At 67.1% G+C, this 115,343-nt stretch carries 100 protein-coding genes, 1 tRNA gene and 1 riboswitch (1 of these 102 running past the window's edge); of the genes, 50 read left to right on the plus strand and 51 right to left on the minus strand.

Features of this window, described 5'->3' with window-relative positions; translation table 11 throughout:
- Window positions 1–29: 29 nt before the first annotated feature.
- Window positions 30–740 carry a hypothetical protein gene (locus tag U0R18_RS19675; protein WP_526371585.1) on the plus strand — a complete coding sequence of 237 codons (711 nt, stop codon included), beginning with the start codon at window positions 30–32 and terminating at the stop codon, window positions 738–740.
- 1 nt (window position 741) lies between these two features.
- Here U0R18_RS19675 and U0R18_RS19680 read toward each other — a convergent pair whose 3' ends face one another.
- The 4 genes from U0R18_RS19680 to U0R18_RS19695 all read right to left on the minus strand — a co-directional run bounded on the left by U0R18_RS19680 (window position 742) and on the right by U0R18_RS19695 (window position 3,585).
- A complete protein-coding gene (locus U0R18_RS19680; RefSeq protein WP_526371587.1) occupies window positions 742–1,764 on the minus strand; it encodes a TIGR03617 family F420-dependent LLM class oxidoreductase in 1,023 nt (340 codons plus the stop codon).
- 23 nt (window positions 1,765–1,787) lie between these two features.
- A complete protein-coding gene (locus U0R18_RS19685) occupies window positions 1,788–2,465 on the minus strand; it encodes a helix-turn-helix domain-containing protein (RefSeq protein ID WP_526371589.1) in 678 nt (225 codons plus the stop codon).
- A 203-nt stretch (window positions 2,466–2,668) separates the two neighbouring features.
- On the minus strand, window positions 2,669–3,154 hold the full coding sequence (locus U0R18_RS19690; protein ID WP_526371591.1) for a hypothetical protein: 486 nt from the start codon (window positions 3,152–3,154) through the stop codon (window positions 2,669–2,671).
- Window positions 3,155–3,195: 41 nt separating this feature from the next.
- Complete coding sequence (locus U0R18_RS19695) at window positions 3,196–3,585, minus strand: DoxX-related protein (RefSeq protein ID WP_526371593.1); 390 nt, start codon at window positions 3,583–3,585, stop codon at window positions 3,196–3,198.
- Window positions 3,586–4,005: 420 nt separating this feature from the next.
- Here U0R18_RS19695 and U0R18_RS19700 point away from each other — a divergent pair, with 420 nt between their 5' ends.
- Window positions 4,006–4,398: a hypothetical protein gene (locus tag U0R18_RS19700; protein ID WP_526371595.1), complete on the plus strand. Its 393-nt coding sequence runs from the start codon at window positions 4,006–4,008 to the stop codon at window positions 4,396–4,398.
- Here the strand turns inward: U0R18_RS19700 and U0R18_RS19705 are convergent.
- Window positions 4,382–5,575 carry a hypothetical protein gene (locus U0R18_RS19705; protein ID WP_526371597.1) on the minus strand — a complete coding sequence of 398 codons (1,194 nt, stop codon included), beginning with the start codon at window positions 5,573–5,575 and terminating at the stop codon, window positions 4,382–4,384. The genes U0R18_RS19700 and U0R18_RS19705 overlap by 17 nt on opposite strands.
- A gap of 156 nt (window positions 5,576–5,731) precedes the next feature.
- Complete coding sequence (locus tag U0R18_RS19710) at window positions 5,732–7,738, minus strand: MFS transporter (protein ID WP_526371599.1); 2,007 nt, start codon at window positions 7,736–7,738, stop codon at window positions 5,732–5,734.
- Window positions 7,739–7,986: 248 nt separating this feature from the next.
- On the opposite strand from U0R18_RS19710, the gene U0R18_RS19715 reads away from it, so the two are divergent.
- The 8 genes from U0R18_RS19715 (at window position 7,987) to U0R18_RS19750 (ending at window position 17,784) form a co-directional block, all read left to right on the plus strand.
- On the plus strand, window positions 7,987–8,235 hold the full coding sequence (locus tag U0R18_RS19715) for a hypothetical protein (RefSeq protein ID WP_526371601.1): 249 nt from the start codon (window positions 7,987–7,989) through the stop codon (window positions 8,233–8,235).
- Window positions 8,235–10,910 (plus strand): Z1 domain-containing protein, encoded by a 2,676-nt coding sequence (locus U0R18_RS19720; RefSeq protein ID WP_526371603.1) that lies wholly within the window; start codon window positions 8,235–8,237, stop codon window positions 10,908–10,910. Before U0R18_RS19715 ends, U0R18_RS19720 begins: the two co-directional genes overlap by 1 nt.
- Window positions 10,907–11,902: a PD-(D/E)XK motif protein gene (locus U0R18_RS19725; RefSeq protein ID WP_526371605.1), complete on the plus strand. Its 996-nt coding sequence runs from the start codon at window positions 10,907–10,909 to the stop codon at window positions 11,900–11,902. The genes U0R18_RS19720 and U0R18_RS19725 overlap by 4 nt, the downstream gene beginning before the upstream one ends.
- Window positions 11,899–13,917, plus strand: a complete 2,019-nt coding sequence (locus U0R18_RS19730) for a hypothetical protein (RefSeq protein WP_526371607.1) — start codon at window positions 11,899–11,901, stop codon at window positions 13,915–13,917. Before U0R18_RS19725 ends, U0R18_RS19730 begins: the two co-directional genes overlap by 4 nt.
- Window positions 13,914–14,807 carry a hypothetical protein gene (locus tag U0R18_RS19735; RefSeq protein ID WP_526371609.1) on the plus strand — a complete coding sequence of 298 codons (894 nt, stop codon included), beginning with the start codon at window positions 13,914–13,916 and terminating at the stop codon, window positions 14,805–14,807. Before U0R18_RS19730 ends, U0R18_RS19735 begins: the two co-directional genes overlap by 4 nt.
- Complete coding sequence (locus tag U0R18_RS19740) at window positions 14,804–15,970, plus strand: DUF6339 family protein (RefSeq protein WP_526371611.1); 1,167 nt, start codon at window positions 14,804–14,806, stop codon at window positions 15,968–15,970. The genes U0R18_RS19735 and U0R18_RS19740 overlap by 4 nt, the downstream gene beginning before the upstream one ends.
- Window positions 15,971–16,074: 104 nt before the next feature.
- Window positions 16,075–16,473 carry a very short patch repair endonuclease gene (locus U0R18_RS19745; protein ID WP_526371613.1) on the plus strand — a complete coding sequence of 133 codons (399 nt, stop codon included), beginning with the start codon at window positions 16,075–16,077 and terminating at the stop codon, window positions 16,471–16,473.
- 42 nt (window positions 16,474–16,515) lie between these two features.
- Complete coding sequence (locus U0R18_RS19750) at window positions 16,516–17,784, plus strand: ATP-binding protein (RefSeq protein WP_526371828.1); 1,269 nt, start codon at window positions 16,516–16,518, stop codon at window positions 17,782–17,784.
- Window positions 17,785–17,805: 21 nt separating this feature from the next.
- Here U0R18_RS19750 and dcm read toward each other — a convergent pair whose 3' ends face one another.
- From dcm to U0R18_RS19765, 3 genes are all read right to left on the minus strand, one after another.
- Entirely contained in the window at window positions 17,806–19,764 is a 1,959-nt protein-coding gene (dcm, locus tag U0R18_RS19755) for a DNA (cytosine-5-)-methyltransferase (protein WP_526371615.1), read from the minus strand.
- Between the two features lie 214 nt (window positions 19,765–19,978).
- On the minus strand, window positions 19,979–21,343 hold the full coding sequence (locus U0R18_RS19760; protein WP_526371617.1) for a DNA-processing protein DprA: 1,365 nt from the start codon (window positions 21,341–21,343) through the stop codon (window positions 19,979–19,981).
- A complete protein-coding gene (locus U0R18_RS19765; RefSeq protein WP_526371619.1) occupies window positions 21,340–23,616 on the minus strand; it encodes a RecQ family ATP-dependent DNA helicase in 2,277 nt (758 codons plus the stop codon). The genes U0R18_RS19760 and U0R18_RS19765 overlap by 4 nt, the downstream gene beginning before the upstream one ends.
- 107 nt (window positions 23,617–23,723) lie before the next feature.
- Between U0R18_RS19765 and U0R18_RS19770 the strand changes: the two genes are divergently transcribed.
- On the plus strand, window positions 23,724–25,151 hold the full coding sequence (locus U0R18_RS19770; RefSeq protein ID WP_526371621.1) for an SDR family NAD(P)-dependent oxidoreductase: 1,428 nt from the start codon (window positions 23,724–23,726) through the stop codon (window positions 25,149–25,151).
- On the opposite strand, the gene U0R18_RS19775 is transcribed toward U0R18_RS19770, so the two are convergent.
- Together U0R18_RS19775 and U0R18_RS19780 are read right to left on the minus strand one after the other, a co-directional pair.
- The gene (locus U0R18_RS19775; protein WP_526371623.1) at window positions 25,130–26,143 is read right to left on the minus strand and encodes a metallophosphoesterase; all 1,014 of its coding nucleotides are present in this window, start codon (window positions 26,141–26,143) and stop codon (window positions 25,130–25,132) included. The genes U0R18_RS19770 and U0R18_RS19775 overlap by 22 nt on opposite strands.
- Window positions 26,144–26,229: 86 nt before the next feature.
- Window positions 26,230–26,341, minus strand: a riboswitch (SAM riboswitch).
- Between the two features lie 37 nt (window positions 26,342–26,378).
- Window positions 26,379–26,885, minus strand: coding sequence for a peptidoglycan recognition protein family protein (locus U0R18_RS19780; RefSeq protein WP_526371625.1), 507 nt, complete (start codon window positions 26,883–26,885; stop codon window positions 26,379–26,381).
- 397 nt (window positions 26,886–27,282) lie between these two features.
- On the opposite strand from U0R18_RS19780, the gene U0R18_RS19785 reads away from it, so the two are divergent.
- The 3 genes from U0R18_RS19785 (at window position 27,283) to U0R18_RS19795 (ending at window position 29,649) form a co-directional block, all read left to right on the plus strand.
- Complete coding sequence (locus U0R18_RS19785) at window positions 27,283–28,938, plus strand: ribonuclease H-like domain-containing protein (protein ID WP_526371627.1); 1,656 nt, start codon at window positions 27,283–27,285, stop codon at window positions 28,936–28,938.
- Window positions 28,939–29,053: 115 nt separating this feature from the next.
- Window positions 29,054–29,269: an antitoxin gene (locus tag U0R18_RS19790; protein ID WP_526371629.1), complete on the plus strand. Its 216-nt coding sequence runs from the start codon at window positions 29,054–29,056 to the stop codon at window positions 29,267–29,269.
- A complete protein-coding gene (locus tag U0R18_RS19795; protein WP_526371631.1) occupies window positions 29,266–29,649 on the plus strand; it encodes a type II toxin-antitoxin system VapC family toxin in 384 nt (127 codons plus the stop codon). Before U0R18_RS19790 ends, U0R18_RS19795 begins: the two co-directional genes overlap by 4 nt.
- Window positions 29,650–29,652: 3 nt before the next feature.
- On the opposite strand, the gene U0R18_RS19800 is transcribed toward U0R18_RS19795, so the two are convergent.
- The 3 genes from U0R18_RS19800 to U0R18_RS19810 are packed head-to-tail and all read right to left on the minus strand — an operon-like array spanning window position 29,653 to window position 31,260.
- On the minus strand, window positions 29,653–30,621 hold the full coding sequence (locus tag U0R18_RS19800; protein ID WP_526371633.1) for an aldo/keto reductase: 969 nt from the start codon (window positions 30,619–30,621) through the stop codon (window positions 29,653–29,655).
- Between the two features lie 52 nt (window positions 30,622–30,673).
- Entirely contained in the window at window positions 30,674–31,057 is a 384-nt protein-coding gene (locus U0R18_RS19805; RefSeq protein WP_526371635.1) for a type II toxin-antitoxin system death-on-curing family toxin, read from the minus strand.
- On the minus strand, window positions 31,054–31,260 hold the full coding sequence (locus U0R18_RS19810) for a CopG family transcriptional regulator (protein ID WP_526371637.1): 207 nt from the start codon (window positions 31,258–31,260) through the stop codon (window positions 31,054–31,056). Before U0R18_RS19810 ends, U0R18_RS19805 begins: the two co-directional genes overlap by 4 nt.
- Window positions 31,261–31,397: 137 nt before the next feature.
- On the opposite strand from U0R18_RS19810, the gene U0R18_RS19815 reads away from it, so the two are divergent.
- Complete coding sequence (locus U0R18_RS19815; RefSeq protein ID WP_526371639.1) at window positions 31,398–33,047, plus strand: class I adenylate-forming enzyme family protein; 1,650 nt, start codon at window positions 31,398–31,400, stop codon at window positions 33,045–33,047.
- Here the strand turns inward: U0R18_RS19815 and U0R18_RS19820 are convergent, their stop codons facing one another.
- Window positions 33,048–34,631, minus strand: a complete 1,584-nt coding sequence (locus U0R18_RS19820) for a peptide chain release factor 3 (RefSeq protein ID WP_526371641.1) — start codon at window positions 34,629–34,631, stop codon at window positions 33,048–33,050.
- A 456-nt stretch (window positions 34,632–35,087) separates the two neighbouring features.
- Between U0R18_RS19820 and U0R18_RS19825 the strand changes: the two genes are divergently transcribed.
- A complete protein-coding gene (locus U0R18_RS19825; protein WP_526371830.1) occupies window positions 35,088–36,290 on the plus strand; it encodes a S1C family serine protease in 1,203 nt (400 codons plus the stop codon).
- Between the two features lie 162 nt (window positions 36,291–36,452).
- On the opposite strand, the gene U0R18_RS19830 is transcribed toward U0R18_RS19825, so the two are convergent.
- Window positions 36,453–36,896, minus strand: a complete 444-nt coding sequence (locus U0R18_RS19830; protein WP_526371643.1) for a hypothetical protein — start codon at window positions 36,894–36,896, stop codon at window positions 36,453–36,455.
- Between the two features lie 164 nt (window positions 36,897–37,060).
- On the opposite strand from U0R18_RS19830, the gene U0R18_RS19835 reads away from it, so the two are divergent.
- Window positions 37,061–38,569, plus strand: coding sequence for a hypothetical protein (locus tag U0R18_RS19835; protein ID WP_526371645.1), 1,509 nt, complete (start codon window positions 37,061–37,063; stop codon window positions 38,567–38,569).
- An 88-nt stretch (window positions 38,570–38,657) separates the two neighbouring features.
- Here U0R18_RS19835 and U0R18_RS19840 read toward each other — a convergent pair whose 3' ends face one another.
- Window positions 38,658–40,244, minus strand: a complete 1,587-nt coding sequence (locus tag U0R18_RS19840; protein ID WP_526371647.1) for an MFS transporter — start codon at window positions 40,242–40,244, stop codon at window positions 38,658–38,660.
- A gap of 48 nt (window positions 40,245–40,292) precedes the next feature.
- Between U0R18_RS19840 and U0R18_RS19845 the strand changes: the two genes are divergently transcribed.
- Both U0R18_RS19845 and U0R18_RS19850 read left to right on the plus strand, forming a co-directional pair.
- Window positions 40,293–41,573 carry an acyl-CoA dehydrogenase family protein gene (locus U0R18_RS19845; RefSeq protein WP_526371649.1) on the plus strand — a complete coding sequence of 427 codons (1,281 nt, stop codon included), beginning with the start codon at window positions 40,293–40,295 and terminating at the stop codon, window positions 41,571–41,573.
- Between the two features lie 31 nt (window positions 41,574–41,604).
- Window positions 41,605–42,195: a hypothetical protein gene (locus tag U0R18_RS19850; RefSeq protein ID WP_526371651.1), complete on the plus strand. Its 591-nt coding sequence runs from the start codon at window positions 41,605–41,607 to the stop codon at window positions 42,193–42,195.
- 148 nt (window positions 42,196–42,343) lie between these two features.
- Here U0R18_RS19850 and ponA2 read toward each other — a convergent pair whose 3' ends face one another.
- Window positions 42,344–44,929 (minus strand): transglycosylase/D,D-transpeptidase PonA2, encoded by a 2,586-nt coding sequence (ponA2, locus tag U0R18_RS19855; RefSeq protein WP_526371653.1) that lies wholly within the window; start codon window positions 44,927–44,929, stop codon window positions 42,344–42,346.
- Between the two features lie 106 nt (window positions 44,930–45,035).
- Here ponA2 and U0R18_RS19860 point away from each other — a divergent pair, with 106 nt between their 5' ends.
- Window positions 45,036–45,254 (plus strand): hypothetical protein, encoded by a 219-nt coding sequence (locus tag U0R18_RS19860; RefSeq protein ID WP_526371655.1) that lies wholly within the window; start codon window positions 45,036–45,038, stop codon window positions 45,252–45,254.
- Between the two features lie 6 nt (window positions 45,255–45,260).
- Here the strand turns inward: U0R18_RS19860 and U0R18_RS19865 are convergent, their stop codons facing one another.
- Entirely contained in the window at window positions 45,261–45,821 is a 561-nt protein-coding gene (locus U0R18_RS19865) for a muconolactone Delta-isomerase family protein (RefSeq protein ID WP_526371657.1), read from the minus strand.
- Window positions 45,822–45,900: 79 nt separating this feature from the next.
- On the opposite strand from U0R18_RS19865, the gene U0R18_RS19870 reads away from it, so the two are divergent.
- The 5 genes from U0R18_RS19870 (at window position 45,901) to U0R18_RS19890 (ending at window position 49,873) form a co-directional block, all read left to right on the plus strand.
- Window positions 45,901–46,551 carry a DUF1345 domain-containing protein gene (locus tag U0R18_RS19870; RefSeq protein ID WP_526371659.1) on the plus strand — a complete coding sequence of 217 codons (651 nt, stop codon included), beginning with the start codon at window positions 45,901–45,903 and terminating at the stop codon, window positions 46,549–46,551.
- Window positions 46,551–47,291 (plus strand): glutamine amidotransferase, encoded by a 741-nt coding sequence (locus U0R18_RS19875; RefSeq protein WP_526371661.1) that lies wholly within the window; start codon window positions 46,551–46,553, stop codon window positions 47,289–47,291. Before U0R18_RS19870 ends, U0R18_RS19875 begins: the two co-directional genes overlap by 1 nt.
- Before the next feature lie 145 nt (window positions 47,292–47,436).
- Window positions 47,437–47,961 carry an SAM-dependent methyltransferase gene (locus U0R18_RS19880; RefSeq protein ID WP_526371663.1) on the plus strand — a complete coding sequence of 175 codons (525 nt, stop codon included), beginning with the start codon at window positions 47,437–47,439 and terminating at the stop codon, window positions 47,959–47,961.
- Window positions 47,962–47,965: 4 nt separating this feature from the next.
- The gene (locus tag U0R18_RS19885; RefSeq protein ID WP_526371665.1) at window positions 47,966–49,333 is read left to right on the plus strand and encodes an MFS transporter; all 1,368 of its coding nucleotides are present in this window, start codon (window positions 47,966–47,968) and stop codon (window positions 49,331–49,333) included.
- Between the two features lie 240 nt (window positions 49,334–49,573).
- Window positions 49,574–49,873, plus strand: coding sequence for a DUF3303 family protein (locus U0R18_RS19890; protein WP_526371667.1), 300 nt, complete (start codon window positions 49,574–49,576; stop codon window positions 49,871–49,873).
- On the opposite strand, the gene U0R18_RS19895 is transcribed toward U0R18_RS19890, so the two are convergent.
- Window positions 49,874–51,811 (minus strand): ABC transporter ATP-binding protein/permease, encoded by a 1,938-nt coding sequence (locus U0R18_RS19895; RefSeq protein ID WP_526371669.1) that lies wholly within the window; start codon window positions 51,809–51,811, stop codon window positions 49,874–49,876.
- Window positions 51,812–51,917: 106 nt separating this feature from the next.
- Here U0R18_RS19895 and U0R18_RS19900 point away from each other — a divergent pair, with 106 nt between their 5' ends.
- A complete protein-coding gene (locus tag U0R18_RS19900; RefSeq protein ID WP_526371672.1) occupies window positions 51,918–52,436 on the plus strand; it encodes a hypothetical protein in 519 nt (172 codons plus the stop codon).
- Between the two features lie 16 nt (window positions 52,437–52,452).
- Here U0R18_RS19900 and U0R18_RS19905 read toward each other — a convergent pair whose 3' ends face one another.
- A complete protein-coding gene (locus U0R18_RS19905) occupies window positions 52,453–53,070 on the minus strand; it encodes a TVP38/TMEM64 family protein (protein ID WP_526371833.1) in 618 nt (205 codons plus the stop codon).
- Between the two features lie 228 nt (window positions 53,071–53,298).
- Here U0R18_RS19905 and U0R18_RS19910 point away from each other — a divergent pair, with 228 nt between their 5' ends.
- The 3 genes from U0R18_RS19910 to U0R18_RS19920 are packed head-to-tail and all read left to right on the plus strand — an operon-like array spanning window position 53,299 to window position 56,653.
- Entirely contained in the window at window positions 53,299–55,014 is a 1,716-nt protein-coding gene (locus U0R18_RS19910) for a GMC oxidoreductase (RefSeq protein WP_526371674.1), read from the plus strand.
- The gene (locus tag U0R18_RS19915; RefSeq protein WP_526371676.1) at window positions 55,011–55,613 is read left to right on the plus strand and encodes a hypothetical protein; all 603 of its coding nucleotides are present in this window, start codon (window positions 55,011–55,013) and stop codon (window positions 55,611–55,613) included. Before U0R18_RS19910 ends, U0R18_RS19915 begins: the two co-directional genes overlap by 4 nt.
- Window positions 55,610–56,653 (plus strand): hypothetical protein, encoded by a 1,044-nt coding sequence (locus U0R18_RS19920; protein ID WP_526371679.1) that lies wholly within the window; start codon window positions 55,610–55,612, stop codon window positions 56,651–56,653. The genes U0R18_RS19915 and U0R18_RS19920 overlap by 4 nt, the downstream gene beginning before the upstream one ends.
- A 90-nt stretch (window positions 56,654–56,743) precedes the next feature.
- On the opposite strand, the gene U0R18_RS19925 is transcribed toward U0R18_RS19920, so the two are convergent.
- From U0R18_RS19925 to U0R18_RS19940, 4 genes are read right to left on the minus strand one after another with little or no spacing between them, the layout of a single operon-like run.
- Complete coding sequence (locus U0R18_RS19925) at window positions 56,744–59,359, minus strand: helix-turn-helix transcriptional regulator (RefSeq protein ID WP_526371681.1); 2,616 nt, start codon at window positions 59,357–59,359, stop codon at window positions 56,744–56,746.
- 24 nt (window positions 59,360–59,383) lie between these two features.
- Window positions 59,384–60,964, minus strand: a complete 1,581-nt coding sequence (locus U0R18_RS19930) for an aspartate:alanine exchanger family transporter (protein WP_526371683.1) — start codon at window positions 60,962–60,964, stop codon at window positions 59,384–59,386.
- A gap of 2 nt (window positions 60,965–60,966) precedes the next feature.
- Entirely contained in the window at window positions 60,967–62,394 is a 1,428-nt protein-coding gene (locus U0R18_RS19935; RefSeq protein ID WP_526371685.1) for an NCS2 family permease, read from the minus strand.
- A 4-nt stretch (window positions 62,395–62,398) separates the two neighbouring features.
- A complete protein-coding gene (locus tag U0R18_RS19940) occupies window positions 62,399–63,040 on the minus strand; it encodes a cutinase family protein (RefSeq protein ID WP_526371687.1) in 642 nt (213 codons plus the stop codon).
- A gap of 59 nt (window positions 63,041–63,099) precedes the next feature.
- On the opposite strand from U0R18_RS19940, the gene U0R18_RS19945 reads away from it, so the two are divergent.
- Window positions 63,100–63,522, plus strand: a complete 423-nt coding sequence (locus tag U0R18_RS19945; RefSeq protein WP_526371689.1) for a nitroreductase family deazaflavin-dependent oxidoreductase — start codon at window positions 63,100–63,102, stop codon at window positions 63,520–63,522.
- On the opposite strand, the gene U0R18_RS19950 is transcribed toward U0R18_RS19945, so the two are convergent.
- The gene (locus U0R18_RS19950) at window positions 63,491–64,378 is read right to left on the minus strand and encodes a type IV toxin-antitoxin system AbiEi family antitoxin (protein WP_526371691.1); all 888 of its coding nucleotides are present in this window, start codon (window positions 64,376–64,378) and stop codon (window positions 63,491–63,493) included. The two genes, U0R18_RS19945 and U0R18_RS19950, sit on opposite strands and share 32 nt — an antisense overlap.
- 71 nt (window positions 64,379–64,449) lie before the next feature.
- On the opposite strand from U0R18_RS19950, the gene U0R18_RS19955 reads away from it, so the two are divergent.
- Together U0R18_RS19955 and U0R18_RS19960 are read left to right on the plus strand one after the other, a co-directional pair.
- Window positions 64,450–64,620: a hypothetical protein gene (locus tag U0R18_RS19955; protein ID WP_526371693.1), complete on the plus strand. Its 171-nt coding sequence runs from the start codon at window positions 64,450–64,452 to the stop codon at window positions 64,618–64,620.
- Between the two features lie 133 nt (window positions 64,621–64,753).
- Window positions 64,754–66,169 (plus strand): DUF2252 domain-containing protein, encoded by a 1,416-nt coding sequence (locus U0R18_RS19960; RefSeq protein WP_526371695.1) that lies wholly within the window; start codon window positions 64,754–64,756, stop codon window positions 66,167–66,169.
- Between the two features lie 3 nt (window positions 66,170–66,172).
- Here U0R18_RS19960 and U0R18_RS19965 read toward each other — a convergent pair whose 3' ends face one another.
- Complete coding sequence (locus U0R18_RS19965) at window positions 66,173–68,608, minus strand: glycogen/starch/alpha-glucan phosphorylase (RefSeq protein WP_526371835.1); 2,436 nt, start codon at window positions 68,606–68,608, stop codon at window positions 66,173–66,175.
- A 234-nt stretch (window positions 68,609–68,842) separates the two neighbouring features.
- On the opposite strand from U0R18_RS19965, the gene U0R18_RS19970 reads away from it, so the two are divergent.
- Complete coding sequence (locus tag U0R18_RS19970; RefSeq protein ID WP_526371697.1) at window positions 68,843–69,706, plus strand: DUF5995 family protein; 864 nt, start codon at window positions 68,843–68,845, stop codon at window positions 69,704–69,706.
- Here U0R18_RS19970 and U0R18_RS19975 read toward each other — a convergent pair.
- From U0R18_RS19975 to U0R18_RS20010, 8 genes are all read right to left on the minus strand, one after another.
- Window positions 69,681–71,384, minus strand: coding sequence for a hydroxysqualene dehydroxylase (locus U0R18_RS19975; protein ID WP_526371699.1), 1,704 nt, complete (start codon window positions 71,382–71,384; stop codon window positions 69,681–69,683). The two genes, U0R18_RS19970 and U0R18_RS19975, sit on opposite strands and share 26 nt — an antisense overlap.
- On the minus strand, window positions 71,381–74,590 hold the full coding sequence (locus U0R18_RS19980; protein WP_526371701.1) for an adenylate/guanylate cyclase domain-containing protein: 3,210 nt from the start codon (window positions 74,588–74,590) through the stop codon (window positions 71,381–71,383). The genes U0R18_RS19975 and U0R18_RS19980 overlap by 4 nt, the downstream gene beginning before the upstream one ends.
- A gap of 123 nt (window positions 74,591–74,713) precedes the next feature.
- Window positions 74,714–76,240 carry an adenylate/guanylate cyclase domain-containing protein gene (locus tag U0R18_RS19985; protein ID WP_526371703.1) on the minus strand — a complete coding sequence of 509 codons (1,527 nt, stop codon included), beginning with the start codon at window positions 76,238–76,240 and terminating at the stop codon, window positions 74,714–74,716.
- 46 nt (window positions 76,241–76,286) lie between these two features.
- Entirely contained in the window at window positions 76,287–76,802 is a 516-nt protein-coding gene (locus tag U0R18_RS19990; RefSeq protein WP_526371837.1) for a hypothetical protein, read from the minus strand.
- A gap of 39 nt (window positions 76,803–76,841) precedes the next feature.
- Window positions 76,842–77,873 carry an alpha/beta hydrolase gene (locus U0R18_RS19995; RefSeq protein WP_526371705.1) on the minus strand — a complete coding sequence of 344 codons (1,032 nt, stop codon included), beginning with the start codon at window positions 77,871–77,873 and terminating at the stop codon, window positions 76,842–76,844.
- Window positions 77,874–77,965: 92 nt separating this feature from the next.
- Window positions 77,966–78,427: a hypothetical protein gene (locus U0R18_RS20000; RefSeq protein ID WP_526371707.1), complete on the minus strand. Its 462-nt coding sequence runs from the start codon at window positions 78,425–78,427 to the stop codon at window positions 77,966–77,968.
- A gap of 126 nt (window positions 78,428–78,553) precedes the next feature.
- On the minus strand, window positions 78,554–79,297 hold the full coding sequence (locus U0R18_RS20005) for an SDR family NAD(P)-dependent oxidoreductase (RefSeq protein ID WP_526371709.1): 744 nt from the start codon (window positions 79,295–79,297) through the stop codon (window positions 78,554–78,556).
- Between the two features lie 29 nt (window positions 79,298–79,326).
- A complete protein-coding gene (locus tag U0R18_RS20010; RefSeq protein ID WP_526371712.1) occupies window positions 79,327–80,751 on the minus strand; it encodes a PE-PPE domain-containing protein in 1,425 nt (474 codons plus the stop codon).
- Between the two features lie 237 nt (window positions 80,752–80,988).
- On the opposite strand from U0R18_RS20010, the gene U0R18_RS20015 reads away from it, so the two are divergent.
- Window positions 80,989–82,074 carry an NAD(P)H-dependent amine dehydrogenase family protein gene (locus U0R18_RS20015; protein WP_526371714.1) on the plus strand — a complete coding sequence of 362 codons (1,086 nt, stop codon included), beginning with the start codon at window positions 80,989–80,991 and terminating at the stop codon, window positions 82,072–82,074.
- A gap of 4 nt (window positions 82,075–82,078) precedes the next feature.
- On the opposite strand, the gene U0R18_RS20020 is transcribed toward U0R18_RS20015, so the two are convergent.
- Window positions 82,079–83,164, minus strand: coding sequence for a class I SAM-dependent methyltransferase (locus U0R18_RS20020; protein WP_526371716.1), 1,086 nt, complete (start codon window positions 83,162–83,164; stop codon window positions 82,079–82,081).
- 95 nt (window positions 83,165–83,259) lie between these two features.
- On the opposite strand from U0R18_RS20020, the gene U0R18_RS20025 reads away from it, so the two are divergent.
- Complete coding sequence (locus tag U0R18_RS20025) at window positions 83,260–84,036, plus strand: SHOCT domain-containing protein (RefSeq protein WP_526371718.1); 777 nt, start codon at window positions 83,260–83,262, stop codon at window positions 84,034–84,036.
- Between the two features lie 54 nt (window positions 84,037–84,090).
- Here the strand turns inward: U0R18_RS20025 and U0R18_RS20030 are convergent, their stop codons facing one another.
- The 3 genes from U0R18_RS20030 to U0R18_RS20040 form a co-directional block, all read right to left on the minus strand.
- The gene (locus U0R18_RS20030; protein WP_526371720.1) at window positions 84,091–85,161 is read right to left on the minus strand and encodes a beta-mannosidase; all 1,071 of its coding nucleotides are present in this window, start codon (window positions 85,159–85,161) and stop codon (window positions 84,091–84,093) included.
- Between the two features lie 154 nt (window positions 85,162–85,315).
- Window positions 85,316–85,942: an MBL fold metallo-hydrolase gene (locus U0R18_RS20035; protein WP_526371722.1), complete on the minus strand. Its 627-nt coding sequence runs from the start codon at window positions 85,940–85,942 to the stop codon at window positions 85,316–85,318.
- Window positions 85,939–87,027: an S-(hydroxymethyl)mycothiol dehydrogenase gene (locus U0R18_RS20040; protein WP_526371724.1), complete on the minus strand. Its 1,089-nt coding sequence runs from the start codon at window positions 87,025–87,027 to the stop codon at window positions 85,939–85,941. Before U0R18_RS20040 ends, U0R18_RS20035 begins: the two co-directional genes overlap by 4 nt.
- 128 nt (window positions 87,028–87,155) lie before the next feature.
- On the opposite strand from U0R18_RS20040, the gene U0R18_RS20045 reads away from it, so the two are divergent.
- The 3 genes from U0R18_RS20045 (at window position 87,156) to U0R18_RS20055 (ending at window position 90,082) form a co-directional block, all read left to right on the plus strand.
- A complete protein-coding gene (locus tag U0R18_RS20045) occupies window positions 87,156–88,616 on the plus strand; it encodes an FAD-dependent oxidoreductase (RefSeq protein WP_526371726.1) in 1,461 nt (486 codons plus the stop codon).
- 13 nt (window positions 88,617–88,629) lie between these two features.
- Window positions 88,630–89,454, plus strand: coding sequence for a serine hydrolase domain-containing protein (locus U0R18_RS20050; RefSeq protein WP_526371728.1), 825 nt, complete (start codon window positions 88,630–88,632; stop codon window positions 89,452–89,454).
- A 115-nt stretch (window positions 89,455–89,569) separates the two neighbouring features.
- A complete protein-coding gene (locus tag U0R18_RS20055) occupies window positions 89,570–90,082 on the plus strand; it encodes a DUF3145 family protein (protein ID WP_526371730.1) in 513 nt (170 codons plus the stop codon).
- Between the two features lie 9 nt (window positions 90,083–90,091).
- Here the strand turns inward: U0R18_RS20055 and U0R18_RS20060 are convergent, their stop codons facing one another.
- Window positions 90,092–90,988, minus strand: a complete 897-nt coding sequence (locus tag U0R18_RS20060; RefSeq protein ID WP_526371732.1) for a diacylglycerol kinase — start codon at window positions 90,986–90,988, stop codon at window positions 90,092–90,094.
- A complete protein-coding gene (locus U0R18_RS20065) occupies window positions 90,985–92,565 on the minus strand; it encodes an FAD-binding oxidoreductase (RefSeq protein WP_526371839.1) in 1,581 nt (526 codons plus the stop codon). The genes U0R18_RS20060 and U0R18_RS20065 overlap by 4 nt, the downstream gene beginning before the upstream one ends.
- A 32-nt stretch (window positions 92,566–92,597) precedes the next feature.
- Between U0R18_RS20065 and U0R18_RS20070 the strand changes: the two genes are divergently transcribed.
- Together U0R18_RS20070 and U0R18_RS20075 are read left to right on the plus strand one after the other, a co-directional pair.
- The gene (locus U0R18_RS20070) at window positions 92,598–93,179 is read left to right on the plus strand and encodes a TetR/AcrR family transcriptional regulator (RefSeq protein ID WP_526371734.1); all 582 of its coding nucleotides are present in this window, start codon (window positions 92,598–92,600) and stop codon (window positions 93,177–93,179) included.
- Entirely contained in the window at window positions 93,179–94,705 is a 1,527-nt protein-coding gene (locus tag U0R18_RS20075; RefSeq protein ID WP_526371736.1) for a glycerol-3-phosphate dehydrogenase/oxidase, read from the plus strand. The genes U0R18_RS20070 and U0R18_RS20075 overlap by 1 nt, the downstream gene beginning before the upstream one ends.
- A gap of 12 nt (window positions 94,706–94,717) precedes the next feature.
- On the opposite strand, the gene U0R18_RS20080 is transcribed toward U0R18_RS20075, so the two are convergent.
- The 7 genes from U0R18_RS20080 to aceE form a co-directional block, all read right to left on the minus strand.
- The gene (locus tag U0R18_RS20080) at window positions 94,718–96,139 is read right to left on the minus strand and encodes an acyl-CoA carboxylase subunit beta (RefSeq protein WP_526371738.1); all 1,422 of its coding nucleotides are present in this window, start codon (window positions 96,137–96,139) and stop codon (window positions 94,718–94,720) included.
- A 28-nt stretch (window positions 96,140–96,167) separates the two neighbouring features.
- Window positions 96,168–97,421, minus strand: coding sequence for a 3-oxoacyl-ACP synthase KasB (gene kasB, locus U0R18_RS20085; RefSeq protein ID WP_526371740.1), 1,254 nt, complete (start codon window positions 97,419–97,421; stop codon window positions 96,168–96,170).
- Between the two features lie 28 nt (window positions 97,422–97,449).
- Window positions 97,450–98,700, minus strand: a complete 1,251-nt coding sequence (gene kasA / locus U0R18_RS20090) for a 3-oxoacyl-ACP synthase KasA (protein WP_526371742.1) — start codon at window positions 98,698–98,700, stop codon at window positions 97,450–97,452.
- A complete protein-coding gene (gene acpM, locus U0R18_RS20095) occupies window positions 98,697–98,996 on the minus strand; it encodes a meromycolate extension acyl carrier protein AcpM (protein ID WP_526371744.1) in 300 nt (99 codons plus the stop codon). The genes kasA and acpM overlap by 4 nt, the downstream gene beginning before the upstream one ends.
- 71 nt (window positions 98,997–99,067) lie before the next feature.
- Window positions 99,068–99,979, minus strand: a complete 912-nt coding sequence (locus U0R18_RS20100) for an ACP S-malonyltransferase (protein ID WP_526371841.1) — start codon at window positions 99,977–99,979, stop codon at window positions 99,068–99,070.
- Window positions 99,980–100,156: 177 nt separating this feature from the next.
- A complete protein-coding gene (locus U0R18_RS20105) occupies window positions 100,157–101,353 on the minus strand; it encodes a PucR family transcriptional regulator (protein ID WP_526371746.1) in 1,197 nt (398 codons plus the stop codon).
- Between the two features lie 118 nt (window positions 101,354–101,471).
- Entirely contained in the window at window positions 101,472–104,270 is a 2,799-nt protein-coding gene (gene aceE, locus U0R18_RS20110; RefSeq protein ID WP_526371748.1) for a pyruvate dehydrogenase (acetyl-transferring), homodimeric type, read from the minus strand.
- 235 nt (window positions 104,271–104,505) lie between these two features.
- On the opposite strand from aceE, the gene U0R18_RS20115 reads away from it, so the two are divergent.
- From U0R18_RS20115 to U0R18_RS20130, 4 genes are all read left to right on the plus strand, one after another.
- A complete protein-coding gene (locus U0R18_RS20115) occupies window positions 104,506–105,069 on the plus strand; it encodes an Rv2240c family protein (RefSeq protein ID WP_526371750.1) in 564 nt (187 codons plus the stop codon).
- Window positions 105,070–105,125: 56 nt separating this feature from the next.
- Entirely contained in the window at window positions 105,126–105,551 is a 426-nt protein-coding gene (locus U0R18_RS20120; protein WP_526371752.1) for a DUF3052 family protein, read from the plus strand.
- Window positions 105,552–105,553: 2 nt separating this feature from the next.
- On the plus strand, window positions 105,554–106,006 hold the full coding sequence (locus tag U0R18_RS20125) for a peroxiredoxin (protein WP_526371843.1): 453 nt from the start codon (window positions 105,554–105,556) through the stop codon (window positions 106,004–106,006).
- Window positions 106,007–106,135: 129 nt separating this feature from the next.
- Window positions 106,136–106,207: transfer RNA gene (locus U0R18_RS20130), tRNA-Val, on the plus strand.
- Window positions 106,208–106,788: 581 nt separating this feature from the next.
- On the opposite strand, the gene U0R18_RS20135 is transcribed toward U0R18_RS20130, so the two are convergent.
- A protein-coding gene (locus tag U0R18_RS20135) for an IS3 family transposase (RefSeq protein ID WP_526371754.1) occupies window positions 106,789–107,954 on the minus strand; the annotation gives its coding sequence in 2 pieces (ribosomal slippage) (window positions 106,789–107,667 and window positions 107,670–107,954; 1,164 coding nt in all).
- A gap of 44 nt (window positions 107,955–107,998) precedes the next feature.
- On the opposite strand from U0R18_RS20135, the gene U0R18_RS20140 reads away from it, so the two are divergent.
- Window positions 107,999–108,313, plus strand: a complete 315-nt coding sequence (locus U0R18_RS20140; RefSeq protein ID WP_526371757.1) for a thiamine pyrophosphate-dependent enzyme — start codon at window positions 107,999–108,001, stop codon at window positions 108,311–108,313.
- Between the two features lie 158 nt (window positions 108,314–108,471).
- On the opposite strand, the gene U0R18_RS20145 is transcribed toward U0R18_RS20140, so the two are convergent.
- Window positions 108,472–109,707 (minus strand): IS256 family transposase, encoded by a 1,236-nt coding sequence (locus U0R18_RS20145; RefSeq protein ID WP_526371759.1) that lies wholly within the window; start codon window positions 109,705–109,707, stop codon window positions 108,472–108,474.
- 251 nt (window positions 109,708–109,958) lie between these two features.
- The gene (locus U0R18_RS20150) at window positions 109,959–110,534 is read right to left on the minus strand and encodes a TetR/AcrR family transcriptional regulator (RefSeq protein ID WP_526371761.1); all 576 of its coding nucleotides are present in this window, start codon (window positions 110,532–110,534) and stop codon (window positions 109,959–109,961) included.
- Window positions 110,535–110,610: 76 nt separating this feature from the next.
- Between U0R18_RS20150 and U0R18_RS20155 the strand changes: the two genes are divergently transcribed.
- The 5 genes in view from U0R18_RS20155 to U0R18_RS20175 are tightly spaced (at most 12 nt apart) and all read left to right on the plus strand, a layout consistent with a single transcriptional unit that may run on beyond the window.
- On the plus strand, window positions 110,611–111,441 hold the full coding sequence (locus U0R18_RS20155; RefSeq protein ID WP_526371763.1) for a mycofactocin-coupled SDR family oxidoreductase: 831 nt from the start codon (window positions 110,611–110,613) through the stop codon (window positions 111,439–111,441).
- The gene (locus U0R18_RS20160) at window positions 111,438–112,241 is read left to right on the plus strand and encodes a mycofactocin-coupled SDR family oxidoreductase (protein ID WP_526371765.1); all 804 of its coding nucleotides are present in this window, start codon (window positions 111,438–111,440) and stop codon (window positions 112,239–112,241) included. The genes U0R18_RS20155 and U0R18_RS20160 overlap by 4 nt, the downstream gene beginning before the upstream one ends.
- Before the next feature lie 12 nt (window positions 112,242–112,253).
- Window positions 112,254–113,060 carry a carboxymuconolactone decarboxylase family protein gene (locus U0R18_RS20165; protein ID WP_526371767.1) on the plus strand — a complete coding sequence of 269 codons (807 nt, stop codon included), beginning with the start codon at window positions 112,254–112,256 and terminating at the stop codon, window positions 113,058–113,060.
- Complete coding sequence (locus U0R18_RS20170) at window positions 113,036–114,496, plus strand: aldehyde dehydrogenase family protein (RefSeq protein WP_526371769.1); 1,461 nt, start codon at window positions 113,036–113,038, stop codon at window positions 114,494–114,496. The genes U0R18_RS20165 and U0R18_RS20170 overlap by 25 nt, the downstream gene beginning before the upstream one ends.
- Before the next feature lie 8 nt (window positions 114,497–114,504).
- Window positions 114,505–115,343, plus strand: the 5' portion of a protein-coding gene (locus tag U0R18_RS20175) for an alpha/beta hydrolase (protein WP_526371771.1). 91 nt of this gene lie beyond the right edge of the window; 839 of the gene's 930 nt are visible here — the first part of the coding sequence; the start codon lies at window positions 114,505–114,507; the stop codon falls past the right edge of the window.

The following is a 115,343-nucleotide window of genomic DNA, read 5'->3' on the forward strand; positions in this document are numbered from 1 at the left end:
GCAGCGGAGGCGCGGCCTAACATCGAGCGATGATCGTGCGGCGCGGGTTGATGGTGTTGATGCTGGCCGGGGTGACGGCGTGCGCGCCCCAGGGCGGGTCGACCACCACGGAGACGGTCACGACGCCGACCAGTCCGGGGACCAGTTCGGCGGCCGCATACACGGCGACGACGGTGGCGGTCAACGAAACCCGCGGCACCAACACCGTCGACGTGACCCTGCCCCAGCTGGCCGGCGGCGCGCCGGCGGTCCGGGACCGCTTCAACAGCGGTATGCGCGCGGCCCTCGAGGATCTGCTCGGGCCGGCCGTCGACACCACGATCAACGACGGCGAGCTGCTGGACGGCGGCGGCAGCCGGGTCACCGCGCTGGGCCCGAACGTGGTGGGCGGGGTGGCGATCTTCAATTGGTACGCCAAGGGCGCGGCGCACCCGAACAACAGTGTGGCGACCATCGTGATCGATGCCCGGACCGCGAAACCTGTTCTGCTGACGGATATCTGGACCGACCCGCAAGCCGCCGCGGACAAGTTGGCGACGCTGGTGACCCGGATCGACAACCGCACCGAGCCGGTGGAGCCAGCCCTGGACACCTTCCTGGACTGGGTGCCGACGCCGGAAGGGTTCCACGTCTACGTTCCCGTCGCGCACGTGTTGGGGGACTACCTGCCGGTGACGGTGCCGTGGAACGACATCGCCGATCTGATGACGCCGCAGATGCGGACCGCTCTGATCGGATAGCTCAGGAGCCCAGCTGGATGAGAGATTTCGCGACGGAACCGTAACGCTCCATACGTTCGCGATCGCCCAGGGCGTTGTACATCGCGATACGCGTTGCTATTCCGCCGTATTTCGCGGCCAGCGCGTCGGCCAGGCCGTCCCAGGTCGATTCGGTGGCAAAGGTGGCGATGTGCTCGTCGGTGATCTGGGCAGCCATGCCCGCGAAATCGCCGGTCTTCTGCTTCTCCCGGATCCTCGCCGTGGTGCCCTCGAATCCCGCCTGATCCCAGATGAACGCGTAATTGGGCGTGCTGCCATAGAAACTCATGCTGGCACGCACCAGTTCGCGCTCGCGATGTCGCTCCTCATCGCTGTCACCGACGATCGTCATGACCGGCACGATCAGCGCGATGTCCGATGGTGAGCGTCCCGACTTCGCTGCTCCCTCAGCCACATTCGGGATGACGTGGCGGGCGATGTAGCCGGGTTCGCCCAGCGGGTGGACGTGCACGCCGTCGGCAACCTCACCGGCCATCCGGAGCATCCACGGATTGACCGCGGCGACATCGACTTTCGGGTCGGGTGCGTCGATCGGTCCGGCGCTCCACTGCGGCGTGATGAAGTCGAGGTCGTAGAAATCGCCATGGTGATCCAGTTTTCCGGACCGGAACGCCGCGAAGCAGGCCTTGACCGCTCGGACGTAGTCACGCAGGCGCGGGCCGGGCGATTCGAAAGTGGCGCCATATCGGCGGACGACGTGGGTGCGCACCTGTGTGCCGACCCCGAGCCGGAACCGACCGCCGGTGCCCTCCTGCAGTTCCCACGCGCAGGCCGCGGTGACGAACGGACTGCGCGGAAAGGCGACCGCGACACCGGTCGACAGATCCAGGCCGGGTGCGGCCTGGGAAGCCACGGCGGCGTTGAGGTAGGCGGTGCGGCCGGTTTCGGTGAACAGCAGGCCGGAGAACCCAGCCGTCTGGACCTGTCGCGCGAGGTCGCCGATCTTGGTCAGTGGTTGCGGGACGGTCATCACGTCGACGTGCACGGGTGGAAGGTTACGCCGGGCGATCATTCGCGGGTGAACCCGGCGAGCAGCGCACCGCTCAGATAAGCGTGCCGCCAGATCTGGACTTCGACATTGACTTCATGGCGCCCGTCCCGGACCACCCATATCCGCGGGGCGGGGTCATGCGGAATCGTCTGGGCTTGCCACAGTTCGCGGAACGCGTCGTTGGTGAGGTTCTTCGCCAATGAGTCCGCGAGGGCTGCGTTGTCGGGTTCTGAGGCGCACCGCAACCGCCCGGTGGCAACCCACCAGTCCGCGATCTCGGACCAGTTGACGATGACGACCTTTGCCATCGGGTGCTCGAAATGCCAGTGCACCATGTCCCGCATACCCTCACAGCCGGGGAAGAGGCGGCGGAACTCCGAGTTGAAGTAGTTGCCGCTCGCCGAGATCCACGCGCGTGGTTCTGGTACGCGTTCCAAGTATTCGGCGATGTCGGGTTCGCCCGGCTGCCAGGTGGACGGCCTTCCCGCCAAGAGATACAGGTATCGCCTTTCCCACGCCGTGAGCCCGCAGGCGACAGTTATTGCCTCGAGGTCCGACAGATCGGGCTGGCAACGGCCACCCGTCTCGAGGCGGTAGATCCATTTTTGGCCGCGGTTGATTCTCAGGCCGAACTGCTCGACGCTGAGTCCGCTTCGCCGCCGCGCGGCCCGGACGAAATCACCCAGCTCGCTCACGAAATTCCCCCACCGTCAAAACTGGACCAAATTGGTCCACTCGATGCGTCCGCGCATCACCATGTCGTGCGACACGATGCTGAGCAACGCACCTGATCATAAGGCCGCAAAAACGTTTCTCGAGGTGGTCGAGGGGTCCATCTCGGGCTGGTTCGTTGACGCGGTCCCTGGGCGAACCATGCCCGGCAACTGCCTAGGCTGACCTAGGTCGAACTCGTGAACCGGATGGCTGCGAAGTGATCCCGCGCGGCGGCCTCGGCGAACTCCTGCAGGCTGGGAATCCGCTTGTCGCGGAACTTCACTCCCAACATGGACTGCGCGCGTTTGACGCCGTAGGACTGTGAGGCCCGGTGCGACAGGTCGGCGACGACGTTGGGGTCGGTGATGAGTTCACCGTGCATCGTCGTGGTTGTGCCGTCGGACAGCACCTGGGCGGTGGCACCATCGCGGAAGTTGTACTTCCAGGGCGCGGTGGTGATCGCATACAGCGCACCGTCGATGAAGTGCGCGCTCAGCGGGATGGTGTACGTGCGTCCGGTCTTGCGGCCGGCGACCGTGACGACCATTAGGTCATCGCGCATCGGGAACGGCAGCCGGGTGCGCAGCAGGGCCGCCAGCAGTGGATTGGCGATGCGCAACAGTGCGGCGGGCGGATGCGACAGGTAAACCGCGGGGGTCTGATCGGTCATTTCTCGACGGTATGGCGTGGATCCTGCTGTGTCGAGAGCGGTTACCGGTCGCGCTGTGGGCCGCCGGCGTAGAGCGCCGCGGCGACCAGGACCGGCTGGAAGAACAGCCGGATCAGTCGGGCCTGATCGCTGTTGAGGCCGAACGCGTCGGTGTGCTCCATGTACTGCGCGATGTTGCCGGGGAAGATCACCACGTAGAACGCGGCGAGCAGCCGGCTGATCAGCTTGCGGTGGTTGGGTAGCGCGAGAAATGAAGCGCCGAGGGCGATTTCGGCGGCCCCGGAGGCCAGCACGGTGACGTCGGTGTCGATGGGGAACCAGTCGGGCACCTGGGCGGTGAACTCCTGGCGGGCGAAGGTCAGATGCGAGACGCCGGCGAAGGTCATGATCGCGCCGAGGGCGATCCGGGTCAGGGTGCGCAACGGTGTCATGGGCTGAGCGTAGACGCTGCGGGTTCGGCTGGGCGGGTAACACCCGTCACTTCTGCACCGCCGCGGAGCGGGGGAAGTCTTTCTGCCCACCTCGGAGCGACATGGTGGGCACGCGTCGGGACAGTGCTAACTCGCGCTGGCCGAAGCAGCAGCCTGGTGTTGCGGCGCTCAGCAGGCCGCTCCGCGAGCGGAGTCCTTGAATAGTGTTGTACTGCAACATGTTCTCCCACGTCGGGCCCGATTGCTTGGTAGGTTGGCGGCATGGGGGCGGTACGTTGGCAATTCACAATCGATGACCTGCGCCAAATGCGCCATCTGGGCTGGTACAACTCTGGTTCCGAGCGCCGGGTGCCGGCGTGGTTCGTCGATGGACGCTTGGATCCTGTGCGGCTCAGTGAGTCGATACTGTTTCGTTCCGGGGTGATCGAACTGATAGTGATGTCCCGCGGTGAGTCGACATCCGGCGTCTCGATCACCGGACGGGGCGCCAACAACGAATCGTTCCTGATGACGTCGGCGGGACTGACGGTCGAGTTCGAGAGCTTCCCACGGTACGACAAGGACGACGGGCGGTGGGACCCATCCCCGCGCTGGGCCGGATTCCTCCTGGCCTGCGGAGCTCCGCTCGAGGTCTACGTCGGCGCCGACTCCAATGACGCAATTGCGGCGTTGCGATACGTCGAAGCGAACATGAGCTGGATGGCTGCGGACGCCGAAGCCCAGCGGGGCGCACTTCACCATCGGAACACAATGGAGAAACAGCACGACCTGAACGAGATCGCCCAGCAGTGGAAAATCAAGCCGCAGGAGTGATTTCCAAGATTCCTGCGAAAACATGTGGCCGCCAACGGATATCGGAGCTGAGGTGGTCGGCGCTGACCAGAAAGATCCAGCCGAGGAGAACGGCGATGCCAATCGGCAATGCCGGAACTCCGACGACCGTGATGGTACCCAGCGGCGGGAGGATGAACGGCGCAGCGCCCTTTACCCAGCCGACCATGCGACGGTTGTAGGTATCGAGCTTGCCGATGGCGGCAAGACTGTCGGCACTGGAGAGGTCCCGATTGCTCAGCGCGTCGCGGACGGCATCCACCTCGAGCCAATTGTCGAGTATGGGAACCAGGTGCTTCGCGGCCCGCTCTTCGATCTCGAGGATGTCAAACAAACCACCGATACCCTCGACGCCTTTGAACAAGATCTTCAGATGTTGCGTCCACTCACCGGCAAACAACGGCTGGATGAAATCAAGGGCGCGTTGGAGAAGACCGTGGACGACGTCGCCGAGTTGATGCATCGCCTGGGCGATCACGGGATGGTCGGCAGCAAGGAGCTCGACGACGTCAGGCACGCCCGTGAGCCCGACCTTCATGACTTTCACACCCGATCCGGCGGCGCGTTCCACCATGGTCGAGACAAGGTCGAGGGCTTCCGGGGGCTGCTTCTTGGTCCCTTTCAACCGATTCCACAGCCGCCGCCACCAGCGCGGACGCCGAGGCGGCGGGTGGGCCTGCACGGTGCCGGGCGGTAACGGGTGAGGTGCTCCCGCCCACCCCGAAGCGAATTCAGCAGTCATCGGCGGACCGTCGGCGTCGGTCGCAGGAGTGGATAGGTGCGTCAACGCCTCCGCTCGGTCCGGAAACGTCGCCGGTTGCGGAGTCCCGGCAAGGGGAAGCTGGATAGCAACTTCGACGGCCGACGTGTCGCGGTCCGCGTCGTCGAACGGCAGGAAGTGTGCGAGATCTGCCGCCGCACCGACCAGGAAGACCGCAACGGTGGCCTGGTCGATCGGGTTCGACGCGTATTCACGGAAGCTGTCCGCCGTTTCGCTGAACGTGCTGCCGGCCGCGGTAAGGTCGTCGCTGACTTGTCCACACGTCAGTGAGCCGTCCCGGACCTCAGTGTGAACGCGGTCGATCGATTTGCGCAGATTGCTCACGGCTTCGGCGACACGTTCGCGCGGATCGGGCCGCTCGGGGCCGGTATCGGTCATGGCCGCCCGCAGACAGTGCAGGGCGTGGAGTCTCGATCCGGTGCCTTCAGTGCACCGCGCGTGTTCGCCATAACAGCCCCCGGTTGACGGAGCCACTATCCCACATCCGGGGGTGAGTCGGAAGGGATCGGATATGGGCTTGCCCGTCCGCGGCTGCTATCGCGCTGCGGAGATCGAGAGTTCTCGTTGATCGTCGGCGCGAAAGCCGTTGGTGCCGTTGTTGGTTGGCTCGGGGACTGCCAGCACGGGGACATCGGTGTGCGCCAGCACTGCCTCGACGACGCTGCCCTGCAGCTGGCCCAGCAACTTGGAACGGCGATGCGGGCCGAGCACGACCACGCTGGCTCCGTAGCTCTCGGCTGTCTCGACGATGCCCTGCCAGGTGGGTGCCGCCTCGACCGCGAGGCTGCAGGAGGTGAATCCGGCTTGTTCGGCGATTGTCGCGCCGTGTTCTGCGGTCCGCTCCGCGGCACGGCGGACCTCACCGGCTTTGTCGGCGTCGAAATGCGTTGTGCCGATGGGCGTGAAGCCGACGTCGACGGGTCGCCACACGCAGAGCACGACGGCGTCGCGGCCGCCGGCCAATTGTGTTGCGGCGTGGGTGATCGCGCGGGCGGCGCGGTCGGTGCCGTCGTAGGCGAACAAGATCGGGCCCTTGGACGTTACCGGTGCCGTGGTGCGCTTTGCGGGCGCGGTCGCCGGTCGTGGCGGGAGGTTCCGCCGCAGCCGGGCCAGCAGCGGCGGGGAGTACCAGGCGGGGGAGTCGCCGTCGAGAATCTCGCCGAGATCCGGTGTCTGCGGGCGGGCGCCGCTGAGCATGTAGACGGTGATGCCGAAGATTGCGCCGGCGATCGCCAGGCCGAATCCGATCAGCAGCGCGGTGTCGGTGCCTTTGGTCAGGTCGTTCGATGCGGACAGTGCGACGTGGGCCAGGACGGGAGCCACCATGAACGCCGCGACGGCGCGGAGCAGCTCGATGATCGCGAAAACCCTTTGCAGGCTTGCCGATTGCAGCGAGAAGCCGGCGACGAACAATGCCGGGGCGACGGCTGCGCCGAGGGCCAGGCCCGTCAGCAGCGAGCCGAGCAGGATCAGCGGCACGTTGGTCGGCAGTGCGGCGCGGAACACCAGGATGCCCGCGGCCAGCAGCATCATGCCGACCAGCGGCAGGTAGTGCATGGCGCGGCGGGTGATGACGGCCCCGAAGACGACGGCCATCACGATGGCGCCGCCGAGCTCGGGCAGGTACAGCAGGCCGACCTGGACGGGGCTGAAGTGCTGCATGAAGACGTTGGCGGTCAGGACCGTTGCGGCCACCGAGGCGCCCGCGGCGAACAGCGCGACGCCGACGCCGGCGACCGGGATGGAACTGGTGAGCATGGTCCGCACGGTCAGCAGCGGCCGGGCCGCGCAGAACTGATAGACGATCAGGACGATGATCAGGGCCAGGCCGGCGAGCATCGGCGCTATTGCGGCGGGGTCGCCGAAGCTGTGGGTGGTCAGTTGGGCCGCGCCGATGAACGCGGCCGCACAGCCGACGGTGGCCAGGGCGATGGCGGTCAGGTCGGTCGGCGCGCTGGGGTCGGCCGGCGGGGCGTCCTCGAATGTCAGGACGGCCATGAGGAGCGCCAGCAGCGCGATACCGGCGACGATCCAGAACAGCGGCCGCCAGTTGTGGGCCTCGGCCTGCACGCCGCCCAGGAACGGGCCGAGTGCGACCGCGCCGAACACGCACATGTTCATGATGACGGCGGTGTTGCGCAGCTTGTCGCGCGGGAAGCCGATGGTCAGCGGGGGTGCCGCCGCGATCAGCAGCATGCTGGTGGCCAGGCCCTGGGCGATATGGCCGGTGACGAACATGGCTTGGTTCTGGGCTGCGGCAGCGAGTATTGATCCGGCGGCCAGCGTTATCGCGTAAATGACCAGCATGCGGCGTTGCGGCAGGTGCTGGGCGAACTGAACTGCCAAGACAGTCCCGACGGCATACGCGGCATTGCCCAGCCCGGAGCTCAGGCTCATCGCCTGGGCGCTCATGTGCAGCTGCTCGGAGATGATCGGCACCAACGGGTCGATCGCGGCCGATAGTGCCAGGTAGGGGATGAGCGCCAGAGTCACCATGGCGGCCACGGCCGGGTAGCGGCCGGCGAGGGGTCCTTGGCGCATCAGGGGAGCCTGGAGTTCGGCTTGCGAGGGGTCCGGTGGGCTGGGGCCATGTGTGGGGGCAACCTCCGGATGGGCAGGGTTGTTCCCTACTTGAGTCAACATCCAGCGTGAGAAGGCGTTTCATGCCGCGGCCTGCGAAAGTCGATCGTCATAACCGCAACCGTGTCGTTGCTCCGCGGTATCTTGCTCGGTGGATTGAAACTGACACTCGTGTAAGTGCGGCGCGAAGGCGCCAAGGGGGCATTGGAATGGCGTTGATCACCGGCTTCACGTACCGGAGCGACAGGACGGTCAGCTACCGAACGCGTGTTGATTGCGGGTGGGCCTTCGATCCTGGCGAGGGGCTACTGCAACTTGAGACCTACGCGTCTGACGGCACAACGAGCCAAATGCTCCAGATCGATCAGCAGCGCGCGGCCGACCTAATCCGCATCATGCGGAAAGCCTTTCCAGATTTGGGTCTATCGCTCTCGGGCGCAGCGAAAGAGGAGGGCTGATGTTGGACTCCGTGAACGGATTGCCAAATCTGGACTCGTTGTCCGCCGAGGATCCATACGTGAAGTTGTTAGCGCGGACGATTCGGGACAGCCCGTCGCTCACACTCGACGAAGCGGTCGCAGACTTGTGGGAAACGGTAAAGGATACGGGCAAGCTTGAAGCCGCGGCGTTGCAGATTAGGGAACTGAACGAGCTGATCAAGAATGCTCAGACGCCCACGTCAGTGGTGGCTGGAAACATCGAATCGTGGTATCCGGGCCCACGCGATTCAGACCGGAACTGGTCTGCTTTGGTAGGGATCCTCCGCGATGAGGGTTGGGATGCCGGGATGATCTCGGATCTCGATCAGTCTTCGACCAAGGTCATTGCGAATCTGCCGAACCCGGCGGGTGGCGGCGAATACCATTGTCGGGGTTTGGTCCTTGGCTATGTCCAGAGTGGCAAGACAACCAACTTCACTGCAGTAATCGCGAAGGCCGCGGACGCGGGCTATCGGTTGTTCGTCGTGCTTTCCGGCATTCATGACGCGCTACGCCAGCAGACTCAGGATCGTCTGAACGAACAACTCTGGGAGCAGAACAGCAACATCTGGCACCGACTCACCGATGAGGAAGATTTCCGTCCGACCGCGAATGTCGATGCCCTGCTTTCCACGCAACGGCAGTGCGTCCTAGCCGTTGTAAAGAAGAACGGTCCGCGACTCCGTGCACTGAAGAAATGGCTATTCTCTGCCCGTCCGGAGGTTCTCGCTGCCTGTCCGGTGCTGATCATTGACGACGAAGCGGACCAAGCGACCGTTAACACGTCGAAACCGGATCGGCAGCCGTCGAGTATCAACGGACTTATTCGCGACATTGTCAATAAGGTGCCGAAGTCCGCTTACGTCGGATATACGGCCACGCCCTTTGCGAATGTACTGATCGATCCGACTGAATATAACGATCTCTACCCACGCGACTTCATCGTTGACCTGCCGCGACCACTGCCGTACATCGGCCCAGAAGCGATCTTCGGCCGAGAACCGCTCGATTTCGATGCGGTCGATATCGAGGACGATGGCCACGATTTTGTCAGGTCGGTTCCGACGGAAGAGTTGGATGACCTCAAACCCAAGGGCGCGGCCAAACGAGCGGAGTTCGAACCGCGGATCACCGACAGCCTTGACGCGGCGCTGCGGTACTTCCTGCTAAGCACATCGGCAAGACGGGTCCGCGGCAAAGGAAATCGCCATGCGACCGCATTGGTTCATACGTCTCAGCACATCGATGTGCATGAACGCACCGCTCAGGCAATCAATGATCATCTGAAGCTACTGAATGCGAGAATCCAACGGGGAGATGCCGTCCTGCTCGATTCACTGGAACGTCAGTGGCTGGACGAATGTGAAAGGGTACCAGCGGCAGACTTTGAACTGACGACGATGGAATGGGAGACCCTCGCTGAGGTTCTGCCAGCCGTAGCTGAGGCTGCCGAGGTAATTGTCGACAACTCGCGAAGCACCGAACGGCTGTCGTTCGATGACGCGAACCCTCGCGTAATCGTTGCAGTCGGTGGCAATACCCTCTCCCGGGGATTGACGCTGGAAGGACTCGCGGTTTCGTTCTTTGTGAGAACAGCTTCCGCATACGACACCCTTCTGCAGATGGGTCGCTGGTTCGGCTACCGGATTGGCTACGCCGATCTCACCCGGATCTGGATGACTGACGAGATGCGCGGATGGTTCCACCATTTGGCGTCGGTCGAACAAGAGATCCGCTACGACGTCGAGCGACTTGAGGTCGAGCATCTGACTCCAGAGCAATTTGGCCCGAGAATCCGTACCCACCCGTCGTTGGCCATCACTTCTGCCGCCAAGATGCAGCATGCGCGAACCGCTGAAGCCTCTTACGCCGGCAGGAGGCTGCAGACAATCTTGTTCAATCACCGCAACCGCGAGTGGTTGGTGGACAACATCCAAGCCGGCCGGAACCTCCTAGCGGCCGCGCAACCGAGCCACGTCTGGAAACTGAGAGACGGCATCACGATCCTTGAGGGTGTCGACTCGCAGGATGTAGTGAGTTTCCTTTCCGCCTACCAGTTTCACGAGAACAGTCGCGATCTTGATAGTCCGCTGATCAGTCGGTACATCCTGGACAGACGTGAGGAGGGCGAACTTCTCCGATTCAATATCGCGATAATGGGTCGCGCTACGGATTCCGATTATCTGGGATCCATGGATGTTGGCCTTGACGACGAGGTCGGCTGTATCAACCGGGCGAGGCTGCTGCAGATCGGTGACACGACATACGCAGACATAAAGGCGCTCATGAGTCGCAATGACCGAGTGATCGACCTGCGCCTCCCTGTCGGGACCTTGACAGGCGACACCAAACCGGCCGACCTGGCTCGATTCCGGAGTGCCCCCGAGCGTGGTGGGTACGGAGACGGCTCAGGACTGCTGCTGCTGTATCCGGTTTCCAAAGACAGCCGTCCCGTCCGTGGGACAGCGAAGACCCGCGAGGCCTTGGCGGCGGAAGAGCATGTCCTCGGCGTCGGCCTGGTGTTCCCCGAAAGCCGTTCCACGAGAGCGAATGTCGAGTACGTGACCGCAGATGTCGCGTCGATGCCGGCGGTCGAGGTAGAAGTGCCCGACGATTCCGATGAACCCACAGAGCTGGAAGTGGAGATCACGTGATCGACGAGATCCGACTTGCCTACGCTGCGCTGGCAACCCACGGCGCGGTGGGACAGAACGGCTTGATAACCCTTCCTCTGCCATCCGCAAACGGTGCGTATGTAGGTCTGGACGAGCAGTCACACCAGCACCTGCTACTTGAGACTGACGTAGAGACTGAGGTGAATCCAGAGGTCACGACTCTCACCGTTACAAACCGTCACCTCAACATAGAGGGTCGCGAACACCTATTCTTAGATGTCGCTTGCCTTTTCGGTGCGCTCTCCGAGGTTTTCGATCATTTCTCAGCGGCCGTACTCCAGCGCATGCTGACTACAAGCGATAGTCCCGCCACGGCTGTCGCTGGCGTTTTGTCCGGATGGCGGAGCTTCCTGACACCACCGTCTGGGCCTCCAAGTCTTGACAAGGTTAGTTCGGTGCTGGGAGAGCTCCTGGTGGTCCGCGACGCGGTACAGCAGTCAGGCGTCGTCGATATCTCGTTCTGGACGGGACCATTTGGTCATCGACATGACATGCGCAGTAAAACAACAGCTCTCGAGGTGAAGACGACGCGCTCGCACACTGGATACCGCGTGACGATTCACGGCGAGGATCAGTTGCTGCCTCCGGAGGGGGTGCACCTCTACCTGCATCTGGTTCGTCTGGAATCGGTTCACCAGGGTGCAGTCCGCTTGCCGGCGCTTGTGGACGAACTGCTAGAGGTTGGAGTCATGGCGGAGCGGCTGTTCCAAGCGCTGGCCGCGAGTGGAATCGGGGCAGCAGATCTGCCAGCGACCGACAGCACAGCCTTCGAGGTGCGCGAACGCGTCACCGTTGCGGTGACGGATCAGACTCCTCGTATCGTTCCAGGCTCCTTCGTGGATGGCCAAAGACCAAGCGGAGTCGTCGATATCGCGTATGTGATTGATCTCGAGGGAATTCTCGATTCCGCAGTTGGCGATGCGCAATATCGCGAGTTGACCAGATCGTTGGCGACGGGTGTTGCATCGTGACTGTACTGCAGCGCTACTCCGAACCATACAGCGCAACAGGTGGATTGGCCGCCATCGGAGTTCTCAACCAGCTGGGGCGCCCAGACACCGAGCCGTTGGAGGTGTTGGTCCGAGAAGCTGTTCAGAACTGTTGGGATGCGAAGCGGCCGGACTCTCCTGGGATCCAGGTCGCCATCGGGCGTTCTGAACTCAGCCGAGAAGCTGTTGCCCTCCTGATGGGGCAAGTGCTTGTCGACCCACCGCCTGGACTCGGGCTCGGTGAGCAGCTTGTTGAGGGAATGCGGACGCTCTTTTTTGCGGATTTCGGCACCCATGGTCTTGCCGGGCCAACCAGAGCGGACCGGCCCGGAGAGCCAAGGGATTTCGTCGACTTCGTACGGAACATCGGTCAACCACCGGATAAAGATTTCGGGGGTGGGTCGTTCGGGTACGGCAAGGCCGCTTTCTACATTGCAAGCGCGGCTCGGACGGTCATCATTGATACGCTGTGTGAGCCGGAGCCCGGCCGCTTTGAGCGGAGATTGCTCGGCTGTGCGCTCGGGGAAACCTTCGATGATGGCGGCGTTCCGTTTACTGGTCGTCACTGGTGGGGCCAGGTTGAGGACGGAGTTCCAGAGCCAATATCTGGCAGCGCCGCGACGGAACTCGCAGAAGCTCTCGGTTTGCCTGCCCGGATCGGAACGGATGGGCTGGGAACGACCGTGCTGATCATTGCGCCGTCGGTGGCGATCGAAGACGACGACGGATCTGACTCCACAATGGATTTCATTGCCGACTGCCTGGTGTGGAACTTCTGGCCGAAGATGATCGATACACGCGGTGGCGTGAAGCACACGATGAAGTTCTCGTTGAGCGATAACGGAAAAGCGGTCCGAATTCCTGATGCGCGAAGCCACCCGCGGCTCCGCGGATTCGTCGAGGCGATGGACCGCCTGCGTGAAGAGCCCTCAGAAGAGGCGTTGGACGAATTCACGATCGACACGGAGATCAGTAGCCTGCGGCCCGCTCGCAAGCTGGGGCGGCTGGTGATAAAGAAGGGCCCCGTAGCTCCAGCAGATCTGCCTGACCGACCAGTACCGCGCGGCGCTCGCGCCACTGCGGCAGCAGTCCACCATGTTGCATTGATGCGGACACCTGAACTTGTCGTCACGTACCTGTCAGGGGCTGTTCCGCCAGCCGGTCGAATGGGGTACGCCGGCGTCTTCAAGTGCGCACTGGACGTCGATGATGCGTTCAAAGCGTCGGAGCCACCTACTCACGACGACTGGGTCGCACGTGCGGTGGTAGACAAACAGGCACGATCGCTAGTCAATATTGCACTGGACCGCATACTGGGGAAATGCAGAGTTGCAGCGGGCTATAACGCAGCCGTCGTAGATCTCAACAACGCTGACGCGATTCCTCTCGGCGAGTTCGCCGACGCATTGGCGACTTTGATGCCGGGTTTTGACGGGCCCGGAGCCAGGCGACCTGCAGCACAACAACGAGTTTCAACGAAGAAGAAGGGCCGCCGCGCACCGGGTCGGAGGGAAGTCGACGCCGCCACCGAGGACGTCTGGGTAGATGCGCCGTCCGCGGATGGTAATTCCCCTTCCGGAGGTGATGCCGGGCACCTGGAAAACTCCTCTAATGGCTCGCCCGGCTCAGGTGACGGGGCTACGTCGCCTCGGCCTCTACCGCCGCCTCAGACGCGGACAGCGGGGGAACCGATGCCTCACATCTCGGACGATGACACTGCCGTCATCGCCTACCCGTTTGAGCTGCGGACGAGGGGAAACCGCGTTCGCCTTTCGGCATTGGTCGAGATCATGACGAACGACGGCGGACTCGTGGAGGCTGAGCCGCCCGTCGGTTACGTCCCGCCGAGCGTGCACGGTTGGCTCAGCCCCAGCGGGATGCGATACGTCGGACCAGACGTCATTGTCGGGCCGGATGACGCAGACGGCAGATGGACTGTCGAGATTGCGCTCCGCGACGAAATGATGCGGGTCGATCTTACGGTGGACCGAGTATGAAGACTCCAAAAGCTGTCCCCTATCTTCTCCCCCCGGAATCCGTTGTATCCCCGAGCAATTGGTGCACCGCAGACGGATCGGAAGTCGGAGATAGCGTCGATCACTGGGATCCCTTCCTCGACCTGGATCTGGTCCGTATCGTCGAGGTCGATATCGACACTGTCAGAGAATCGTGCAGGTTGGCCGCTGATTCCGCGTTCGCGCTGACAGCGAATTGGTACTCAAACAGAACCAGAATCAGCGGTGAGGGAACCATCATCGAATTGGGTTGCTTGAGCGGCCTGATACGGACAGCCCTCGCCTTGACAGTCCCAGGCGCTGAAGCCGGTGGACGACTTACGTTGAAAACACAACTGATACTGCGCCACCCTGGCGCCGATCCTTCCCGCATCTCTCCGCGGCGGAGAGGAGCGATCCTCTGGAACGAGGAAATCAACGTTGCGCTCGAAGGTGGCGCAGCGCGATTCCCCATAACTGCAGTCGATTTCACCTCGATTGCTTACTGCCCAGACGACGCCGCATGGCTTCTCGAATGGAACCCCGACGACTTGGAGGCTCCGGTACTCGGGGGGCTGCGATTATTGGTCAACTCCGGCCATGAATCGATAACCGCGATGTTGCGGTCGGGGAGTGCAGATGCCCGTGCTGGGATGCTGAGATCCTTCGTCACCTTCGATGTGGCGAGGTCGCTCATCCAAGGCGCCCTCCGAAGTGAGCGGTTTGTCGACAGACCGGACGGCTTTGAGGACGGAACCATCGGCCGGATGATCGCGGACCTGATCACCTCATGTTGGCCGGGAGTTACCGTGCCGGCGCTGCGAACTCGAATCGAGGAAGATGCGGCACGCGTAAGCGCCGAACTCCAAGCGCGATATGGAGCAATAGCATGATTGTTCTCCCGCGCCTTGATCGCTATGCGGCCACCGAGTTGATTGCGGAGCACCGGTGTCGGGCTTTGGCAGAGATCAGCGGTGCGATGCCGGACCTATCGCGAGTGGTGACGTACAGCCCCGTGGGCGGTCGTCGTATCGACCAAAGTGACCTCGCCGAGCTGCGTGGAGCAGTCGTTGAGATCGCGACCGACTACGGAATGCCGGGTCGAATCAGCGATATCTCGGGATTCGAAGGACGTACCGCCCGCATCCTCCATGAGATGTTGCCGATGTCCGCCAACGAATCCTCGTACGAAGAGGTGTGGAGCTACCTAACCTGCTGCTGGTTGATGGACGTTGCGGTATGGCGTTTCGGGGAGGGTGCCGACGACCGGCGGTTCATAGGGAATATCAATCGCAACACATTCCGGCGACTGTGGTGGCGGGCCGAGATGCTTGGCACCGACATTGACCTCACCCAATTGGGTGAGGACGAGTTGGTGAACATCATGGAAAGGCCGAGCATCGCGCGCGACCGCCGGCTAGCTCGGACCGTGGCCATTGAATTCCTGGCCCGCGTCCATGACGGAGCGGCAGATTCCCGGATGCAATTGATGCGTGACGCGATGAAGCGGCTCCTCCGACTGACTCCAGTGGTCGCATTTCCGGGTCTATCAGATGAGGATCTACGGACGATTGTCGAGCAATGCTTTACCGCGGCCGCCGAAGGGGTCTCGGGCGGGGAACCCGAGCGTGCAGGACGCCACCGACTTCCGGCGCAGATCGAGACTGGAGAAGATCGTTGGGACATTCCTCATGTGAGTCCTGGGGTCACTGCCATCGACCGAATCACCATCCCTGAGACCGCCGGCTCAGTCGGTTCGGCACCAGCCGCGAGTCCCGAATTTGACAGCGTTGCCAAGACTGCTTTAGCGATCGCCCGGAACGCGGGGCGAGTGACCAACACGAGTCTGCGGGAGCTTGTCCCGATAACCGCAGGAGAAGCACGCGAAGTGTTGAAGGCACTTGTTCAGGACGGCCTACTCGCCAGCCGTGGAGTGCGGCGTGGCACCTACTACGTCCTGAGCGACTCATCCGCATACGTCGACAAGGCTTGGCCACCCAAGGCTGACTTCTCGACGGGCGTGACGGCCGCTGACCACCACACGGCGGTTCGATGATGAGATCGATGAGCGATGGGTGAGCCGGCATGGTGAGAGAGAGGCAGCTTCGCCGCGAAGGCCCGCAGCCCCTGAGCGAGGTCGTCAGCCGTCAGATGAGTGTCATGCCCACCAAGGACACGGGAACCGAGAAAGCGTTGCGCCATGAGCTCCACAAACTTGGCATGAGGTACCGGACGCACCTGCGTACCCTGCCGGGCAAACCCGATGTGGCCTTCACCCGGGCACGGATCGCGGTATTCGTGGACGGCTGCTTCTGGCATCGATGCCCAGATCACGGCACGTCTCCGAAGAATAATGCCAAATGGTGGGCTGAGAAACTTGAGGCGAATGTTGAACGGGACTACCGAAAGGACGCGGCCCTTCGGGAACTCGGCTGGCTGCCTTTCCATGTTTGGGAGCACGACGACCCCGCAGCTGCAGCGGCCACCCTTCACGCTCTTTGGCGACGACGTGTGGGCGAAACGACCGACGCCCTCACCGCAGACCCGCAGTATCCATGAGATCCTGGACTCAGAAGTAGAAAGGGGACGACCGTGGCCCGCATGACCGCAGTGGCACCGTCCGCAGCTCGTCTGACCGATTCACTCCGTGACATCGGTTACGACTTCAGCTCTGCTGTCGCCGATCTCGTGGACAACAGCATCACCGCTGGTGCGACTGAGGTGAACGTATTCATCGAGTTTGACGGTGATCAGTCCAGGGTCCTTGTTGCAGACAATGGGCAGGGGATGACTGTGAACGGTCTGACCGAAGCGATGCGCTTTGGTAGCCGGCGAGCCTACGGGCGTGGGGATCTCGGGCGGTACGGCCTCGGCTTGAAGACCGCATCGTTGTCCCAGGGACGTTCTTTGACTGTGGTGACACGTAAGGAAGGTGTCCGCAGACCGACCCTCACGCGTCAATTGGATCTTGATCTCGTGATTGAGTTTGACGATTGGCTGATCATCGATCCGGAGCGGACCGAAGTAATCGACCGTGCCCGGAACTTACTCGAAGACGGTTCAGGCACGGTGGTGATCTGGGAGAAGCTTGATCGTGTAGTTCCTTCTCGCAATGCAACAGGAGGGTGGGCCCGTCGGCGGTTCGAGACGATTGCCGACAAGGCGTCAGAGCATCTGTCGATGGTCTTTCACCGTTTTCTGGCGGGTGAGGCAAAAGCTGGTTCTGTGGTAATCACAGTCAACGGGAAGAAGCTGCATGCCTGGGATCCTTTCGCTCGCTCGGAGCGACGCACCAAAGAACTCGCCGAAGAAGTGTTCGAGATTCAACATGGAGAATCAACCGGCACGGTGACACTACGTCGATATGTTCTGCCGGGTCGGGACCAGTTCAGCAATCACACAGAGTTCGAAAGGCTCTCGGGCCCCCTCAAGTGGAACCGTCAGCAGGGGCTGTACACCTACCGCGCTGATCGCTTGGTGCAATGGGGCGGATGGTTCGGGATCCGTGGTATCGACGAACACACCAAACTCGCTAGGGCGAGTGTGGATTTCGACACTGATTTGGACGCAGCATTCAATATCAATGTTGCGAAGATGCGTGTGTCCATTCCTGCCCAACTGCGCCAGATGGTCGAGCGCCCCATCAACGAGATGTGCTCGATTGCTGATGAGGTGTATCGGAGGTCGTCCGGCTCCAAACCGGAGGGTGAGAAGCCAAAGCCGAGCAGCGATCAGATTGCTCAGGCCTCCGAAATAGGTTTGGCACTGCAAGCCGCAGCGCTGGAGGCAGGGGAGTACAAGGCCTTCAAGAAGATTGCCGGAGTCCTCCGCCAGTCGGATCCCGATATCGCTAGTGCCCTCGGTTTGTAGGCCGGCTTCAGCATTACACGGTCAGGAAACTCCGTCCTTTGCACAGTGTTTGGCGAGGGGGCACTCGTTGCAGGCCGGACTTTCCGGGCGGCATAAACTGTTTGCGAGTTCGATCAGGCCCAGATGTGCGCGACGCGCGTCGGGGCCGAACCCAATCATCCGGGCGACGGCCATACGTCCATCTGTCATCTTGTTTTTCCGGTCGACGGCATTGGCCTGAAATCGTCGGGCGACCCTCAGCACGCCCTTGGTAACCAAGACGGGTTCGTCGACCCCCTCGTCCTCGCACCCGATTGAGTTGCCTGGAACAACTAGGACCGCTAGATTGACGATGGAATCCGTAAGCCCTGTAACGCTTTTGATCGCGTCGGCTTGGCCATCGAGAAGGTCTTGCGACTGGGTCAACTCATCGGCGAGGGAGAGGACCGACGTGGCGCGACTGGCCCGCCCGACAACTTGGGCCATGTCGAGCAGACCTTCTCTGAGATCAGATTTCGAAGCCCGGTTTGTGCTCGTGGCGTGAAATTTTCGGAGTATGGGCCAAATCCTCCGGATCGAACTGCTAGATGCGCGATCGAGGAGAGTCTCGCCGGCGATGACCTCCCACCGAGAACCTGCCTCGATCCAGGGCACTGCAAGAGATCCCTTCCTGCTATCGAACCAGGACGCCAAGAGTTCCGCTATTTCCCGTGTCCGGGGGCCGGCATCGCCGGCTTTGTCGAGTGAAGCCAGAATCGCTTGCCCCATCACGTAACCCAGCTGGGGTGGGACCGCGTTGCCGATCTGGCGGAAAGCCGCGGAAGGCGGCCCATCGAACCGGAACGTGTCTGGGAAGGTTTGAAGCCGGGCTGCTTCGCGAACAGTCAGCGTTCGGCTCTGCCGGGGATGGATATACCAGTAACCGTCTTTGGCGATGTGAGCAGTGATCGTCCGGGAGAGGTCGTTTTCATTGAGGCGGTTGTACTTGTCATCGAAAATGTCACCGCGGTACCGCTGGTGCTCGGCGTTCAGATCGGTGTATTTAGTGTCGTGTGTCATCATCTCGAACGCTTGGCGGTCATCCTCGCGCACGGGTCGTGTGATGTGATCGAATACTTTCGCACTGTCAGACGCGGGCACGTCGGCGCGCATGTCGAGCTGAAACTGTGTTGAGGGGCCCGCGTATTTCGCCCAGCCGTCGGCACCGCCCTCGGGGCGCCAACCGCCTTCAACCTCCGGAAGGTCGCCGATTGCGTTCCAAACGGTGACCTTCCGCTTGGATTCGGCCGGCCAATCAAATTTGATGTTGCCCTTTAGCGCCACAAGAAGAAGCCGCTGCCGGAACTGCGGTACGCCATACCGCCAGGCATCAACAACCCGCTCCTCGACGCTGTAGCCAAACTGCTCAAGTGATTCGACGATGCTTCTCAGGATGAACATGTCGCGGTCGAGTGCCATGTCCGGCACGTTCTCCATTAAGACCGCACGTGGTTTAGCCACACGGACGATCTCAAGAAATGAAAGCCAGAGGTCACGGCGCCGGTCGTGCGGGTCACGAAGTCCCGATTCCACCTGGTGTCTGATCATCGACCGGCCAGCCTTCGAAAAAGGTTGGCAAGGTGGCCCGCCGGCGATGAGGTCGACACGGGCGGCCCGGCAGATCTCTGCTACCTCATGGACCTTTGTTGGATCGGACAGATCCCAGTCGACGGACATTCCCCCGAAGTGGTGCGCGTGAGTTCGGTTCGCGAACGGCTCATGGTCGGCTCCGAATACAACCTTGTAACCCGCCTTCTCCAGTCCGAGGCTGAGACCGCCGGCGCCGCTGAAAAAGTCGGCGGCGAGTAGCTCCCCCTGCCGTCGGAGCCGTTGCGCATATCGCAGGAACTTACGGACGTCGTCTGTGTGGTCTGTGTGGGGCTCGAGCTTGACGAAGGGACCGCGGACAAGGCGAACACCATAGGTGCTGCTCTTACGATGCTGTTCGGTCTTGCTCGGCACGATATAACAGTATCGGGCGGAACCGACACTCCGGGGTCTCGGCGTTCGGTGTTCCGTCCGGATTCAGTCGGCGGCCATCAGCTTGCGCGCAATCTGCTCCGGACAGTACCGTCTCCTCGTCGCAATGACCTTGTCGAGCCTTCCTGCCCACAACGTGGGCAGGAAGACTCTCATAAGCCATGGATCAACCGATCGGGTCATGCCACAAAGAGCGCTAACCTGCGGGGACTCTTGGCGCTCTGGTAATAAAGCTGTCCTTCTCCAGGCCCTTTTCGAGGACTCCCTCCTCCAACAGTCTCCCAACCCACAGCTCCGCTTGCCTGGTTGTAACGGCCAACGCTGTCGAGATGTCATCGATTCGGGCGGTATCGCCCGCGAGAATCCGGATGAGGTCACGGACTGTTTCAAATAGCTTGTCCTCCAGCCTATTTACTGGCTCACCAAGCGGTTCCTCAGCCGTGGATGCTGTGCTGTTCGATGAACTCCGGGCGCGCGACCCGCTGACTGCATCGGTTGGTGCCGCCGCCGCAGCTACGGCCGAAGGTGGAGGTGATGCGTCGTCGTACACACCGCTGTTGTCGACGCTTGCATCGGCCTCGGGAAACGGCAAATTAGGTTGCGCCTCCTCGGCGGCCCCGTCGGCTGCGTTAAGCAGGGATCGAAAGTCCTCGGCACTGGTGGGGTTCGGCCATCGGTGCGCACCTTTGCGCGTGAGGCCTTCGAGTCCGTCCGACTCAGGACCGGTCGACCTTACATACACGGGCACGAGGTTCAGCTTGGTGAGCTGCTCAGCTGCGCCAGCCCAAGTCCCACCCTTCTCCAAGTCAGAACTCACGACAAGAGAAACGTTCGACAAGGCATAGATGAACTTGTTGCGGCGCATGGCATTTCCGACGTTGAATCCCGCTGCCGGATCGTACGGAGATAGCAACGTCAGCTGCTTCGAGAGAAGCATGTCGCGGTTGTAGCGTGCTACCACGGCCTTCTCCAGGCCGTCCGCCAGTACGCCGACGGCTCGCCCGCCGGCATCCAGCGCTCCGTGCATGGCGGCCTGGTCGATACCTTTGGCCCCGCCGGAAACAATGGCACTTCCAGATCGAGCCGCGAATGCGCCAACTGCCTGTGTGTACCGCACAAGCTCGTCGTTGACATGACGGGAACCGACGACCGCCAAGCCTCCCGAGTTCAACTCCGACACTTCACCGCACCCGTAAAGCAACGCAGGTGCGTCGTTCTTCAATCGCGACTTCAGGATTCGCGGGTACTCGGGATCTGACCTACTGATGACCCAGATTGCGCGCGAGTGCCAGCGTTCGAGTGCCTGGGCCAAGAGGAATCCGCGGCTCAACAGACGTTCAAGACGGTCCGTTTCGATCACCTGTCCGCAAGTGCGGACCGCCTTGGTGCCATCTGGGGAGACTAAGTCGGCCGGGGTGAGGTGGTTGTTCTGCAGATGGCGCACGAGCCGGGTGTATTGACCCGGTGTGAGTAGATCAGGTGAGGACTTGCTCTTACCGGCTATGAGAGGTGCGGTCAGCAGGAGGATGGCTTCGGTATTGGGGCTCAGTGGTCGAGTCATTCATCACCACCAGCCCACGCGAGCGCCAGGGGGTAGACCGGCCCACTCCCTGCGCTTTGTAACAACCATGCCGCGATCGTCATCGTCCATTGTGAATCGACCATATCGTCGACGAGCAGAACCGGCCCGGACAGAAGTGCTGTCTCACTGACCGCGAGAGACCCGTCGACATTGCGAGCCTGTTGCGCGCTGTTGTTCATCGTCTTCTGAGCGGGCCTAGCGGCGACCTTCGTCAGGACGGGACGAAACGGCAGGTCCAGAACGTTAGCAAGGCGCTTCGCGAAGTCGGGAACGAGTTCAGGGTGACCAAGGGACGGCATGGCCGTCACCCACATCGGTGTCGGATCAGGTGACCATTCCTCAAACATCATCGCGCACGCCTCAACAAGTTCGTCGCCGAAACGGTCGTCTCGGTACTTGTTGCTCTTCACGATCGATCCCCAGCCCGCGTCGCCCCAAATGCACAGAGCCCTACCCGTCTGCGCCCGCCGTTCCGCTGGAATTTTGGTATTGCTTCTGACGCCGTACAAAGGTAGCCCGCCCTCCGGCCACTTCTTTCGAGGTTCGATCGCGACGTGGGTCCGTCGTAGAAATTCTGTGGCTTCGAGGAGGAGGCCAGCGTCGACCTCCGCCGGCAAGGGAGGCAGCGCAGGTGGTAACACAGCGCCCGCGTCACCGTCGAGCGCATCGATCAGGAACGTCATGTGTTCCCCGAAGGACAGCGCCACATATTCCTGCATCTGATCTCGCTCGTTGCGTCTCTGCTCGGTTAGTCGATCAGCGCGGCTCCAGAATTCATCGCTCAGCGTCGTCGCTGTGAGCTGCCACTTGCTGCCAACCTTCGTGATCGGGGCTGGTGATTCCAGCATCAGGAGTTCGATCACCTTGTCGATCCTGCTCTGGCGCACGTTGACGCGCGTCGTCAAGCCTTGTGTTGAAAGGCCGTCCGGATGTGCCTCAAGTTGTCCGAGGACGGCCGCGACCTCATCACGAGTAGGAAACGCGCTCTTGATGAACCATCCCGTGATATCCGCGTCCTCTGACCCGCTGAGCAGCACTCCGTACGCGGAGTCGATCGCGCGCCCGGCGCGCCCGACTTGCTGGTAGTAGGCGACCACCGATCCCGGGGTCTGGAAGTGGATGACGAACGCGAGGTCCGGCTTATCGAAACCCATGCCGAGCGCCGTGGTCGCCACAAGGACCTTCACCTCGTTGTTCAGAAGTTCCCGCTCCAGAGCTTCGCGCGCATCACCTGACTTGCTGGTGTAGGCCCTTGCCGTTATATCGCGGCTTTCCAACCAGTCGGCCACCAGGTGGGCGTCTCGAACTGTCAGGGTGTAGACGATGCCGCTTCCCTCGATCGTCTCGAGGTGCTCGGCGAGCCACGCCAGACGAGCCGCCTGGCTCGGCAGGGCGATCGACTGGAGAGAGAGGGAGGCGCGGCTCAACTCGCCGCGTATCACGTGAAGGTTGGGACCCAGAACGTCTTCCAAATCGCGCATGACGCGATCGTTCGCCGTTGCGGTTGTCGCCAGTACTCGCAGGTTCCTGGGGAGCGTCGTAATGATCCGCCCGAGCAGGCGGTACTGCGGGCGGAAATCGTGTCCCCAATCGGAAATGCAGTGGGCTTCGTCGACGACCAGTAGCGCGATGGTTCCCGCCACTGGAGCGAGTACGTCTGATCTGAACTGGTCATTCGCGAAGCGCTCCGGGGTGACAAGGAGAATGTCGACCTTGTTGGCGATGAAATCGGCTTCGATCTGCCGTTGGGTGGCCTCTGGTATCTCGCTGTGCAGGGCCTCAGCTGAGAGTCCCATTCTTCGGGCAGCTTCGATCTGGTTCCGCATCAGGGCCAGCAGCGGCGACACGAGCAGTACTGGTCCGAGCCCCGCCTCCCGTAGCAACTTCGTCGCGATGAAGTAGACGAAGCTCTTGCCCCACCCAGTCCTCTGAACGACCAGGAGCCGACCACGGCCTTCGACGACGTGCGTGATCGCGTCAATCTGGTCGTCGCGAAACTCGGCGTCAGGGATACCGGAGCCCGCACGCAATAGCTGCAGAGCTCTTGCCTTCTGGAACCTCACCACTACGACGCCCTTTCCCTCGTAGCGATAGTAGGAGCGCGATCCGACATGGAAGTCGGATCCGCTTGTCGATACCACTCCCGTCGGCGTAGCACCGGCAAGGCCATCAGATTGATCCGCTCCGGCGTGTCGGGAGCCTCCGGGATTTTCAGGCGATTTATCCGGATATTCCTCGACGCGGAAGCGCACATGTGACCGCTCAACCTCAGTAGCGAGAAGGCTTCCGTGGCCTGAACCGGTGCGTTCTCGCCACCAGCACCGCGGGGGCCTCCCCGAGCAGCCCGTACCGTTGCACCGTGAATTCGATCGATCCGGACAAGCTCGCAACCTGCCTGGAGGTGCTGGCCGACGTTCGGTCACTGCCGCCGGAGCACCCGGACGTCGTGGCGGTGCGCCGCGCCACCGCCGGTGTCTTCAAGGCGGTGAAGCTGGCCCGCCGGCACGCCAAGCGCGATGCGGTGGCCGCCGCTGACCGGGCCGTCATCGCCGCCACCGCCACTGGGGCGCCCGGCCGGATCGACGATGAGACCCAGGGTCTGCCCTTGGTGTCGACCGCGGCCGGTGCGTCGGCGGGCACGCTCCTGCGCTCGCGGGCCTGCTACATCTGCAAGAACCATTACGTCGTGGTCGACGCGTTCTACCACCAACTCTGTCCGGACTGCGCCGCGCTGAACCGGGCCAAACGCAATGCCCGTACCGACCTCACCGGCCGCACCGCCCTGCTCACCGGCGGGCGCGCGAAGATCGGCATGTATATCGCGCTACGACTGCTGCGCGACGGCGCGCACACCACCATCACCACCCGATTCCCCAACGACGCCGTGCGCCGTTTCGCGGCGATGGACGACAGCGCCGACTGGCTCCACCGGCTGCGGGTGGTCGGCATCGATCTACGCGACCCGGCACAGGTGGTGGCGCTGGCCGACGAGGTCGCCGCCCAGGGACCGCTGGACATCCTGATCAACAACGCTGCCCAGACGGTGCGGCGACCGCCCGGTTCCTACGCGGCGCTGGTCGAAGCCGAGCGCACCCCGCCCCGGGAACTGGTAGACCGGGTCGACGTCGTCACCTTCGATCACGTCAGCGACGCGCATCCGCACGCGTTGGCCGGAAGCCTCGCTGAGCACCAAACACCGCATGCGGTAACGGAATTGGCCCTGCAGGCCCGCAGCGCATCACCGGAGCGAATCGCCGCAGGCACCGCGATCGACGCCGGTGGCCTGCTCCCGGACCCCAGTGCGATCAACAGTTGGACCCAGCGCGTACACGAGGTCGATGCGATGGAACTGCTGGAGGTCCAGCTGTGCAACCAGACGGCGCCGTTCATCCTGGTGAGTCGGCTGCGCCCGGCGATGGCCTCATCGCCAGCTCGTCGCAAGTATGTGGTGAATGTGTCAGCGATGGAGGGCCAGTTCAGTCGTCAGTACAAGGGTCCGGGCCATCCGCACACCAATATGGCCAAGGCCGCGCTGAACATGCTGACCCGGACCAGCGCCGGCGAGATGCTCGACCAGGACGGCATCCTGATGACCGCCGTGGATACTGGGTGGATCACCGATGAGCGGCCCCACCCGACAAAGCTGCGACTGGCCGACGAAGGGTTCCACGCGCCGCTGGATCTGGTCGACGGCGCGGCCCGGGTGTACGACCCGATCGTGCGGGGCGAGGCCGGCGAGGATCTGTATGGCTGCTTCCTGAAGGACTATTCGCCGAGCAACTGGTAGGTGCCTGTCGCCGCGATCGAGACGTAGTGCGCGGGATCGATCTTGCGCTCACCGGACCATCGGTACGCCGTCAGCGCTCCGTCCTTGACGGCGCTGAAGTCAACGCAGGCGGTGTAGTCCGTCCAGTCGTGCAGGTACTTGGGCAAGCCCTGCCGCCAGTAGTGCCCGTAGAACACGGGAACCTCGTTGCGGTAGACGAAATCCGTCTCGCTGCGAGCTACTTCTAGCTCGGGCAGCGCGGGGTATGGCTCGCCGGATCCGGTCGTGAAATTGCCACCCATTTCGGCGAGTTCACGCAAGGTCCGGGCGTCACTGTTCCACCACTGCAGTCGGGCACTGTCACGGGGATGGCCGTCCTTATCGTGGTACGGCGGATGGTCGTGGTCGACCAGGCTGATTTCGGGCCCCTTCAGCAGCGTCTCGGTCGCGCGGTAGAGCTCGGTGCTCCTGTCGGTCGCTTCGACCAGATTGCGTACCTTTGTGAACGGTGTCGAACCGTAGTGCTGTTCGACGAACGCAACCGAGTCGGCATGCCAGCAGGCGTGGACCACCCGTACCCCGCCGAGATCCAGCCACATCGGAATCGTGGTGAACCACTGCAGGTATCGCTCTCGATCCGTACCTGTCACCTGGTCGAGGAACGCTCTGTGCTGATGCGCGTTCTTTTCGGAGTATTCGTTGTCCGGATCGTCGTGCGGACGCAGGAACTTGCCGCTTCCGGTGGGCGATTCGGTGGCGTAGGCGAGTGCGTTGAACTCGTGGTTGCCCATGACAATCAACGTACTGTCGGCATCGACCATCGCTTTGACGATCTCCAATACGCGTAGTTGTTCGTCGCCTCGGTCGATGAGGTCGCCAACGAAGATGGCCCGGCGGCTGGGGTGGCGGTATTCGCCTGTCGCGCCGTTGATCTGGTAGCCGAGAGCGGTCAGCAGTTCCTCGAGCTGGCCGGCGCAACCGTGGACGTCGCCGATGATGTCGTAACCCGTCATCCTGTTCCTCCTCCTGCGGTGGCAGTGCTGCATGTGAAAGGTCGCGCCGAACCAGCACAATGGCCGCGCCGTCCAAGCCTCGGGTCGAGGCGCTCTTGCCAACACCGGTCGGTGCGGGCCGCTTCGTCATCCGAGCCACCCACGAGCGTGGGGTTGGCGCACCATCAAGTCGGAGCTTGGCGACGGTGTCTCGTGAAGCAATTCCTATGTTAGAGCAGGGCACCGACAAGTTGGCTCACGTGCTCGCCTCGATCGCGGCGACACGCTGATCGGCTGCCGGACCGCAGATCGGTTGCAGCTCGAAGCCCTGCGCGATGACGCCGACGATTCGGTTCGCAAGATCGCCGGAATCAACATGAGCCTGCAGATTCTGCCCGGGGCAGTCCGTGCCGGCAGCCACTTCCCGGTGGGTCGCGAGCGTGTCGACGGTGATCCTGAACTGTGATGTGGCCCAGGCGAATACCAGCGCTACTCCGTTGAGCTGGGCTTCGCTCACGGCCTCCTGGTCGAAGTTGCCCTCGGCCAGCACCAGGAAGTGGCCCGTCGTGTCGTAGGTGGTCGCCGTATCGCCGGCGATGGCGGTATCACGAAGCTGGAAGATGTTGCCGTTGCGATCAACGGCAGCGTGATAGGCGATGTCGACCCAGCCCTTGGTGTCTTGATGGAATCGCTGGTGCTGCTGGAGTCGAGCGACGATCCCGCGATTGTCGGGCAGCGCGACGGCCGAGTGGTGCAGGGTCATTCGGCTGATCGTGTGCGGTCGGCCTCCGGGACGGGCCGGACGAGCACCCCAGGCCTGCCGGCACAGCATCACCCCGGACACCGCGGGAGTTGGCGGTGAGGGAGCGACGGGGATCGAGGTACTGGCCAGCTTTGTCGCACTCTGTTGGGTAGCGAGGGGCGGCGTCGGCTGCGCCGAACACGCGGCGACAAATGATGCCAGCCCCGCACTTCCCGCAACGGCCATCAATTGACGCCGATTCAGTTCGGTGCCCAGCGGGTTATCCATAGTCCCCCCGTGCTTTCACGCGCTCGGCGTGGTCACCGATGCTAATTCGCGAGCGAGGGAGTTGCCGGCGATTTGGCGGAGCTGTCGGTACCCCGGCGTAACGTGCCCTGCCAGGGAAGGGGTGAGCGTGATGACGGGGATTCTGCTGGGTGGATATCCGGCCAAGCAGTGCGCCCGCATCACCCACAACAAGTACTCGCCGACGGCGCCACCGCCCGCGCCGGTATCCCCGGAGCTGCAAGCCCTATTCGACGAGGGCCGGGTATTCGAGACCGCCGTGGTCGACGAGTTCGTCGCCCGCTACGCCGAATCCGCCGACCTCCTCGTCCTCGGGGAAGACAGCGACTGGGACACCACGAAGCGCCTCACCCTCGAGGCGCTGACTGCCGGCGTGCCGATCGTCGTCGGCGGCCGTCTGCCCGACGTCAACGGCCGGGTCGGCGCGCCCGACGCCCTCATCCGGCACGGGGACGGTTACCTGCCCGTCGACATCAAGAACCACCGGACTCTCAGTCCGTCGGCCAACCCGGACAGCCCGCTTGCGCGCTCCCAGGTCGACGTCTCGTCGCTGAACACTCCCGACGACCGGCACACCTACCGCGGCTACAGCAACGCCGCTGGCCATTGGCGCGACGACGCCATGCAACTCGCGCACTACACCCGGATGCTGCAGGAACTCGGCCTGCACCACTCGCCTTTGATCGGTGGCATCATCGGCATTTCGGATCTGAGCCCGCTGCTCGGCGACGAACTCGGCATCGTCTGGTACGACCTGGCTGCCATCAAGGAGGAGACCTACTCGGCCACCGAACCCGGGCATCGTAAACGCCGTTCCCCGCTGGAGCGCTACGACCACGAGTTCGCCTTCCGCATCACCGTCGCCGAAACCGCCCGCGCCGGAGGCGAACTCGTCAGGCCGTTCCGCACCAACGACTGCGACGGCTGCGAATGGTACGACTACTGCGCCGACGTTGTCGGTCCCGACGACGCGTCATTCGCGCTGGCGGCCGGCCAGCTCAACGTCCGGGAGTGGCTGTACCTCTACAGCGACGGCCGGCTCACGGTCGAGGACCTCGCTCATACCGATGCCGATTCCGTCATCGCCGGCTTCCGCGAGAACTCCGTCGGCACCACCCGGCCGGACAAGCGGCTCGAGGATGCGATCCGTCGCGCGCAAATGACATTGGCGGGTATCGACTTTCAGCCGAAGTCAGAATGGCCGGAGGTGCCCAGCGCCGATATCGAGGTTGACTTCGACATCGAGTGGGACACCGACGGCCGGATCTACCAGTGGGGGCTGCGCATCCGCGAGGGCCAGGACGACAGCACCGCCCGCTACGAGCCCATCGTGTCCTTCGACGCGATCGACGAACGGGCCGAGGAGGCGCTGGCCGACGCGTTCGCCGTCCGGCTGAACGCGCTCAAAGATGCGGCGCGACAGGAGAACAAGAGTCTGCTGGTGTTCCACTGGCACCACGTCGAGGTCAGCAAAACCCGCAAGTTCGAGGCGGTTGCAGCCGTCCTCGACGGGATCACCTATGACCTGTACACGTGGTTCGACACCAATTTCTTTGCACGGCAATCCCCGTCGATCAAGAACGTCGCCCCGCTGTTCGGTTTCCGATGGGCCGTCGACGACGCCGGCGGCCGTCTCTCCCAGCTGAAGATCGATCAGGCACGCGGCAATGGGCCCGAAGCAGAAGATGCCCGTGACTGGTGCCTGCGCTACAACGAATCCGACGTCGCCGCCCAGGCCGCCATCCGCGACGGGTTGCGGCCCACGTAACTCACTATCTACCGCAGAGAGGTACTCAGGGAGATGGAGCGGAACCTCGATGAAGCCGGCTAGTAGTGCAAGCAATCTGCTAGCAATCCGCAAGCTATCAGAATACGCTGCGCGTATGCGAACTCTGCACCTACGCAATGTCCCCGACGATGTGATGGAGCGCCTCGAGCGGATGGCGCGCGCCGCCAGCACGTCGGTAACCGCCGTCGCCATCCGCGAACTCGACGCCGCGACGCGTCGGGTCGACAACGCCGCGTTGCTCGCCACGCTGCCTGATCTCGACATCCCGGCCACGGCCGTCATCGAGCAGTTGGATTCCGACCGACGATGATCGTCATCGACGCGTCGGCGGCCGTCTCGGCACTCCTGAACGACGGCCAAGCGCGCCACATCCTCGCGGTCGAATCGATCCATGCACCGCACCTCGTCGACGCGGAGGTGGTCAGTGTGCTCCGCCGACACGTCGCCGGCGGCGCTCTGACAGCAGCGAAGGCGCACAGGGCGTTGGACGTCTGGCGGCGCCTCGGGCTCATCCGCTATGCAGCTACGCCGCTGCTGGAACGGGTCTGGGAACTTCGGGCCGCCGTGACGGCGTACGACGCGATGTACGTCGCCCTTGCCGAGAACCTGGACTGCGCGCTGGTGACCGCGGATGCGCGGTTGTCCGGCGCCAACGGACCTCGATGTGCCATCACCGTCGTACCGCGATGAACCTCATCGTCCGAGGCGCTCCCTGGCCATGTCCACCAGACTGCGCCCCACCGACACCGGACGGAACGCCCGAGCGGCAGCCGTCAGCGCATCACGATTCTCGGTGCCCAATTCGAGATCGGCTGCGGCGACGTTGAATTCGAGCTGCTCGACACTCGAGGCGCCGGGGATGGCGACCACGCCGGGCAGGCTGATCAGCCAGGCCAGGGCGACCTGTGCCGGTTTGACGCCCATGGTGGCGGCGATGTCGCGCAGGGTGTCCAGCAGCGGTTCGATGCGCCGGAGGTTCTCGGTGCTGAACAGCCGGTTGGTCGCGCGCACCCCGCCGGGCCGGTTGTCCACCCCGTACTTGCCGCCCAGCAGTCCCTGGGCCAGCGGGCTGTAGGCCATCACCATCCGGTTGTTCGCCTCGGCGAACGGCACGATGTCCTCGAGTGGCGCGCAGTGCGCCAGCGAGAAGTGGACCTGATTGCTGATCACTGGCCGACCCAGCGCCGCGTCGGCCTTGCGCCAACGGTCCAGCGAGTAGTTCGACACCCCGGCCGCGCCGATGCGACCCTTGTCGAGCAGGTCGCGCATCCCGGGCATGATCACCGAATCGGGCACCACCGGGTTGGGCTGGTGGATCTGATAGAGCGGGATGCGGTCCAGGCCGAGCCGCCGCGCGCTGGCGGCCTCGCGTTGCTTGATCACCGCCGGGAACGGCGCCACCGGGAAGATCTTGCTGGCCACCACGACGTCGGCGCGAGCGTCGCCGAGCGCCTCGCCGAGGATGCGCTCACTCTTCCCGAATCCGTAGACCTCGGCCGTATCGAACAGCGTGACACCCAGTGCACGGGCCCGGGCGACAATGTCGCGAGCCGGTCCGGCGGCATAGCCGTCCCCGTACCCCCACTCGGGCGAACCGAACTGCCAGGTGCCCAGACCGATCCGGCTGACCTGCCCGAGTCCGTCAACGTCCAGGAATTTCATGAGTTCCACCGTACTGATCGCGGCCGCTCTCACCATCTGGCTGAGCGGTGGATCAATCGTGGCCGTGACTCCAGGCCCGTAATTGCGCGGCGATCCCCTCGACTTCAGCCTCGGCGCCTCTGGCGACGCGGATGACGAAGTCGAAGCGCTCGTCCGCCGAGGCGTTGATCCACTCGGCATTGATGGCCAGGAACGTTCTGCACGCTGTCCACCCGAGTCTCTTGTTGCCATCTACCAAAGCGTGATTGCGCGTCAGTGAGTGCAACAGTGCGGCAGCTTTGAGATGGACATCCGAGTACGCATCTTCACCGAAAACAGACGCACGCGGTCGGGCGAGGGCTGATTCGAGCAGTCCGTAGTCCCGCACCACAACGTCGTCGCCGACGGCGCGCCGAGCGATCTCGAGCAGATCATCCAGTTCGAGATACTCGGTCATGCGTCCTTGAGGCGTTCGAGTACCTCGGCCTCCTCGGACAGCACGCGTGTGAGCGCCGCATCGACCCTCGACGTGTGCGCCCGCCGGGCGATGTACTCGTCAATGGCCGACAGCGCCACCGCCTGCATGGAGCGGCCTTCCGCCGCAGCTTGCTGGCGTAACGCCTCGGTCTGCGTATCGCTCGTGCGCAAGGTCATCCCCATACCGCTGAATGATACCGGAGTGATACCACGAGAGTCGATGGGTGCGCGTCCAGCGTGGCGGCTGATTGTTCTAATGTTCCGCGGGGCGGGCCGCGAAATGTGCAGACTGCTGGGAGATCGAGCGAGGGGACAGGATCATGAGCGTCATCGGCGGAATTCGCCAGAAACTGACCCAGGTCGTCGAGAACGGTCATGCCGTCACGCGCCTGGTTGCCCGGGGGTTCATCGAACCGCTGGATCTCGGCGCCACCGTCCAGACCGCCAAGCTGGCCGCCACCTACGGCCCGCAGGCCACCATGGCCATCCAGGGCGGCAAGCGGTTCCCCGACCTGCCGGCCGTCGTCGACGAGCGCGGCACGCTGACCTACAAGCAGGTCGACGACATGTCCTGGGCGCTAGCCCACGCCCTGCAGAAGTTGGACGTCACCGAAGGCTCCGTCGTCGGACTGCTGTGCCGCGACCACCGCGGGCTGATCATCGCCATGGCCGGCTGCGGCAAGCTGGGCGCCCGGCTGGTGCTGATGAATACCGGCTTCGCCAAGCCGCAGTTCGCCGAGGTCTGCAAGCGCGAGGGCGTCAAGGTCGTGATGCACGACAGCGAGTTCCTCGGCCTGCTCGATGCCCTGCCCCCCGAACTGCCCCGCATCATCACCTGGGTCGACGAGGGCGCCGAACTGCCCGAGGGCGCGCAGACCCTCGACGAGATGGTCGCTGCCAACTCGACCGAGCCGGTCCCGCCGCCGAGCAAGCCCGGCGGATCGGTCATCCTCACCAGCGGCACCACCGGCCTGCCCAAGGGCGCCCCGCGCGACACCGTGTCGCCGTTCGCCTCGGCGCAGCTGGCCGACCGGGTTCCGTTCCCGCGCAAGGGAACAATGGTCATCGTCTCGCCGATCTTCCACAGCACCGGCTGGGCCACCTATCTGGCCGGCGCCGCCCTGGGCAACAAGGTGGTCACCGGCCGGCGGTTCAACGCCGAGAACACGCTGAAGATGATCGCCGACCACAAGGCCGACATGCTGGTCGCCGTCCCAACGATGTTGCACCGCATGGTCGAACTGGGTCCCGAGATCCACGGCAAGTACGACACATCCTCGCTGAAGGTCATCCTGATCGCCGGATCCGCGTTGAGCCCCGAGCTGTCCAACAAGGCGCAGGACGCCTTCGGCGACGTGCTCTACAACATGTACGGCTCCACGGAATGCGCCATCGCCACCATCGCCACCCCGGCCGAACTGCGCAAGGCGCCGGGCACCGCCGGCCGCGCACCGGTCACCTGCGAGGTGGTCCTCTACGACGACAACGACCAGCGCGTCAAGGGCCGCAACAAGCGCGGCCGGATCTTCGTGCGCAACGGCGCACCGTTTGCCGGTTACACCGACGGCCGCACCAAGCAGATCATCGACGGCTACATGTCCAGCGGCGACATGGGCCACTTCGACTCCGACGGTCTGCTTTTCGTCGACGGCCGCGACGACGACATGATCGTCTCTGGCGGGGAGAACGTCTTCCCGCAGGAGGTCGAGAACCTGCTCGAGGAACGCGACGACATCGCCGAGGTGGCCGTCGTCGGCGTCGACGATGTCGAGTGGGGAAAACGCTTGCGCGCCTTCGTCGTTGCCGAGGCGGGCGCCAGCCCCGACGGCGACGAGATCAAGCTCTACGTCAAGGAGAACCTGGCCCGGCACAAGGTGCCGCGCGACGTGGTGTTCATCGACGAACTGCCGCGCAACGCCACCGGCAAGCTCCTGCGCCGGGTACTGGTCGAAATGGACGTCGACAAGTAACTACCCCTCGGCGGCGACCAGGCTCCGCAAGGTGATCGACGGGTTGTCGCGCTGGAAGCCCTCGAGCCGCCACGGCGTGGAGAACAGCACCAGCATCACCCCGTCCGTGCGGGTCAGCACTTCCGCCGACACCTGCCGGTTGACGAAGTCGGCGTCCTCGGGGTCGACGATCCGCGCCACCTGATAGGGCAGTGACTCCAACGAAATAGCCGCGCCGATCTCGGCCGCCATCCGGTGGGTGGCCACCTCGAACTGCATGGGTCCGACGGCCGCCAGTACCGGGGCCTGCTCACCGCGCTTGTCCGAGCGCAGCACCTGCACGACACCCTCCTGATCCAGCTGTTCGATGCCCTTGCGGAACTGCTTGTGCTTGCTGGGATCAACGTTGCGGGCGATCGCGAAGTGCTCGGGGGAGAAGCTGGGGATCGGCGGAAACGCCACGGGCACATCGCGATACAGCGTGTCGCCGGGTCGCAGGGCGGCCGCGTTGGCCAGACCGATCACGTCACCGGGCCAGGCGTCGTCCAGCGTGGAGCGCTGCTGGCCGAACACCGACTGCGCGTACTTGGTGACGAACGGCTTGCCGGTGGCGGCGTGGGTCAGCACATCGCCACGCTCGAAAGTGCCGGAAACGACACGCGCATAGGCGATCCGGTCCCGGTGCGACGAGTCCATCCCGGCCTGGACCTTGAAAACGAAAGCGCTGAATGGGGATTCGACGGGGCGCCGAGAGCCGTCGACGTCCACCGCGCCACCGGGCGGCGGTGCCAGCGACACCAGCACGTCGAGCAGCTGGTTCACCCCGAAATTCAGTGCGGCCGAGGTGAACAGCACCGGGGAACTCTTGCCGGACAGGAACGAGTCGCGGTCGTAGTCGGAGCCGTCGGCGGACAGCAGTTCGGATTCCTCGACCGCGGTCTCCCAGTCGACCCCGGCCGCTGCCACCGCGTCGGCCGCCGCGATGTGCTCCTCGGGAGCGGCCGTCGCCCCGCCCGCGGTCCGGGTGAACCGGATGAACTCCCCGGAGCGGCGGTCGAGCACGCCCTGGAAATCGCCGGCGTTTCCGACCGGCCAGGTCAGGGGAGTGGTGCGCAGACCGATCCGCTCGTGGATCTCGTCCATCAGCTCGAGCGCGTGCCGGCCCGGGCGGTCCCACTTGTTGATCACCGTGATGATCGGGATCCCGCGGTGCTTGCACACCTGGAACAGCTTCAGCGTCTGCGGCTCGAGACCCTTGGCCGCGTCGATCAGCATGACCGCGCAATCCACGGCCGTGAGCACCCGGTAGGTGTCCTCGGAGAAGTCGGCGTGGCCGGGGGTGTCGAGCAGGTTGATCACACAGTCGCGATACGGGAACTGCAGCGCGGTCGAGGTGATCGAGATGCCGCGGGCCTTCTCCATCTCCATCCAGTCCGACACGGTGGAGCGCCGGCCGGCCTTGCCGTGGATCGCGCCCGCCTCGGTGATCGCGCGGGCGTGCAGCGCCAACGCCTCGGTCAGCGTCGACTTACCGGCGTCGGGGTGGCTGATGACGGCGAACGTGCGGCGGCGCTGGGCCTCGGCGGCCAGTTGGGTGTCAGACATGTCGCAGGAGATCGTATTGGCGCGGGCGGGCAAACCGATAATCGGCGACCAAACACCGATCTGTTCAGCAGCCTGTGCGATGTCTACTCGCACTTTGTCGCAGCCACTGCTGAACAGATGGAGATGTGAGTGTGACGTAGCCCGCAAACGAATTCGAATCGTCATCAAAGTCTTGGCCTGCGCAAGTGAACTTCTCAGCAACCGCTCAGCCGTGCCCGGCATCCTTCAGAGGACAACGCTAACGCCTAAAGGGGAGCAACGCAGATCATGACGGATCGATTCGGACATCCGCCGCAGCAATCGACCCAGTACGACGACCAGTGGTCGGCCCGCAATTATCAATCAGGACAACAGTATCCGCAGTACTGGTATCCCCAGCAGTCCTATCAGCAGACTGTTCGGATGCCCGTCGTGGAGCCAAATCAGCCGCAGCGCAAGCGTTCTCGCACCGCGCCGCTGATCGCCGGGGTCGCGGCCGTCGCCACCACCGCCGGTGTCGTCGGCACCCTGGTGCTGACCCAGCACTCGGCGCCGACGCCCACGCCCACCTCGGCCAGTGCACCGGTGGCGGTTCCGCACCAGGCGCAGGCCCAGATCCCGCAGGCCGCGCCGGCTGCCCCCAAGGCCGCCGCGCCCGCCGGCAGCGTCGCGCAGGTGTCGGCCAAGGTGCTGCCCAGCGTCGTGAAGATCCAGATCAAGCAGGGTCAGCAGGGCGAAGAGGGCTCGGGCATCGTGCTCAGCGCCGACGGCCTGATCCTGACCAACAACCACGTCGTCGCGGCCGCCAACGCAACCGCCGCCGATCAGGGCTCCGAGGACCAGAGCGGTCCCTTCGGCGGGCTGATGCCCGGTGGTCGGGCGCCCAGCGGATTCGGCCAGACCGGCGCCGCCCCAACGGCCACCGTGACATTCTCCGACGGCAGGACCGTGCCGTTCGAGGTCGTCGGCGCCGACCCGGCCGATGACATCGCCGTCATTCGCGCACAAGGGGTTTCGGGCCTGACGCCCATCGAGATCGGATCGTCCAAGGACCTGCAGGTCGGTGAGAACGTCGTCGCCATCGGATCGCCCCTGGGCCTGCAGGGCACCGTCACCACGGGCATCATCAGCTCGCTGAACCGACCGGTGACCACCGGCGACGAGTCCACCGGACAGCACTCGGTGATGAACGCGATCCAGACCGACGCCGCCATCAACCCGGGTAACTCCGGCGGCGCGCTGGTCGACATGGACGGCAAGCTCATCGGCGTGAACTCGGCCATCGCCTCCCTCGGCGGCGGCGACGGTTCCGGCGGCGGCCAGGCCGGCTCGATCGGCCTGGGCTTCGCGATTCCGGTCGATCAGGCCAAGAAGATCGCCGACCAGTTGGTGTCCACCGGCACGGTGCAGCACGCCTCGCTGGGCGTGAAGCTGAGCAACGACCAGAGCGGCACCGGCGCCACCATCGCCGGGGTAGCCGACGGTGGCCCCGCCGCGGCGGCCGGTCTGCCCAGCGGTGCCACCATCACCAAGATCGACGATCTGGTGATCGACGGCCCGGAGGCCTTGGTGGCCGCCGTGCGGTCCAAATCGCCGGGGGACAACGTCGCGGTGACCTACCAGGACGCCTCGGGCAACTCGCAGACCGTCCAGGTCACGCTGGGCCAGATGCAGTCCTGACGCTCGAACCAGATCGACCTCAGGGTCGTGGATTCACTCCGGGTTCCGGAGATCCACGACCCTGAGGTCATTTTCGGCGAGGCCACTCCTGGATCTGTTCTGCGCTGGCTGCGACGAAGTGCGAGTGACCGTCGCACAGAGCGCTGAACAGATCTCGAAGCGTTACTTCCGGCGGCGCGTCACCAGCAGCCGCATGCCGCGCGCGGCGTAGATCCCGGTGACCACCGCGGCGACGATCAGGATCACGAACGTCGGCAACCATGACGAGCGGGCGTGGTCGACGTCCCACCACACGATGCTGAACAGCACGACGCACACGAACAGCACGATGTCGCGCCAGTTGCCCTGATAGCTGACCGCCGCCGCGCGCAGGTTGCGGCGCTTCTCGTCGGCAACCAGGAGTTCGTCGACGCGGTCGACGATGCTGGCGCGCAATGCCTCCCGCTGGGTGACCTGGTCCTCCGGTAGCAGCGCGAGCAACTCCAGATCGTCCTTGATGCCACCGCGGAAATTCGTGCCGCCCATGAGTTGGCCCCCGGCCATCGCCAGCAGCACACCACCGAGGATGGGCGCGGCGCCCGTTGCCAATGCGCCAATGCCGACCACGCTGTACCCCTTCACTCGACGGTGCTCACGCTACCGGCAAATATTCGCGATCCGGCCGTCGTGGCAGGTATCGCACCGAATTTCCCCCGGTGTGGGGGATGGCTCGGCAAACTGGACTTCCCTAGGGTTCGAAGGACCGCCGTCGTCGACGAACAGGGGAACACGTGGCCGCGTCGATCCGCCCCGCACTGACCGCTGGCGTTGCCGCCCTGTGTGCAGGCGCGCTCACCTTCACCGCCACCGCCGCACCACAGGCCGCCAGTGTGCTGACGCACCCCGAGCGGATCGTCTCCACCCAGGTGGACCTGCGGGCCGGCACCGAACTGGTGATGCCGCCCAAGCTCGTCGCCGCCGTCTCCGCGCTGACCGAGGAGCAGGTGCTCACGGTTGCCAACGCGCTGAACCCCACACCGAACACCCCGGTGGACGGAGTGGCCGATGCAATCGACAACCTCTACAACACCGTCGAACCGTGGGTGCGCTACGGATTCGAGGTCGCCGCCGCGGTGGTGGCTTGGATCCCGTGGGTCGGGATCTTCTCCAACCAGATCATGGTGGTCTACAACTTCGTCGAATCGCTGATCAACAGTGGCGTGTTCAACACCACCGACTGGATGCGCGGTGACGGCAGTGCCCTGAAGAACGTCGCCGACTGGGTCGTCGACGCCGGTTTGGCCCTGGTGTGGCTCGGCATCGACGAGGTCGGCGCCTGGGTGCCGCTGCCGCCCGTGCCGATCCCCATCCCGCGTCCACCGTGGGCCGATCTGCCCGAGGGTGGGCTCGGCAACATCGTGGCCGGGGCATCGCAACTGCTGGCCGACGTATCGAACGGGATCTGGAACATCTGGGAACCGATCAAGGGCGGCATCGGCACCGGCGTCGACGCCGTGGGCAACGCGCTGAATGCGATCTCGTTCATCCCGTTCGTGCCGGTGATCAACTTCCAGATCCAGGAGGGCTGGAAGCTCATCGCCGGCGAGGGCGACGCGCTGACCGGGTTCGCCCACGACATGATCAACGCCGGCAATCAGTGGGTGTTCGACACCGTCAACGTCGGCATCCTCAACGCGACCGTCAACGCCGCCGTCACCACCTGGAACTCGATCGGCGGGCGGATCGGTCAGGCCGTGCAGGCGCTGCTGGACTGGGGTGCCGCCCAGCTCGAGAACCTCTTCGGAATCGGCTACACCAAGCCGAACATGCTGACCGCCGATGCGGCTGTCGAGAAGAAATCGGTTGTCGCGTCGGCGCTTTCGGTGGATACGCCCGCGGCCGAGCCGGAGGTCACCGGCGACGCGACGGAGAAGAAGCCGACGGCCTCGAGCGACAAGACCGAAACGCCCGAGCCGACTGCCGAGCCGACGAAGACCCCGGTCGAGCAGACGTCGGAACCAACGACGGAACCGTCCAGCACACCGGTCGCCGCCGAACCCGAGAGCACGCCCGACGAGACCGACTCGAGGACAGCCACGGCGGACGAGGACAAGACCGATGCGGGGGACAGCGACGCCCCGTCGGCCGACGAGCCGACAGAAAAGCCCGACACCGAGAAATCGGACACCGAGAAGTCGGATCCCGAACCAGACGCGAAGCCGGACCCCAAGCCCGACACCCAAGCCCCGGCGGCGTCGCACACCGACACCGGCGACAGTGCTGGCTCAGCAGCCGCATGATCCCGAGGACCAATCTCCTGATCTGTTCCGCGCTGGCTGCGACGAAGTGCGAGTAACCGCCGCACAGGGCGCAGAATAGATCGGGAAATCAGTCCTCGGGGTTCACGGCGATCAGGTGCTGGGACGTCGGCGGCCCGTCGGTGAAGCGCTCCACCGCCTGCTCGATGATCAGGTCCTGCCCGGTCAAGCGGGTGTGATGCTGGTGCAGATGCTCGCCCCAGGACCGCACGATGAACGCCTCGACGAACGTGTAGTCCTTCTCGATGTTGCGGAACACCCGCCACTGCGACGCGCCCGAGCGCTGCCGGGACCGGCCCAGCCGCGCCATCGCCGCGAAGAACTCCTCCTCGTTGTGCGGCTCCACCCGGTAGCGGGTCAGCACCAGCACCGGGCCGTCTGGCGGCTCGGGCTCGAACACCAGGGCCGGCTCGGGCCAGTGCGCCGACGGCGTCAGATCCAGATCGGCGGTCCGTGCGTGCAACGGCCACCACCACGCCGACAGCGCGCAGAACACCAGCAGTCCCGCGCTGACCAGTAGTGCGGTGACGCTGCTGGTCGCGCCGGCCAGCAGCCCCCACAGCAGCGAGCCGATGGCCTGCCCGCCCATGAACACCAATTGGTAGACCGACAGGCCGCGGGCCCGTACCCACGCGGGCAGGCTCAGCTGCATCGAGGCGTTCATCGTCGCCAGCGTCGCCAACCACGCCATGCCGCCGACCACCAGCGCCACGAGCACCACGCCCACCTGGTGGACCAGTGCCAATACCGTTGTCGCCGCGGCGAACCCGAGCGCCGCCACGATCAACAACCCATTCTGGCCGAACACCCGGCGCAGCGGGTCGAGCACCACCGCGCCCAGGACCGCCCCGGCGCCGAGCGCCCCCAGCATCAGGCCGTAGCCGGACGACGATTGTCCCAGTTGGTCTTTCGCGATCACGGCGAGCAGACCCCATAGTGCGCTGCCCGGCGCGATGAACAGCACCGCGCGCAACAGGATCCGGCGGATGACCGGCGCACTGCGGATGAACCGCCCGCCGGCGCTCAGTGCGGCCAGCGGCCGCTCGGCGGGCAACTGCCGCTCGACGGCGGGACGTCGCCACATGATCAGCACCACGACGATACCGACGAACGACACGGCGTTCAGCGCGAACACCAGCGTCGGCCCCGACAGCGACACCAGCGCCCCGGCGATCGCGGGACCGATCGCCCGTGCGCCGTTCATGCTGATGCTCCCGAGCGCCGCGGCGGCCGGAATCTGTTCGCGGGGAACGAGTTCCGGCTGGATCGCCTGCCATGCCGGGCCGGTGAGTGCCTGCCCGCAGCCGATCAGGAACAGCAGCGTCAACAACACCGCCGGGGTGGCCAGGCCGGACCCGGTCAGCGACGCCAGCACGCCGACGCCGGCGGCCATGGCGGCCTGCGTGGCGATCAACAGGCGGCGCCGGTCAACCAGATCGGCCAGCACGCCCGACGGCAACGCCAGCAGCATCACCGGCAGCGTCGTCGCCGTCTGAACCAACGGAACCAGCACGGCCGCGCGCGGATCGCCCACCAGCATCCACTGCGCGCCGACGGTCTGCATCCACGTGCCCAGGTTGGAGACCAGCTGGGCGATCCACAGTGCACGGTAGATCGGCGAGCGCAGGGGCGCCCACGTCGAGCCGGCCTCGGTCACCTGCCCAATGTAGTCACCCGGGTACGCCCCGACTGCTACACAGGACCCATGGCGTGGGATTTCAGCACCGAACCGGAGTTCCAGGAGAAGCTCGACTGGGTCGCGCGGTTCTGCGAAGAGAAGATCGAGCCGCTGGACCACATCTTCCCGCACGCCGTGCGTTCACCGATCCCGGCGGTGAAGACCTATGTCCGCGAACTACAGCAGGAGGTCAAGGACCAGGGGCTGTGGGCGATCTTCCTCGACGCCGAACTCGGCGGGCCCGGCTTCGGGCAGCTGAAGCTCGGACTGCTCAACGAGATCATCGGCCGCTACGCGGGGGCCCCGCACATGTTCGGCGCGTCGGCGCCCGACACCGGCAACATGGAGATGCTGGCGGCCTACGGCACCGAGGAGCAGAAGCAGCGCTGGCTGGTCCCGCTGCTCAACCAGGACATGTTCTCGGCGTACTCGATGACCGAGCCGCAGGGCGGCAGCGACCCCAGCCTGTTCAAGACGCACGCCGTGCGCGACGGCGCCGACTGGATCATCAACGGCGAGAAGTGGTTCACCTCGGCCGGCCGGGTGGCCGACATCCTGTTCGTCATGTGCACCAACGGCATGTTCGTGGTGCCGCGCAAGACGCCGGGAGTCGAGATCATGCCCGAACCGCGCAACCACAACCACATCGTCTACCGGGACGTCCGGGTGCCCGACGACCATCTGCTCGGTCCCGAGGACGGGGCAAAGGTGTTGGCGCAGAGGCGACTCGGCGGCGGCCGCATCCACCATGCGATGCGCACCATCGCGCAGTGCAACCTGGCCCTGGACATGATGTGCGAACGCGCGCTCAGCCGCCACTCGCACGGCAAGGTGATCAGCGAGCACCAGATGGTGCAGGAGAAGATCGCCGAGTCCTACGCGAAGATCAAGATGCTGCGGCTGTTCGTGCTCGAGACGGCCTGGAAGATCGACAACACCTCCACGCAGGAGGCCCGCACCGAGATCGCCGCCGTCAAGTTCACCATGGCCCGGGTGCTGCGCGAGGTGTCGTTCGACGCGCTGCACGTCCTGGGCTCGCTGGGCACCACCGACCTGACACCGATCCAGGCGATGTACGCCGCGGCGCCCACCATGGGAATCGCCGACGGGGTCGACGAGGTGCACATCGCCACCGTCGCGCGCCGGGTGCTGCGCGACTACCGGCCGCATCCCGGCGACTTCCCGACCGAATTCCTCCCCTACAAGCGTGAACAGGCCGCCGCCCGGATGGCGCCGGTGCTCGACGCACGGCCCGAACTGGCGGCCGCCGCCGAGGCGTACCGGGAGCACTTCGCCCGAAGGGGGTAGCTCGGCGGCGCTCGTTTGCCACAATCGAGGCATGTCGATCCGAAACCGGGTCCTCGCGGGGGCCCTTCTCCTCGCGGCCGGCGCTTTCGTCAACTCAGCCGCACCAGCTCACGCCGACGCCGCGCCATCGCTGCCGGTGTTCACGCCGTACCCGTCCGACTGGCATCCGGACTACGTCACCTTCCCGTACAACCTGTGGCAGAACCGGGTGACGCCCGAGATGCTGACCGCTCAGCGGGACTCCTGCCAGTGGTTCAATGCGCAGTACGACACGCTGATCAACCAGGCCAAAGGCTTCCGCGACGCGCTGGACGCCGCGCATGACGTGTGGAGCGCGCCCGGCGTGCAGGCGGCCGCCGATGTCCTGGCCGCCAACCTCGACCAGTCCGCGGCGTTCCTGGATCCGCGTGCGCACACGCTGTACATCACCAACTACCCGGACCAGAGCGAGTACTCGCCGCTGTACAACGGCGACTCGATCTTCCACCTCTGGTATCAGCTGACCCAGATCAGCGACAAGGTCAAGCGCAAGCTGCCGTCCGGCCAGATCCACGCCAACATCGTGACGGCCGAGGTGTACGGCAACGTCATCCGGTATTCGGGCGTCTGCAACGGGGCCTGACCTCTCGGCCGGGCGCCGGCGTAGAGACGGCGGATGAAGAAGGTGGCCCCCGAAGCCCACCCTCGGGGGCCACTTGCGTGTCAACGATCGCCGAACCACGCAACCACCGGGAAGGGGCTTTGGTCCCCACCCCCGAGGCATTCGGCATCTACACCGGTGGCGGCGGGGGCGGCGGCAGCCCGGGATCGGGCGGCGGCGGGACGAACACGGGCTCCGGAGCGGGCGGCGGCGGAGGTTCCGGCGCAGGCGGGGGCGGCGGCTCCGGGGCCGGCGGAGGTGGCGACGGCGGTGGGCCGAACGGCAAGGTGATCGGCGGCAGACCGGGAATCATGATCACGTTGGGCGGTGGTGGCGGGGGCAGCTCCGGTGCAGGCGGCGCGGCCGGCGCGGGGTCGGACGGCTGCCACGTCGACACCGGCGGCACGTACACCGGCGCGGGGGCGATGCCGTTGCTGGTGTTGATCGTGATGATGGACCCCGGAATCGTCTTACCCTTGGGCGTGGTGCCCACCACCGCACCCTTGGCCGAGTAGCTGTTGACCGGCGTCGGCTGGTCGGCCACCCGGAACCCGGCGTCCTGGATGCGTTTGCGCGCGGCATCCAGCTTCAGGCCCACCACGCTGGGTACCTCGCCGCCCGGACCGCCGTTGACGTAGCGCGGATCGGTGGGCGGCAACGACACCGGCCCGAAGTCGTTCGCGATCGGTTTCATCGCCTGGAACCACGTCTGCGCGGGCTCCTTGCCGCCGTACAGATTTCCGTAGCTGCACTTGCGCAGCGGATACGAACACAGCCCCGACGGCGTCGGCGAATCGTCGAAAACATAGTTCGCCGCGGCATATTGGTTGGTGAAGCCCAGGAAGCCCGACGACCGGTGCGATTCGGTGGTACCCGTCTTGCCCGACATCGGCAGGCCCCAGCCCACCGATCCCGCCGCGGCCGCCGCGGTGCCGCTGATCGAATCCTTCGACAGCGCATTGGCCAGCGTGTTGGCCAGCCCGACCGGTACCGCCTGTTCGCACGCAGGGGTCTGCAGCGCCACCTCGTGGCCGGTGCGGTCGATGATCTTGTCGATCGGCGACGGGGGGCACCACATGCCACCGGAGGCCAAGGTGGCTGCGACATTGGACAATTCGAGTGCGTTGATCTCGATGGGGCCCAGGGTGAAGGAACCGAGGTTCTGCCGCTTCAGGTAGTCGGCCAGGCTCTCGTTGGACTTCGGATCGTAGGCCCGCGCGGTTCCCGGCTCGGCGTAGGACCGCAGGCCGAGGCGGACCGCCATGTCGACGGCACGCGGAACACCCACCTGGGCAATCAGATTGGCGAACGCGGTGTTGGGCGACTGCGCCAGCGCGTCGGTGACGTTCATCGGGCTGCGGTAGTTGCCCGCGTTCTTCACGCACCAGGTTTCCGGCGGGCAGCCCGGCATGTCGCTGCTGCCCAGGCCCTTGCCGCGGTACACCGGCGGCACGTCGAGCTGCGCGTTGATCCCCAGGCCCATGTCGAGGGCCGCCGCGGTGGTGAAGATCTTGAAGATCGATCCCGCGCCGTCGCCCGCCAAGGAGTAGGGCTGCGGCTGCACGGTCTGGCCCGCCGCCAGATTCAGCCCGTACGTCCGGTTGCTCGCCATCGCCAGCACCCGGTGGGCGTCGCGGCCCGGCCGGATCACGCTCATCACGCTGGCGACGCCGTCGGCGGTGGGTGAGGCCACATTGTCGACGGCCTTCTTCACGCTGTCCTGCACGCGGGGGTCCAGGGTGGTGCGGATCAGGTAGCCGTTGCGCATGACATCGTCCTTGGAGATGCCGGCCCGGGCCAGGTACTGCAGGGCGTACTCACAGAAGAAGGCGCGGTCCCGTGCGGCGATGCAGCCCTGCGGCAGCCCGTCGGGCTGCGGCAGGACGCCCAGCGGCGCGGCCTTGGCGGCCTCGAGCTCGGCCGCCCTGTCGGGCACGTTCTGGATCATGGTGTCCAGCACGAGGTTTCGTCGCGCCAGCGCGCCGTTGGGGTTGGTGTAGGGGTCCAGCGCGCTGGTGGACTGGACCATGCCGGCCAGCAGCGCGGCCTGCTGCCAGTTGAGGTCGGCGGCGTTGACGCCGAAGTAGGTGCGGGCGGCGTCCTGGACGCCGTACGCGCCGTTGCCGAACGGCACCAGATTCAGATAGCGGGTCAGGATGTCCGGCTTGGTCAGGATCTTGTCCAGGGCGACGGCCATCCGCATCTCGCGCATCTTGCGGGCCGGGGTGGTGGCGATGGCCGCCCGGCGCTCGGCGTCGGTCTGTGCCTTGACCAGCAGATTGTAGTTCTTGACGTACTGCTGCTCGATGGTCGAGCCGCCGCGGGTGTCCTCGCTGGCCTGCAGATAGCCGAACAGTCCGGTCAGCGTGCCCTGCACGTCGACCCCGTTGTGTTCGGCGAACCGGCGGTCCTCGATGGACACGATCGCCAGCTTCATGGTGTCGGCGATGCGATGGGTGGGCACGATCCAGCGGCGTTGTGTGTAGAGCCATGCGATGGGCGTTCCCGCCGCGTCGACCATGGTCGAGACGATCGGGATCTGGCCCTGCACGATGTGGGTGGTGTCCTCGTCCACCGAATCGGAGACCCGCATCGCGACCAGGCCGATGCCCCCGGCGACCGGAAATAGCAAACCCGCCACCAGCAAACCGGCCAGCAGACAGCACAGGGCCCAGCGGGCGACCACTGCCCGGAGTCCCCGGCCCTCCTCACGCATGCCTCACAGCCTAAGGGCGGGCAAAGCCGTGGGGTGGGCGATCCGAATGTGAAATGTCCGGCGCGTTGCCGCCGGAGTGATCCCGCTCTGTCACTACTCTGTTGCCATGCACCTGGCGACGCTGTTCGGCCGCAGGTTCTGGATCTGGCTCGCGATGGTCGCCAGCGGCGCAGCGGTTTTGCTGTGGTTCGTCCCCGCCGTGTTGCGGGCGAATCAGCCGGCCCCGGTGCACACCGAACTGGTGGTGCTCGGTCCGTGTGCCGAGGATGTGTCGATGGGCCCCAATTACGGTGCCCGTCAACCGATCAGTTATTGCCAGCGCTGACACGTGTCACACCGCCCGCGCCGGGTCGTCGCGGTGCGGGGTCAGGGCGATCGTCTCGAACGTCATCCAGCCCGACAGCGGCAGCGAATCGAGGATCGCCATCAGCTCGCCGGGATCACGCGCCCGCCACAGCCCGACGGTCCCCGGCCCCTCCGGTCCGGCCGGCCGGCCCCACAGTCGGACCAGATTGCCCCGCACGGCCAGTGCGCGAGTGCGCTCGGACTCCCGCGCCTCCGTCTGCGCGACGACGTCGGCGGTGGTGTCGTCGGGCACCATCACCGCCGTCGAGATCAGGTACTCCGGCCCGACACCGGGCCGGCCGGTCAGACCCGTCGCCGCCGGGTCGTCGGGATGCGGTGCCAACTCGGCGACCTCGGCCACCCGGATCTGCCGGGGCAGGCCCGCGAGCACCTTGTCCAGCAGCCCGCGGTTCTCGGCGGTGAACAGTCCGATGACACGCTCGTCGCCGTACGCGTGCCACAGGCGGCGCAGCTGACCCCGGATGCCGTCGCGGTCGACCTCGACCCCCTGTGCATCCAGGGCGGTCAGGGTGACCAGGAACTCCATGGGGTGCCTCCGGGCGGCGCTGCGCGATATTCCATCATGGGCCGGTCAGGATGTAGATGTCGAGAAAGGCGGTGATCGGATGGCCCAGGCCCAACAGCGGTGGAACTGGACGGGTACGTCGGAGTTGCGCCTGATGGTCGCCACGGCGGCCGGTGTGCTCGCCGCGATCGTCACCTGGCGCTCCCTGCCGGACGCGAGCAGCGTTGGTGACCGTGCGGGTCTGGCCCTCCTCGGCGGCTGGGATCTGCTCGCGCTGGTCTTCATGGTCCTGACGTGGGGCGAGTTGTGGCGGATGACGCCGGCCGAGACACAGGACGACGCCGACCGGGAGGAGCCGCCCGTCGACGTCGTGATGATGCTGGTGATCGCGGGCGCGCTGGCCAGCCTCGTCGTGGTCGGATTCCTGATGAGCCAGAATCTGGCCATCTGGATCGGCGTGGCCACCGTGGCGATCTCCTGGCTGGCCGTGCACACGCTGTACGCGCTGACCTACGCCCGGATCTACTACTGGCAAGAGCCTTACGGCGGAATCGATTTCAACCAGGACGGCTACCTGCCGCAGTACAGCGATTTCGCGTACGTCGCCTACACGGTCGGTATGAGCTTCGCGATCTCCGACACCAACCTCACGTCCGCCCGGATGCGCCGAACGGCCCTGGGTCACGGACTGCTGTCGTTCGTGTTCGGCTCGGTGATCGTGGCGTCCGTCGTCAACGTCCTGGGTTCGTGATGGCCGCGCCGTTCCTGTTGCTGTCGATCCGCGCCGAGGACGAGGCGGCCGACGACGAATACCGGTCGGTGGCGCGCTTCGGCGGGCTGGACGAGGACTCGCTGCGTGGCATCCGGCTGACCCGGGAACCGTTGGGCCACATCGATCTCGGCGACTGGTCCGGGATCATCCTGGGCGGCGGGCCGTTCAACGTCAGCGATCCTGCGTCATCGAAATCCGCTGTCCAGGTGCGGGCCGAGGCCGAGCTGCTCGACCTGGTGGCCCGGGTCGTCGACGCCGACTTCCCGTTCCTGGGTTGCTGTTACGGCGTCGGGACGCTGGGCACGGTGATCGGTGCGACCATCGACCGCAATCACAGCGAACCCGTCGGCGCCGTGGCCGTCACGCTGACACCCGACGGCCATGCCGATCCGCTGTTCGCCGGCCTGCCGTCCACGTTCGACGCGTACGGCGGGCACAAGGAGGCGGCTTCCGCGTTGCCCTCTGAGGCAACGCATCTGGCTACCTCATCGGACTGCCCGGTGCAGGCCTTTCGGGTGGGTGCCAATGTATATGCCACCCAGTTCCATCCCGAACTCGACTTCGATGGCCTGTGCACCCGCATCGACGTCTACCAGAACTACGGGTATTTTCCGCCGGAGACCGCCGAGGAACTCAAGGCCGCCGCGAGGCGGCGCGACGCCGGATCCGCGCCGGAGATCCTGCGGCGGTTCGTCGCGAGGTACCGGGGGACCCGTTAGCGGTGCTCGAGCGAGATCGACACCACGGTCGTGGATCTGGGCGAGGTGTACGTGACGACAGGTGATTCCGCACGACCGTGACGTCGATGTCGCTCGAGCACGCCGGAAGGGTCCTCGGCCCCGGCGCGGCTCCTATGCTGCCCTGATGAGCGACGAGGACCGCGAGCGCTGGGACGTCCGGTACGCCGAACGGCCGCTGCCCAACGACATCGGTCTCCCGCGGGATTTTGCACCGTTCGCCGAGATGTTCCCGACGACGGGACGCGGGCTGGAACTGGGCTGCGGGCAGGGGGCGTTCAGCGTGTGGCTCGCGCAGCGGGGCATCACGATGCACGGGCTGGACGTCTCGCCCGTCGCGGTGCGGCGGGCCCGGGATCTCGCCCAGGATCACGGGGTCGCCGACCGGTGCCACTTCGACGTCGTCGACCTGGACGACGGCCTGCCGGCGGGAGGGCCCGCGAATGTGGTTGTGTGTCATCGCTTTTGGGAACCACGGCTGGCGGAGGAGATCACCGCGCGGTTGGCGCCCGGCGGGCTGCTGGCGATCTGCGCGCTCAGCACCGGACGCTACGGGGTGTCGTCCGGCGAACTGCTCGCGACGTTCCCCGGTATGACGGTCATCGGGTCCGGCGAAGGCGACGGCACCGCCTGGCTGCTGGCCGTAGGCTGAACCGGTGACGGGGGAGCCGCAGAACAGGAACCGCTGGTTGCTGGTGGCGGTGTCGACGGCGTTGTTCTGCGTCCAGATCGACTATTTCGCGGTGAATCTCGCGCTGCCGCGCATGGCCGCCGATCTTGGCAGCACCACCACCGACATGCAATGGGTGGTCAGCATCTACATGCTGGTGCTCGGCGCGTTCATGGTGCCCGCGGGCCGCCTGGGCGACATCCTGGGGCGCCGGCCCACGCTGCTGGCCGGGATCGCGTTGTTCGGCGTCGCGTCCATCCTGTGCGCCGTCGCGCCGACCGCCGGTGCGCTCGTCGCCTTCCGCGCGCTGCAGGGACTCGGCGCCGCACTGATCTTCCCCGTCTCTGTCAGCGTGCTGACCAATGCCTTTCCTGCTGAATCATCCGGGCGGGCCATCGGTACCGCGTACGGCATCGCGGGTCTGGGCAACGCGGCCGGACCGCTGGTCGGCGGCCTGCTGACCGATACCGTCGGCTGGCGCGCCGTGTTCTGGCTACTGGTCCCGTTCGCCGTGGTCTCACTTGTGCTGGGCGCCAGGACAATTCCTGCCTCATTCGACCAGAGCGTGCCGCCCCGCATCGATGTCACCGGCCTGGCGCTGATCGTCACCGGTATCGGACTGTTCACGCTGACGTTCGACCGGGCGCCGGTCTGGGGCTGGATATCGGCCGCGACCATCGGCGCCGCGCTGGTCGCGGTCGCCCTGCTGGTGGCCTTCGTCCTCGTCGAGAACCGGGTGCGCTGGCCGCTGGTCGAGCTGTCGCTGTTCCGCAATCCCACTTTCGCGATGCTGGTTGTCGCGGGCACCGTCGCCAACATTGCTTATGCGGTAATGGTTTATCTCTCGACGATGAACCTGCAGCAGGTGCGCGGACTGGACCCGCTGCTGGCCGGGTTGGCCTTCCTCGGACCGTCGGCCGGCGCGGCGGTGGGCGGCACCATCTCAGGCCGGCTGTCGCCACCACTGCCCCCGGTTCCGGTGATGGGAATCGGCTGCGCGGCCGCCGGCGTGGCACTCGGCGCGCTGGCGGCCTCGGTTGCGTGGGTGCCGTATCTGTGCGCGCTGACGGTGTGCGGTTTCACCATGGGCCTGGTCTACGCGTTCACGACGGTGGCCACCCAGGCCGTCGTCGCACCCGAACGGGCCGGTGGCGCCGCCGGGGTCACGTTGACGTCTCTGGTCACCCTGGCCGGTGTCGGCGTCGCCGTCGCGGGCACGGCGCTCGAGACGCTCCAGCAGCGCGGGCTGGACACCGGCGCGGGCATCCGGATCATTCTCGGGGTACTGGCCGGGGTGCTGCTGGCGGCGGGGCTCGCCGTGCTGGCGCGGGCAGTCAGGGCGCCGCAAGGGTAGGCGGAGACTGAAATGCAGACGACGAACCGCTGCGGATCGTCGCGCAGTTACCGGCCGAACTGACCGGTCATGGTGCGCTGGCCCGTACGGCAAGCATCGTTTTGCCGCACTAGATTTTGCGGTTGCAAGCAGTGGTGCCAACGGTGGTTGAGCCGGCAGCGCCGGGCGAGGACAGTTGATGGTGATCACCGGTTCCAGGTGATCGCAGGAATCAACAGGGGGATTCTGATGAAGTATGTAATGAGCTGGACAACCCGCTATCACGGCGGGGTCATGGACAACGAGAACGCGGCGAAGCGTGGCGTCGAGACGTTCGCCAAGTGGACACCACCGGCCGGCCTGAAGTTCGAGCAGTTCGTCGGCCGCATTGACGGCAACGGTGGATTCGCGGTGGTGGAAACCGACAACGTCGCCGACCTGCTCGACGGCACGGCAAAGTTCGCTCCGGCCAACGAGTTCCAGATCTATCCGGTGGTGGACATCGCCGACTGGATCCAGGCCGCCACGGACGGCATCGGATTCCGGGAGTCCATCAGCTGATCAGACCGGAGCCGGAGCCGGAGCCGCTGATGGTGTCCGGCCGAACACCCAACGGCCCTCGCCGAGCAACTCCAGATGCAGATTGTGGTGCCGGTTGACCGTCGAGCGGTGCGTGACACTGACGAACACCGTCTGCGGCAACTCTTTTCGCACCAGACTGTAGATCATGAACTCCAGGGGCTCGTCCAGCGCGGAGGTCGCCTCGTCGAGGAACACCGCGTTCGGCTTGGTCAACAACACCCGGGCGAACGCGATGCGCTGCTGCTCGCCGGGGGAGAGCACCTTGGCCCAGTCGGCCACCTCGTCGAGCCGGTCGACGTAGCGCGGCAGCGCCACCGCCAGGAGTGCCTCCCGCACCGCGTCGTCGGAAAGTTCGCCCGGCTCATGGGGATACGACACCACCGTGCGCAGGTCGCCCAGTGGCACGTACGGCAACTGGGACAGGAACATCGTCTGATTCTGCGGGTCGCCCGCACCCCCGGGCGTCTGCATCGACCCCGACGCGTACGGCCACAGCTGCGCCAGGCTCTTGAGCAATGTCGACTTCCCGGTGCCCGACTTGCCGGTGATGATCATCGCGTCACCGGCGGTCAGTTGCAGATCCAGATCGGCAACCAGCTGTTCGCCGACCGGGTTGCGAACCTCGACGTCCTCGATCCCGATCGACCCGTCGGCGCTGGGCGTCACCGCGACCATCGGCAGTTCCCGGCTCTGTTCGTTGGCGGTCACCAGGCCGTAGAGCCGGATGATCGACGCCCGGTACCCGGCGAACACATCGTAGGAATTGCGGAAGAACGACAGCGCCTCCTGGACCGCGCCGAACGCCCCCACCGATTGCTGGATGTCGCCGATCTGGATCTGGCCGGTGAACAACCGGGGCGCCTGCAGGATCCACGGCAGCGGGATGATGATGTGGTTCACCGACAGGTTCCAGCCGGTGAAGACCATCGTCTTGTTGATGAACCGCTTGTAGTTCGACACCACCGGTTCGAATCTCGCGCGCAGCTGCAGACGCTCGGCGAGCTCGCCGCGGTAGAGCGCCACCGATTCGGCGGCGTCGCGCAGCCGGACCAACGCATACCGGAACGCGGCGTTGAACTTCTCGTTGTTGAAGCTCAACCGGATCAGCGGGCGACCGAGCGCGAACGCGATGACGCTCGCCACCGCCACATAGCCGAACACGATCCAGAACATCGCTCTGGGCAGCGTCACCCCGAACACGGACAACTCACCGGACAGTGTCCAGAGGATCCCGGCGAACGACACCACCGACACGATCGACCTGATGGCCCCGAACGGCAGTGTCCCGCTGCTGGTTTGGTGCGGGGTGTTCGGCTGCGGGCCCGACAGCGCGGTGAACACGTCGATATCGGACTGGATGCGTTGATCCGGGTTGTCGATACCCTCGTCGATGAATCGGTCGCGGTAGTACGCCCGGCCGTCGAGCCAGTCGCCGGTCAGCCGGTCGGTCAGCCAGGCCCGCCACGCCAGCATGAACCGCTGCGAGATGAACAGGTCGACCATCACCCGGGTCACCAGAATGGCCGCCAGGATCGCGAACACCAGCAATGAGATCCAGAAGCCGTGGATCCCGGCGGCCCTGGTGTTCTCGTTGCCGGTGGCCAGGCCGGAGGCGATCACCCCGCCGGCGTTGTAGAGGTCGCGGCTCTGATAGGTGAACAGCACCGCCAGCCGGACGTCGATGATCACCGACAACAGCATGGCCGCCAGCGACGCCCACGGACGGACGCTGTGCGGCCCATGGAAGTAGGCCCCGGTGACCCGCCAGAACTGGCTGCCCCAGGTGGTGAACCGGGCGATCACGAACAGCACCGCCAAGGTGCACACTGCCGCGATGAACCAGGCCTTGCCGACCCACAACAGCGAGTCGAACAGGGCGTGGCCCCAGTCCAGGGACGGTTGGAAAGCGTCGTTCATCGGCCGAACGCTACCGGGCCCCGGGCACCGAACCCGAGTACCGGCGACGCACGTCGGGTAGTCCGCTACGCAGGGCAGGGCGCGCGGCGGCCAGCATGCTGGCGACGTGGGAAAGCGACTGGACAAGACGATGGAGTGGATCCGGCGCTACTGGGCGTGCGAGCTGGCAGGCTGGGTCGGCGAGGCCGGGGGTGCCGCCCTGGGCTACTGGCTGACCGGATCGCTGGCTGCCGCCGCGGCGGTGGCCACCGTGGCGTGCTTCGTGACGTACTACCTGCCCGCCTACGTCAACGCGCTGCGCTGGTCCTTCCCGCCCGGCCCGGGTCGATTGGCCGGCCGCGCCGTGACCGCCAACGCGGTGGCCGTGCGCAGCCTCACCGTCGAGTTCGGCATGGGGGAGGCCGTCGACAGCCTGGCGGTCCGTCCGGCGCTCATCTACGCCACCCCGCTGTGGCTGGACAGCCTGATGTGGGGCTGGATCCTCGGCGGGTTCCTCGCCGACGTCGTCTTCTACGTGTTCACGATCATCAGCTACGAGCGGTTCACCCGCTGGGTGGTCCGCCGGCCCGACTACCCCCGGGCCGTGATGAACAGTGCGGCGTCGGCCGGCGCCGGTCCCCGCTGATCGCTGCGGTGCACGGTTACGCAGGCGGGCGGTTGCCGCCGCGCCACTTGCGGTAGCCCCGATGGGCGGCGAACGCCCCGACGACGGCCGTCACGCACCACACCGCGATCGCCGTGTAGGCCAGCGGGGCCGACAGGTTGCCGATCGAGGCCCCCAGCGCGGTGTACACGAAGGCCCGTGGCACCGATCCGATGAACGCACCAACGGCCATCTGCCACAACGGAACCCCGAAGGCGCCGAAAGCGTAGGCGGCCAGTGCGTCGGACAGGCCGGGCACGAACCGCTGCCCGACCACCGCCCACAGCCCGCGCCGCCGGATCTGGTCGTCGATCCGGTCGGCCCGCTGCCCGCCCAGCAGCGCCCGCGCGCTGTCCCGGCCGGCCCGTCGTCCCGCCAGGCTGGCCACGACGGCGGTGCCGACCGTCGCGGCCAGGGTGACAAATGTGCCGAGGATGGGTCCGAACAGGAAACCGCTGCCGGCGGCCAGGATCGGGCCCGGCACGAAGATCGCCCCAAGCAGTGCCGACAGCGCGGCGTACGTCAGCGGCGCCAGCGGGCCGGTGGCGCGCACCAGGTCGCGGACCTCGTCGACGTCGACGACGCGCTGCACGGCCGCCAGATAGAACAGCAGCATCAGGAAGGCGGCGAACACCGCCAGCCGGATGAGGTGCCGGCGCCGCTCCACGGGCTCCGTCGGGGGCTCCGGGGTCACTTCGGGGGGCTGCTCGCTCACGATCGCCAGAGTCTAGAACCCGGGCCCGGCCCCCCACCCGTCGATCTGCTCAGCCATGCCTGCGACATCGTGCGAGTGGATCTCGCAGAGCACGCTGAACAGATGGTGCAACGATGCTTAACTCTCCCCATGAACCAGCCGCTCGGCGCGCTGCCGGACCGCGCCGACGTCGTCGTCGTGGGTTCGGGGTTCGGGGGTTCGGTGGTCGCCGAGAAGCTCGCCGCCGCCGGGCTGGAGGTCTGCGTCCTCGAGCGGGGCAAGGCCTACCCGCCCGGTTCGTTCCCGCGCGGTCCGCGGGACTTCGCCGCCAATTTCTGGAATCCGTCCGCCGGGCTGTACGGCTTGTTCAACGTGTGGTCGTTCAAGGGCCTGGATTCGGTTGTCGCCAGCGGTCTGGGCGGCGGTTCGCTCATCTACGCCAACGTGATGCTGCGCAAGCCGGACAACTGGTTCCGCCAGCCGCACCCGTACCGCCCGGGCGTCGACGAGGTCTGGTCGTTCACCGGAGCCGACCTGGCCGACCACTATCAGGCCGTCGAGAAGTTCCTCGACCTGCAGACCCTGCCGACGGAGGGCCGCAATCGCCCGCTGGACCCGGCGTTCCAGCTGCCGAAGGTCGCTGCGTTCCGGGCCGCACCCGGTGTGCTGCCGGCCCCGCTGGCGGTGCAGTTCCTCGACGGCGGCGGCGAACCGGCGATCAGCGCGCCGGTCCCGGAGACCGTGTACCCCAACCTGTTCGGCGTGCCGCGGCGCACCTGCCGGATGTGCGGCGAGTGCGACATCGGCTGCAACGAGGGCGCCAAGAACACGTTGGACCACACCTACCTGTCGGCCGCCCGCGCGAACGGGGCGACGCTGCACACGCTCACCGAGGTCCGCACCGTCACCCGGCTGCCCGACGGCGACTTCGAGGTCGGTGTGGCACAGCACCGACCCGAGGCCGGTCCGATCCGACTTCCGTTGCAGCGCATCAGGACCCGCCGCGTCGTGCTGTCCGCCGGCGCACTGGGCAGCACGTACCTGTTGCTGACCAACCGGGAGCGCCTGGGCCTGGACAATGTCGCGCTGGGCACCCGGTTCTGCGGCAACGGCGATCTGCTGGGCTTCATCCTCAACGTCGCGCAGGGCCTGGACGCCTGGCGCGGGCCGGTCATCACGTCGTACCGGCCGTTCGTCGACGAGGAGAACAGCGGCGACCCGTCGGATTTCGGGATGTACCTGCAGGACGCGGCGTTCCCGCAGTTCGCGTCCTGGCTCGTCGATGCCGCCGGTTCACTGGACCGGTTGCCGGAGGTCGCCAAAATGGTTGTGGGACAGGTGATCCAGCGGATGCGCGGCCGGTCGAACACGCGGGTCTCGGGGAATCTGAGCCGCCTGCTGGGCCGCCCGTCGGTGACCACGAACGGCATGCCGGTGCTGGGCATGGGCATGGACGTGCCCAACGGCACCCTCTATCTGAACCGGCGCCGGGGCATCGACATGCTGGACAGCACGTGGAGCCAACATCAGTCGGCCGCGTACTTCGACACCATGGTGAGCCGGATGGTGCGCCTGGCCGCCGACCTGCGGGGCGGATTCATGGTCAACCCCACCTACCGGCTGCGCCGCGTCGTGACCGTTCACCCGTTGGGCGGCTGCCCGGCCGACACCGACGTCACCGACGGGGTGGTCGACGGGTTCGGCCGGGTGCGCGGCGTGCCCGGCCTGCGGGTGTGTGACGGTTCGGTGTTCCCCGGCCCCACCGGCGCCAACCCGTCGCTGACCATCGCCGCGTTCGCCGACCGCGTCGCCACCCACATGCGCGACGTCGACGACGCGCCATGGCCGGAGGTGCGCACTCCGTGACCGTCCGCTTCACCGAACGCATGCGCGGGTTCTACGGGGCCGGCGCCCCGGCCTATGACACCGGCGAGATCATCGGCCGCCGCGACGGCTGGCGGCTGGGTTTCCGGCTGACCATCGGGGCACCCGACCTTCGCGCCGTCATCGCCGATCCCAACCACACCATGACCGCCACCGGCAGTGTGCTGTGCAAGGAATTCGCACCCGTCGAAATGCCGGTCACCGCGGGTACTTTCGAGATCTTCGTCCCGGTTGCGCCGCGACTCGCGCTGATGCGCTATCTGCTACCGTTCACCACGCCCGACGGTATCGAGATGACGCTGCAGGGCTACAAGGAGCTGGCCGACGACGTCGGGCCCGATGTGTGGACCGACACCAGCACGCTGTTCGTCCGGTTGCTGCGCGGACACCACGGCTGGGTCGACGAGGGTGACATCAGCGCCGAACACTCCCGCGGCACCCTGCGGCTGACGATGCCGATGTTCGCCCGGCAACTGAGCACCTTCCGCGGAACACCCTCGGACATCGCCGGTTTCGGCCGGTTCTTCGCCGCGCAGCTGTGGGGCATCTACCGCGGACCGGCCCGGAGTCCGCTGCGATGACCGCCGCGCTGGACACCGAGGTCGTCGCCTTCCGGGCCGGCGACGGCATGGAGCTCAACCTGCACCACGTGCGCGGCCCGCGCGAGCCGTGGCGCGGGCCGGTGGTGCTGGTGCCCGGAGCGGGGGTGCGCGCCAACCTGTTCCGCGTGCCCGAGCGCGTCACCGTGGTCGACCGCCTGATCGAGGCCGGTTGGGACGTCTGGCTGGAGAACTGGCGGGCCAGCATCGACCTGCCGCGCAACGAATGGAACCTGGACCAGGCCGCGGTCTGGGACCATCCGTACGCGGTGCGAAAAATACTGGAGCGCACCGGTTCCGGCACCGTCAAGGCCGTCATCCACTGTCAGGGCTCGAGCAGTTTCGCGCTGTCGGCGGCCGCGGGGCTGCTGCCTCAGGTGGACACCATCGTGTCGAATTCGATGTCGCTGCATCCCGTGGTCGCCCGCTGGTCGCGGGTGAAATTGTTCTGGCTGGTACCTCGCGTGGCCCCGCTGCTGCGCTACCTGGACCCGAGATGGGGGGACACCGTGTCACCGCCGGGCTGGGCGGCGCGAGCCCTGGTCGCCATGGTCAACGCCACCCACCGGGAATGCGACAACGGGCCGTGCCGGATGATCAGCTTCACCTACGGCGCCGGCCGGCCGGCGCTCTGGTCGCACGAGAACCTCTCCGAACGTACCCACGACTGGCTGCGACACGAATTCGGCTCCGTACCACTGACATTCTTCACGCAGATGGCCGCGTCGGTAGCGGCCGGGCAGCTGGTGCCCACCGGTGTGTTCGACGAGCTGCCGCCCGATCTGCTGGATCATCCGCCGCGCACCGATGCCCGCATCGCCCTGATCACCGGAACGGAGAACCGCTGCTTCCTGCCGGCCAGCCAGCAGCGCACCTTCGACTACCTCGAGGCGCACCGGCCCGGCCGGCAGACCCTGAGGGTCATCCCGGGCTACGGGCATCTCGACATGTTCATGGGCCGCTACGCCGATCGGGATGTGTTCGGCCACATTGCCGACGAACTCGCCGGCCCGCCCGGCTAGCTCAGCGGTGGCCCGCGCCCCGAGATCGACGAAATGGCGCGACCCACCCGCACTTTCAAGCCCGTTTGTGCGAACGGGCGTGGGTGGCGGCTAGGGCTTGGTGGCGATCGCGGCGCCCAGCGCAGCCCGGTCGGCCACCCCGAGCTTGGTGCAGGCCCGATAGATGTGACCCTCGACCGTGCGGACCGACACCTCCAGCCGGTCGGCGATCGCCTTGTTGCTCAACCCTTCTGCCACCAGAACGGCGATGCCGCGTTCGCGGCCCGTCAGCGGCACCGGCGTCAGTGCGCGCTCGAGCGCCGGGGTCGACGGGTTGCCGCAGGCTTCCGACCAGCGCGCGGCGTTGGCGCGCGAGGCCATCTCGGGGTTGTGCCGGCCCGCACCGGCGTGCAGCACCGCGGCCTGTGCCGCGGCATCGGCGGCGGCCAGTAGCTGGCCGTGCCCGGCGAACTCAGCGGCCACCTCGTCGAGACCCGCGGCGCGCCGGGCCGCCAGGTGACGGGCGTACCGAAGCACCAGGGGCGCCAGCTCCCCGGCCACCCCGCCGCACACCGCGTCGGCCTCCTCGCCGATCTGCTTGTCGCCCAACCGAAGAGCATCATGCACGGCCAGCAGTGCGACGCCGTGCTGGCCGGATTCGCGGGCCGTGGCGACTGCACGGCGGGCGGCCTCGATGGCGCCGGGCATCTCCCGGCCGGCGGCCAGCGTCCAGGCCCGGGCCAGTTCCAGCTCCGGGGTGTAGATCCGCGACCGCAAACCGTGGGATTCCTCGGCGCGGGCCAACTCGAGTTGGGCCTGCGCGTAGTCGCCCCGCTGGCCCAGCGTGCGGACCAGCAACAGCTGGGCCAGCGGACCCCAGGAGTAGCCGGTGTCGGCGAGCCCGGCGGCGCTCTGGAACAGCAGCGCACCGGCCTGGGCGAGACTGCCGCGGGCCATCAGGGCCTCGGCCAGCAGGACATCCGAGATGGCGCGGCCGGGCTGCTGCATCCCGGCGAATTCGAGGTAGCGCCGTGCCAGGGCCTCTGCGCGGGCCACGTCGCAATCCAGCCGGGCCGCGGTGAGCTGGCCCAGCCCGATGGTGAACCGCAGCAGGCCCGGATGTGCGGTATCCAGACCGCGGGCAGCCAGAGCCGCCACGGGTTCGAGATCACCGGCGCGGGCGGCCGCGAGCGTGGCCGTCGCCGCCGCCCACGCCACCGCCAGATCGCCGGCGCCCGGGCGGACCAGAATGTCCCCGGCCGTCGCACGGGCGTCGGTGAGTTCGCCGGCGTTGAGGGCGAACGTCGCTGCCAGCGCATCCAGTGCGCCGGCGGCGGCATGCTCACCCACCCGGGCCCGGACCTCCGCGAGCACCGTGCGTGCCGCCGCGGAGTCGCCGCGCATCCAGAACTGATTGGCCGTCTTGGGGAGCGCCCAGGCCACCAGGTCGTCCGTCGACAGGGTGCCGGGGTCGACGGCCGTCAGCACCTCGTCGGCCTCGGTGCCGCGGCCCTGCCAGGCCAGCGAATGTGCCAGCGGCAGACGGGCATACAGCGAGTCCTGGCCGGCCCCCTCGAGCGCGCCGCGGGCGAGCACCTCGCCCAGGCGCAGATCGCCCAGCCGCATGGCCTCCCACGCGGCCTCGATCAGCGCGCCGGGTGCCAGCGGGGTGTCGGTGTCCAGCGACAGCGCCGCCAGCCGCAGCCGGTCGCTCACGTGACTCGGATCGCCGGCGGCCAGCTGCCCCACCAGATCGGCGCAGAGCCGCCGCCGGGTCAGTACGCCCAGATCCGCCCGGATGCATTCGGTGTAGATCGGATGCGCCGGCGACACCACGTCGACGCTGCCACGCCGGGTGATCGCCGCGGTCCCCGCCGCCTCGGCGGCCTCGACGGCCGACTCGCTGGTGAGCGCCGTCAGGTCGGCGAGTGCCAGCGGCTCGTCGACGGCCAGGTACTGCATCACCGACGTGGCGTCCGGCGACAGCTTCTCCAGCCGCTGGTTGATCAGCGTCGTCAGGTGCGGCGGCAACGTTGTGGCGCCGCGCAGCTGCCAGACCCCGCGGCTGGCGCGCAGCGCACCGGAGCCGACGGCCGCGTCGACCAGATGCCGCAAGAACAGCGGGTTTCCACCGCTGATCGCGAAAAGCTGCTCACCACTGCTGGTTTCGAGCGGACCACCGAGCACCGACTCGATCAGCGTCGTGGTCTCGGCGCCCTCCAGCGGGGCCACGTCGATGCGGGCCAACAGGTTCTCCTCCCACAGCGCGGTGATCGCGTCGGGGGAGGGGGTGTGGTCGCGCACTGTTAGGACCAAACGGGCCTGCGATTGAAAGGTCAACTGGTGCAACAGCATCGACGATAGGGGATCGAGGTGCTGGGCATCGTCGACGGCGATCAACAGCCGGCGTTCGTCGACCCCGTCGCACAGCGCCGCCCGCGCCGAATGCAGCAGGGCGGCCGAATCGGCGCCCGGCGCGATGTCCAGCAGATGGCTGAACGCACCGAACGGGATGTGGGCGGCCGACGCGGTGGCCGCCACCCAGCGCACCTCGGCCTTGCGATCGTTGCGGGCCTGCCGGCTGGCCACCGCGCGGGCGAACGCCGTCTTGCCGACCCCGGCGGCCCCGACGAACACCACGCCGCGATGATCCGAGCGGAGCAGTGCATCGTCGATCTTGGCCCAGATGGATGGCCGCGGTGCGGTCTGCCACGCCAGGTCGGTCACCGTTGCAGCGTAACTCTGGCCCGCTCAGAAATAGACGACCATCAACTGGGCCAGGAACACCTTGAGGATCATCGACACCGGGAACAGCACGGCGTAACCGACCGCGACGCGCTGGTCGGGCATCTTGGTCATCGCGTAGGCGTACGGCGCCGGGTTGAGCTGGGAGCCGGTGAGCCCGCCCAGGGCGCGGGCGGTGCCGTAGCGCAGGACCGAGCGCAATCCGATGACACAGATCAGCGCGTGTGCCGCCGAGATCGCGAACCCGAGCACCACCAGTTGCAGGCCGTTGGTGGACAGCGCGCTGATCAGGCCCGACCCCGCACCGGTGCCGACCGCCACCAGGAAGATCAACAGCGAGAACTGATTCAGTGTGTTGGCGACATTGCCGGGCAGGGTCCAGATGATCGGCCCGGTACGCCCGATGGCGCCCAGGACGACGCCCGCGATCAGTGGGGCGGTGGCCGTGCCGAGCACCAGCACGCCGCCGCCGGGCAACGGGATCTTGACGAACGCCAGCAGCAGCCCGATGGCCAGCCCCAGTCCCAGACCGATCGCGTTGATGTCGCCGGCGGTGCGTTCGGAATCGCCCAGCGCCGTGGAGATCTCGGCCAGCCGTTCGCGGGGTGCGGTCACCCGCAGCCGATCGCCGCTCTGCAGCACCAGGTCCGGGGTGGCCATGATGTCGATGTCGCCGCGGCGCACCCGGCTGACCACCGCGTCGAACCGCTCCTCCATCCGCAGGTCCCGCAGCTCGCGGCCGACGTAGCCCGAATTCGACAGCGTCACGCGGCGGAAGTCGATCTCGCTGCGGTCCAGCCACGGCTCTTCGGTGGCCGCCCGGCCCAGCTGCCCGACCAGGTTCGCCACGACGTCCTCGCGGGCCGTGATGGTCAACAGATCCCCGGCGGCCAGCGGTTCGGCCTCGTGCGCGACGACGGTCCGGTGCCCGCGGGTGAGCCGCGAGACCACGGCCTGGTGCCGGGCCTCGAACTCGTGCACCGTGCAGCCCGGATCTCCGACGAGTTCGAGGGTGCGCACCACGATGGGTGCCAGCTTCTCGCGATCCTCCGCGGTCGGTTTGCGCTTGCCGGCGCTGATCAGATACGAACACGCGACGATGGTCAGCAGCACGGTGATCGGGTACGCGACGGCGTAGCCGATGGCCGGCTCGGGCGGGATGTCCCCGCCGCCGGCGAGCTGCTGCTGCACGGCACCCAGTGCCGCGGTGGCGGTGCCGGCACCGGAGAACGCACCGGCGATGGTTCCGGTGTCGAACCCGAAGCCCTTCCCGACGCCCAGTGCCGCGCCGGCCATCGCCGACACCGCGATCAGCGACACGATCACGGGCTGCCAGCCGGTGCGCAGCGCCGACAAGAACGCCGGGCCCGCGGCGATGCCGACCATGTAGCAGAACACGCACAGCGACAGTGACGTGACGAGGGGAGGCAGCGCCACATCCGGTTCGATGGCCGAGAGCGCCAGCGCCGCGAACAGTGCCCCGGCCGGGCCGAACGAGATGGGGCCGAACCGGATTCGACCGAAGAGGCTGCCGACGCCGACACAGAAGAACAGGGTGAGCAGCGGGCTGTTCGCGAACCAGTGCATTGTCACATTCCTACCTTTGAATCGATCACCAGCGCGTCGATCCAGCCGCGGGCGAAGTAGAGCAGGAAGCCCACGGTCACCACCCACAGCAGGGGACTGATCTCCCGGGCCCGCCCCGAGGCCGACCGCAACACCACCCAGGCGATGAAACCCACGCCGATGCCGTTGGCGATCGAGTACGACAGCGGCATCACCGCGACGGTCAGCACGACCGGCAGCGTCACGCCGAAATCGTCGAAGTCGATGTCGCGCAACACCGATGCCATGAGTGCGCCGACCACCACGAGCGCGGCGGCCGCCACCTCCGACGGCACGATGGCCGCCAACGGCGTCAGGAACATCGCCGCCAGGAACAGGCCGCCGGTCACCAGGCTGGCCAGGCCGGTGCGGGCGCCCTCCCCGATGCCGGTGCCCGATTCGATGAACACCGTGTTCGACGATGCGGACACCGCGCCGCCCACCACGGCGCCGGCGCCCTCGACCACCAGCGCCGACTGCAGTCGCGGGAAGTTGCCGTGCTCATCGGACAGCCCGGCCTGCCGGGACAGACCGGTGAAGGTGCCCATGGCGTCGAAGAAGTTGGTGAACACCAGCGTGAACACCAGCATGACGCCGGCCAGGATGCCGATCCGGCCGAAACTGGCCAGGCTGAACTCGCCCACCAGCGAGAGGTCGGGCACGGCGAACGGAGAACCGCTGAGCGTCGGGACCGACAGACTCCACCCGCCGGGCTTGTCGACGGCCGAGCCGAGATGCCAGACGGCCTCCACCACGACGGCCACCACGGTGCCCGCGATCAGCCCGATCAGGATGCCGCCCCGCACTTTTCGCGCCACCAGGATGCCGGTGACCAACAGGGTGAGTACGAAGATCAGCGTCGGGATGGTCGTGATGGAGCCGGCGCCCTTGGCGCCCAGCCCCAGCGGCGGGGACGGCAGCCCGGTGGAGCCGACGAACCCGGCGTCGATGAGACCGATGAACAGGATGAACAACCCGATGCCGGCCGTGATGGCCAGTTTCAGCGGCATCGGGACGGCGTCGAAGATCAGTTTGCGCAGACCGCTGATCGCCAGCGCGACGATGATCAGGCCGTTGATGACCACCAGGCCCATCGCCTCGGGCCAGGTGAGTGAGCCCACCACGGAGCTGGCCAGGAACGAGTTGATGCCCAGCCCGGCGGCGAACGCGAACGGCAGGCGTGCGACGACGCCGAACAGGATGGTCATGACACCGGCGGCCAACGCTGTCACCGCCGAGACCTGCGTGAAGCCGAGCTTGTGACCGACGACGTCGGCGGCTCCGGACAGGATGATCGGATTCAGCACGATGATGTAGGCCATCGCGATGAATGTCACGACGCCGCCGCGGATTTCGGTGGCGACCGTCGATCCGCGCGCGGAAATCTCGAAGAATCGGTCCACCGCGGTCACGCGTTCAGACCCGGCCCGCGATGAACGACGCCGCCTGGCCGGGGTAGGGCGGTAGCTCGTAGTTGCTGTGCGCGGAGCGATCCCGGCCCGCCCCGCAGATCGGGTCGCCCGAGCTGCACAGGTCGATCGTGCGGCCGGCGAACTGCCCGGTCGACGACAGGGCGCTGCCGAACCGGTTGCCCGGGTTGCCGAAGACGGCGACGGCCGACACGCGACCGGCCAGCGCGGGATCCAGCGCGGGTGCCGAACCGATGCTGCCGATCCGCTGGCCGACCGGCGGCACTCCCGCCAGCATCGACACCACCGACGCGCCCTGGGAGAAGCCGCCCAGCACGATGCGGGTGCCCGGGCAGTTGTCGGCCATCCAGGCGATGTGGCCGCGGGCATCGTCGGCGCCCTGACCGGTGGTCAGGAAGTTGTAGCTGGCCGGATAGTTCACCGCGTACCTGCCGAGGCTGCGGCCGCCCAGCATCGGTTCCAGCGCGTTGGCCAGGGCGTCGCCCACCCGGCCCAGGCCGGGCGGCTCGGCGGTGCCGCGGGCGAACACCAGGTCGACGTCCGGGCAGGGATCGGCGACCGCCACTGGCGCGGGTGCGCTCACCAGGGCCCCGACCGCAGCGAACACACACAGGAGGCGAAGCAGCATGGCCCCATCCTCACAGAGATCCGCGGTTGCACGGGGCGAAACGTGCCAGGATGGCGACCATGGTCGACGATGAGGAACGACAGTTCAATCAGTCCAATATCGACGAGTTCCGGCGCAACGGCGGAAAGGTCGGCGGCCAGTTCGAGGGCTTCCCGCTGCTACTGCTGACGTCGACGGGCGCCCGCAGCGGCGCGCAGCGGACCACTCCGGTGGCGTACTTCGACATCGACGGCCACATCTACGTCGTCGGCTCGTCGGCCGGACGCGACCGGGATCCCGCGTGGGTGTTCAACATTCGCGCGCAGCCGGCGGCGTCGGTGGAGATCGGCGCCGACCCCCCGCGCGCCGTCACCGCCCGTGAACTGCCCCGCGCCGAACGCGATCCGCTGTATCGCACGATCGTCGAGCGGGCACCCGGCTTCGGTGAGTACGAGAAGCTGACCGATCGCGTCATCCCGGTGTTCGAGCTCGTGCCTGCCTGAGTGCCTGGCGCACCGAGCTGATCAGCTGGCCGACGTCGCGTTGCGGTGTGGCGGTCAGGATCAGCCAGCCGTGGATCGCCCGGCGCTCGGCCGCTGCGGCAGCGAGATTGATCAGCGTTCGGTCGGTTGGCGGCGGATCGCTCTCGACGTGAATTCCGACCTTGAAACGCCTCCAGCCCAACGATATTCGAGCACTGTCCGGCCACACGCCGACATTGATGTCGGTTTCCGGCCGCGGTAGTCCGGCCTCGTGCAACGCCAGTCGCAGCGTGCTCTCCTCGGGGTTGGCCGCGCCCGCGTCCATCAGATACATCACCTGTCTGGCGGTGTCGATTCCGCGAGCGCCCCGGTAACGATCGGCGAGCCGATAGAGGTCGTCCTCGGTGACAGCGGTCTTCGCAGCCAGTCGGTCGAGGTGTTGGATCGCCAACTCTCGCGGCAAGAACCGCGCAAGGTCCAGCGCGGTGCGCTCGGGTGAGGTGATCAGCATGTGATGCCATGCGGCAATCTCGTCGGCGTCGATGCGTTCGGTGCGGATGATGACCCCGCATTGGGGCCGGCGTGCCCTGGCGATCAACTCGACGGGGGTGTCGTCGTCCAGCGGGCCCCTGGTGTGGATCGCTGCGGCGGCCTGCCCGGCGATGATGCCCTTGCGTCCGGTCCACAGCCAGGCGGCCCTGGTCCGGGCCCTGAGGTCGCGCGGAGCGTCCTTGTGCAGGTAGACATCGGGCAGTAAGGCTCGGTGGTTCCAGCGCAGCTCACCGCGGGTGAGGTCGAGGTTGGCGATCGCTTCGCTCCCGATGAATGGTTCGCTGCGGTATCCCATGTCCGGGAACTTGCGGCTGGGCAGGGACACCTTCTGGGAGCTCGAGCGAGATCTGCGTCGCGGCTGTGGATTGGACTACGACTGTGGATTAGCACGGCCTCGTGGTCGATTTCGACGAGATCGACACCACGGCTACCCGCGATGGAGAAGTCGTCGAGACCGACATCAGGGCTGCCGTGGTGTTGCGACCGACGGTCCCAATGCGTGCCCAGATCGACCTCGAGGTCGCCATGATGGGTATCTCGTCGATATCGACGCCTGGGTTGCCATGAGGGGTAACTGGCCGACATCGACATCAAGGTTGCGAAATTTCGGGTCGCCCGATGTAACCGCAGCCCTGGGGTAGAGATCGCTCGAGGCACCAAAGAGGGTCTGGCTTCCCAGCGCCCGTGCCACGATTGATCGATGCCGACCCCGAACGGGCAGCACACCGTCCTCGCGGAGGCCGAGAGCAGCCCCTACCACTCGTTGCGCCAGCGGCCCATCAGCCGTGCCGAGCGCTACGCGCTGGGCCGCAAGCTGCGGCATCGGGTGCCGCGCCGGACCCTGGCGGACTGGACCCCGCCGGCGGGTCGGCCGGACCCGATCGGGCTGATCGAGGAGAACCACGAGGGCCGGCTGGAACAACTCCTGCCGATCCGGGTGGGCCGAATGGTGGCTTCCCCCTACGGTTTTCTGCGCGGCACCGCGGTGGTGATGGCCGAGGACGTGGCGCGGCTGCCGTCGACCGGCATCACGCCCGTGGTGTGCGGGGACGCGCACCTGGGCAACTTCGGGTTCTACGCCTCCCCGGAACGCGACCTGGTGATCGACCTGAACGATTTCGACGAGGCGCACCCCGGCGGCTGGGAATGGGACCTGCGTCGGCTGGTCGCCAGCATCTGGGTCGCGGGCCGGCAGAACGGCGCGTCCGAGGAACAGCTGGCGGTGGCGGTGCGATCGTGCGTCGCCGCCTACCGCCAGGAATTGCGCCGGCTGGCCGACGAACCACTGTTCGGCCGCTCGTTCACCCGCCTCGACGTGGATCGGCTCGCCGGCCAGACCGCCGGGCCGCTGCAACAGGAAGTGGAGCGCTCGGCGGCGCGGGCCCGCAGCCGCACCAGTGACCGCGCGCTGCCCCGGTTCACCGAGGAGGTCGACGGCCAACGCCGGATCATCGAAGAGCCGCCGCTGATCACCCGCCTGCCCGACGACGAGGCCGAGGCACTGGCCGAGGCGCTCGACGACTATCTGACGACGCTGTCCACCCACTGGCGCCGGGTGCTCGGTGGCTACACCCTGCTCGACGTCGCGCAGAAGGTGGTCGGGGTCGGCAGCGTCGGGCTGCGCGCGTACGTCGCCCTGCTGGAAGGGTCCTCGGCCGAGGACGTCGTCTTCCTGCAACTCAAGCAGGCCCGGCGCTCGGTGCTGGCGCGCTACGTGCACGGCGAATCGGCCTGGCACGCTCACCAGGGGCAGCGCGTCGTCGAATACCAGCAGGCGCTGCAGACCGTCAGCGACCCGCTCCTGGGCTGGACCACGGTGCAGGGCCGGCAGTTCTACGTCCGCCAGTTCCGGAACATGAAGGGCACCATCCCGCTGGACGCGATGGACGCGGCCGCGCTGGTCGACTACGCCGGGGTGGTCGGCCAGCTGCTCGCCAAGGGGCACGCCCGCACCAGCGGCGCCTCGATGATCGCCGGATACATGGGTGGCTCCGAACGCGTGGACGACGCCCTGTGCGTGTTCGCGCGGCGCTACGCCGATCAGACCGAGGCCGACCACGCCCTGCTGGTCGCGGCCGTCGACAGCGGCCGGCTGGCCGCCGAGCGCGGTGTGTGAGCCCTACAGATCCACCGACATCGGCGGGACCTTCCAGATGTCGTCGCAGTACTCCGCGATCGCACGGTCCGACGAGAACTTCCCGCTGCGCGCCGAGTTCAGGATCGACATGTGGCTCCACTTGTCGCGGTCGTTCCACACCCGGCTGACGTGATCCTGGCAGTCGACGTACGAGCGGTAGTCGGCCAGCACCAGGAACGGGTCGTCGTGGATCAGGTTGTCCACCACGGGCCGCAGGACCTCGCTGTCGCCGTGGGTGAACCGGCCGCTCGCGATCAGCTCGAGCACCGCGGCCAGTTCGGCATCGCGCTCGATGTAGGCCATCGGCCGGTAGCCGTCGCCCTTGACCGTCTGGACCTGATCCTCGGTGAGCCCGAACAGGAAGAAGTTCTCCGGTCCGGCCTCCTCCCGGATCTCGACGTTGGCGCCGTCGAGCGTGCCGATGGTCAGCGCGCCGTTGATCATGAACTTCATGTTCCCGGTGCCGGAGGCCTCCTTACCGGCCGTCGAGATCTGTTCGGAGAGGTTGGCCGCCGGGTACACCAGGTGCGCGGTCTTGACGTTGAAGTTGGGCAGGAACACCACCTTCATGTACCGGTTGGCGATCGGATCGTTGTTGACCGTCGCGCCGATGGCGGTGATGAGCTTGATGATCCGCTTGGCCATGAAGTAGCCGGGGGCGGCCTTGCCGCCGAAGATGTAGGCCCGGGGTGCGATCGACAGACCCGGGTTCTCCCGCAACCGCAGATACTGGGTCACGATGCCGAGCGCCATCAGGTGCTGACGCTTGTACTCGTGGATCCGCTTGACCTGGACGTCGAACATCCAGCTGGGGTCCAGCTCGATCCCGGTGACGCCGTGCACGTACTCGGCCAGCCGGGACTTGTTGGCGCGCTTGACCTCTCGCCACCGCTTGCGGAAGGCGGGATCGTCGGCGTAGGCCTCGAGGCCGCGCAGCTGCTGCAGGTCGGTCAGCCAGCCGTCACCGATGGTCTCGTCGCACAGGGCGCGCAGGCCCGGATTGGACAGGGCCAGGAAGCGTCGCGGAGTCACCCCGTTGGTCACGTTGCCGAACCGCTCCGGCCACATCTCGTAGAAGTCGCGCAACACCGACTCCTTGAGCAGTTCGGAGTGCAGCGCGGCCACGCCGTTGACGTAGTGGCTGCCGACGGTGGCCAGATGCGCCATCCGGACACACTTGCCACCGTCCTCGCCGATCAGCGACATCCGGGTCACCCGATCCTCGTCGCCCGGGAACTTCGCCCGGACCTCCTCGAGGAAGCGGTCGTTGATCTCATAGATCAGTTCGAGGTGCCGCGGCAGCGCCTCCCCAAAGATCCGCAGCGGCCAGGTCTCGAGCGCTTCGGGCAGCAGCGTGTGGTTGGTGTAGCCGAACGTCCGGACCGTGATGTCCCAGGCGTCGTCCCAGGTGAACTGGTACTCGTCGATGAGCAGTCGCATCAGCTCGGCGACCGCGATCGACGGGTGGGTGTCGTTGAGCTGGATGGCCCACTTGTCCGGCAGCGCGCTCAGCGGCAACCCGACCCGCTGGGTGTGGATGTTGATGATGTCCTGCAGTGAGCAGGTCACGAAGAAGTACTGCTGCAGCAGCCGCAGCCGCTTGCCCGCCTCGGGTTCGTCGTTGGGGTAGAGCACCTTGGAGACGGTCTCGGAGACCACCTCTTCGTCGACGGCCTTGTAGTAGTCGCCGGTGTTGAACGCCTCGAGCGCGAACGACTCGACCGCCCGGGCGCTCCACAACGTCAGCGTGTTGCAGGTGTTCACGCCGTAACCCTGGATCGGGGTGTCGTACGACGTGCCCATCAGGACCCGATGCGGCACCCAGCGCACCCGGAACTTGCCGGCGACGTCCTCGTACTCCTCGGTGTGCCCGCCCCAGTTGACCGTGTAGCTGGCATCCGGCTTCTCGATCTCCCACGGGTTGCCGTGCGCCAGCCAGTTGTCGGTCTGCTCGACCTGCCAGCCGTCGGCGATCTCCTGCCGGAAGATGCCGAATTCGTAGCGGATCCCATAGCCGATCGACGGCCGCTCCAGGGTGGCCAACGAATCCAGGTAGCAGGCCGCCAGCCGGCCCAGGCCGCCGTTGCCCAGACCGGGCTCGACCTCGCAGGCAAGCACCTCATCGAGGTCCTGACCCAGATCCGCCAGGGCCGCGCGCGCCTCGCTCTCGATACCGAGGTTGAGCAGGTTGTTGCCCAGCTGTGGGCCCATCAGGAACTCGGCCGACAGGTAGCAGGTGACCTTGTTGGACAGGTCCAGCCAGTCCTGCGTGGTGGCCATCCAGCGCTTCTGCATCCGGTCGCGCACCGCCAGGGACAGCGCCCGGTAGTAGTGGTCGGGGGTCAGCGCCACCGACGGGCGGGCGATCGAGTAGAGCAGGTGATCGGACACGGCCGCCCTGATCGACTCGGAGGTCATCCCGGACCGGGTCTGACCGGTCGGAGCGGCCTGGGGGAGCGAGGTGCCGTTGAGGGAATCTCCGGGCGTCGGGCTTACGACATCGGTCACTGACTTCTCCTGCCGGTGTGCGGACGGGTCAGTCTCACCCGCCCATGTTTCCAGAATGTGCGCAACCGGCGTCGCCGATGTGAACAGGACTCGGGTAGTGGAATACGCACGCCGACCGACACCCATTGCGTCACGCTGGGGAGCATGACGACGATAACCGCGACACCCCGGCTCGCGCTCCTCGAGCAGGCCCGCAGCATCGACGACGTGATCGACAATCTGGACCGCATCATCGCCTGGTCGATCGACACCGGCAGCACCATCGGATATTTCGCGGTGCTCTACAAGCGCTCCACCCTGGCGATCCGGGAGGCGATCCGGCTGCGCCTGTTCGAGAACCCCGAGCGGATGGAGGAGTTCGACGTGGTGTTCGCGCAACGCTACTTCGACGCGCTGAACGCCTACTTCCATCCCGCCGACGCCGGCGAGCTCAACCTGGCCTGGGCGGTTTCCCTCGTCGGGCACGACGCCAGGTCCACCATGCTGCAGCAGATGCTGGCCGGCCTGAACGCGCACATCTGCTTCGACCTCGGGGTCGCGGCCGCCGCCGTGCCGGTTGTCCCGATGGACGACCTGAAGCACGACTTCGACGCCATCACCGACGTCGTGCAGACGCAGGTGCCGGCCATGGTGCAGACCTTCGAACGGCTGTCCCCGGGATTCCGGTGGTTCACCCTGATCACGCCGGAGAAGTACGTGATCGGCAACGTGCTCGACAGATTCCGCAAGGGCGCCTGGCTGTTCGCCGTCGATCTGGCCATGAACCCGGATCAGGTGCGCAAGCTGCACGTCGACCACACCTCATGGACCGCCGCGCTGGGCTACTGGTACCTGAACCCGCCCAAGAAGCCGTGGACGCTGGTGCCGCTGCTGGTGTGGCTGCTCGGCCATGGTGAGAGTTCCGACGTCGCGAAGAACCTGCGGGCGCTCGACCGCATCGCCGATCACCCCGCCGACGTCCGGCCGGCGTTCCGTCGCCGGGTCAGCCCAGCGCGTCGCCGACCTTGAACAGCAGGCGGGCGATCGGGTCCGCCGGCCGAGGTTCGCCATCCGGATCCAGTTGCATCGGCGGATCCCCCTGCGGGCGGCCCAGCCGCCACCGGATCCGGTCCAGGGCGCGGAACGGGGCCAGCGCCTTCGGCTCGTTCAACGGCCAGACGTCGCACGGCGTGGCATCCGAACCGGTGGCCGCCAGGATGCCGTTGACGGCCCGCCGGGCCGCCTCGTTGGCGCCCTCCATGGTGGCCAGATCGGTGTAGGTCCGGACGAAGTCGGCGGCCAGGAACAGGTTGGGGATCCGGGTGACCGCATCGGGCCGGTCGGCCCACGAACCGGCGGTGTTGATCAGCAGCGGCTCGAGGTTGGTGGCCTCGGTCGGGTTCGGCGGCCGGATCGCCGGGTCCAGGAACCAGCTGTGTACGTTCGCCTCGTCCAGGACGGTCGCGCCGACGGCGTCGACCAGTTGCCGCCACACCTCGGCCTTGATCTCCTCGGCGGTGCACGCCATTGCGACCTTGTGGTTGCTGCCGGGGGACGTCCAGTCCGAGATGTCCACCGAGAGAATGCCGTTGACCGCGCCGTCGCCGCGCCCGCCGAACTCGAACCCCGCCGACCGCCAGAACTGCGCCTGCGAGATGGACGTCAGCGCCCACGCGGAGTCGATGAACAGCGAATGACCGTGCTGCATCGGCACATCCTGTTTCAGGTAGAACATGATGCCGTTCATCCAGCGCGTCACCAGCCGGGACAACGCCGCCAACCGTGGATCGGCGGTGTGCAACGCCGGGGACAGCAGTGGGCGCAGCCGCTCCACCGGCAGCGCGGCCACGTAGTGGTCGGCGACCAGGGTCTCGGTGCCCCCGTCGGTGTTGATCGTCACGCCGGTGACCCGGTGCCCGTCGCAGCCGATGCCGGCCACCTCGCAGCCACCCCGGAGCACCACCCCCAGTCCGCGCAGGTGCGCCAGCCACGGCGTGATCCAGCGGTCGCTGGTGGGCCCGTCGAGCACCCGGGACATCCGGCCGTCGGCGCGGACCAGGTCGAGCGCGAGCTGGCACAGGATCAGCCCGCCGGTGCGCGCCGACATCTCGCGGGCGCGGGCGGCCACCAGCGTGCGCGTCAGACCGTTGGCGAGGAACTTCTGGAACGCCGCCGAGCGCTGTTCGGCCCCGCTGAACTCCCACCAGCTCTGCAGGTCGTACTCCTGGTAGCGGCGTTCGTCGCACGCGCACAACAGCTTCATCAGGCCGGCGGCGAACGCGGCGAACTCCGCGGTGGGAACCGTGACGCTGGCGGCGAAGTCGCGCAGGAATCGCAGCGCGGCGACGAAGTCGGTCCCGGTGGCGGGGCGCTCGGCGATGGCGATCAGTTCGGGCCGACCGCCCTCCTGCGCCAACAGGATTCGTGACGTCGGCACCAGATGGTCCACGACGTGGCCACCGCCGAGCGGGATGCGGGCCATGGTGTCGGGCAGGTGCCGGTAGAAGCCGGGGAAGAAGCGGAATCCGTGCTCTCCGGGCAGTGGCAGCCGTCGGCCGGCCGCCGAATCGGGCACGTCCATCGATCGCGCCTTGCCGCCGAAGTCCGGCCGCCACTCGACCACGGTGACGTCGAAACCGCGCTCGGCCAGTTCGTGCGCGGCGGTCAGGCCACCGACCCCGCCGCCGAGCACCAGGACCGTGCTCACCGCAGGATCCGTTGCGCGCGAGCCCATTCCGGCAGGGCCGGGTCGGCCGGCAGGCCGGCCACCAAATCGGCCAGCGCCGCACGGACATCCTTATCGGGCTTCCCGCTGAAGTCGACATGGTCCAGCAGACAACGCAATTCGAACAATGTGGCCCCCTGTTCGCGGGCGCGTCCCCGCGCGATGTCCAGTGCCTGCAGCCGCTCACCGGGCTGATCCAGCGTGTGCGCCCGCAGTCGCAACAGTTCGGCGTCCTCGAATCGCATGCCGGACTCCTCGGCCAGCCGCAGCGACATGTCGATCCGTTCCCGCGCCAGTGCGGGCAGGCCGGCGGCCAGCAGGAGCCGCGCGATCACCCCGTCGTGATAGGTCAGGTAGATGTGCAGCTGGAGACCGCGGGCGGCGTCGACCACGGCGCTCAGCCGGTCGGCGCGCCGGCGCAGCGTGTCCGCGTCGGCTCCCGCCGCCAGCGCGGTCAGCCCCCGGACCGTGATGTGCTGGGTGCCGGCCACCATCTTCCACATGTCGATGCCGGCGTCCTCGGCGCACCGGTGCATCGCCGAAGCGAGATCGGCGGCCTCCTCGAGTCGGCCCCCTTCCAGGCAGACCCAGATCTCCTTGAAATACGTGTGGGCCCGGTTGGTGGCGCTGCGGGGGAACGTCAGCTCTGCGCAGCGGCGCTCCGCCTCGCTGATCGCCGCCCGCGCGCCGGCGACGTCGGCCCGCAGCACGTGCGTCAGCGCGAGGTAGGTGTGCGCGACGGCAATGGGGTCCGTGGTCACCATCCAGCCGGCGTCCATCGTGCCGGGATCGGCGTCGGCGCACCGTGCGACCGCGTCACGCAGGCATTCCTCGGCGGCGTCGAACCGGCCCTCCAGCCACCACACCGTGCCCAGCGACGAGGTCAGAACCGGGTGGGTCCAGCGCCGGTCCGCCGCACCGATCCGGGCGGGCAGCGATTCGAGCAGATCCCGCGCCGACCGCAGCTCGGCCCGCGGCATGTAGTAGCCCAGCATCGTGATCAGCGTGGTGAGCAACTGCTCGTCGTAGCCGCCGGCGGTGGCCAGCTGCAGGCAGCGCTCGAGGTCGGCCGGACCCTCACCGGTGGTCGCACTCACGGTGGCGGCCACCAGGAATCCGCGCGCCAGCCGGATCGCGATCTCGTCCAGGTCGCGCTCCCGGGACGCCGCGCACGCACCGAGCTGGGTCAGCGCGTCGGTCAGGCAGCCGACCGCCTCGAGCAGGGCGCCGCGCCGGCGCGCCGCGTCGGCGGCCTTCCGGTAGCCGGCGACGGCGTCGGTGGGCCGCTCGGCCTGGGCGTAATGCTCGGCCACCACCCGCCAGTCGGGCTGGGCGCCACGCGCGGCCACAAGGGCCTCGGCGGTGCGGGCGTGCAGGTCCCGGCGTCGGCTGGGCGGCGATATCTCGGCCGCGACGTCCCGGAAGAGTTCGTGCCGGAACCGCCAGCCGTCGGTCCCGCTGGGTTCGAGCACCCGGGCCTCGAACAGCTCCCCGACGACGTCGTCGAGGTGCTGCGGCAGCGCGGTGGCAGGGTCGAGAACGGCACCCAGCAGCGGGATGTCGCCGCTGCGGCCGATGATGGCGGCCGCCTCCAGCACTGGCAACGCCGCGGATCGCGTGTTCAGTTGGGTGAACAGCGGGTCGTAGAGCGCCTCGGGCACGCCGGCGTGCGGGTTCTCGGCACGCAACATCCCGGCCAGATGCTCGATGTAGAACGGCACGCCGTCGCAGCGGTACCGGACCGTCAGACGCTGCGCCATGGTGGCGTCCGGGCACAGCACGTCGACCAGCGCGTCGCAGTCCCGCGGACCCAGTGGACCCAGATCGAACAGCTGGACCGGCCAGTGTGGGCGCAGCCAGGAACCGTCGCGACCGGTCAGCACCACCAGCAACGAATCGTCGCGGGCCATCAGCACCGCATCCAGCAGCTCCAGCGTGGACGGGTCGTACCAGTGCACGTCCTCGGCGACCAGCAGGCCCGGACCGCTTGCGGCACAGGACAGTACGTAGCGCAGCGCACCCGCGTTGACCATCTGGTACAGCGAGAGGCCCTCGGCGGCGGCGGGTTGGTAACCGTGTTCGGGACCGATGTCGAGGATCGGCGCCAGCAGCGGCAGCATCTCGGCGGGATCCAGCCCGACCGTGTCGATCTCGGCGCGCAGCAGCCCGAACCGCTCGGCGTCGTCGGTGAAACGGGTGAAGCCGCAACGGCGTTCCAACAAGCGGCGCACCGGGTGCAGGCCGCTGCCGGTGTGCAGCGGCGAACCCCGCAGCTCCACCACCGCCGCGCCGGCGGCCTCGGCGGCGTCCGTCACGGACCGGACCAGCCGTGTCTTGCCGATGCCGGCCTCGCCGCGGAAGGCCACCGCGGCCCCCGTCGGTTGCGCGGCGGACACGGCACCCCAGGCTCGCTGCAGCCAGCTGCGTTCCCGGCTGCGGCCGATCAGCGGCGTCGAGGGCGCCGGCGGCGCGTGTGGTCGCTCGCCGATGACCCGGTGGTAGGTGACCGGGGTGTCGACGCCCTTGACCAGAGCGGCGGGGCATTCGATCAGTTCGAACGCGTCGCCGACCAGCGCGGCCAGCGCGTCGGACACCGTGACCTCCCCGGGTCCGGCGAGGCTCGAGATGCGGGAGGCGAAGTTGGCCGCGAACCCGTAGACGTCGTCCTCGACGGTGTCGAGGTAGACCAGGCCGCGGTGCACGCCGATCCGGACCTCGACCCGCACGCCGTAGCGTTGCTCGGCCTGTTCGCTGAACTGCGACACCAGCCGGGCGATGTCCAGCGCCGCGGCCACCGCGCGGTGCGTGTCGTCCTCGTGCGACCGCGGGTGGCCGAACACCGCCAGCAATCCATCACCCTTGGTGGACGTCAGATGCCCCTCGTAGTGCTCGACGAACCGGGCCGCCTGGGTGCGGTAACTGCTGACCAGCGTCCGGTAGGTCTCCGGCTCGACCCGGGTGGACAACGCCGTCGAGTCCACCAGATCGATGAACATCAATGTGAGACGGCGGATTTCGCCGCTATTGTCCACCCCGCCGAGCAGATCGTCGTCGCCGTCGTCCGGCTCCCCGAAATCCGGCGCCAGGTCCTCGTCGGCCGGGGTGCGCGCAGCGGGATGTTCCGGATTGCCGCCGCGCAGAGCGCGATCCAGCAACTCGTCGATCGACGCTCGGGGACCCCCGTCCATGCGCCCACCTCCCCGGTTGACAGCAGCTCAGTTTATCGCGGTGGAAGTGACACTGTCGCGTGGATTTTCACAGTTAGCTGTGCGGCCACTTCGGGCTCGAAAGTTCTACCGGCGGAACGGAAGTCAGCGCGGCGCGTACAACTGCACCGGTACGGCCTTGCCCTTGAGCAACATTGCCGGCCGTTCGGCGAATCGGCAGTGCGGCGCCGTGAGCATCGCCAGGGTGCGCTCGCTGAGCAGAACCGCATCACCGGTCAACCGGGTCGCCGCCTCCACCCGCGCCGCCACGTTGACGGCATCGCCGATCACCGAGTACTCGAGCCGCCCCGCCCCGCCCACGTTGCCGGCCACCACCGGGCCGGAGTTCAGGCCGACACCCACCGACAATGCCCCGGCGAACTCGTCCTCGACCACGTCGGCGATCTGCACGGCCGCGGCCAGTGCCCGGTCCGCGTGATCCCGGTGCCGACGCGCCGCGCCGAACACCGCGAACAGCCCGTCGCCGGCGTACTTGTCCACGTGGCCGCCGTGCAGATGCACCACGGGCACGATGCGCTCGAAGAGTCGGTTGAGGGTGCGCACCACCTCGACGGGCTGCAGATGTTCGGCCAACGAGGTGAACCCCCGTACGTCGACGAACATCATCGTCACCTCGAGCTCTTCGCCGGCCAGTGTCGCGCCGGACCGCAGAATGTGATCGGCGACGTCTCGGTCGACGTACGTGCCGAACACGTCCCGGATGCGTTCGCGCTCGGCCAGCCCGGCCGCCATCGTGTTGAAACCCGTTTGCAGACGGCCGATCTCGCTGGTGTCGTCCACCACGACCCGGGCCCCGAATTCGCCGGCCTGCACCCGAACCAGGGCCTCGCGCAGTGCGCCGATCCGCTCGCTGACGGAACGCACCGCCATCAGGATGGCGAACAGCCCGACGAGCAGCGCGACGCAGACCAGGAGCAGGATGGCCCCGAACGTGCGGTGCACCTCGAACTCGACCCCGGACAGGTACCCGACGGCCAGCACCGCGATGCCCAGCAGGGGAACCCCGGTGCCCAGCGTCCAGGCCATCGTCAGCCGGTGCTGGATCGTCGGCCCGAACTGTGGGCCGAACCCCCCGCCGGCCAGCGCCCGCGCCGACACCGGCCGCATCACCCGGTCGACGATCAGGTACCACACCGCGCTGGTGCTGACGCCGCCCAGCATCACGGTGGCGAAGATGTACAGCGCGGCCGCCGGTTCGGCGGGCGCGCTGGGCACCGCGAAGAACACCGCACCCAGCGCCCACATGGCCGCCGACACCCGCACGGCATGCCCGGGGGCGCCCAGCGCCATCCGCTGCTCGGCCTCGGTGGGCCGGCGGCCCTGCCGGATCCACGCGGTGCTGGCGGCGAATCGTCTGCGCCGCATCCGCAGCAGCAGCGGCACTGCGACGACGAGAAAGATCACCAGGGCAGAACCGCTGCGTAGCAACAGCTTTCGGGTCTCCAATGGCGTCAGGACGATGGGCGCGGAGTACATCAGGAACGCGAAGACGATCACGCCGCCGGCCGCGCTGACCCCGGCGGCGGCCAGGATCCAGCGGCGGTAGGTGGACCACCGCAGCGGATCGCGGCGCTCCGCCGGGCTGGCGAGCTCCGGGACGGCACTGCTCATGACCGGAAGACTGCGCCGGGGCCGCGGCGACGGCTAGCGTAGTGCGCTACCCGTGTCCGGCGGAGCCGGTCAGCGGCTGTCCGCCAGGCGATTGCAGCAGGCAGATCACGGTGCTCGGCAGGGGGGTGTGGCCGGTGCGATCCATGTTGGAGTCGATCAGGTAGGTCACCGAGTATCCCGTGTGATCAGCGGTGTATTCGGGCAGTCCGGCGCGGCACTTCTGGTCGGCGACGCCGGTGACGGCCGCGTCGACCTCGACCGGCACGCGCAGGAAGACCTCGGCGACGTGGGGGGCGGAGCAGTCGACCACCGGGACGGCGACGTCGCCGAGTTCGATCTGCGGCAGCGCGGTCAGGCAGTCGCCGGGTTCGAGTTCGAACCAGTTGCGGGTCAGGGGTGCCCGGGAGGTTGTCGTCGTTGTGGTCGTTATCGCCGTCGTCGGCGGCGTCGTTGTCGCGGTGGTCGTCGACGCCGCGGAGGGGGTGCCGGCCGGCGTCGCGGCACCACAGCCGGCCAGGAGGACGGCCCAGAGCGCGGGGAGGACTCGCGGTGCCACACGCAGCAAGGTACCCCGCTTTTTAGCAGCGGCAGCGCTGTTCGGTTACCGGGCGGGCGCGGGTGCGGCGGCCGGGGCCCCGGCGGCGGCCGGATCGATGGGTGCCGCGGGCGCGGGTGCCGGCGGCGGTGGCGCGGGCGGCGGGGTGTTCAGGATGCGCACCATGTCAGGCTTCATCGCCTGCAGCTGGGCGCCCCAGTAACCCCAGCTGTGGGTGCCGTTGGGCGGGAAGTTGAAGACCGCATTGCGGCCGCCCGCGGCGCGGTAGCGCTGCTGGAACTCGGTGTTGGTGTTCAGGGTGATGTTCTCGAGGTACTGCGCGCTGAAGTTGACACCGATGTCGGTGCCGGTGTCGAAGTCCGTGGGACGTCCTGAGCCGCAATAGATCCACAGGGCGGTGCGGTTGGCCACCAGCCGGTTGATGTTAAGCATCGGGTCGTTGCGCTGCCAGGTGGCGCTGCCCGACGGGCCCCACATGTCGTAGGCGTTGTACCCGCCGGCGTCGCTCATGGCCAGGCCGATCAGTGTGGGCCACAACCCCTGCGATGGGTTCAGGAATCCGGACAGTGAACTGGCGAAGACGAACTGCTGCGGGTGCCAGGCGGCCAGGGTCAGTGCGGCACCACCGGCCATGGACAGGCCGACCACCGCGTTGCCGAACGGGCTCTGGCCGCGGTTGGCGGCCAGCCACGCGGGTAGTTCCCGGGTCAGGAACGTCTCCCACTTGTAGGTCTTGACGCCGTCGTTGCCCTTGGCCGGCCGATACCAGTCGGTGTAGAAACTGGACTCACCGCCGACGGGCATCACCACCGAGATCCCGGAGCCGTTGAACCAGTCGAAGGCCGCCGTGTTGATGTCCCAGCCGCTGAAATCCTCCTGCGCGCGCAGGCCGTCGAGCAGGTACACCGAGTGCGGGCCGCCGTTGTAGAACGCGACGTGGATGGTGCGGCCCATGGCCGGTGACGGCACGTCCAGCTGTTCGACGGGCGCCACGCTGGAGTAGGCGTGCGCGGTCGGTGCCGCGGGCACGGTAATGAGCAGCAGCGCGGCGAGCAGTGCGGTGAGTCGTCGCTTCACAACGGCAAGCTACGGTCCGGTCGGCGGTTGTCCGTATCGCGCGCGCCGCGTGTGATCGCCTCGTTATCAACCTCTTCGACAGTTGTGACCTGTCAGCTGACGCGCTGCCACAGGCAGTCGCCGGACAGCGTGATCGAGTAGAGGCTCGGCGGGATGTGCACGCTCAGCGGCTGACCGGGGTCGCCGGTCGCCACGGCCGCGGTCTCGGCCGGGTTGGCCAGCGGCACCTGTTCGGCATGGCATCGGGACTTCGGTTCCTGCGGTTGGCCGACCCAGCTGCCCGACGCGATCTCCGGGTTGCGCCGGCCCGTGCCCGACAGGGTCAGCGGCGGACCGTAGGTGAGCCACTGGCCGCCGGCCGGATCGATGTTGGTGGACGGTTGCCATTGCCCGGCCCGGCACTGCAGGCGGCCGTCGGGCACGGAGGTCAGTGCCCCCTCGGGGCAAACCGAACTCGACGGGGGATCGGCGAGGGCGGTGGGCGGCGCGGCGGTCAGCACTGTGACCGCGCACGCCGTCATCGTGAGGCGGAGGAGGTGCCGCGGTTCAGTCATCGCTGGTCCCACATGTCTCTTGAGTCACATTGGTAACTGCCGTAGCAAAGGTACAACGCAAGTTGTCCACCGGGCCGAATCTGTGCACAGATTGCGTGGCGTGTCTTCTGCGGCGTCCGGCGACCCTCAGCCGGCACCCTTGCCGTTGTCGACCCGGTAGACCGCGCCGTGGACGGCGGCCGCGTCATCGCTCGCGAGGAACGCGATGGTCTTCGCCACGTCGACGACGTCCATGAAGCCGCGCGGGGACGCGATCCGCATGATCAGATCCCAGTCAGCGTCGTCGGGCGCGGCGAAATCCGTCACCTGCGCGGTCAGCATGCCACCCGGGCAGATTGCGTTGACCCGCAACCGTTCTCGCGTGAATTCGATGGCCAGCGACCGGGTCAGGCCGACGAGGCCGTGCTTGGCGGCGCAGTATCCGGCCGAGTAGACCTCGCCCTCGAGACCCGCGATCGATGCGACGTTGACGATGTTGCCGCCCTCGGCCCCGAGCAGATGGGGCAGCGCTGCGCGGCACAGGAAGAACGGGCCGTTCAGGTTGACGGCAAGGTCGCGCTGCCAGTCGTCGTCGGTGGTCGCCACGGTGTGGCGCATCTGGTGAAAGCCCGCGACGTTCACCAGCACGTCAAGACGCCCGAAGGCCGCCACGCAGTCGGCCACCGCCTGCCGGCAGGCGTCCGGATCGGCGATGTCGACCGACGCGAACCGACCGCCCGGCACATCGGCGAACACCTCCGTCATCCGGTCGGCGTCCCGGGCGATGCCGAAAACCGATGCACCGCGCTCCGCGAACAGTCGCGCGGTCGCCGCGCCGAGACCGGCCGAGGCCCCGGTCACCAATGCCACCTTGCCGTCCAGTCGACTCATGGGTCGACCTTCTCACGGCCCTCCGCGGCTCAGCTCGCGGCGTCGGAATCCGTCGACTTCTTGGCCCCGGCATCGCTGCTCGGGCCGTCAGCGTTCTCCCCGGTGTTCTTCGGGGCGCCCTGATCGGTGGTGGATCCGGTCGCGCCGCTGTCGGCCGCGGCGGAATCGTCGGCGTCGGTCCCTCGGCCAGCGGTGACACCCCCATCGCCGCTGACGCCACTGTCGTCGGTGCCATCGGTATCGCCCGGGTCGCCGGTGTTGTCGGTGTCGAGGTCGTCGACGGCGTGGGTGTTCGAACCGGAGCCCGTCGGCTGCGGGGTGTGTCCGGTATCGGACGAGTCGGCGTCGCCGTCACTCTGTATGCCGTCGGAATGGGAACTCGACGGACCGGACCGCAGGGCGGCCCGCGCCACGGACGCGGGCGCCGGTGTGGCCGCCGGCTCCGTGCTGGCGGCGAGCGCGGTCGCGACCCCCTGTGCGCTGGCGTCGCCGAGATCCTTCGCCAGGCTCACCGGGTTGACGGCCGGCACCAGTCCCGCGGGCTGAGGATCACCGTAATCCTTTCTGTCATAACCTAATTCGACGAGTACACGCAGGGGTGCGTCGACGATGTCGAGAATCGGGCCCGGCACGATCCACTCGAAGGGCATCAGCAGTGGCAGCCGGTCCGTGTGGACCAGGTAGTAGGTGGTGTTGCCGTGCACCGACTTGTCGGTCCTGGTCGGGTCGTCGAGCACGGCGGGGTCGATATCCGCGTCGTACTTGCCGTGCAGGAAGGCGATCCCGAGCAGCGCGTTGGCGGTAGCCAGCAGATTCAGCGGGTACTTGGGGAAGTCGGCCCACCCGTCGTACTGCCGCGCGATGTCGTAGGTGGTGTCCCCGTCGGTCGGGGTCGCGCCGTTGAAGGACACGTCGAAGATCGGGATGTGGACGCCGTCGAACCGCTCCAGGATGCCGCCGTTGGGCCGGTTCGGATTGGCCACCAGGACATAGGTGTTGCCGACGGCGCCGGTTTCGCGTTTGTATTCGGTGGCGACCACCGCGCCCTGCGAGTACCCGTAGACGATCACGCCGGTGTCGTCGCCGGTCAGTTCCTTCAGCGTCGCAAGTCCCTCGGCCACCGACTTGTCGTAGGTCGGATCGGCGAACCCGCCCTTGGAGAAGAACCAGAAGCCACCGGGGTAGGGCACCTTCTCGGCCGGATCGTGGGTGCCGGCGGTCTGGTCGATGACCGCGTCGGTCCACGCCGCGTACTGATCGTCGGGCGGGACCGTGCCGATGTTGGTGCCCCGCAGGTAGTAGGTCTTGGCGGCCAACTCGGTGGCGGCGGTCAGGGTGGGCGTTCCGCCGATCACCGCGGCCCCGGCCACCGCGGCGCCCACGATGCCCGCGACGGGCACGGCCGCGCGCATCCGCTGCGCGGCCCTGCCCGTCACCCCTCGTCGTGCGGCCATCGGCTCCATCGCGCGATGGTTGCCCCCAATAGTCCCCATTATTTGCTCCTGTGTGAATTACGTGGATAAATGTCGCTTCAACTAGCACAAGATGCTAATCACAAAGTTTGCCAATTGGCTATATTTCCCCGGCTTTCGATTCGCTGACCAACGGAACGGTGTGATCGCGTACGCGCGCGGATGCCGCCGTGCCACAGTGGTGTGACCGCGCCATCCCGACCGCCGAGAGGAAGCTTGATGCCCAACACCGCTCCGAAACGGATCGTGATCTGGGGTACCGGCTTCGTCGGCCGGATGGTGATCGCCGAACTGGCCGATCATCCGCACTTCGAACTCGTCGGCGTCGGTGTCAGCAACCCGGAGAAGGTCGGACGGGATGCCGGGGAGATCTGCGGACTCGCCGCGCCGATCGGCGTCGTCGCCACCGATGACGTCGACGCCCTGATCGCTCTGGAACCCGACGCGCTGGTGCACTACGGGCCCACCGCGGCGCACGCCGAGGACAACATCGCACTGATCTCCCGATTCCTGCGCGCCGGCATCGACGTCTGCTCCACCGCGATGACACCGTGGGTCTGGCCGCAGATGAAACTCAACCCGCCGAACTGGATCACGCCCATCGAGCAGGCCTGCGCCGAAGGCGGGGCGTCCTGTTTCACCACCGGCATCGACCCAGGGTTCGCCAACGATCTGTTCCCGATGACACTGATGGGCCTGTGCTCGGAGGTGCGGACCGTGCGTGCCTCGGAGTTGCTCGACTACACCAACTACGAGGGCGACTACGAATTCGAGATGGGCATCGGCCGTGAGCCGGAATTCCGACCGCTGCTGGAGAACCCGGACATCCTCATCTTCGCCTGGGGCGCCACGGTGTTCATGATGGCGCACGCCGCGGGCATCGAACTCGACGACGTCACCACCACCTGGGACAAGTGGGTCACCCCCACCGAACGCAAGACCGCAAAGGGCGTCATCGCGCCCGGGAACGTTGCTGCGGTGCGGTTCACGATCAATGGGAATTACCAGGGCGAGACCAGGATTCAGCTCGAACACGTGAACCGGATCGGCACCGATGCCGCGCCGGACTGGCCGTCGGGCAACGACGACGACGTGTACCGCGTCGACATCGAGGGCACCCCGAGCATCTTCCAGGAGACCGCATTCCGGTTCACCGACGGCTCCGGCCGTGATGCGGCCACCGCCGGCTGTCTGGCCACCGGCCTGCGGGCGCTCAACGCCGTACCGGCCGTCAACGATCTGCCCCCGGGTTGGGTCACACCGCTGGATCTGCCGCTGATCCCCGGGGTTGGCACCATCCGCTGACCGGTCAGGTCGGGCGGTTCTTCACCAGCACCACGCGCGCGAGCGTGATCGGCACCGGCGCCGGGGCGGCGGCCAGCCGTGCGGCGGTGCCGCGCTGGAGCCGGTCGGCGAACTCGGGCACGCGGGGATCCGCGGCACCGCCGGCCAGCCCGTTGAACAGGCAGCCGAACACCGATGCGCGCAGGAACGCCGCCCAGCTCGCCCCGAACCCGTCGGGATCCTTGTCGGCCAGAAACTGATGCCAGAACCGGTCTTCGGCCTCGCTGACCTCGAGATGTTCGACCGAGAGCCCTTCGAACCGATCCTTCGGGGCGAACGGTGAGATCAGGTCCTTCTCGTTGCGGCCGACGATCGGGATCGCCATCCCGGCGACCTCGTCGGCGGTGATCAGGCCGTCGGCGACGAGCTCCTGCAGCGCGGCCTGGATCGTATCGATCAGGGGGCGCATCGCGACCTCGCCGGATTCGTCGCGACCCACGGTCAGGACCATCAGGCGGCCGTCGGGCACCAGTTCGCGACCGCGGAAGGCGATGAACTCGTGCCAGTCCTGCGCGGCCTGCCGCTCGGCGGCGGCGCGCACGGACTCGGTGGCGCTGCACGTCGGCAGCAGATGGTCGCCCGACGGCTCCGGCGTGCGCGACAGCCACTGGATGGCCCAGGACGACCAGCCCAGCGTGACGCTGTCCGACGGCAGGATCTGCTGGTAGAAGGACCGCCCCACGGCCGAACAAAAGGTGGCGGGGTGGTGGTGCAGGTAGCTGTCGGGATCGTCGGTCAGGGTCTGGAACAACGTGGTGAAGTTGTTGTCGGCCACGTCGGTGTGAGTGACCAGGACCGCCTGATCCTTGCGGATGCGGGCGCCCAGGACGTCGATGGCGGCACCCAGCGGAAGCAGCGAATTGTGCCCGGTTGCCGCACCGTAATCGGCCAGCACCACCGGGTGTGGCGGCTTGGGGATCGGCACCGAACCCGCGACACCGGTGAAAAGCGTTACGGCCGACTGCAATCCGGCTGCCTTCAATCTGGAAGCGGCCGTATAGGCCGGACTCTCCGGCGACTCCGGCCGGACCACGATGCTCGACTCGGGCAATGCTCAGCCCGTCGGCAGTGTCAGGGGGGCGACGGCCGTTGCATCCATGGTCATTCACGGTAGTCGTCGGCGATGCGCCGTGACACACTTCGGCGATGGGACGTCCCCGGAGCGCACCGGCGCTGTTGCTGACGGTCGCGATCGTGACCCTGGTGGTGTCGATCGTCGGGCTGGTCGGCTCGATCATGGTGAACGCCTTCGCCCTGGACAAGTACGACGCCTACGGCGAGGTGCCGATCCCGGGAGCCGCAACCCTGCACCTGCCCGCCGGTGAGGTCGCGATCACGCTGCACACCTACGCGGTCGGCGCGGCGAGCGGGGGCGGCCTGCCGATCCCCGAGCTGGGCGTGAGCATCGACCCGCCGCCCGGCGTGGCCGACCCCGACGTCGTCGAGAACATCGGCGCCACCACCAGCGTCAACAATGACATCCGCCGCCGGGTGTGGATCGCCCACATTCCGGCCGAAGGGAACTACCGGATCAGAGCCGACGGCAAGGTCAGTGCGTTCATCGAGCCGCGGCTGGCCTTCGGACACGGATCGACGCTGGGTTGGCTGCCATGGGTGTTCGGTGCGCTGCTGGCGGTCTCCATCGCCGACCTGGTGATCTCGATGATCTGGTTGTCGCGCCGACGGTCCGCGGCATCCGTGCCGAACCCGCCGGGAGCGTCGGACCTTTCGGACGATTTCGCGCCGGACCCCGATGCCGGCCCGACGGTGACGCCCGCGTCGCAGCCTATGGGTGCCTACACTCCGACCGATGAAGGTGTCCGCATCGAGCAAATCAAACACCTTGCCGCACTGCGTGATTCCGGTGCACTCACTCAGCGGGAGTTCGAGCAGGAGAAACGCCGGGTGCTCGACGGGAGCTGAGCCCGATGGTCTCGCTCCTCGTCCGCCGCGTCTGCGGCGGCATCGTCGACCCGGCTAACTGCCGAGGAGTTTCAGCGCCGGATCGGACGGCCCGATGTCCAGCGTGCAGTCGTGCACCCGCGGCTCGGGTACGAACGCCCACAGCAGCGCGCCGGCGGCTCCGGCGCCGCGCTCCCGGCGGATGATCTCGGCCAGGCCGGCCTGCCGGTCGTCCAGGCTGCGGCAGCTCCCGGCGGGAATCCCGATCTCGGCGACCACCAGCGGCTTGTCGACCGCGCGCGCCTCGACCAATCGCTGTCCCAGATCGCCGGTCTCGTGACCGGGCAGACTGCCGCCCTGCTCGTAGTCGTGGTACTCGAGCACGTCGATGCCGTCGGACGTCGACACACTGCGGTAATCGTCGCCGGCCGAGCCGCACTGACTCCCGCCCACGCGACCATCCCAGATGACCGCCCCCGGATCGAGTTCCCGGATACGGGCGCCGGTCGCGTCGAAGAATCCGCGCAGCACTGCGGCGGCGTCCGCCGGGCAGGTGTTCGTGCGCCAGTCGCAGTGGCCGTCGACGCACATGCTCGGCGTCGGCTCGCCGACCGGGGTCCAGCCCGCCACGGCGGGCGAGTCGCCCCATCGGGTCACTGCCGCGTCCAGCCATTGCGCAAACGGCATCGGCGCACCGTGCGAGGTGTCGGTGCGCCAGCCGCCGGCATACCAGGTGTAGTCCTTGAAGAACTCGTTCTCGCAGTGGCCGTCCTGCCCGGCCAGCACCGGGATGAGCAGTTGGTCATGGCGTTCGGCCGCGGCGAACACCGCGTCCAGTGCGCTGAAGTCGAGCCGACCGGTGTGCTTGTTCACGGCCATGTTCGGCACCACCGCGACCCGGGTGAGTGAACGGCGGGGCAGCCGCGCGAAGTAGGTGTCCAGGTCGACCTGCGGTCCGCACCCGGCGTTGACGGCCCAATTGGTGCCGAGCGAATAGGCGTTCAGACCCGTTGGCCACCAAGGCTTTCCGTCCATCGTCAGGGAGCTGCCCGACGTGCCGAAGCTGGCCCGCTGCGGTGTGGGGCCGATGCGCCGGGGCGACTCCGCGGTGCAACCCGTCAGCGCCACGGCGATGGCGGCAGTCAACCCCAGTAGCGCCCTAACGGCTCGTTCCTCGCACCGCATCGTCAGTGGCCTTGTCCGGTTCGGCCACTTCCTCTTCGCTCCGCGCAGCTCGTCGTTAATGGCCTTGTCTGGTTCGGCCACTTCCTCTTCGCTGCTCGTTCCTCGCACCGCATCGTCAGTGGCCGCGGGCCACCCATTCGTCGTAGTTGACGATTTCGTCGCCGATGCGGGTGGTGTCGCCGTGGCCGGTGTAGACGACGGTGTCCGGCGGCAGCTTGCCCAGCTTGTCCTTGATGGACCCCAGGATGGTGGGGAAGTCGGAGAACGAGCGTCCGGTGGCGCCTGGGCCACCCTGGAACAGCGTGTCGCCGGAGAACACCGCGCCCAGGGCCGGTGCATACAGGCACGTCGACCCCGGTGAATGTCCCGGTGTACTGATCGCGTGCAATTCCACGCCGTCGGCGGTGAACACCTGACCATCTTCGATGGCGCGGAAGGGCTTGTCGCCGTGGGTTGTTCGCCAGAGCATGTCGTCGGCGGGATTCAGGAACACCGGTGCGTCGAGGTCCTTCGACAGCTGCGGTGCGACGGTGATGTGGTCGTTGTGACCGTGCGTGCAGATCACCGCGACGACGTGGCGGCCGGCCACGGCGTCCTCGATGGCCTGTGCGTTGTGGGCGGCGTCGATGACGATGACCTCGTTGTCGTCACCGACGAGCCAGATGTTGTTGTCGACGTCCCAGCTGCCACCGTCGAGTTCGAAGGTGCCGCTGGTGACCACTCGCTGGATCCCGGCGCTCATTTGAGCACCACCACCGAGCGCAGGACCTCGCCGTCGTGCATCTTGTGGAAGGCGTCCTCGATCTGATCCAGGTCGATGCGTTCGGAGACGAACTTGTCCAGTGGCAGGCGGCCCTGCAGGTACAGCGAGATCAGGGTGGGGAAGTCGCGTTCGGGTAGGCAGTCGCCGTACCATGACGACTTCAACGATCCGCCGCGGGAGAAGAAGTCCACCAGCGGCATCTCCAACGTCATGTCCGGTGTCGGAACACCCACCAGGACAACGGTTCCCGCCAGATCCCGGGCGTAGAACGCCTGCTTCCAGGTCTCCGGCCGCCCGACGGCGTCGATGACGACGTCGGCGCCGAATCCGTCGGTCAGGTCCTGAATGGTGTCGACGGCATCCAATTCCTTGGCGTTGATGGTGTGGGTGGCGCCGAATTCCCGGGCCCACTGCAGTTTCTTGTTGTCGGTGTCGACGGCGATGATCTTCTTGGCTCCGACGAGGGCGGCTCCGGCGATCGCGGCGTCCCCGACGCCGCCGCAGCCGATGACGGCGACGGTGTCATCGCGACCGATGTTGCCGGTGTTGATGGCGGCGCCGATGCCGGCCATCACGCCGCAGCCCAGTAGGCCGGCGACGGCGGGGTCGGCTGCGGAATCGACCTTGGTGCACTGGCCCTGGTGGACGAGGGTCTTGTCGGCGAACGCGCCGATACCCAGCGCGGGGGTCAGCTCGGTGCCGTCGGTCAGCGTCATCTTCTGCGCGGCGTTGTGGGTGTCGAAGCACAAGTGCGGACGGCCGCGTTTGCAGGCCCGGCACTGACCGCACACCGCCCGCCAGTTCAGGATGACGAAGTCGCCGACCTCGACGTTGGTCACACCTTCGCCGATGCTCTCGACGGTCCCGGCGGCCTCATGACCCAGCAGGAACGGGAACTCGTCGTTGATCCCGCCCTCGCGGTAGGTCAGATCGGTATGGCAGACCCCGCACGCGACGACCTTGACCACCACCTCACCGGGACCGGGATCCGGGATCACGATGTCGACCAACTCGACGGGCTGCTTCTTGGACCGGGAAATCACACCGCGCACTGTCTGAGGCATGAGCTACAACCTAGTGCCTCCGCCCGGTATTGGAACAGTGTCCGAACATATGTCCGGTATGAGGCATCCTGACATGTCGAGGTTCTGGGTCTACGCTGACGCCACTAGCGTCTACCGGGGGGTGGAGCATGTCGGACACGGTCGAGAAGTGCGACCTGTGCATCGTGGGCGCGGGCCTGGCGGGAATGAACGCACTGTTCGTCGCCAGCAGATATCTGACCTCCGATCAACGCGTGATCCTGGTGGACCGTCGCCCCCGCGTCGGCGGCATGTGGGTGGACACCTACCCGTATGTCCGCCTGCACCAGCCCCACCAGATGTTCACCGCCGGCAACATCGCCTGGACGCTGGGGCAGCCGCCGTCCTACCTGGCGACCAAGGGTGAGGTGCTCGACCACTTCGAACACTGCCTGGCCGTCATCCAGCAGGATCTGCGCGTCGATGAATTCTTCGGCTGGACAGTGGAATCCGAGGAGGAGATCGACGGCGTTGTCCGGGTCCGCTGTCGCGGCGCCGACGGGCGCACCCTGGTGATCGAGACGCCCAAGCTGATCAAGGCCCACGGGTTCCAGGTGCAGCCCAACGAGCCGCTCGCGCTGTCCAGTCGGGCCGTGCACTCGGTGTCGCCGGACACCTGTGACATGCGTGCCGCCCCGATCCGGGATGATTCCTCCCCAGTCTGGGTCGTCGGCGGGGGAAAGACGGCGATGGACACCGTGCACGCCCTGGTGCGGGCCTGCCCGGGCCGGGAGGTGAATCTGTTGGCCGGGGGCGGCACCTTCTTCCACAACCGGGACTTCTTCTTCCCGCAGGGCTTGGCGCGATGGCACCGCGGCATGCTGGTCAGCACATTGGCGACGGAGGTCGTCCGACGCTTCGACGGCACCAACGAGGCCGAGGTATGGGATTGGCACCGGTCAACCTGCGGTCTGGCCGTGACGCCGCACACCGCGAACTTCGCGCTCGGGGTGCTGTCCGAAGCGGAGCAGCGCGCTATCGCCGGTGGGCTGAACGACGTGGTGATGGACCACCTGGTTGATGTCGTCGACGACGCCGACGGTGCGACCTTGCGCTTGCGCAGCGGCGCCGAACGACGGGTCGAACCCGGTAGCTGGTTCGTCAACTGCACCGGCTACCTCACCAAACGTGAGCAGCCCTACGAGCCCTACATCTCACCCAGCGGCAATGTGCTGTCGATCCAAACTCGTTCGGCCACTTTGCATCTCACGTCGTTTGCGGCCTATTTCGCCACCCATCTGCTGCTGTCCGGAAGAATCCGCGAGGTTCCGCTGTACGAGCTGGACGTATTCGACCTCTACCACACATCGCGAAAGGCCTTCGCGTACACGCTCATCTCGCTGGTGCAGTACAACCTGAGCCTGTATGCGGACAGCATCGGGCTGCGGGCGTTCCGGGAGTGCGGTCTGGTCTTCGACCGGTGGTATCCGATGCCGCGTCAACTGCTGGCGAACATGCAATTCGCGCGCACTCATCGCCGGGATCGCGACAAGTTGCGCGGAATCCTCGACGCGGCGGCCGAACGTCATGGCGTGCGCTGCGGACCGCTGGTCGGCGCCGACGCCCCGTAGGGTGGGTGGCGCAATGAGCGCCCTCGATGTCCTGGCCGACTGGCCGGTCCCGCAAGCGGCGGCCGCCGTCCTCACCCCCGGCGGAATCCAGGCCACCCACGGTGATGTCGACGCCGCGTTCCGGCTGGCGTCGGTGACCAAACCGATCGTCGCGCGGGCCGCGCAGGTCGCCGTCGAGGAGGGGGCCGTCGACCTGGACACCCCCGCGGGCCCGCCCGGATCCACGGTCCGCCACCTGCTGGCGCACACCTCGGGACTGGGGATGCTCGACGACACGGTCCTGGCGCCGCCCGGTACCCGCCGGATCTACTCCAACACCGGCTTCGCGGTGCTGGCGCGCGCCATCGAGGAGGCCGCCGGCATCGAGTTCGGCGACTATCTGGGCGAGGCGGTCCTCGCGCCGCTGGGGATGTCGGCCACCACGCTGGACGGCGGGGCGGCCGCAGCCGGGTACGGCGCCACCTCGACGGTGGCGGACCTGGCCCGGTTCGCCGCGGATCTGCTGGTACCCGCGGTGGTCTCGGCGCCGATGCACGCCGAGGCGATCAGCGTCCAGTTCCGGGGTCTGGACGGCGTGCTGCCCGGTTTCGGGCAGCAGCGACCGAACGATTGGGGGCTGGGCTTCGAGCTGCGGGACGGAAAATCGCCGCACTGGACGGGCGCGGGCAACAGCGGGCGGACGTTCGGCCATTTCGGTCAGGCGGGCACGTTCATCTGGGTCGATCCGGCCGCTGAGCTGGCCCTGGTGGTGCTGACGAGCCGGGATTTCGGCGACTGGGCGCACCCGCTGTGGCCCGCAATCTCTGATGGAGTCCTGAGAGAATTCGGCGCACACTAGCGCAACAGGAGTCCCACAAGGCACAATAGACACGCAAGACACACAAGTTGTGATGCTCTACGGATCCGCCAGGTCGTTGGGGAAGACGTCCCTCGTGGAACCGAAGGAGCAGAAGATGCGTGCGTCGAACCAACTCGCCGACGTGACGACGGGCGTGGTGTACATCCATGCCTCGCCCGCCGCGGTGTGCCCACACGTCGAATGGGCGTTGTCGTCGGCCATGAATTCGCGCGCCAATCTGAAGTGGACGCCGCAGCCGGCGATCCCCGGGCAACTGCGCGCGGTCACCAACTGGCGCGGGCCGGTGGGCACGGGCGCGCAGCTCGCCAACGCACTCCGGTCGTGGACGGTGCTGCGGTTCGAGGTCACCGAGGATCCCAGTGAGGGGGTCGACGGCCAGCGGTTCTGCCACACCCCCCAGCTCGGCCTGTGGAGCGGGGCGATGAGCGCCAACGGCGACACCATGGTCGGGGAGATGCGGCTGCGTTCGTTGATGTCGGCCGGCGCCGACACCCTGGCGGCCGAACTCGACTCCGTCCTTGGCACCGCCTGGGACGACGCACTGGAGGCCTGCCGCAACGGCGGCGACGGCGCCGAGGCCAGCTGGCTCAGCCGGGGCGTGGGTTGACCTGCGCCGTCAGGCCGGCGTGACGATCCGCAGTGCTCCCGGAACCGCGGTGATACGGGCCGGCAGCGCACATGCGAAGTCGCCGTCGGCGTAGGCGTTGATCCCCGGGCACTCCACCGCGACGGTCCGCGCCCGCCGGGTGCTCACCGTGTCGAGATCGACGTGGGTTCCCTTGAATACGGTCGGGAACAGCCGGACCAGCCGGGTGCGCGACGCCGAGCTGATCATCGTGATGTCGAGCAATCCGTCGGTGGGGTCGGCCTGCGGGCAGATCAGCATCCCGCCGCCGTAACTGCGGGTGTTGCCGATTGCGGTCATGGTCAGTTGGACATCCTCGGTCGGACCGTCGTCGAACGACAGCCGGAACGGCAGCAGCCGCAGCCGCGACAGCTCGGCGATCATCGCCACGTTGTAGCGCATCCGCCCGCGCGGCCAGCGCATCCGGTTCGCGCGGTCACTGACCAATGCGTCGAAACCCGTTGCCACCACGGTGCCGAACCACTTGCTGGTGCCGTCGGCCCCGTCGATGCGGCCCAGATCGACGGTCCGGCACTGCCCGTCGAGCAGCAGGTCGGCCGCGGCCTCCGGGTGGTCGCAGGGGATGCCGAACGCGCGGGCGTGGTCGTTGCCGGTGCCCGCCGGCACGATCGCCAACGGCACCCGTCCGCCGGCGAGTTCCTGCAGTGCCAACGCGATGACGCCGTCGCCGCCGGTCACCGCCACCGCATCGGTGCCCCGGTCGAGTGCATCGCGCAGCAACTCCCGGGCATGCGTGCCGTCCCGGCCGACGATCTCGACCGTGTCCAGGCCGCGACGCTGCCACTGGGCGATCGCCCGTTCGGCGGCGTGCGGGGCGTTGCCGTGCCCGGAGGCCGGATTGGTCAGGACGGTGACGTGCGAGATCACGGAATCAGCTTGTCCGGGTTCAGGATTCCCGCGGGGTCCAGGCAATCCTTGACCGCCCGCAGCACCCGGACGCCGACCTCGCCGACCTCCTCGGTCAGCCACGGCCGGTGATCGGTGCCGACGGCGTGGTGATGGGTGATGGTCCCGCCGGTCCGCATGATCGCGTCCGACGCCGCCGCCTTGGCGGCGCGCCACTGGTCGACCGGGTTGCCACGCTGTGCGGCGACGACGGTGAAGTACAGCGATGCGCCGGTCGGGTACACGTGCGAAATGTGGCACAGCACAAGGGCTGCCGTGCCGGAATCGGCCAGAGTGTCGGTCAGTGCCGCCGTCACGGCCGCCTTGAGCGCGCCGACGTTGGACCATTGGGTGGCGGTCTCGAGGGTCTCGCACAGCGCACCGGCGGCCAGCAGTCCGTCGCGCAGATAGGGAGCGCCGAAGCGGCCGTGCTCCCAGGCCCGCGCCGGCGCCTCACCCAGCGAGGTACCGCCGTGTGCGGCGAGCACCGCGTGCGTCTCGGCGTGCCGGCTCGCGGTGTGCTCGGCGCTGCCCTCGAACACGGTGACGGCCAGGCAGCCGCCGGTGATCTGCTGTTCCCCGATGTGCTCGGTGGTGGCCAGGTTGATCCCGGTCTCGGCCTCGTCGGACAACCGGATCACCGTCGGACCGGTACCGGTCTGCACCACCGCGCGCAGTGCGTCGGCGCCGGTCGCGAAGTCCGGGAACGACCACGCCTCGTAGCGGGTGGTGGCGGGTGTTGGGTGGATCCGCACGCGCACCTGCGTGATGACGCCGAACGCGCCTTCGGAGCCCAGGACCAGCTGGCGCAGATCAGGGCCGGCGGCCGAGGCCGGCGCCCGCCCGAGGTCCAGCACGCCGGTCGGGGTGATCATCCGCAGCCCGCGGACCATGTCGTCGAAGCGGCCGTACCCGGCGGAATCCTGACCCGACGACCGGGTGGCCGCGAACCCGCCGATGGTGGCGTATTCGAAGCTCTGCGGAAAATGTCCCAGCGAGAAGCCGTGCTCGCTGAGCAGTTGCTCGGCCGCCGGTCCGGTCACACCCGCGCCCAGGACGGCTTCGCCGGACACCTCGTCAAGGCTCAGTAGTTGGTCCAACCGGTACAGGTCCAGTGCGACGACCGCGTTGAACCGGCCCCGGCCGGGGTCGACACCACCCACGACGCTGGTGCCCCCGCCGAACGGCACCACGGCGATCAGGTGCTCGGAGCAGTACCGCAGGATGCCGGCGACCTCGTCGTCGGATCCGGGCGCCAGTACTGCATCAGGTGCGTCCTGCGGTTCGAAATCCTTGCGCTGCAACAGATTCAGTGTGGACTTACCCCCGGCGCGCAGCAGCCGCGAACGGTCGTCGTCCGCGTAGTGGGTGTCGCCGACGATGGCGGCCAGGCCGGTGCGGCCGGCGGGGGACAATGCGGACGGGCGCAGCCGGACGTCGGCCAGGCCCACCGCCGGTACGTTGTCACCGGAGATGCCGAGGGCTTGGCGCAGCAGTCCGGCGATGCCGTCGGACAGCGGTTTGGCGGCGGCCGGGTCGCCCCAGGCGTCCCACTTCATCGGGGGTTGCTCCATGCGTTACAGTGTTACACATGGTGTCAATCGGTAACGCCAAAGATTCCGATCATCTCGATGATCGCATTCTGCGCGCTGCTGAGAGCTGCGTGCAGGATTTCGGCCTGGAACGGGTGACCGTCGCCGAGATCGCGCGGCGTGCCCGGGTCAGCCGCCCGACGGTGTACCGCCGCTGGCCCGATGTCTTCGCGATCCTGGCGGCGATGTTCACCCGTCGCGTGATCGCGATCCTGAAGGACGTCCCGGGTGGGCCCAGCGAGCGTTCGGCGATCGTGGAGCGGTCGGTGGCCGCGGTGTCCCGCATGCGCCACGACCCGGTGATCAACGCCGGATTGCGGCACGCACCCGAGATGACCCTGCGGTACATCTCCGAACGGCTCGGCCCCGGCCAGATCGCGCTCATCAAGGTGCTCGCGGTGGATCTGGCGACCGCGCAGGAGAACGGGTCGGTGCGCGCCGGTGACCCGGAGCGGATGGCGGCGATGATGATGGTGGTGGCGCAGTCCGCCGTGCAGTCCGCCGGACTGGTCGAGGCGATCCTCGACGAGGACGCCCTGGACGCCGAATTCGCCTACCTGCTGAACAGTTACCTGAGCTGATGGCTGGCTCCACCGCCCTCAACGCGGCCCGGCGGGCCGCTGATCTGACCGCACTCGCCGACGGCGGGCCGGTGGACCTGCTGGTGATCGGCGGCGGCGTCACCGGTGCCGGTATCGCGCTGGACGCGGCTGCGCGCGGGTTGTCGGTGGTGCTCGCCGAGAAACACGACCTGGCCTTCGGCACCAGTCGGTGGAGCTCCAAGCTGGTGCACGGCGGGCTGCGCTACCTGGCCACCGGGAACATCGGCATCGCCCGGCGCAGTGCCGCCGAACGCGGAATCCTGATGACGCGCAACGCCTCTCACCTGGTGCACGCGATGCCGCAACTGGTGCCGCTGCTGCCGTCGATGGGCCGCCCGGCTCGTGCCCTGGTGCGCACCGGGTTCGTCGCCGGCGATGCGCTACGCCGGCTGGCCGGTACACCGGCGACCACGCTGCCGCGGTCGGGACGCGTCACCGCGGAGCGGGCCGTGCAACTCGTGCCCGGGGTGCGACGCGACGGCCTCGACGGGGCGTTCCTGGCCTATGACGGTCAGTTGATCGACGACGCGCGACTGGTCACCGCCATCGCCCGGACGGCTGCCGGTTACGGCGCGCGCATCCTGACCTACGTCGGCGCCTCCCACGTCACCGGTGAGCAGGCCCGGCTGACCGACGAGCGCACCGGCGCGTTGTTCGACCTCACCGCGCGTGCGGTGATCAACGCGACCGGCGTGTGGGCCGGCGAGATCGACCCGGGTCTGCGGTTGCGGCCCAGTCGCGGAACGCATCTGGTGCTGGACGCCGCCGCGCTGGGCAATCCGGCCGCTGCGCTGACGGTGCCGATCCCGGGGGAGCTGAACCGGTTCGTGTTCGCCATGCCCGAACAGCTCGGCCGGATCTATCTGGGCCTGACCGACGAGGATGCCCCGGGGCCGATTCCCGATGTGCCACAACCGACTTCGGGTGAGATCGACTTCCTGCTCGACGTCGTCAACACCGCGCTGGCCACCCGGCTGACCCGGGCCGACGTGATCGGCAGCTACGCCGGGCTGCGGCCGCTGATCGACAACGGCGCGGGCCAGACGGCCGACGTGTCCCGCGATCACGCCGTCATCGAGTCCGACAGCGGGGTGTTCAGCATCATCGGCGGCAAGCTGACCGAGTACCGGTACATGGCCCAGGACGCACTCGACCGGGCCGTCGCCGCGCGCGGTCTGGCGGCCGGGCCGTGCCGCACGCACGACCTACCGCTCGTCGGCGCGCCGTCGGGTCCGGGCTCGGCCGCCCGTCGGGCCGGGCTGCCCGCGTCGCTGGTCGCCCGGTTCGGGACAGAGGCCCCCGACGTCGTCGCCGCGGCGACGTGCGCGCGGCCCACCGACGCCGTCGCCGACGGTATCGATGTGCTGCGGGCCGAATTCGAGTACGCCGTCACCCATGAGGGTGCGCTGACCGCCGACGACATCCTGGACCGCCGCACCAGGATCGGGCTCGTGCCCGCCGACCGGGACCGCGCGGAGTCGGCGGCGGCGGAGTTCGTCGGGTGAAATCGCAGCCGGTTACAGCGGGATGTTCTTGTGGCGGCCGCGCCGGGCCGGTGCCTCGGCGAGCGCCTGCGTGAGCACGCTGCGGGTGTGCGCCGGGTCGATCTTGTCGTCGACCACGCCGATCTCGATCGCCGAATCGACGCCCCCGGCGATCCGCTCGTGCTCGGCGGCCAACTCTTCGTGCAGCGCGTCGCGCTCGTGGTCGGCGGCGGCGGCCAGCTTCTTCTTGTGCAGGATGCCGACGGCGGCCTTGGCGCCCATCACGGCGACCTCGGCCTCCGGCCACGCGTAGACCTTGGTGGCGTTCAGCGAGCGCGAGTTCATCGCGATGTAGGCGCCGCCGTAGATCTTGCGGGTCACCAGCGTGACGCGGGGGACGGTGGCCTCACCGAACGCGTGCAGCAGCTTGGCCCCGCGGCGCACCACGCCGCCCCACTCCTGGTCGACGCCGGGCAGATAACCGGGCACGTCCACGATGACCACCAGGGGGATGCCGAACGCGTTGCACAGACGCACGAAACGTGCTGCCTTCTCGGCACTTTCGGAGTTCAGGCAGCCGCCCAGGCGCAGCGGGTTGTTGGCCAGCACGCCGACGGTGCGCCCGGCCAGCCGACCCAGCCCGATCACCATCGACGGGGCCCACTTGGACTGGAACTCCTCGAACGGGGAATCCGAATCGAGCAGCGCCTCGACCAGCGGGTGCACGTCGTAGGCCCGGCGGGCCGACTCGGGCAGCAGCGCCTTGAGGTCGACCTCGCCGGCCTCGGCCTTGCTGCGGTCGAAATGGCCCTGCTGGCAGAAGTAGCCGACCAGGCGGCGGCCGCGCGCGTACGCGTCGAGCTCGTCGTCGGCGACGATGTGGCACACGCCGGACTTCTTGTGGTGGGTGTCGGGGCCGCCGAGGGAGGCCATGTCGACGTCCTCGCCGGTCACGCTGCGGACCACGTCGGGCCCGGTGACGAACACGCGGCTCTCCGGGGCCATGACGATCACGTCGGTCAACGCGGGACCGTAGGCGGCGCCGCCGGCGGCGAAGCCGACGACCACCGAGATCTGCGGGATGTAGCCGGAGGCCCGGATCATCGCCTCGAACACGAGCCCGACGGCGTGCAGGGCCTTGACGCCCTCCGCGAGCCGGGCGCCACCGGAGTGCCAGATACCGACGATCGGGCTCTGCTCCTCGATGGCGGTGTCATAGGCGTTCACGATGTGCTGGCAGCCCTCGACACCCATCGCGCCGCCCATCACGGTGCCGTCGGTGCAGAACGCGACGGTCCGCACGCCGTTGACGGTGCCGGCGCCGGCCAGCACGCCGGAGCGGTCGCGGTCGTGCAGCAGCTCCACGGTGCCGTCGTCGAAGAAGGTGGACAGGCGCAGCAGCGGGTCGCGGGGATCCAGCGATTCGTTCACCGTGTCAGGGGCCATCGTTGTCATTCCTGCTCTCCTACGTTATGTGCGTATCTCAGTACTTGCCGAAGGCGAGTGCGACGTTGTGCCCGCCGAATCCGAACGAGTTGTTCACCGCGTACCGGTAGTCGCCGGTCCGCGGGGCCCCCGAAACCACGTCCAGGTCGATCTCGGGATCGAGATTCTCCAGGTTCAGTGTGGGCGGAACGACGCCGTCGCGCAGCGCCTGCACGGTGAGAATGGACTCCACCGCGCCGACGGCGCCCACGGAATGGCCCAGGGCGGCCTTCGGTGCGTACACCGCGGGGCGGTGCCCGCCCATCGCGTTGTTGATGGCCTTGCCCTCGGCGACGTCACCGACGCTGGTGCCGGTCGCGTGGGCATTGATGTGGTCGATGTCGGTCGGAGCCAGGCCGGCGAGCTGGACGGCGCGCGCGATCGCGTGACCGGCGCGCTCGCCGCTGGGGTCCGGCGCCACCATGTGGAAGCCGTCGGAGGTCACCGAGGCGCCCATGATGCGCGCCAGGACGTTCGCGCCGCGGGCCTTGGCGTGCTCCTCGGTCTCGATGACCAGCAGGGCGCCGGCCTCGCCGAAGACGAAGCCGTTGCGGTCCCGGTCGAACGGACGGCAGGCGCCGGCCGGGTTGTCGTTGGTGTTGGACAGCACGATGCGCATCTGGGCGAAACCGGCGATCGGCACCGCCTCGATGCGGGTCTCGACACCACCGCACACCGCGATGTCCGCCTCGCCGTAGACGATGTTGCGCCAGGCGTTGGCGATCGCCTCCGATCCGGACGCGCACGCCGAGATCGCGGTGCACACACCGGCTTTGGCACCGCGCTCGAGCCCGACGACGGCCGCGGCCCCGTTGGGCATGAACATCTGGACCACCAGGGGCGAGACCGCTTTGAGGCCGCGTTCCCGCATGCCGTCGTAGGCGAAGACGAGCTCCTCGGAGGAACCCATGCCGGTGCCGATGGACACCATCAGCCGACGGGTGTCGACCTCGGGGGAGCCGGCGCTCTCCCAGACGCGCCGACCCAACACCGTGGCCATCTTCTGCAGATAGGACATCCGCCGGTTCTCGACCTTGTTGAGCTGGCTGTCGAATTCCTCGAGCAGATGCCCGCCGATGCGCACCGGGAGGTCGTACTGCTCGACGAACGGGTCGTCGAGCAGTCGGATGCCGGATTGTCCGTCGAGCAGATTCTTCCAGGTGTTGTCGGCGTCGGTCGCCAACGCGGTCGTCATGGCGATGCCAGTGACGACCACGTTGGGCAGACCGTTACCTGTAGTCAGCAGAGCCATCGGTGCGGCCGGATCCTTCCCCCCCGAATCAGTACTTTCCGAATGCGAGTGCGACGTTGTGGCCGCCGAACCCGAATGAGTTGTTGATCGCGTAGTTGTACTCGCCGTAACGCGGTTCTCCCGCGACCACGTCGAGCTCGATCTCCGGATCGGGCGTCTCGTAGTTGAGTGTCGGCGGGATGACGCCGTCACGCAGGGCGAGGACGGTGAGCACCGACTCCAGTGCTCCGACCGCGCCGATCGAGTGCCCCAGCGCCGACTTCGGAGCGTAGACCGCCGCCTTGTCGCAACCGGCGACCCGGATCGCGTTGGCCTCGGCGGTGTCACCGATCGGCGTGGCGGTGCCGTGGGCGTTGACGTGGTCGATGTCCGCGGCGGTCAGGCCCGCCGTCTCCATCGCCCGCTTCATCGCCTGACCGGCCCGCAGACCGTCGGGTGCCGGCGCCACCATGTGGTAGGCGTCCGACGTGATACCCGCACCCATCAACCGGGCCAGCGGCGTGGCGCCGCGGGCCTTGGCATGCTCCTCGGTCTCGATGATCATCAGGGCGCCGGCCTCACCGAACACGAAGCCGTCACGGTCCTTGTCGAACGGACGCGAGGCACCGGCCGGGTCGTCGTTGCGGGTCGACATCGCGCGCATCATCGAGAACGCCGCGATCGGCAGCGCCTCGATCATGCCCTCGACACCACCGCAGACCACGAAGTCGGCGTCACCCATGACGATCTGCCGCCATGCGTGGGCGATGGCCTCCGACCCGGACGAGCACGCCGACACCGGGGTGATGACCCCGGCGCGGGCGCCCAGTTCCAGGCCGGCGACCGCAGCCGCACCGTTCGGCATGATCATCTGAACGGCGAGCGGGGACACCTTGCGGGGCCCGCCCTCGTTCATCGCGTCATAGGTCTCGACGATCTTCTCGCCACCGCCGAGGCCCGTGCCGATGACCACCGCGAACCGGTCCGGGTCGACCTCGGGCTTGCCCGCGGTCTCCCAGAGCCGGCCCGACAGCACCTTCGACATGCGCTGCACGTACGACATGCGGCGCAGCTCGACCCGGGTCAGTTGCTCCTCGATGTTCTCCACCAGGTGACCGCCGATGCGGACCGGCAGGTCCCATTTGGTGATGTAGTCATCGGTCAGCTCGCGGATGCCGCTCTCGCCGGCCAGCAGGCCCTTCCACGTGCTCTCGGCGTCAGCGGCCAGAGCCGTGGTGGCCTCGACCGCCGTCACGACGACGGACGGGAACCCGCCGTTGGCAGTGGAAGGCCTGGTCACTGGCCGAACTTCTCGCGCAGCGCGGCGGCGGCCTCGGGGTTCTCTTCCTCGAGCTTCTGGATGTAGGTGACAACGTCACCGACGGTGCGCAGGCCGGCGAGGTCCTCGTCGGGGATCTTCACGCCGTACTTGTCCTCGGTCTGCACCGCGATCTCGACCATCGACAGCGAGTCGATGTCCAGGTCGTCGACGAAGGACTTCTCCATCGTGACCTCGGACGGCTCGATACCGGTGACCTCTTCGATGATCTCGGCGATGCCGGCGATGATGCGATCCTGCTCTGGCGTGTTGGCCACAGTGGGCTCCTTCTATTTCTTCTCTTTGACCACAGCTGACGGTTGTGAGCTGCTTGTTGGGTACAGCAGGACTAGAGCTCGGCGAGCCCGTCCAGATCGGTGGGGGTCTTGATGGCATGCGTCGGGGTGCCCTTGAGCTCGCGTTTGGCGATGCCGACCAGTGCGCCGGCCGGCGGGAACTCGACAACTGCGGAAACTTCTCGGTCGCGGATGGTGGCGTTGCACAGGTCCCAGCGCACCGGGCGGGTCATCTGGGCGACCAGCTTGGCCATCGCGTCGGCGGCCGAGGCGACGGGCTGACCGTCGGCATTACTCAGCAGCGTCACGCCGGCGGCGGGCTCGGCGGTGGCGACGTTCGCGGCGGCCGCCGCGTACCCGTCGCTGGCGGGCGCCATGAACTGGGTGTGGAAGGCACCGGCGGTGGCCAGTTGGCGCACGCGAGCCTTCTCCGGCGGATTCTCGGCCAGCTTGGCCAGTGCCTCGACGCGGCCCGCGGCGACGATCTGTCCCGCGGCGTTGCGGTTGGCGGGGACCAGGTCCAGATCCCGCAGGGCCGCCAGCACTTCCTGCTCGTCACCGCCGAGGACGGCCGACATCCCGGTCGGTTCGACGGCGCAGGCCTTGGCCATCTCCGCGCCGCGGGTGGCGGCCAGCGCGATGGCGTCGTCGGGGGAGATGACACCGGCGATGGCATAGGCGGCGATCTCACCCACCGAGTGCCCTGCCACGATGATCTTGGCGTTCGCGAGCAGGCCGCGGTTGCGTAGCTCGCGGTGGGCCAGCAGCGTCGCGGCGACCACCAGGGGCTGCGTGACGGCGGTGTCGGTGATCTCGTCGGCCTCGGCGGTGGTGCCCAGCCGGGCCAGGTCCAGTCCGCTGATCGACGACCAGGTCGCGAGCTGGTCGGCTGCGCCGGGGAGTGTCAGCCACTCGGCCAGCATTCCGGGCGTCTGCGAACCCTGGCCGGGTGCGCACAGCGCAATCTGGGGTGTCGTTGAAGGCACGTCTTTAAGAGAACACTGTGAACGGCGATTTACCCGGTGTGAGAGATTATGAACCTTCCCTTATGTTTTTGTAGATGTCCCACAAAACTGCACGGTGATGCGACGCCACCGATATGGATATGCAACATCTCACACACCGACGCGCGGCACGAATTCTCATCCAAGTCGGCCGACGCTCGTCGCAATCCGCAGCACGTACGCGTCCCGCGGCATCGTGGGATCGCGCCCGGTGAAGTCGGTGATGCGCTTGAGGCGGTACCGGACGGTATTTGGATGAACGAACAACTTCCGCGCGCACGCCTCGATGGCGCCGCCGGAATCCAGGTAGGCGTCCAACGTCTCCGTCAGTGCCGGTCCGGCGTCGGCCAGCGGCCGGATGACGTCGTTGTGCAGCGCCGCGACGGCCGACTGGTCGCCCATCAGGGCGCGTTCCGGCAGCAGTTCGCGGGCGGCCACCGGGCGCGGCGCACCGGGCCAGCCGGTGACGGCGTTCATCCCCGAGATCGCCTCTGCGGCACTGTGGTACGCCGCGGTCAGGGACGGGGCCGTCGGGCCGATCACCACCGGTCCGGCCGAGAACGCGCCCAGCAGATCCGGCAGGAACTTGTCGGTGGCCGCCAAGTGGCCGGACACGATGGCCACCAATTGGGTGCCGTGCACGTCGGTCAGCGCGGCCCGGCCGTGCCGTGCGGCGACGTCGCGGATGTCCTCACTGGCCAGTTCGGCCCGCTCGGCCGGCGGGGTCCCGACGATGACGGTGGCCGGCGCGGTGGTGTCCCAGTTCAGCGCGGCGGCCCGGGACAGCAGTTCGGGGCCGGTGTCACCGCGGACCACGGCGTCCACGACGCTCGACTCCATCCGGCTGTCCCAGGCGCCGCGGGCCTCGGCGGCGTCGGCGTAGGCCTTGGCCGCCGCGAACGCCAGGTTTCGGCTGTAGCGCAGGATGCCCACCGTCAGGATGGTGGCCTGCTCGTCGTTGCGGGCCAGCATCGGCACGACCTCTTCGAAGAACTCCATCGAGACCCGCACCATGTCGACGGTCTGGCGCAGGGCGATCCGGCGGGTGAGGTCCTGGGGCACCAGCGCGAACGCCTCGGCGGTGTAGCCGACGTTGCTCTCGGGATCCTGCAACCACTCGGCGAAGTTCACCACGGCGGTCTGGACCACCAGCTGCACGCTGGCCCGCTGGGACGCCTCGAGCTGGGCGAAGAACGGCAGCCGCTCGGCCATCGCCTGCACCGCGTCGGTGGCCAGCCGGCCGCTGTACTGCTTGACGCGGCGCCGCAACGAGTCGGGCACGTTCGCCAACAACGCCAACGGCGGACGCGGTGACGCGAACGGGTTGTCGACCATCCCTAAACGCTACGCGAGTTCTTTGGTGGAAATCCACATTCGACGAGGCGCCGAGAATTGGATTTCTGACGCCGCTTCCTGGGGAAACGTGTTCAGAACCCAATTCTCGGCGGGTGCGTCAGGCGCTGCCGGTGTCCTTGTAGGAGACGCCGGCGGCCAGCACGTCGTCGATCCGATACTGCTTGGCGGCCGCCACCGCCACCGACGGGTCGATCTCGCCGTCGCGGGCGAGTGCTTCGAGCACCGCGACCACCACCGACTCGGCATCCACGTTGAAATACCGCCGGGCCGCCGGGCGGGTGTCGGAGAAGCCGAACCCGTCGGCCCCCAGCGTGACGTAGGTGTTGGGCACCCACGGCCGGATCAGCTCGGGCACCGCCCGCATCCAGTCGCTGACCGCCACCGCCGGGCCGCTGGTGTTCTGCAGCGCCTTGGTGACGTACGCGACGGGCGCGTCCTCGCCGTGCCGCTCCGGATGGCGCAGCAGTTCCTTCTCCACGTTGACGCCGTCGCGGTTGAGTTCGCCCCAACTGGTCACCGACCACACGTCGGCGGCGACGTCCCAGTGCTCGGCCAGCAGGTCGGCAGCGCGCAGCGCCTCGGGCATCGCGACGCCCGAGGTCAGGATCTGCGCGACGCTGGAACGCTTCTCGGTGGCGGCCCGGTACCGGTAGATGCCGCGCAGCAGGCCCTCGGGGTCGAAGTGCTCCGGTTCGGCGGGCTGCGTGTACGGCTCGTTGTAGATCGTCATGTAGTAGTAGACGTTCTCCGGATTCTCCCCATACATCCGCCGCAGACCGTCCTCGATGATGTAGACGATCTCGTAGGCGAACGCCGGATCGTAGGCCACCACAGCGGGATTCGTGGACGCCAGCAGCAGCGAATGCCCGTCGGCGTGCTGCAGACCCTCGCCGGTCAGCGTGGTGCGCCCGGCCGTGGCGCCCAGGACGAAGCCGCGGGCCATCTGGTCGGCGGCGGCCCAGAATCCGTCGCCGGTGCGCTGGAACCCGAACATCGAATAGAAGATGTAGATCGGGATCATCGGCTCGTTGTGCGTCGAGTAGGACGTGCCGACGGCGGTGAACGACGCGGTGGAACCTGCTTCGTTGATGCCCTCGTGCAGGATCTGTCCGGCCTCGCTCTCCCGGTAGGCCAGCATCAACTCGGCGTCCACGGCCGTGTACAGCTGACCGTTGCGGTTGTAGATCTTCAGGCTCGGGAACCACGAGTCCATCCCGAAGGTGCGCGCCTCGTCGGGGATGATCGGCACCAGTCGGGGCCCGATGTTCTTGTCCCGCAACAGTTCCTTGAACGTGCGCACGGTCGCCATGGTGGTGGCGACCTCTTGGGCGCCGGACCCCTTCTTGAGCGCCTTGTAGGCGTCGCGGGCCGGCAGCGGCAACGGTTTGGTCTTGGTGCGCCGCTCGGGAAGGAAGCCGCCCAGGGCCCGCCGGCGGTCCAGCATGTAGCGGATCTCGGGGGCCTCCGGGCCCGGGTGGTAGTACGGCGGCAGGTAGGGATCCTCGTCGAGCTTGGCGTCGGGGATCGGCACACTGCAGACGTCGCGGAACGCCTTGAGGTCCTCGATGGTCAGCTTCTTCATCTGATGGGTCGCGTTGCGGCCCTCGAAGTGCTTTCCGACGTGGTAGCCCTTGATGGTGTGGGCCAGGATCACCGTGGGCTGGCCCTTGTGCTCGACGGCGGCCCGGAACGCGGCGTAGATCTTGCGGTAGTCGTGGCCGCCGCGGCGCAGGTTCCAGATGTCGGCGTCGGAGAAGTTCTCCACCAGCGCCTTGGTGCGCGGGTCGCGGGCGAAGAAGTTGTCCCGGATGTAGCCGCCGTCGTTGGCCCGATAGGTCTGGAAGTCGCCGTCGGGCGTGGTGTTCATCAGGTTCACCAACGCGCCGTCGCGGTCGGCGTGGAACAGCGCATCCCAGCCGCGGCCCCAGATGACCTTGATGACGTTCCAGCCGGCGCCGCGGAAGAACGACTCGAGTTCCTGGATGATCTTGCCGTTGCCGCGCACCGGGCCGTCGAGGCGCTGCAGGTTGCAGTTGATCACGAAGGTCAGGTTGTCCAGCCCTTCGAGCGCGGCCATGTGCGCCAGGCCGCGGCTCTCCGGCTCGTCGCACTCGCCGTCGCCGAGGAACGCCCAGACGTGCTGGTCGGAGGTGTCCTTGATGCCGCGGTCGTGCAGATAGTGGTTGAACCGCGCCTGGTAGATGGCGTTCATCGGGCCCAGGCCCATCGACACCGTGGGGAATTCCCAGAAGTCGGGCATCAACCGCGGGTGCGGATAGGACGGGATGCCGCCGCCGGGATGGCTGTGCTCCTGGCGGAAGCCATCGAGCTTGTCGGCGGTGAGCCGGCCCTCCAGGAAGGCGCGCGCGTAGATGCCGGGGGAGGCGTGGCCCTGGATGAAGATCTGGTCGCCGCCGCCGGGATGCTGCTTGCCGCGGAAGAAGTGGTTGAAGCCGACCTCGTAGAGCGACGCCGACGAGGCGTAGGTGGAGATGTGGCCGCCGACGCCGACGCCGGGGCGTTGCGCGCGGTGCACCATGATGGCGGCGTTCCAGCGCATCCAGCGGCGGTAGCGCCGCTCGACCTCTTCGTCGCCGGGGAACCATGGTTCCAGCTCGGTGGGAATGGTGTTGACGTAGTCGGTGGAGGTGAGTGCGGGGATGGCGACGCGTTGTTCGCCGGCCCGCTCGAGCAGTCGCAGCATCAGGTAGCGGGCCCGGCCCGGCCCGGACCGGGCCAGCAGATCGTCGAAACTCTCGAGCCATTCCCCGGTCTCGTCGGGGTCGATGTCGGGCAGATAGGACGCGACACCCTCGCGGATCACCCGTACGCGATCCGGTTCGGCTGTGGTGCCGGAGTTTTGAGCCAGGTCTTGGCGCACGAACTCGGTGGTCAACTTCGCTCCTCTTGGGATGTGGTGTCCCTCCATCTAACGCCACTCCGGCGTCCCGTGGCGGTCGGACTGCGGTGCCGGGTTCGCCGGGTTCGGCGAGCGGTGTGGTTCCGCGAGCAAGAGACCCGGCGGGGTCGATTTCGCCGGGTTCGGCGAGCGGTGTGGTTCCGCGAGCAAGAGACCCGGCGGAGTCGGTTGAGATGTTCGGGGACTGGCCGAACCGGTAACGTCTGCGCCTGTGCTGAGCGGACGACCGTACCGGCGTGGGGCCCTGATGCTGGGTGGCGCGGCGGTCATCGTCATGGGTTCGGTGGTCGCCTGCACCACGGTCACCGGGGGCAGCGGCCGCGTGGACGGTGCCGAGGCGCCCGCCTACCGGTCCTCGGTCGCGGTGTCGGTCTCCGAATCGGCGGCCACCTCGAGCATGAAGGAGTCCGAGCGGCAGGCCACGCTGACCACCGAGGCGATCCACACCGCCTGCGAGACGCTGAGCACCACCAGCGCCGACGCGGTGGACACCGTCAACGTCTATGTCGACGCCGTCAACGGCCAGGGTGATCCCGTGGCCGCCGAGGGACCGGCCGCCGATGCCCTGCACCATAGCGCCGACAGCGTGCTCGCCGACTTGAATGACACTGTGCCGCAAGCGATTCACGATGCGCTGTCCGCCTGGATCGACGCCGCGCGCGCGACGGCCGACGCCGTCACCGGGCGGGTTCCGCCGGGTCAGTTCAACGATGCCGTCGACAAGCTGAACGACGCGCGCTCACATGCATTGGATCTGTGCGACGCCACGTACTGACTTGTGCGACCATTAGCTCGATCGGCAGTGCTCAACAGGCGTCAAGGAGGTCAACGGTGGTCGCGGCGGACGGCGCCTCGAACTACGCCCAGAGGTTGGGCATCGAACAGGGTCAGGTAGTGCAGGAGTTGGGGTGGGATACCGACACCGATGACGACATCCGCGCCGACATCGAGGACGCGTGCGGTGGCGAGCTGCTCGACGAGGACGCCGATGAGGTGATCGACGTGGTGCTGCTGTGGTGGCGCGACGACGACGGCGACCTGGTCGATGCGCTGATGGACGCCATCACCCCGTTGGCCGATGACGGCGTCATCTGGGTGCTGACCCCCAAGACCGGCAAGCCCGGCCATGTGCAGCCGGCCGAGATAGCCGAGTCGGCGCCCACCGCCGGCCTGATGCAGACCTCGTCGGCCAATCTGGGCAGCTGGGGTGCCAGCCGGTTGGTGCAGCCGAAGTCGAAGGCGGCAGGACGGCATTGAGCCTGGACGTTGGTTCCCAGGCCCCGGACTTCACGCTCAAGGACCAGAACAATCAGCCCGTCACGCTCTCGGGTTTCCGGGGTGCCCGCAACGTGCTGCTGGTGTTCTTCCCGCTGGCGTTCACCGGGATCTGTCAGGGCGAACTCGACTACGTGCGCGACCATCTGCCCGAGTTCGACAATGACCACACGGCGGTGCTGGCCATCTCGGTCGGGCCGCCGCCCACCCACAAGATCTGGGCGACCCAGAGCGGCTTCCTGTTCCCGGTGCTGTCGGACTTCTGGCCGCACGGCGCGGTGGCCCAGGACTACGGGGTGTTCAACGCCGATTCCGGGATCGCCAATCGCGGCACGTTCCTGGTCGATCGTGACGGTGTCATCCGGTTCGCCGAGTGCAAGCAGCCCGGCGAGGCCCGGGATCAGTCGGTGTGGCTCGCAGCCCTGGCGTCGGTCTGAGATTTCTTGGCGAGCGTGCAGGGGTGTGCATTTCCGGGCCCGTCGTTTGGCTATGGGTGCACCTTCGACGACTGCGGCGTCGGCGGCTTTTGAACGCGGGCGGCGCGAGCGGGTAACCTGCACCGGCACGGGCGTGTAGCTCAGTGGTAGAGCTCTGGTTTTACACACCAGCGGTCGAAGGTTCGAACCCTTTCGCGCCCACGGGTATAACCGCTGTTCAGAGCCATATTTAGGCTTGCTGGGCGCGCGCTATTTATGTCCCGTGTCCCCGGAATGTCCCCCGACGTGTCGCTACGAGGGTGTTGGCTGAGGCTCTGGGCGAGACGCAGAGCCGCTGACGTGCACGGATGAGACTTATCGGGACACCGTTCAACGGTGAGCGCTGGTTCGGCACACCAGTGTTCTGGGGTTTGAGACCCCTCGCTTCGGCGGTGTTTGCGCAGTTCACGGGTGGTCGCGGGCAGTTGGTCTAGGTCATAGGTGTCCCGAGAATGTCCCATAGCGGTTTACGCATACTTCCTGCGCTGCCGTATCGGACCATTGGAGGCGTTTGCTGAACAAGGGTTCGCCGTGTCGCCTGCCATAAGGATGGGACCAGTGTGACCTGATTTTTGCCAGGGTGATGGGACCGCCTGGATTGCCAGTTATGGGACCACCGGCGCGTCGCGTCGGTGGTCTTTTGATTTGTTCGTTCGATCGCCGTGACAGCTATTCGATCGCCGAACTCGCGGTGGCCCACCAACATCATCTGGGTCTGCTGCACGATCAGGTGACAGTTTCGGTCACGCGGCCTGACTGGCCGGTGTGGTCATGATGGCTTCGAATTCGACGGGCGTCAACCGGCCGAGACCGGCTTGGCGCCGGCGGCGGTGGTAGGTGCGTTCGATCCAGGTGACGATCGCAATGCGGAGCTGCTCTCGGGTGTCCCAGCGGCGGCGATCCAGGACGTTCTTCTGCAGCAGGGAAAAGAAGCTCTCCATGGCGGCGTTGTCGCCCGCCGCGCCGACGCGGCCCATCGACCCGACCATCTCGTAGCGGCCCAGTGCGTGCACGAATTTCCTTGACCTGAACTGAGATCCGCGATCTGAATGCAGTATGCACCCGGCGACCTCACCACGACGGGCCACCGCACTGGCCAACGCTGTGGTGGCCAGCCGGGACTTCATCCGGGCGTCGATGCTGTAGCCGACGATGCGATTGGAGAACACGTCCTTGATCGCACACAGGTACAGCTTTCCCTCACCGGTGTGATGCTCGGTGATATCGCTGAGCCACAACCGGTTTGGTGCATCAGCAGTGAAGTCCCGGCCGACCAGATCATCGTGCACCGGTGGACCGGTCTTCCCGTTCTTACCGCGCTTGCGCTTCCCGAACGCACTCCACCACCCGTTGTCCGAGCAGATCCGCCATGCCGTGCGCTGTGCCATCGGCTGACCGGCGTCGTCGGCTTCGTCGACCAGGAAGCGGTAGCCGAACTCCGGGTCGTCGCGGTGGGCGTCGAACAAGGCGTTGGCGCGGTAGGCCTCGACGAGTTCGGCGTCGGTGACCGGCTGGGCCAGCCAGCGGTAATACGGTTGGCGAGCGAGCTTGAGCACCCGGCACGTCACCGCGACGGGGATCCCGTCGGCGGCGAGCTCTTTCACGAGCGGGTAGAGCCTTTTCCCGGCAGATTGGCCTGCGACAGATACGCCGCGGCCCGCCGCAGGACCTCGTTCTCCTGCTCCAACAACCTGATCCGGCGCCGTGCATCCCGCAGCTCACCGGACTCACCGGTGGTCTTGCCGGGTTTGGCGCCCTCGTCGATGTTGGCCTGGCGCAGCCACTTGTGCAGCGTCATCGGGTGGACACCGAAGTCGGTGGCGATCTGCTCGATCGTCACCCCGTCTTCGCGGTTGCGGGCCACACGCACGACGTCGTCGCGGAACTCGCGGGGATAAGGCCTTGCCATGGGGACATCCTTCCAGCCCGCCCAACACGGGCAAGCCAACTCAGATGTCACCTATCCGTGCAGCAGACCCTCTCCCAGTCACCTGGCTCATCATCTACGACGGTGGCTACGGCATACTGCGCGAATACATGACTGCCGCGTTCGGCAAAGCAACCGCTACCGAACTATCCCGACCCGACTTCTGCGCGGTCGCCCAGGCCTTTTCGATACCTGCCTACCGCGCGACTCCCGACAATTTGAGCGAGGTGCTTCGCCGATCCTGGACTGCGAACGGACCGAACGTTGTCGTCCTGCAGGCTCGATTGTCAATGTTTGCGCCCACCTACGAAGTCACCGATCCGGCCCGAAACAAGCACTAACCAGAAGGACCTTGCCGATGGCTGATAATGGCGACATTCTGACACCGCGGCGGAGTCGATCGACGCGGGCTACCCGCTCGGCACGATAGCGTCCCGTGACTTGGTGGACTTCGGATCTGGCGTGGTTCATGCATCGTGATCAACGAGTCTTGTTGAAGCTAGGTGATTTGGTGTTGTTTGTCCAGTGCTGCGCTGGCGTGTTTGGCGGCGATGACGGCGCGTAGTTCATCCATGGAGACATCGGAGAGATAGCGGCGGGTGACCTGCCATTCGTCGTGGGATTCGATGACCACCGCAGTCGCCAGCCGCAGGAACGCTGCGGGGTTGGGGAAGATCTCCACGACATCGGCGCGGCGTTTGATCTCCTTGTTGAGCCGCTCGATGGGGTTGTTCGACCAGATCTTCTGCCAGTGCGCCTTGGGGAACGCGGTGAACGCCAGCACGTCGGTCTTGGCGTCGGCCATCATGGTCGCGACCTTCGGGAACGAGCTGGCGAGGGTGTCGGCGACGCGGTCCCACTGGCCGGCGACCTCGGCGGGGTCGGTGTGGGCGAAGATCGTCTTGACCGCCGCGGTCACCGCCGGGGCGTGCTTGGCCGAGACCGCGGTGTGCAGGTTGCGCATGAAATGCACCCGGCAGCGCTGCCACGAGGACCCGGTGAACTGTTGAGCCACCGCGGCTTTCAAGCCCGCGTGGGCATCGGAGATCACCAGATGCACCCCGGACAAACCCCGGGCCTTCAACGAGGCCAGGAACTCACGCCAGAACTCGAAGGACTCACTGTCCCCGACCGCGGTTCCCAGCACCTCGCGGGTGCCCTCGATCGACACCCCGGTGGCAACCACCAGGGCCTGGGACACGACGTGGGCCCCGACGCGGACCTTGCAGAACGTGGCGTCGCAGAACACGTACGGGAACGTCGTGTGGGAAAGGCTGCGGGTCCGGAACGCCTCGATCTCCTTGTCCAGGCCGGCGCAGATCCGCGAGACTTCGGATTTGGACACCCCCGTTTCGACGCCCATCGCGCCCACGAGGTCATCGACGCTTCGGGTGGACACCCCGTGCACGTAGGCCTCCATGATCGCCGCATGCAGCGCCTTGTCGATCCGGCGGCGCCGCTCCAACAGCGACGGGAAGAACGACCCGGCCCGCAGCTTGGGGATCTGCACCTCGACATCACCCGAGGTCGTCGACACGGTCTTGGGGCGATGCCCGTTGCGGTGGGTGCCGCGCCCGTCGGTGCGTTGGTAGCGGCCGGCGCCGATGGCCTCGGTGGCCTCGGCCTCGATCAGCGCCTGCAGCCCGGCGCGGATCAACTCGGCGAACACCGCCCCGGCATCGGCGGACTTGAGGGCATCGAGCTGGGCGAGCAGGGCAGAATGATCCTGGGTCATCGCGTGGTGTGTCTTCCTGTTGAGTCACTTGGTAGGTAACTCACTGACCACTACGCGATGGCCCACCCCAACACCGGCAACGACACACCCGGTCCCGTCGGCCCCAGCTCCCGAAACCCCACCACGCCAGGGGACTTACCCCTCGGCACCGTCGTCACGCGTCGCAGACCGCCGACCAGTACCGCGTTCAGAGCTACTTCTGCCCAACCGGTTGGCGCGACATGTCGCTCTCGGCGCACGTGTTGGTGGCGTCACGCAAGCCCCGGCCCATATCCGCGGGTCAGCCGGTGGACGGTTCGGTCGAGGATAGGCAGGATGTCGGTCACGGCGATCTCCCCGGTGGAATAGCGACCGAGGAGCCCGTAGATGACGCTGGAGATGATGTCGCTGAAGTCGGCGACGAATTCGTCGTCGACGCCGGCGAAGATCTCCCTGCCGGCCGGTTCGACTACGTCGAGGCCGAATCGAAAGAGCTTCTGCCCGTTCGGAGAAGAGCGCACCCGGTAGTAGGCCGCCAGCATTGCGGGATGGCTTTCCCAGGGCTCGAAGATGGTGCGAAAGAGGTGCATCAGCGCTTCGTAGAGCGACGCTTCGGGGGCCGCGGTGGGTAGATCCGCGTAGCGATGCTCCCGCGACCAATACTCGAGTGCGCCGAGGATCAGGTCGTCGCGGGTGGGATAGCGCTTGTAGATCGTGGCCAGTGACGTGCGCGCGCGGCGGGCGACCTCGCGGAGCTGGACGGCGTCGTAGCCCTCGGTTTCGAGGATGTCGACGACGACGTCGAGCAGTCGGTCGCTTTCGGAGTCCGCCGCCGCGGCTTCGCTCATCCCCTTGCCTTCCTGTGTGTAACGTCGTTACTCTAGCGGTATAACACGGTTACAGCACTACGAAGCGAGGAAACGGATGGGTTCTCTGGACGGCAGGGTCGCCTTCATTACCGGGGTGGCCCGGGGGCAGGGCCGCAGCCACGCGGTCAGGCTGGCGAGCGAGGGCGCGAACATCATCGGGGTCGACATCTGCGCGGACATCGCCGCCAACGGTTACCCGATGGCATCCCGTGACGAGCTCGACGAAACGGTGTCTCTGGTCGAGGCGGCGGGCGGCAAGATGCTCGGCAGCGTCGCGGATGTCCGGGATTTCTACGCGCTGACGTCCGCAGTGGATGCCGGGGTGGAGCAGTTCGGGCGACTCGACATCGTGTGCGCCAATGCGGGTATCGCACCGACAGCCTTCCGTGAGGTCAGCATCGAGGAAGACCTCGACATGTGGACCGCCGTCATCGATGTCAATCTGGTCGGGTCGTTCCACACCACCAAGGCCGCGATCCCGCACCTGATCGCCGGCGGTCGGGGTGGGGCGATCGTGTTCACCAGTTCGACTGCCGGGCTCAAAGGGTTCGGCGGAATGCAGGGCGGCGGTCTGGGCTACGCGGCGTCCAAGCACGGGATTGTCGGGCTGATGCGCACTTTGGCTAATGCCCTTGCGCCCCATAGCATCCGGGTCAACACCGTGCACCCGACCGCGGTCAACACCATGATGGCCACCAACCCACAGATGACCGCGTTCCTGGAGGCCTACCCCGACGGGGGGCCGCACCTGCAGAACCCGATGCCGGTGGGCATGCTGGAACCCGAGGACATCAGCGCCGCCATCGCCTACCTGGTGTCCGACGCCGCCAAATACGTCACCGGGGTGACGTTCCCCGTCGACGCCGGCTTCTGCAACAAGCTGTGAGCGGGCGCGTCGAGGGCAAGAAGGTTCTCATCACCGGGGCAGCCCGCGGCATGGGCCGCAGCCACGCCGTGCGGCTGGCGCAAGAGGGCGCCGACGTGATCCTGATCGACATCTGTGAATCGCTTCCCGCCGTCGAATATCCCTTGGCCACCACCGACGAGCTCGCCGAAACAGCACGCCTGGTCGAAGCGCAGGGCCGTCGCGCCGTCACCCATGTGGTCGATGTGCGGGACCTGGAGGCGCTGACGGCTGCGGTGGACGACGGTGTCGCCCAGCTGGGTGGCATCGATGCGTCGGTAGCCAACGCCGGGGTGCTGACCGGTGGCACCTGGGACACCACCACCGCCGAGCAGTGGCGCACCGTCGTCGACGTCAACCTGATCGGCGCCTGGAACACCTGCCGGGCCGCCATCCCGCACCTGATGGAGCGCGGCGGCAGCCTGGTCAACGTCAGTTCGGCGGCCGGCATCAAGGGTTCGCCACTGCACACCCCGTATACGGCGTCCAAGCACGGTGTGGTCGGGATGAGCAAGGCGCTGGCCAATGAGCTTGCCGCGGTGAACATCCGGGTGAACACCGTGCACCCGACGGGGGTGCCGACCGGCATGCAGCCGGCGACGCTGCACACCTTGCTGCATGACAAGCGGGCCGATCTCGGTCCGATCTTCCAGAACGCGCTGCCCATCGTGATGGCCGAGGCCGTCGATATCAGCAACGCGGTGCTGTTCCTGATCTCCGATGAGGCCCGGTATGTCACCGGGCTGGAGTTCAAGGTCGACGCCGGCGTGACGATCAGATGAAAAGAGCCTGATATGACCACTTTTGAGACCGAACGGCTGGACCGTGGACGCCGGGCCTATGCCGACATCATGACAGTGCCGGCGCCAGAGGACACCTCGCCGGCCACCGTGAACCTGCTGGACTTCGTGTTCGCCGAAGTGTGGCAGCGGCCCGGCCTGACCCGGCGGGAGCGCCGGTTTGTCACGCTACCTTGTGTGGCGGCCGCCGATGCCGATCAACCGCTGCGCGACCACGTGTACGCCGCACTCAACAGCGGCGACCTGTCGATCGTCGAAATGCAGGAAACCGTGCTGCATTTTGCCGTCTACGCGGGATGGCCGAAAGCGTCCTGGTTCAACATGGTCGTCGACGAACAGTGGGAGCGGGTCAACCGGGAACGTGGACTATCGGTGCCGAATGCCGTACCGCTGTTGCCGCTAACGACACCCAGTGACCCGGAGGCCCGCATCGCCGGCGGTGAACAGGCGTTCAAGGACGTCAACTGCCTGGAGTACGCGCCGACCCGGAACAACCCGTTCCACGGCGCCGGCATCCTGAATTTCGTGTTCGGCGAGATGTGGCAGCGGCCCGGCCTCGGCATGAAGGAACGGCGGCTGATCACCGTCGCCTGCGTTGCTTTCCAGGACGCCGCCTATCCGATCCTGAGCCACGTCTATGCCGCGCTGAAGAGTCGCGACGTGTCCTTCGACGAGATGGACGAACTGGCATTACATTTCGCCGCACACTACGGCTGGCCCAAAGGTTCACACCTCAACCAGGTGATCGCTGAGCAGAAGCAGCGCGTGACTCAGGAATGGGCCGACGAGGCGGCCTCGTGACGCAGACCGTCGGGCTGCTCATCGGTGACGACCGGGTCACCGCGACATCGGTACATGACCACGTCTACCCAGCGACCGGGGTCACGAACGCAGTGGTCGCGCTGGCCGGTGCCGCCGAGATCGACCGTGCGGTCACCGTCGCCGGGGAGGCGCAGCAGCAGTGGATGGCACTGTCGGTGGACCATCGCCGCGACGCACTGATCCATCTCGCCGACGTCGTGCACGAACATCTGGCCGAGCTGGCCGAACTCAACACCCGCGACTACGGGGTGCCGATCTCCTACGCCGGCAACGGAATTCTGCTGGAACAGTTCCTGCGCCACTTCGCCGGCTATGTCGACAAACCACATGGGACCAGCACTCCGGTCAGCGGCAGCGCTGACCTCAACCTCATCGAACGCGAACCGTACGGGGTGGTCGGCGTCATCGCCCCGTGGAACGGAGCCCTCGTCGTCGCCGCGTCGTGTGTGGCGCCGGCGCTGGCCGCGGGAAACGCCGTGGTGTTCAAACCGTCGGAACTGGCACCCCTGGCCGCACTGCGGTTCGGTGAACTGTGCTTGGACGCCGGCCTGCCGCCCGGGCTGGTGAATGTCGTGCCCGCCGCCGCCGAGGGGGGAGAGGCGCTGGTGCGTCATCCGGGGATCGGCAAGATCCACTTCACCGGCGGTGAGCACACCGCACGCACCGTCCTGCGGACGGCCGCCGAGAACCTCACCCCGGTGGTCACCGAACTCGGTGGCAAGTCGGCCAACATCGTCTTCGCCGACGCCGACCTCGACGCCGCCGCCGTACATTCCGCGCACCAGGGCCCGCTGATGCAGTCCGGGCAGAGCTGCGCGTGCGCCAGTCGCATCCTGGTGCACGACAGCGTCTATGACGGCTTCGCGCAGCGCTTCCTCGCCGTCATCGCCGCCGCACGTGTCGGTGACCCGCTGAACCCCGCCACCACCTTTGGGCCCGTCATCTCCAAGGCCGCGGCCGATCGTATCCTTGCCGCGGTCGACGGTGCCGTCGCAGACGGCGCCGGAGAACTCCTCACCGGCGGTCACCGGATCACCGAAGGCGGACTCGCACAAGGCTATTACCTGGAACCGACGGTCCTCGGCAACCTCGACAACGGTTCGGTATTGGCACAGAACGAAACATTCGGACCCGTCGTTTCCCTGATCCGGTTCAGCGATGACGCCGAGGCCGTGCGGATCGCCAACGACACCCGCTACGGCCTGAACGCCTTCGTGCACACCCGCGACCTCACCCGCGCTCACACCGTGGCGCGCCAACTACAGGCCGGGTCGATCTGGATTAACCAGGGCAGCCGCATATCTCCGCAGGGGCCTTACGGCGGTTACAAGCACAGCGGCGCCGGACGCACCGGCGGCCTGGAAGGGTTGCAGGAATTCCAGCAGGTCAAGAACATTCGGATTGGGCTGGCCTGAGCGCGGTAGTGACCATCTGGCACCGGCTGGCCGCACGGGAATTCCACCCCGAGCTGCGGCGGTATTCCCGCTACCTACCCCGTACGCTCGTCACGCCGCTGACGGTCACCGTCTTCCGCCGGCTTCCCCGCCGGGCGAAATGCCGGCCCGGAACCTCCGTGCACGTCTTGCCCTCGGGCATCGGTGTGCGCGTACACCGGCCACCGGAGCAGCGGCAGGATCGCGGCGGCGCGCTGCTGTGGATCCACGGCGGCGGTTACGTGCTCGGGAACGCGGCCATGGACGACACCCTGTGCCGCGGGATGGCAGCAGAACTGGACATCCCGGTTTGTGCCGTTGACTACCGGTTGGCCCCAGAACACCCGTATCCGGCGGCACTCGACGACTGCTACGAGGCGTTGTGCTGGCTAGCCGCGCAACCCGGCGTCGACGGCTCCCGACTCGCAGTCGCCGGTGCGAGCGCGGGTGGTGGTCTGGCCGCGGCCCTGGCGCTTTGGGTACGTGATCGAGGTGATTTCCCTGTGGCCGCCCAGGTGCTTATCTATCCCATGCTCGACGACCGCGGCGCGAGTGGGGAGGACCCTGAGGCCGGGTTGCGCAGGCTGTGGAACGCGGCGAGCAGCGCGCTGGGGTGGCGCGCTTATCTCGGCGGGTCGGACCCCGTGACGGCGGTGCCGGCCCGGTGCGGTGACTTGTCCGGCCTCGCGCCGACGTGGATCGGCGTCGGCAGCCTGGATGTGCTGCACGGCGAAGCCTGTGCCTACGCGGAGCGCCTACGCGAGGCCGGAGTCGAGTGTCACCTGGAAGTCGTCCCCGGCGGTTTTCACGGTTTCGACGCCGTCGCCCC

The organism is Mycobacterium sp., from assembly GCF_046330795.1.
Taxonomy (GTDB): domain Bacteria; phylum Actinomycetota; class Actinomycetes; order Mycobacteriales; family Mycobacteriaceae; genus Mycobacterium.

What these genes read in the sequence shown, in the direction of transcription:
- U0R18_RS19675 (WP_526371585.1), top strand. Translation starts at nt 30, where the DNA reads ATGATCGTGCGGCGCGGGTTGATGGTGTTGATGCTGGCCGGGGTGACG.
- U0R18_RS19690 (WP_526371591.1), bottom strand. Translation starts at nt 3,154, where the DNA reads ATGACCGATCAGACCCCCGCGGTTTACCTGTCGCATCCGCCCGCCGCA.
- U0R18_RS19695 (WP_526371593.1), bottom strand. Translation starts at nt 3,585, where the DNA reads ATGACACCGTTGCGCACCCTGACCCGGATCGCCCTCGGCGCGATCATG.
- U0R18_RS19705 (WP_526371597.1), bottom strand. Translation starts at nt 5,575, where the DNA reads ATGACCGATACCGGCCCCGAGCGGCCCGATCCGCGCGAACGTGTCGCC.
- U0R18_RS19710 (WP_526371599.1), bottom strand. Translation starts at nt 7,738, where the DNA reads ATGCGCCAAGGACCCCTCGCCGGCCGCTACCCGGCCGTGGCCGCCATG.
- U0R18_RS19715 (WP_526371601.1), top strand. Translation starts at nt 7,987, where the DNA reads ATGGCGTTGATCACCGGCTTCACGTACCGGAGCGACAGGACGGTCAGC.
- U0R18_RS19720 (WP_526371603.1), top strand. Translation starts at nt 8,235, where the DNA reads ATGTTGGACTCCGTGAACGGATTGCCAAATCTGGACTCGTTGTCCGCC.
- U0R18_RS19735 (WP_526371609.1), top strand. Translation starts at nt 13,914, where the DNA reads ATGAAGACTCCAAAAGCTGTCCCCTATCTTCTCCCCCCGGAATCCGTT.
- U0R18_RS19740 (WP_526371611.1), top strand. Translation starts at nt 14,804, where the DNA reads ATGATTGTTCTCCCGCGCCTTGATCGCTATGCGGCCACCGAGTTGATT.
- U0R18_RS19745 (WP_526371613.1), top strand. Translation starts at nt 16,075, where the DNA reads ATGCCCACCAAGGACACGGGAACCGAGAAAGCGTTGCGCCATGAGCTC.
- U0R18_RS19750 (WP_526371828.1), top strand. Translation starts at nt 16,516, where the DNA reads ATGACCGCAGTGGCACCGTCCGCAGCTCGTCTGACCGATTCACTCCGT.
- U0R18_RS19760 (WP_526371617.1), bottom strand. Translation starts at nt 21,343, where the DNA reads ATGACTCGACCACTGAGCCCCAATACCGAAGCCATCCTCCTGCTGACC.
- U0R18_RS19775 (WP_526371623.1), bottom strand. Translation starts at nt 26,143, where the DNA reads ATGACGGGTTACGACATCATCGGCGACGTCCACGGTTGCGCCGGCCAG.
- U0R18_RS19780 (WP_526371625.1), bottom strand. Translation starts at nt 26,885, where the DNA reads ATGACCCTGCACCACTCGGCCGTCGCGCTGCCCGACAATCGCGGGATC.
- U0R18_RS19785 (WP_526371627.1), top strand. Translation starts at nt 27,283, where the DNA reads ATGACGGGGATTCTGCTGGGTGGATATCCGGCCAAGCAGTGCGCCCGC.
- U0R18_RS19790 (WP_526371629.1), top strand. Translation starts at nt 29,054, where the DNA reads ATGCGAACTCTGCACCTACGCAATGTCCCCGACGATGTGATGGAGCGC.
- U0R18_RS19795 (WP_526371631.1), top strand. Translation starts at nt 29,266, where the DNA reads ATGATCGTCATCGACGCGTCGGCGGCCGTCTCGGCACTCCTGAACGAC.
- U0R18_RS19800 (WP_526371633.1), bottom strand. Translation starts at nt 30,621, where the DNA reads ATGAAATTCCTGGACGTTGACGGACTCGGGCAGGTCAGCCGGATCGGT.
- U0R18_RS19805 (WP_526371635.1), bottom strand. Translation starts at nt 31,057, where the DNA reads ATGACCGAGTATCTCGAACTGGATGATCTGCTCGAGATCGCTCGGCGC.
- U0R18_RS19810 (WP_526371637.1), bottom strand. Translation starts at nt 31,260, where the DNA reads ATGGGGATGACCTTGCGCACGAGCGATACGCAGACCGAGGCGTTACGC.
- U0R18_RS19815 (WP_526371639.1), top strand. Translation starts at nt 31,398, where the DNA reads ATGAGCGTCATCGGCGGAATTCGCCAGAAACTGACCCAGGTCGTCGAG.
- U0R18_RS19820 (WP_526371641.1), bottom strand. Translation starts at nt 34,631, where the DNA reads ATGTCTGACACCCAACTGGCCGCCGAGGCCCAGCGCCGCCGCACGTTC.
- U0R18_RS19845 (WP_526371649.1), top strand. Translation starts at nt 40,293, where the DNA reads ATGGCGTGGGATTTCAGCACCGAACCGGAGTTCCAGGAGAAGCTCGAC.
- U0R18_RS19850 (WP_526371651.1), top strand. Translation starts at nt 41,605, where the DNA reads ATGTCGATCCGAAACCGGGTCCTCGCGGGGGCCCTTCTCCTCGCGGCC.
- ponA2 (WP_526371653.1), bottom strand. Translation starts at nt 44,929, where the DNA reads ATGCGTGAGGAGGGCCGGGGACTCCGGGCAGTGGTCGCCCGCTGGGCC.
- U0R18_RS19860 (WP_526371655.1), top strand. Translation starts at nt 45,036, where the DNA reads ATGCACCTGGCGACGCTGTTCGGCCGCAGGTTCTGGATCTGGCTCGCG.
- U0R18_RS19865 (WP_526371657.1), bottom strand. Translation starts at nt 45,821, where the DNA reads ATGGAGTTCCTGGTCACCCTGACCGCCCTGGATGCACAGGGGGTCGAG.
- U0R18_RS19870 (WP_526371659.1), top strand. Translation starts at nt 45,901, where the DNA reads ATGGCCCAGGCCCAACAGCGGTGGAACTGGACGGGTACGTCGGAGTTG.
- U0R18_RS19875 (WP_526371661.1), top strand. Translation starts at nt 46,551, where the DNA reads ATGGCCGCGCCGTTCCTGTTGCTGTCGATCCGCGCCGAGGACGAGGCG.
- U0R18_RS19880 (WP_526371663.1), top strand. Translation starts at nt 47,437, where the DNA reads ATGAGCGACGAGGACCGCGAGCGCTGGGACGTCCGGTACGCCGAACGG.
- U0R18_RS19890 (WP_526371667.1), top strand. Translation starts at nt 49,574, where the DNA reads ATGAGCTGGACAACCCGCTATCACGGCGGGGTCATGGACAACGAGAAC.
- U0R18_RS19895 (WP_526371669.1), bottom strand. Translation starts at nt 51,811, where the DNA reads ATGAACGACGCTTTCCAACCGTCCCTGGACTGGGGCCACGCCCTGTTC.
- U0R18_RS19905 (WP_526371833.1), bottom strand. Translation starts at nt 53,070, where the DNA reads ATGCTGCTGTTCTATCTGGCGGCCGTGCAGCGCGTCGTCGACGTCGAC.
- U0R18_RS19910 (WP_526371674.1), top strand. Translation starts at nt 53,299, where the DNA reads ATGAACCAGCCGCTCGGCGCGCTGCCGGACCGCGCCGACGTCGTCGTC.
- U0R18_RS19920 (WP_526371679.1), top strand. Translation starts at nt 55,610, where the DNA reads ATGACCGCCGCGCTGGACACCGAGGTCGTCGCCTTCCGGGCCGGCGAC.
- U0R18_RS19930 (WP_526371683.1), bottom strand. Translation starts at nt 60,964, where the DNA reads ATGCACTGGTTCGCGAACAGCCCGCTGCTCACCCTGTTCTTCTGTGTC.
- U0R18_RS19940 (WP_526371687.1), bottom strand. Translation starts at nt 63,040, where the DNA reads ATGCTGCTTCGCCTCCTGTGTGTGTTCGCTGCGGTCGGGGCCCTGGTG.
- U0R18_RS19945 (WP_526371689.1), top strand. Translation starts at nt 63,100, where the DNA reads ATGGTCGACGATGAGGAACGACAGTTCAATCAGTCCAATATCGACGAG.
- U0R18_RS19960 (WP_526371695.1), top strand. Translation starts at nt 64,754, where the DNA reads ATGCCGACCCCGAACGGGCAGCACACCGTCCTCGCGGAGGCCGAGAGC.
- U0R18_RS19965 (WP_526371835.1), bottom strand. Translation starts at nt 68,608, where the DNA reads ATGACCTCCGAGTCGATCAGGGCGGCCGTGTCCGATCACCTGCTCTAC.
- U0R18_RS19970 (WP_526371697.1), top strand. Translation starts at nt 68,843, where the DNA reads ATGACGACGATAACCGCGACACCCCGGCTCGCGCTCCTCGAGCAGGCC.
- U0R18_RS19980 (WP_526371701.1), bottom strand. Translation starts at nt 74,590, where the DNA reads ATGGACGGGGGTCCCCGAGCGTCGATCGACGAGTTGCTGGATCGCGCT.
- U0R18_RS19985 (WP_526371703.1), bottom strand. Translation starts at nt 76,240, where the DNA reads ATGAGCAGTGCCGTCCCGGAGCTCGCCAGCCCGGCGGAGCGCCGCGAT.
- U0R18_RS20000 (WP_526371707.1), bottom strand. Translation starts at nt 78,427, where the DNA reads ATGACTGAACCGCGGCACCTCCTCCGCCTCACGATGACGGCGTGCGCG.
- U0R18_RS20005 (WP_526371709.1), bottom strand. Translation starts at nt 79,297, where the DNA reads ATGAGTCGACTGGACGGCAAGGTGGCATTGGTGACCGGGGCCTCGGCC.
- U0R18_RS20010 (WP_526371712.1), bottom strand. Translation starts at nt 80,751, where the DNA reads ATGGCCGCACGACGAGGGGTGACGGGCAGGGCCGCGCAGCGGATGCGC.
- U0R18_RS20015 (WP_526371714.1), top strand. Translation starts at nt 80,989, where the DNA reads ATGCCCAACACCGCTCCGAAACGGATCGTGATCTGGGGTACCGGCTTC.
- U0R18_RS20025 (WP_526371718.1), top strand. Translation starts at nt 83,260, where the DNA reads ATGGGACGTCCCCGGAGCGCACCGGCGCTGTTGCTGACGGTCGCGATC.
- U0R18_RS20035 (WP_526371722.1), bottom strand. Translation starts at nt 85,942, where the DNA reads ATGAGCGCCGGGATCCAGCGAGTGGTCACCAGCGGCACCTTCGAACTC.
- U0R18_RS20040 (WP_526371724.1), bottom strand. Translation starts at nt 87,027, where the DNA reads ATGCCTCAGACAGTGCGCGGTGTGATTTCCCGGTCCAAGAAGCAGCCC.
- U0R18_RS20045 (WP_526371726.1), top strand. Translation starts at nt 87,156, where the DNA reads ATGTCGGACACGGTCGAGAAGTGCGACCTGTGCATCGTGGGCGCGGGC.
- U0R18_RS20050 (WP_526371728.1), top strand. Translation starts at nt 88,630, where the DNA reads ATGAGCGCCCTCGATGTCCTGGCCGACTGGCCGGTCCCGCAAGCGGCG.
- U0R18_RS20055 (WP_526371730.1), top strand. Translation starts at nt 89,570, where the DNA reads ATGCGTGCGTCGAACCAACTCGCCGACGTGACGACGGGCGTGGTGTAC.
- U0R18_RS20065 (WP_526371839.1), bottom strand. Translation starts at nt 92,565, where the DNA reads ATGAAGTGGGACGCCTGGGGCGACCCGGCCGCCGCCAAACCGCTGTCC.
- U0R18_RS20070 (WP_526371734.1), top strand. Translation starts at nt 92,598, where the DNA reads ATGGTGTCAATCGGTAACGCCAAAGATTCCGATCATCTCGATGATCGC.
- U0R18_RS20075 (WP_526371736.1), top strand. Translation starts at nt 93,179, where the DNA reads ATGGCTGGCTCCACCGCCCTCAACGCGGCCCGGCGGGCCGCTGATCTG.
- U0R18_RS20080 (WP_526371738.1), bottom strand. Translation starts at nt 96,139, where the DNA reads ATGACAACGATGGCCCCTGACACGGTGAACGAATCGCTGGATCCCCGC.
- kasB (WP_526371740.1), bottom strand. Translation starts at nt 97,421, where the DNA reads ATGGCTCTGCTGACTACAGGTAACGGTCTGCCCAACGTGGTCGTCACT.
- U0R18_RS20105 (WP_526371746.1), bottom strand. Translation starts at nt 101,353, where the DNA reads ATGGTCGACAACCCGTTCGCGTCACCGCGTCCGCCGTTGGCGTTGTTG.
- U0R18_RS20140 (WP_526371757.1), top strand. Translation starts at nt 107,999, where the DNA reads ATGTCACCTATCCGTGCAGCAGACCCTCTCCCAGTCACCTGGCTCATC.
- U0R18_RS20145 (WP_526371759.1), bottom strand. Translation starts at nt 109,707, where the DNA reads ATGACCCAGGATCATTCTGCCCTGCTCGCCCAGCTCGATGCCCTCAAG.
- U0R18_RS20150 (WP_526371761.1), bottom strand. Translation starts at nt 110,534, where the DNA reads ATGAGCGAAGCCGCGGCGGCGGACTCCGAAAGCGACCGACTGCTCGAC.
- U0R18_RS20155 (WP_526371763.1), top strand. Translation starts at nt 110,611, where the DNA reads ATGGGTTCTCTGGACGGCAGGGTCGCCTTCATTACCGGGGTGGCCCGG.
- U0R18_RS20165 (WP_526371767.1), top strand. Translation starts at nt 112,254, where the DNA reads ATGACCACTTTTGAGACCGAACGGCTGGACCGTGGACGCCGGGCCTAT.
- U0R18_RS20170 (WP_526371769.1), top strand. Translation starts at nt 113,036, where the DNA reads ATGGGCCGACGAGGCGGCCTCGTGACGCAGACCGTCGGGCTGCTCATC.